The sequence below is a fragment of the Actinosynnema pretiosum genome, from assembly GCF_024171695.1.
GTDB classification, from domain to species: domain Bacteria; phylum Actinomycetota; class Actinomycetes; order Mycobacteriales; family Pseudonocardiaceae; genus Actinosynnema; species Actinosynnema pretiosum.
Genome location: NZ_JAMTCF010000012.1, coordinates 57672 through 171410 on the forward strand (window position 1 = coordinate 57672; position 113739 = coordinate 171410).

Here is a 113739-nt window from a genome sequence, read left to right on the forward strand (position 1 = left end):
CTCGTCGAAGGCGATCATCTTGGCCATTGCGGTGTGTTCCTCCGCCTGATTGCGTACTGGGGACCACTGCGGGCGTGCGCCCGCAGCGGAACACGGTGCTTCGGCCAGGACATCGGTGCCCGCGACGGACGACCCCGCCCCCGGAGGAGCTCGGCCTCACCGTCCCAGCCTGCTTGTGCTGGCACTCAGCAGTGCCGAGTGCCAGGTTCGTGTTTAGCACTCACCACCGGAGAGTGCAAGAACCGCAGCTCAGGGAGAGGCGTCTATCAGGCGGACGGGGGAACGGACGGCGACTCGGCGTCACCGATCACGGCGGACGGGGCCCCCGCGCCACCCGGCAGGGCGGCGCTCACCGGGACGGCGCCGGACGGGACAGCGTCGGCCGGGACAGCGCCTGCCGGGACGGCGCTCGCCGAGGCCTGGCCGGGCACGGCGGGGCCGGACGACGCGGGCAGGCTCGACGGCGGGCGGGTCGGCTCGTCCTCGGGCTTGAGGACCAGCACCAGGACGATGATCACCACCACCGCGATCGCGCCCGCGACGGCGGGCGCGAACCACGCGGGCCTCGGCTGCTTGGTGTCCGAGAACGCGCTCACCCCGACCGGCGTCGGCGGGCGCAGCCGGACCGGCTCCGACGGCGGGTACTGCTGCTGGTGCTGCTGCGGGTAGCCGGGGCGCTGCGGGTAGCCGCCCTGCTGCGCGGGGAAGCCGCCGCTGGCGGGGCCGACGTGCGGCTGCCCGACGTGCGGCTGCGGCGGGGCGGGCGCGCCCGCCGGGCGGGGCGGGGTGCTCTGCTGCGCGGCCTGGCCGAGCGCGGCGGTGACGGCGGTGATGAACTCGTGGCAGGTCGCGAACCGCTGCGCCGGGTCCTTCGAGGTGCCCTTGCGCAGCACGTCGTCCACGGCGGGCGGCAGCGCCACCAGCGAGGTGATCGGCGGGATCTCCGAGCCGAGGTGGCCCTGGATGACGTCCTGCACGCCGCCCTGGAACGGCGGGCGGCCGGTCAGGCAGGCGAACACCATGCAGGCGAGCGCGTACTGGTCGGTGCGGCCGTCGAGCGGCTCGCCGCGCAGGTGCTCGGGCGCGGCGTAGGTGGGCGAGCCGAGGAAGTCGCCGGTGCGGGTGCGGTGGCCGGTCGCGCCGCGCCGGGTGAGGCCGAAGTCGGCCAGGTACACGTGCTCGCGGGTGGCCTCCTTCGTGGTGACCAGCACGTTCGCCGGCTTCACGTCCAGGTGCACCAGGCCCTTGCCGTGCAGCATGTCCAGCGCCTCGGCGACCTGCTCCAGCAGCACGAGGGCGCGCGCGGGCGCGAGGGGCCCGTCCTTGATGTGGGTGGCGAGGTCCTGGCCGTCCACCAGCCGCATGGCGATGTACAGCAGCCCGTCGACCTCGTCGAAGTCGTACAGGGGGACGATGTTGGCGTGGTCGATGGCCGAGGTGTTGCGGGCCTCGTCCACGAAGCGCTCGCGGAACTCGGCGTCCGCCGTCAGGTGCTCGCCGATGACCTTCAGCGCCACCTTGCGGCCGAGCCTGACGTCCGTGGCCTTGTAGGTGACGCTCATGCCACCGCGACCGAGCACCCCGTCGATCCGGTAGTGCCCCAACCGCCGTCCGCTCAGGTCCTCCGACACGCGAGGCAGCCTAACCCGCGAGCGGCACCGCCCGCGCCCAGTCCCGTGCAAACGGCGTCCGTCCCCACGAGATCACCCTCCCCGGCTCCGCCACCGCCGGGAACCGGCGGGACGCCCGGCCCACCCGGCGGGCGGGCCGGGCGGGCGTCAGGACGCCTTGCGGACGTCCGAGGCCTGGCTGCGGCCGTCGCGGCCCGCCTGGATCTCGAACTCCACCCGGTCGCCCTCCGCGAGCGTGCGGAACCCGTCCATCACGATCGCCGAGTAGTGGACGAAGACGTCCGGCCCGCCGTCGGCGGCGATGAAGCCGTACCCCTTCTCCGAGTTGAACCACTTGACCGTGCCGACAGCCAAGACGTCCTCCTTCGAGAAATACCTGAGCAAAGCGCCACGCTAGAGGTGCGGAGCGCGCTCGGGATACCTCCTTACGGAGTCTTACGGGGTCAAGCGGTCGCGCTGAGTCCGTTGTCCCGCAACGCTGTCCCGCAACGCGGTCGGGTAACACCGTCGGGTCGGGTGGGCGGTCGGGCGAGGTCGCCGGGCGGGCGGTCGCCCGGCGCTCAGGACCTGCGGCGCGGGTTGCGGGTCCTGGTGAGGACGAGGCCGGGGCCTGCGAAGTCGAGCGCGAGGCCGGTGCCGTCGCGCACCGACTGCGGCAGGTCCGGGGAGACCGCGCGGAGCCTGCACTGGACGGTGTCGGCGAAGGCGAGCACGTGGCCGCTGTGCAGGGTGACCAGCTCGCCGGGTTCGAGGGTGACGACGTCGACGGCGCCCGCGCAGGCCAGCACGAGCGGGCCGGTGCCGTAGGCGTAGTTGAGGAAGCCCGCGTCGCCGCCGTGCAGCGCGCGCAGGGGCGGCGCGGCCGGGTCGAGGCCGACGGTGCTGGCGCAGGCCAGCCAGGCGTCGCCCGCGAAGCACCAGCCGGACTTGCCGTCCAGGTCGACCACGTGCAGGTCGCCGGGCACGCCGGGGACGACGTCCACCCAGCCGCCCTCGGGGCCGGAGGTGCACAGCGCGGCGCGCACGCCCTTGCCCTTGGTGCGGGTGTCGAAGCCGACGCCGTAGCTGGTCCCGAGCACGGAGCCGCGCTCCACGAGGACCGGCTCGGCCGGGGCGAGCAGCAGCCGCGCCACGCCGTAGCCGGGCGTGTGCCTGGTCCGCACCTGCACTGTGGTCATCCCCCTGTCACCCGGCCCCTCACCCGGCCGGTTCGTGCAGTCTCGCACGAGAGGGGGAGGATGGTCGGCGTGTCCAACGCGTTGACCGGAGTCGCTGCTCACAAGGCCCGCATCGCCGATCTGATCGGCGTCGCGCCGGTGGTCGAACTGCCGCTGGCCGACTGCCTCGGGCTGGTGCTGGCCTCAGATGCGGTGGCCCCGGTGGCGCTGCCGCCGTTCGACAACTCGGCGATGGACGGCTACGCGGTGCGGGTCGCGGACCTGGCCGAGCTGCCGGTGGTGCTGCCGGTGCCGGAGGACATCCCGGCCGGGCGGGTGGACGTGGTCCCGCTGGAGCCGGGGACCGCGCACCGGATCATGACCGGCGCGCCGGTGCCGCCGGGCGCGGACGCGGTCGTGCAGGTCGAGTGGACCGACGCGGGCGTGGAGTCGGTGCGGGTCGACCGGGGCGTGCGGCTCGGGCAGAACGTGCGGCGGGCCGAGGACGACGTCAAGGTCGGCGAGGTGGCGCTGCGGGTGGGCCGGGTGCTGGGGGCCGCGCAGCTGGGGCTGGTGTCCGCGCTGGGCATCCCGGTGCTGCCGGTGCGCAGGCGGTTGCGGGTGCTGGTGCTGTCGACCGGGTCGGAGCTGGTGGCGCCGGGCGAGCCGCTGCTGCCGGGGCAGATCTACGAGTCGAACGGGCTGATGCTGGCGGCGGCGGTGCGCGAGGCGGGCGGCGAGGCCGAGCAGCTGCGGTTCGTGCCGGACGACGTGGCGCGGTTCCGGGCGGTGGTGGAGGAGCGGATCGGTGAGTTCGACCTGCTGCTGACCTCCGGCGGGGTGAGCGCGGGCGCGTACGAGGTGGTCAAGGACGCGCTGACCGGGCGGGGCGTGGAGTTCACCAAGGTGGCGATGCAGCCGGGCGGGCCGCAGGGGTCGGGCCGGTACCTGGGGGTGCCGGTGGCGACGCTGCCGGGGAACCCGGTGAGCGCGCAGGTGTCGTTCGAGGTGTTCGTGCGGCCCGCGCTGCGGGCGGCGATGGGGTTCGCGGACGCGGAGCGGCCGACGGCGGTGGCGCGGCTGCGCGGGTCGATCACCGCGCCGTCGGGGAAGACGCAGTTCCGGCGCGGGGCGTACGACGCGGGCTCGGGCCAGGTGGTGACGCCGGTGGGCGGGCCGGGGTCGCACCTGCTGTCGTCGCTGGCGCTGAGCAACTGCCTGATCGAGGTGCCCGCCGAGGTCGACGAGCTGGCGGACGGCGCCGAGGTGCTGGTCCGGCTGCTCTGAGGTACTCCCCCTTATAAGGGTGCGCGGCACGCCTCCCCACGGCTTCTGAATGATCTTCGTATATGGGGTGTGACCTGCGTCGGGCGCGTGCTACCGTGCCGCCGCCCGCCAGGGGGGCGGGCCTTCTCCACCCACTGAGGGATTGCCATGCGCGCGGTTCTCGCCGTCGGCTTGCTGATCGGCTTCTTCGTCCTCTTCACCGCGCTCACCGTCGGGCTGTGCGCGCTCACCGTGTACGGCTTCATGACAGGCCGCGAGTTCAACGCGATCAAGATCGCGCTCATCGCGGTCCCGCTGGTCCTGATCCTGGTCAGCGCCCTCTACAAGGCGCTCAAGGCGCGCGACGAGGTCGAGGGCGCCCCGCTCACCCGCGAGGAGCAGCCCGAGCTGTGGGCGACCGTGGACGAGCTGGCCGCCGTCGCGGGCACCAGGGGTCCGGACGAGATCCGGCTGATCGGGGCGGTCAACGCGGCCGTGTCCGAGCAGGCGCCGATGCTGGGCCTGCGCGCGGGCCGCCGGACCATGCTGATCGGCCTGCCGCTGCTGGCCGGGCTGACCGCGAGCGAGCTGCGGTCGGTGCTGGCGCACGAGCTGGGCCACTACGGCGGCGGGCACACCAAGCTGTCCGCGCTGACCTACCGCGCCAAGGAGGCGCTGGCGCACGTGGTCGACGGCCTGGACGACACGTTCCTCCAGCGCCCGTTCGGCTGGTACGCGAAGCTCTACGCGCGGGTGGCCGCGTCGGTGAACCGCAGGCAGGAGCTGGACGCCGACACCGCGTCGGTGACCGCCGCCGGGCGCGAGGCCGCCCAGTCGGCGCTGCGGAAGCTGCCGGTGCTCGGCGCGGCGTGGAACGGCTACCAGGCGCAGTTCCTGTCCCTGGGCGCGCGGGCCGAGCTGACGCCGCCGGTGATGGCCGGGTTCCACGCCTACCTGTCCGACCCGGAGCGGCGGGAGCGGATGGACGGGGCGCGGGCCGAGCTGCTGGCGCGCGAGCCGGAGTCGGTGTTCGACAGCCACCCGCCGGTGCGCGAGCGGGTCGGCCGGATGGAGGCGCTGCCCTCGCCCGAGGTCGAGCGGGACGACCGCCCGGCGTGGGCGCTGCTGAGCGGGGCGACCACCGACCTGGAGCGCTCGATCATGGTGGGTGGCGGGTTCGGGCCGTCCGCCGACTGGGACGAGGTGGTGGGCGTCCTCGCGAAGGAGCACGGGGAGCGGCGGGCCGAGCTGCTGGCCGTCGCGGGCGCGCGGGCCGGTCTGGCGGGCGAGGTGTCGCTGGACGACGCGCTGGCCGCGCTGGCCTCGCCCGCGCACCGGGACGAGCTGCTGGGGCACCTGCTGTCGGCGGAGCTGCTGGGCGGCGAGGTGCCCGAGGACCAGCGGGCGCAGGTGCTGGCCGGGCTGCTCGGGGCGGTGCTGGAGCACGAGCTGGTGGCCGCCGGGGTCGGCGCGTACGCGGCGGACTGGGGCAAGCAGTGGGTGGTGCGGCTGGAGGACGGGCGCGCCGTCGACGGGCCGCCCCTGTTCGCCGAGGTGCTGGACGGGCCGGAGGCGGCGGCGCTGGCGTGGAAGCGGTCGGCGGACGTGCTCGGGACGCGGCGCGCGCAGGTGACCAGGGTGCAGCGGATCACCAAGGACTCGGTCGCGCCGACCGCCTGATCCGGCTGACCCGGCCGACTTGGCTGATCCGGCTGATCCGGCTGACCTGGCTGGCCCGGCTGATCCGGTTGACCCGGTGTGGGAGGGGCCCTCGGCGCGTGCGTCCGACCGGGTGTGACCGAGGGCTCATATTCAACGATGGAACATGCATTGTGATCTGAATTACACTCTGCGATACGGCCGTACCACTTGCCAGTCCGATTGCCCGTGCGTTCGTCGGGGGCGCACGGGCAACCCGGACGTTCCGGGGCAGACCGCGTAGCGTGTGGCGGAACCACGCCCACACATCGGAAGAGACATGACGGTCGATCGCGACAAGCACAACAGTGGTGCCGTTTCCCACTTCATCGAGCTCGCCAAGGGGATCGTCCCCCCGATGCACCCCGCGGGCCGCCCGTTCGTCGCAGGCGCGGCGGCGGCGACGCTCCTGCTGCGCCGGATCTCCAAGCCCGCCGGTGTCGTCGGCGCGCTGGTGACCGCGTGGGTCGCGTGGTTCTTCCGCGAGCCCAAGCGCACCACCCCCACCCGCGCGGGCCTGGCGATCGCGCCCGCCGACGGCACCGTGTCGCACGTCGTCGAGGCGCTGCCGCCCGCCGAGCTGGGCCTGGGCGCCGAGCCGATGACGCGGATCAGCGTGTTCCTGTCGGTGTTCGACGTGCACGTGCAGCGCGTCCCGGTGACCGGCGTCGTCCGCCAGGTCTCCTACCACGCGGGCAAGTTCCTCTCCGCCGACCTGGACAAGGCCAGCGAGGAGAACGAGCGCAACACGGTGTGGCTGACCTCCGAGGAGGGCCACGAGATCGTCGTCGTGCAGATCGCGGGCCTGGTCGCCCGGCGCATCGTGTGCGAGGTGTCCGAGGGCGACGCCGTCGCCGCGGGCTCCACCTACGGCCTGATCCGCTTCGGGTCGCGCGTCGACCTGTACGTGCCGCGCGGGTCCCGCGTCCTGGTCGAGGCGGGTCAGCGCACCATCGGCGGGGAGACCGTCCTCGCCGAGCTGCCGGGGAACTGAGCCGTGGCGTCGACCGCACCGGGCGTCCGGCTGCTGCCGAACGCCATCACCGTGCTGGCGATGTGCGCGGGCCTGTCGGCCGTGCACTTCGCGATCAGGGGCATGTACGGGGCGGCGATCGCCTCCATCGCGGCTGCGGCCCTGTTCGACGGGCTCGACGGGCGGCTCGCCCGGATGCTCGACGCCACCAGCAAGATGGGCGCCGAGCTGGACTCGCTGGCCGACTCGATCTCGTTCGGCGTCGCGCCCGCGATGGTGCTGTACGTGTGGAAGTTCGACCCGGACCGGTTCGGCTGGGTCGTGTCGCTGGTGTTCGCGGTGTGCATGGTGCTGCGGCTGGCGCGGTTCAACACCCTCCTGGACGTCGAGCAACCGCCGTACGCCAAGGAGTTCTTCGTCGGCGTGCCCGCGCCCATAGGCGGGTTGCTGCTGCTGCTCCCGCTGACGCTGGACGAGCAGCTGGGCCGGTCCGGCTGGTGGTCCTCGACGCCGGTGGTCGCGGTGTGGACGGTGACGGTCGCGATGCTGCTGGTGAGCCGCATCCCGACGCTGTCCATCAAGACGATCAAGGTGCCGCAGCGGTTGGTGGCCCCGCTGCTGGTGGTGGTCGCGCTGGTCGCGGCGGCGCTGATCACGTTCCCGCTCGCGGTGCTGGTCGTGATCGAGGTCGTGTACCTGGCGCACCTGCCGTACGCGGTGCGGCGGTACCGGTGGCTGGCCAAGCACCCCGAGGCCTGGGAGGTGCCCCCGGCCGACCGGCGGGCGATCCGGCGGGCGCACGGGGTGGCGGCGCGGCGGCTCGGGCTGCGGCAGCCGATGCGGAACCGGGTCGCGGGCGCGGCCAGGCGGGCCGTGCGGCGGCCGAGGCGGATCGACGCGGGCGGCGTGCCCGGCCCGGTGGGGTCGGACGGCGCGGGGTCGGACGGCGCGGGGTCGAGCGGCACCGGGTCGGACGGCGCGGGGTCGGACGGCGCAGGGTCGCGGCGCGAGGCCGGTGGCGGGCGGCGGGCCTGGCGGCAGCTCGGGTTGCGGCGCAGGTGAGTCCGGGCGGGCGCCGGGCGGTGCGCGCGAGGTCGCGTCCGTGAGCCGGTGATCGGTTCGGGAAGCCGAAGGGCCGGGGCGGTGGGAGACCACCGCCCCGGCCCTTCTTCCGCGCCGCGCACCGCCCCCGGGCCGGTGCGCGGCCGGGTCCGGCGCTACTTCCTGATCGCCGCGGTCGGGAAGCCGAGCCCTCGGCAGGTCCGGTCGTCACCGGGGTAGACGCCCACCGCGCCGTGCGCCCCGTTCTGCGGGCGCACGATGACGCAGGCGACCAGCTCGGGGACGGGCTCGCTCGCCGCGCGCCACCCGTAGGTGTTCTGGGTCCAGGACTTCCGGCAGGACTCCAGGGCGGCGGTGAAGTGGTCGGCGCCCGCCGAGCGCTCGGCTCCGGCGACCGGCGGCACGGTCATCACCACGTAGGCGTCACGCTTCTCGGACCCCAGGTAAAGGTCGTAGTCGGCCATGCTGGCCCTGCTGAAGCAGATCAGCGCCTTGCCGTCGACCGGGGTGACCAGGGACAGCTGCGTCCAGTCGCCCGAGGGCTGGGCCTCGGGAAGGGCGATCGAGGTGCTCGGGGGGAGCAGCTGGGCGCTGCGCGGCGGGGTGCTGCGCGGCGTGCTGCTGGCCGGGGTCGGCTCAGCCTGGGAGATGGGGTGCGAGGAAGCGGAGGACGAGGGGGCCGGCGTGGAGGAGAGCTGTTCGCCACCGCCACCGCCCGAGCCCTGCTCGACCAGGCCGCCCGTGCTGCCCACGCCCGCCGCGAGCGCCATGACACCGCCCGCGACCGCCACGACACCGGCCATGGCCAGCGCGGGGACGACCCGCTTGCGGCGGCGCAGGGCGTTCGCTCCCCGCTGCTCGATGGCCTCGAAGTCCAGTTCCACCGGGGGTTCCCCACTCCCGATGGCGTGGTCGAAGAAGTCCTTGCGCACGTTCACCTGCTGCCTCCCGTCCGCTCCGGGGTCCTGGTCGCGAGGGCCGCGTGGTGCGGGCCGAGGGCCTCGCGCAGCGAGTCCAGCCCGCGCGAGCACTGGGACTTCACCGTGCCCTGGGTGATCCCGAGCGCCTTGGCGGTCGCCGCCACGTCGAGGTCCGCGTAGAAGCGCAGGACGATGACGGCCCGCTGCCGGGGTGGCATGGCCTTGAGCGCGGCCCGCACCTCGGGGGCGCCGTCCACCTCGTCGTCGAACTGCGCGGCCGGGCGGTCCGGGACCTCGCCCAGCACCTCCTTGCGCTTGGAGGCGCGCTTGGCCTCGTCCAGCGCCAGCCGCGAGATCACCTTGCGCGCGTAGGCCTCCAGGCCGCGCGGCTCGATGCGGTGCCAGTGCTTGTACATGCGCAGGAGGGCCGCCTGCACGAGGTCCTCGGCTCGGCCCCAGTCCCCGCAGATGAGGTACGCGACCCGCCGCCACGGCACCGCCCGCTCACGCGCGATCCGCGTGAAGTCCTGACGATCCACCAGTACGCCTCCCCTGCTGTCGCCCGGTTGATACCGGCGGGGGCGCGGTTCCGGTTGCTCGGCGAGGAGATCCGGAGGGGAGATTCGAAGGGGAGATCAGGAGGGGAAGGGCTGCGGCGGGGCGCGGTTCCCGGACCGGTGGCGCGGGCGGGGATGTGTGGGCGGGGAGCGGCTGGTGCGGGCGGGGGTGGCTGACGGGGGCGGGGGGCGCGGTGGCGGCTGGGGGCGTGGTGTCTGGGTCTCCGGACGCCCCGTCCGGGTGCCGGACGGCGGGACCGGGTCCTGGACGGTGCGCGCGGTCGGTCGCACGGCCACCGGTCGACCAGCGCGGTCGAGCGCCCGAGCCCGCCTCGGCCGACCGGGTGGTGCGCGGTGGGGTGGTGCGCGGTGGTCCCCGGTCCCCCGCAGCGCGCCGGGGACCGGGGACCACCAGAGGCTCAGGCCTTTCTGGACTCCGCGTAGGCCGCCAGCGACGCCAGCTGCGCCGGGTCCAGCGACGGGCGCACGACCGAGCCCGCCTTCGCGAGGTGGTCGGCCGTCACGGCGGTGGCCGACAGGGACTCGCGCATCGCGGTCAGCGCGGCCTCGCGGATCAGCGCGGCGCAGTCCGCCGCCGAGTAGCCGTCGAGCTCGTCCGCCAGCGCGGTCAGGTCGACGTCCTCGGCCAGCGGGGTGTTGCGGGACGCGGCGCGCAGGATCTCCGCGCGGGCCTCGGCGTCCGGCGGCGGCACGTAGACCAGGCGCTCCAGCCTGCCCGGTCGCAGCAGGGCCGGGTCGACCAGCTCGGGGCGGTTCGTCGCGCCCAGCACGATCACGTCGCGCAGCGGCTCGACGCCGTCCAGCTCGGTCAGCAGCGCGGCCACCACGCGGTCGGCCACGCCCGAGTCCGACGACTGGCCCCGGCGCGGGGCCAGCGCGTCCACCTCGTCCAGGAACACCAGCGCGGGCGCGGCCTCGGCGGCCCTGCGGAACAGCTCGCGGACCGCGCGCTCGGACTCGCCGACGAACTTGTCCATCAGCTCGGCGCCCTTGACCGACAGCACGTTCAGCTTGCCGGTCCCGGCCAGCGCGCGGACCAGGAACGTCTTGCCGCAGCCGGGCGGGCCGTACATGAGCAGGCCGCGCGGGGGCTCGACGCCGAGGCGGGCGAACGAGTCCGGGTACTGGAGCGGCCACAGGGCGGCCTCGGTCAGCGCCTGCTTGACCTCGACCATGTCGCCGACGTCGTCCAGGGTCAGGCCGCCGGTGCGCAGGGTGTCCGAGGTGGACATGGAGATCGGGCGGACGGTGTCCAGCGAGCCGAGCAGGTCCTCCTGCGCCACGCGCGGCTCGGCCTCCTGGCGCTGGCGCAGCGCCGAGCGGACGGCGGCCTCGCGGCGCAGCGCCACCAGGTCGGCGGCGACGAAGCCGGGGGTGCGGTCGGCGACCTCGGCCAGGTCCACGTCCGGTTCGAGGGGCACCTCGCGCAGCAGCACGCGCAGCAGCTCGCGGCGGGTCGCGCCGTCCGGCAGGGGCAGCACGAGCTCGCGGTCGACCAGGTCGGGGACGCGCAGGCGCGGGTCGATCAGCTCCGGGTTGGCGCTGGTGACCACGAGCGGGGTGGTGTCGAGGGCGGCGCGCAGGGCGTCCAGCACGACCGTGGCCACCGGCGGCGGGGTCGCGGCGGGCAGCAGCGCCTCCACGTCGGTCAGCACCAGCACGGCCGGGGAGCCCGGCTCGGCCTGGGCGCGGCCGATCGCGTCAGCCAGCGCCCGCGCGGTGGCGTTGGCCTCCAGCACGGCGATCGCGGGTGCGGACAGCTCGACCACGCGGGTGCCCGCCGCGTGCGCGACGGCCCGCACCAGGGTCGCCTTGCCGACCCCCTCGGGGCCGCTGATCAGCGCGGCGAGCCTCGGGGCCGCGCCGAGCCTGGTGAGCAGCTCGGGCTGGGTGAGGACGAGGTCGAGCCACTCGGCCAGGCGGCGGGCGGCGTCCTGCTGGCCGACCAGGTCGGCGACCGGGAGCGCCTCGGCGGGCGGGGGCGGCGGGGTGACCGGGGTGAGGCCCGCGTCGACGGTTTGCTGTTCGGGGCGGGGCTGGGTCTGGGCCGCCGCCGGGGCGGTCGCGTCGCGCCAGGCCACCAGCGTGGAGGGGCGGACCGCGACCACGCCGTCCGGGTCGGCCGAGGTGATGGTGAGCAGCTCGTTCGTCCAGGTCGTCCCGATGGCACCGGACAGCTTGCGGCGGGCGGCCGGGACGTCGGCTCCGGGCGGCGGGGCCAGGTCCTGCGGGAGCAGGGACACCGCGTCGCCGACCGTGAGGACCTTGCCGGTGAGCGCCATCCGGAGCGTCTCCGGGGTGAGCGCGGTGCTGGCCAGGCGGGAGCCCGCGACGGTGATGGTGCGGGCTGCGGAGACCTCGACGGGGGCGACGACGATCTCCGCGCCCTCGGTGACGCCGAGGTTGGACAGGGTGATGTCGTCGACCAGCACGACGCCGACCGGGCTGCCGTCGGGGGCCGCGGCGGCGAGGGCCGCGCTGACCCTGGCGCCGGTGAGGCGGACCGCGTCCCACTGGCGCAGGCCGAGCGCGTCCAGGACTTCGCGGTGCATCCGGACTACACCTCGGCGGGTGTCCAGCGCCGATGGGGAGAGCCTCGCCGTCAGGGTGATCACGGGGTCAGGGTAGTTCGGCGGGCGTGACCGGGTGGTGCGAAACGGGAGTGCGGTGGTGGGCGTGGGGCGGTAGCGGGCGGACTGGGCGGTGCTGGGGGCGTGCGCGGTGGACCCGTCAGGACAGCGTCCCCGCCCGCGCCGCGAGCCCGCACGAGCCGCGAGGTGCGGGGTGTCGCGCGGGTCGTGGTGCGGGCCCGGTGGTGCGGGCGGGGAGTTCCGGGGGTGCGGACTACTTGCGGCGCGGGCGCACGGCGTACCCGTACTGCTCGGGCCAGTTCGAGTTTGTGTTGAGCGCCTCGGCCGCGTGGTGCGCCCAGTACGGGTCGCGCAGCAGCTCGCGGCCGAGGAGGACCGCGTCGGCCTGGCCGCTCGCGACGACCTCCTCGGCGCGGGCGGGGTCGGTGATCAGGCCGACCGCGCCGGTGGGCAGGCCGGTGGCCGCGCGCACCTTCTCCGCGAAGCGCACCTGGTAGTGCGGCTCCACCGGGATGACCGCGTCGTGCGCCATGCCGCCGGTGGACACGTCGAGCAGGTCGACGCCGCGCTGCTGGAGCTCCTTGGCGAGCAGCACGGTGTCGTCCTCGGTCCAGCCGACGGCGCCCTGCTCGGCGGTCCAGTCGGTGGCCGAGGTGCGGAAGAGCACGGGCAGGTCCTCGGGCCACACCGCGCGCACCGCGTCGACGACCTCCAGCGCGAAGCGCATCCGGTTCTCGGTGGTGCCGCCGTACTCGTCGGTCCGCTGGTTGGAGATCGGGGAGAGGAAGGAGTTGATCAGGTAGCCGTGGGCGCCGTGCACCTCGACGACCTCGAACCCGGCGGCGAGGGCGCGTCGGGCGGACGCGGCGAAGTCCTCGACCAGTGCGGCGATCTCGCCGGTGGTCAGCTCGTGCGGCACGGGCAGGCCGTGGAACGGCACCGGGCTGGGGCCGACCGGGCGCCAGCCGTGCTCGGTGTCGGCGACGGAGCCGCCGCCCAGCCACGGCTTGTTCGTGGACGCCTTGCGGCCCGCGTGGGCGAGCTGGATGGCGGGGACCGAGCCGTGGGCGCTGATCGCGGCGGTGACGCGGGCGAACGCCTCCTGCTGGGCGTCGTTCCACAGGCCGAGGTCCCAGGGGCTGATCCGGCCGTCGGCGCGCACGCCGGTCGCCTCGACCATGACCAGGCCCGCGCCACCGGCGGCGCGGCTGGCCAGGTGGGTGAGGTGGAAGTCGGTGGGCACGCCGGTCTCCGGGCCCGAGGGGGCGGCGGAGTAGGTGCACATCGGGGACATCCAGACCCGGTTCGGGATGTCCAGGGATCGCAGGGTCAGCGTGCTGAACAGGGTGCTCAACGGGTGCTCCTCACTTGTCGCAATGTTAACAATAGGACGACGTGTGCGAGTTGTTAACATCGAGGGGCACGAACGTGAGGGGAGTCATGAGCACCCAGGGCACCGTGTCACCCGCGCGCCGCAGGGGGCTGGCCGACGAGGTCGCCGACCGCATCCGCGAGGGAATCCTCACCGGCGCCTACGAACCCGGCAGGCAGCTGCGCGAGGTCGAGCTGTCGACCGTCATGGACGTCAGCCGGGGGCCGGTGCGCGAAGCGCTGCGGCTGCTGGAGCACGAGGGGCTCGTGCACGTCACGTGGCACCGGGGCGCGACGGTCACCCGGTTCTCCCGGCGGGACGTCGCCGAGCTGGACAGCCTGCGCGCGGCGCTGGAGGGGCTGGCGGTGCACGAGGTCGCCCACCGGGCCACCGAGGACGACTTCGCCGCGCTCGACCGGGCCGCCGAGGCGGTGGCGCGGGCGGTGGGGGCGCACGAGCTGGCGCAGCGGGACGTGGACTTCCACGACGCGGTGTTCGCGGCGGCGCACCACGAGCGGTTGCGGCGGTCGTGGGAGTGCATCCGGCGGCAGGTGCACTTGTTCCTGCTGACCAGGATCAGCCGGAGCGAGGAGCTGCGGGACGGGTGCGCCGAGGAGCACCGGGAGCTGGTCGGCGCGCTGCGGACGCGGGACGCGGACGCGGCTAACGCGCTGTTCAGCGAGCACCGGAGGCGGGTGTTCGAGCTGTCGGACAGCGACGACTGGTCGGACCTGCTGTGCTCGGACGACTGCGAGGGCGAGCGGCGCGAGGGGTGAGGGGCGGGGCGGGGTGAGGCGGGGCGGGTCGGAACGAGAACGGCGTCGACCGGGTCCGCCCCGGTCGACGCCGCTGGTGGGTGCTGTCGGTGAGTGCTGTCGGCGGGCGCCGGGTCAGCTGCCGACCTTGCCGCTCGGTCCCTGGTAGTCGTTCGTGACGATCACGATGACGCCGTCGTGCGCGTCCTTGATGCCGTCGAACCTGGGCATCACGCGCGCGCGGATGGACTGGGCGAGCTGCTTGGCCGAGTCCTCCTCGGCCGTGCCCGCGCGGTAGTAGACCGTGGTGGTCTCGATGATGCCGTCCGGGTAGTTGCCGGTGGCCTGGACCGCCCAGCCGGACTTGCCGATGTCGTCGGACGCGCGCGCGGCCAGACCGCTGATGTTGCTGTTGTTGTAGACGCGCACCGAGGGGCGGGTCGCGGGCGTGCCCTGCGACTGGTCGCCGGGCTGCTGCGCGGGCGGTTGCGGTTGCGGTTGCGGCTGCTGCTGCTCGGTGGTCGTCGCGGGCGGCTGCTCGGCGGTGGTCGTCGTCGCGGGCGGCGCGCTCGACTCGGTGGCGGGCTCGCTCGCGCTGGGCTCACCTGCGGGCGGCTCGCCGGAGGCGCCGGGGTCAGCGGGCGCCGAGGCGGTCGGGGTGGGTTGCTGCTGCTGCGCCTGCGGATCGTCGTCGGAACCGGTGAACAGCGTCACGACGCCGAGCACCAGCGCCACGCCGGCGAGGCCGAGCAGGGCGAAGCCCGCGGCGCGGGCGGGTTGGGCCGAACCTGAGGACTCGGGGTTGCTCATCCGTCCACGCCCAGGCGCCTAGCCGCCCGAGCCCGCCGCCTGCCCGATCGCAACCGGAGCAGCCGCTTGACGAGCATCGGATCGGCCGCGAGGGCCTCCTCCTTCTCGATCAACGCGTTGAGTAGCTGGTAGTAGCGGGTGGGCGTGAGGTCGAACAGCTCGCGGACGGCCTGCTCCTTGGCGCCCGCGTACTTCCACCACTGGCGCTCGAAGGCCAGGATCTCGCGCTCTCGCCCGTCGAGCCCACCGGGCCGGTCAGGGCCTGCTGGGGGGGCGAGCGCGGCGTCCATCGGGCTCCTCGGCCTGCGGTTCGGTGAGTGATCTCATTACATCACGTGATCTTGGTCGTCGTGGGTCGCGCGACCCGACACGCCGAGTGGCGGGAAGCGGGGGCGGCGCGCCGATAGGGTGCGCGGCATGGCAGTACACCCCATCCGGATCGCGGGCGACCCGGTCCTGCACAACCCGACCCGTCCCGTGACCGAGCACGACGACGAGCTGCGGGCGCTCATCGCGGACATGTACGAGACGATGGCGGCGGCCAACGGGGTTGGCCTGGCGGCCAACCAGATCGGCGTGGACCTGCGGCTGTTCGTCTACGACTGCCCGGACGACGAGGGGGTGCGGCACCGGGGCGAGGTGGTGAACCCGGTGTTGCAGACCTCAGACGTCCCGCTGGGGATGCCGGACCCGGACGACGACTACGAGGGGTGCCTGTCGGCGCCCGGTGAGTCCTACCCGACGGGGCGCGCGTCCTGGGCGAAGGTGACCGGGACGGATGGCGCGGGGAACCCGGTCGAGGTCGAGGGGACGGGGTTCTTCGCGCGGTGCTTGCAGCACGAGACGGATCACTTGGACGGGTACTTGTACTTGGACCGGCTGGTCGGGCGGCACAAGCGGGCCTCGAAGAAGATGATCAAGTCGAACGGGTGGGGGGTGCCTGGGTTGTCGTGGGACCCGGCGACCTCGGAGGACCCGTTCGCGGATGACGAGGACGAGGACTGAGTTCGGGCTGGGGGTTTGAGGGGTTAGAAGCGAAGTCAAAAGCCTAAAGACGCGCCTCGCCGGCGGGGCAGGCCTCCAAAAAAGAGGGGGACGGGCTCTGCCGGCCAGTGGCTGTTGGGTTGGTGGTCCCGTTTACCACTGCGGTGGGCGGGGTCCCTCTTCTCCGTTTGGCCTCCTTTCAGGCAAGCACACTCGTCAAGACGCCGTATGACTGTGCGGTCTTCCGAACAGTGCGGCGGCATCTTGACGAGCGCGCTCGGGCTTCGCCAGGCCAAACGGAGAAGAGGGACGCGGGAGTGGGCGGCTGCGGGCTCGCTGCGCTCGCCCCGCAGCCCGCGAGTGCGTGAAGCGCCGCAGCCGGCGGGTGCGGTAAGACCAGTGGTGCGTTTCCCCTGCCAGTGCGGTGAGCCTGGCTGGTGCGCGAGGTGCGGGTACGGGGAGCTTGCGGGCGGGCTGGCGGTCCGGGGTTGGACCGGGTTCGGGGGTGGACCGGGTCCAGAGATGGACCGGTTCCAGGGTTAGACCGGGTCCGGGGTTGGGGTTGGTTCCGGGGTCTTGGGGGGTGTGGCCTCCAGCTGCCTTCGGGGGCGGGGCTGGTGGGGTTGGGGGTGGTGGTCACCCGTTGGGGTGGTGCGGCGCCAGGGGAGTTCGACGAAGCCGGTCAGTTCCGCCGCGCTGCCGCAGGCCGCCAGGTCGGTGTACGCGCCCGCGATGACCTGGGCTCGGAGTCTCGACACGTCCGTCGACGTGGCGCCGTGGCCCGCCACCAGGAACGGGAGCAGGAGGCGCCAGGCGTCCACCACCGGGGAGCGTCTGCGGTGCGGGGCGCGGAGGGCCGCCCGTGCGGCGCGCAGGGCGTGCTCCGCCGGGGTGATCGCGCTCCGGGGGGCGGTGTGGTTCCACTGCCAGCGGGTGGAGTCGGTCATGGCGCAGCGGACGCAGTCCCACGGGCCCGCGGTCGGCTCGGCGCCGCACTGGGAGCAGGTGACCAGGGTCATCGCCCAGTCGACGCACGTCCACGGGTGCCTGCCCACCGGGTCGGCCAGGACGCGCTCGGCCAGCTCGCGCTCGCCCGAACCGCCCTCGGCCAGCTGCTCCGCCGACAGCAGTTCCTGCCAGTCCAGCAGCCACACCTGGTCGACCAGCTCGGCGCAGAACCTGCAGGTCGGGTAGCTGCGGCCGGCCAGGTCGCCGCAGGTCGGGCAGGCCGCGACCGGGGCTCGGCGGGCAACGCGCCGCGCGCCGGGCGGGAACGGCGGGTGATCAGCCACGCGTGCAACTTACGCCGTGGGCACGGCCCTTGGCACCGGCACGCGCCGTGGCTATGGTCGATCGGACAACTCAACATCGCGGGAGCTCGCACCTGAGCGGGCTGAGAGGGCGGCTGCGACCTTGGGGTCGCGGGGCCGCCGACCGCCTGAACCTGACCGGGTAATGCCGGCGTAGGGAGGAATGCCGTGACGGCACTCGGGGACGGCTCGGTCCGGCCGAGCGTCACCACCGGGCCGATCCGGGGGTCCCGCAAGGTCCACCGCGACGCGGAGGACGGCGTGCGGGTCCCGTTCCGCAGGGTCGAGCTCACCGACGGCGACCACTTCGACCTGTACGACACCTCCGGGCCTTACACGGCCGGGGACGTGGACGTGCGCGGAGGACTGGAGAAGATCCGCGCGGGCTGGATCTCCGCGCGCGAACCCGTGAACGGGGCCTCGACCCAGCTGGCCTGGGCTCGGGCTGGGGTGATCACGCCGGAGATGCGGTTCGCGGCGCTGCGCGAGTCGCTGGAGCCGGAGTTCGTGCGCGACGAGGTCGCGGCGGGGCGGGCGGTGATCCCGGCCAACCGCAACCACCCGGAGTCCGAGCCGATGGTCATCGGCAAGGGGTTCCTGGTGAAGGTCAACGCCAACATCGGCAACTCGGCGGTGACCTCGTCCGTCGAGGAGGAGGTGGAGAAGATGGTGTGGGCGACCCGCTGGGGCGCCGACACCGTGATGGACCTGTCGACCGGCAAGCGCATCCACGAGACCCGCGAGTGGATCATCCGCAACTCGCCGGTGCCGGTGGGGACGGTGCCGATCTACCAGGCGCTGGAGAAGGTCGGCGGCGACCCGGCGGCGCTGTCCTGGGAGGTGTACCGGGACACCGTCGTGGAGCAGGCCGAGCAGGGCGTGGACTACATGACGGTGCACGCGGGCGTGCTGCTGCGGTACGTGCCGCTGACGGCGCGGCGGGTCACCGGGATCGTCTCGCGCGGCGGGTCGATCATGGCCGCGTGGTGCCTGGCGCACCACCGGGAGAGCTTCCTGTACACCCGGTTCGCCGAGCTGTGCGAGATCCTGCGCGAGTACGACGTGACGTTCTCGCTGGGCGACGGGCTGCGGCCCGGCTCGATCGCGGACGCCAACGACGAGGCCCAGTTCGCGGAGCTGCGGACCCTGGGCGAGCTGGCGCGGGTGGCCAGGGCGCACGACGTGCAGGTGATGATCGAGGGGCCGGGCCACGTGCCGCTGCACAAGATCGCGGAGAACGTGCGGCTGGAGCAGGAGTGGTGCGACGGCGCGCCGTTCTACACGCTCGGCCCGCTGGCCACCGACGTCGCGCCCGCCTACGACCACATCACGTCGGCGATCGGCGCGGCGCAGATCGGGGCGCTCGGCACGGCCATGCTCTGCTACGTGACCCCGAAGGAGCACCTGGGGCTGCCGGACCGGGACGACGTGAAGACCGGGGTGATCACGTACAAGATCGCCGCGCACGCCGCCGACCTCGCCAAGGGCCACCCCGGCGCGCAGGCGTGGGACGACGCGCTGTCCAGGGCCAGGTTCGAGTTCCGCTGGGAGGACCAGTTCAACCTGTCGCTGGACCCGGACACCGCGCGCGAGTTCCACGACCGGACGCTCCCGGCGGAGCCCGCGAAGACGGCGCACTTCTGCTCGATGTGCGGGCCGAAGTTCTGCTCGATGCGGATCACGCAGGACGTGCGGCGCTACGCTGAGGAGCGGGGTCTGTCCACTGTGGAAGCGATTGAGGCGGGTATGGCCGAGAAGGCGCACGAGTTCGACGACCGGGGCGGCAAGGTCTACCTGCCGGTCGTGGACTGACGTGGAGCGGCCGAGCGTCGTGGAGACGCCGAAGAAGGTGCTGACCATCGCGGGTTCCGACTCGGGCGGTGGCGCGGGCCTGCAGGCCGACCTGCGGGTGCTGGCGGCGTGCGGGGTGCACGGGATGACGGCGGTGACCGCCGTGACGGTGCAGAACTCGCTGGGCGTGAGCGGGGTCGTGGAGATCCCGGCCGACCAGGTCGCGGCGCAGATCAGGGTGGTGGCCACCGACATCGGCGTGGACGCGGCCAAGACCGGGATGCTCGCGTCGGCGCCGATCATCGAGGCGGTGGCGGCGGCGTGCGACGAGGTCGGCATCGGTTCGGGCGGGACGCCGTTCGTGGTGGACCCGGTGTCGGCGTCGATGCACGGCGACCCGCTGCTCACCGACGCCGCGCTGGAGGCGCTGCGGACCCTGCTGTTCCCGAGGGCGACGCTGGTGACGCCGAACCTGGACGAGGTGCGGCTGCTGACCGGGGTCGACGTGCGCACGCGCGCCGAGCAGCGCGAGGTGGCGAAGGTGCTGCACGGCATGGGCCCGGAGTGGGTGCTGGTCAAGGGCGGGCACATGAAGGGCGACCCGGAGTGCCTGGACCTGCTGTACGACGGGCGGGAGTTCCACGAGTACGTGGGGCCCCGGTACGACGTGCTGCACACGCACGGCAGCGGGGACACGCTGGCGTCGTCCATCTGCTCGCGCCTGGCGCGCGGGGTGGGGGTGGTCGACGCGGTTCGGTTCGGGAAGGACTTCGTGGTCCGGTCGGTGCTGGCGGCGTACCCGCTGGGCAGCGGGGTCGGGCCGGTGTCGCCGCTGTGGCGGCTGGCGGAGTGAGGTAGGCGTTCCCCGTAGGCCCGTCCGCGTTCGCGCGGGCGGGCCTACGGCTTCTCCTGGGGCAGGATCGCGGCGACGACCACGTCGAACAGGTGGTCGGCGCGGGGGGCGGACGTGGGCTGGTCGTGCAGCCAGATCAGCGCGCCGCCGAGGGCGAACAGATCGGGGCCGGTCAGGTCGGCCCTGGCCTGACCCGCTGACTGGGCGCGCTCCAGCAGGCGGGCGCCGGAGCCGCGCATCGCGACGCAGGAGGCGTGCAGCGCGGAGTCCGGGTCCTCGATGGCGCCCATCATGGTCGTGACGGCGCCCCGGTAGGTGTGCGCGCAGGCCACGAACTCGCGCAGCCACGCCTTGAGCGCCTCGCCGGGGGGCAGGCGCGCCTCCAGTTGCGCGGCCAGGGCGGTCAGCTCGTCGAAGCCCGCGCGGAGCAGGGCGTCCAGCAGCGCGTCCCTGGTCGGGAAGTGGCGCAGCAGGGTCGCGAGGCCGACCTCGGCGCGGCGCGCGAGGTCGCGCATCGACACGTCCGCGCCCTGCTCGGTGATGACCGCGTCCGCGATCGCGAGCAGGTGGTCGCGGTTCTTCCTGGCGTCGGCCCGCATGGTCGCCCTCCATTTCCGGTTCAGTGAACCACTTGACCCGGCCGCGTGCCCACTCCTAGCATTCGGATCAGTGAACCAGTTAATCCGGTTCACTGATCCGTTCAGCGTTCGAGCAGGTGGAGGCCGGGATGACGGGCACGATGAAGGCGGTTCGGCTGCACGAGCACGGCGGGCCGGAGGTGCTGCGGCTCGACGAGGTCCCGGTGCCCGAGGTGGGGCCGGGCGAGGTCCGGGTGCGGGTGCGGGCGGTGGGGCTCAACCCGCCGGACTGGTACCTGCGGGAGGGCATGACGAAGATCCCGCCGGAGCTGCGGCCGAGGCTCGACCTGCCGCTGATCCCCGGCACGGACGTGTCCGGGGTGGTGGAGGAGGTCGGCGAGGGCGCGGGGTGGGCCGTCGGGGACGAGGTGTTCGGGATGCTGCGCTTCCCCTCGCCCGGCGGCAGCGCGTACGCCGAGCAGGTGGTGGCGCCCGCGACGGACCTCGCCCGCAAGCCGGTGGGCGTGGACCACGCGCAGGCGGCGGGCGCGCCGATGGCGGGGCTGACCGCGTGGCAGTTCCTGATCGCGCTCGGGCACGAGGTCGCGCCGCCGTTCCAGCCGGAGCCGCACCGCCCGGTCCCGCTCGGGCCGGGGACGACGGTGCTGGTCAACGGCGCGGCGGGCGGCGTGGGGCACTTCGCGGTGCAGCTGGCCCGGTGGCGGGGCGCGCGGGTGGTCGCGGTGGCCTCCGGGTCGCACGGGGAGTTCCTGCGGGAGCTGGGCGCGGACGTGGTCGTGGACTACACGCGGGAGCGCGCCGAGGACGTGGTCGACGAGGTCGACCTGGTGCTGGACGCGGTCGGCGGGGAGGCGACCGGGCGGTTCCTGCCGCTGGTCCGGCGCGGGGGCGCGCTGTTCCCGGTGTTCCCCGGCCCGTACGACGTGGCCGAGGCGGCGCGGCGGGAGGTGACCGTCTCGGCCACGCAGGTCAGGGCGAGCGGGGCGCAGCTGGCGGAGCTGGGCGCGCTGCTGGGGTCGGGCGAGGTGCGGGTCGGGGTCGACAGCGTCTTCCCGCTCGCGGACGCCGCCGCCGCGCACGCGCGGGCGGAGCGCGGGCACATCCGGGGCAAGATCGTGCTGTCGGTCGACTAGCGGGCGGCGGGCGGGCGGCGACCTTACTCGGGCACGACCGCCTCGACGGCCCGGCGGAGGGTGGCGCGCACGAGCGCCGGGTCGTCCAGGTCGCCGCCGGACAGGGCGCCGTCGCGCAGCAGGACCAGGACGCGGGCCACGTGGTCCGGGTCCGGGCAACCGGCCTCGGCGGCGAGCTCGTGGAGCCTGCCCGCGAACCAGGCGCGGTGGTCGTCGACGACCTTGCGGACCGGGTGCTCGGGGTCGGGGTGCTCGGCGGCGGCGTTGAGGAACTGGCAGCCCCGGAAGCCGTCCGCGCAGGTCGCGTCGCCGACCTCGGCGAGCATCGCCACGAGCGCGGCGCGCGGCGGGCGGCCCTCGGCGAGCGCGGCCATGCCCTCGCGGATGCGCTGGCTCTCCTCCGCCAGGTAGGCGGCGACCAGGTCGTCCTTGGCCGGGAAGTGCCGGTAGAAGGTCGCCCTGGTGACCGAGGCCTGCTTGACCAGGCGGTCGACCCCCACGGCGTGGATGCCCTCGGCGTAGAAGAGGCGGGCCGCGGTGCGGAGCAGCCTCTCCCTGGGGTGCTCGGCGCTGACCGGGGCAGTCGTCATCCCCCGACTCTAGAGAAAGACCGGTCGTTCTGCACCGTGTGATCGTTCACGTTGACCACCACGAGCGGAGGGCTAGTCTCGTCCACAGGAAGAACGATCGTTCTTTCTGCCACAATGGACGCGAGGAGTCCCCACCATGAGCACCACCACCCCCACCGTCGTCCTGGTCCACGGCGCGTTCGCCGACTCGTCCAGCTGGACCGACGTCGTCCGCAGGGTGCAGGCCGAGGGCGTGCGCGCCGTCGCGGTCGCGAACCCGCTGCGCGGCCTGGAGTCCGACGCCGCGTACGTCGCCTCGGTGGCCAACGCCGTCGCGGGCCCGGTCGTGCTGGTCGGCCACTCGTACGGCGGCGCGCTGATCACCCGCGCGGCGCGGGACGTGCCGGGCGCGAAGGCGCTGGTCTACGTCGCGGCGTTCCAGCCGGACGCGGGCGAGAGCGCGCTGGAGCTGTCCGGCCGCTTCCCCGGCGCGAAGCTCGGCCCGGACACCCTGGACGCGCTGGTGCACGAGGGCGCGCCGGAGCTGTCGATCAAGCCGGGCGACTTCCGCGAGGTGTTCGCGGCCGACCTGCCGGAGAGCGCGACGACCGTGCTGGCCGCGACCCAGCGCCCGGTGGCCGAGGCCGCGCTGGCGGCCGGGCTCGACGGCGAGCCCGCGTGGCGCTCGCTGCCGTCGTGGGCGCTGGTCGCGAACCAGGACAACGCGATCCCGGCGGCCTCGCAGGAGTTCATGGCCGAGCGCGCCGGGTCGACCACGACGCGGGTCGACGCCTCGCACGCGGTCGCGGTGTCGCGGCCGGAGGTGGTGGCGGAGCTGGTGCTCGCGGCGGTGCGGGCGGCGGGCTGAGCGGGCTGAGCGGGGCGCGGAGGGCGCGGGGGCAGGTCTAGGGCCTGGGCAGGAGCGCCAGGGCGGTGTCCACCGCGCTGGTCACGGCCTCCGCGCCCAGGCCCGCCTTCCCGACCGCCTCGACGCCCCGGCCCACCACCAGCAGCAGCGACGCCAGCGCGTCCGGGTCGGCGTCGGGGGCGAGGTCGCCGCAGCGCTGGGCGGCGGTGATCTCGCGGCTCAGCAGCCCGAGCAGCGCGCGCATGGTGGTGGCCGAGCGGTCGGCGACGGACTCGTCGGACGCGGCCAGCTCGGCGGTCCCCTTGGCCTGGAAGCAGCCCCGGCGCCCGACGTCGGCTGCGGTGTTCGCGGCGACGAAGCGGACGTAGGCCTCCAGCCGGGCGAGCGCGCCCTCGTCCGGGCCGGTCAGGTTCTCCTCGGCCAGGGCGACGATCGCCCCGCACCAGTCGTCGAAGACCCGGTGGAACAGGGCCTCCTTGTCGCCGAACGCCCCGTAGAGGCTGCCCTTGCCCAGGCCCGTGACGCGGGCGATGTCGTCCATGCGCGTGCCCGCGAACCCGGTGGTCCAGAACTGCTCCCGCGCCAGCTCCAGCACCTGCGTCTCGTCGAACTTCCTGGGCCTCGGCACGGCGCCGAAACTACCCGTTCTTGACTCGGTCGTCCACAACTGGCTAGGTTCTGGACGATCCATTCCAGAACGAGGGGTTCAACCATGCCGGGCGTGTTGCAGGACAAGGTGGCCGTGATCACCGGGGGCTCCAGCGGGATCGGGCTGGCCATGGCCCACCGGTTCGCCGCCGAGGGCGCGCGGGTCTTCGTCACCGGGCGGGACGCCGCGCGGCTCGACGCCGCCGTCGCCGAGATCGGGGACGCCGCCACCGGGGTCAGGGCCGACGTCGCCGACCCGGCCGCGCTGGACGCGCTCTACGAGCGGGTGCTGGCCGAGGCCGGGCGGGTCGACGTGCTGGTCGCGAACGCGGGCCTGGCGGCCGACGCCCCGCTCGGCGAGCACACCGAGGAGGGCGTCGACCTCACCCTCGCGGTGAACGTGAAGGGCACGCTGTTCACCATCCAGAAGGCGCTTCCGCTGCTGTCGGCGGGCGCGTCGATCATCGTGATCGGGTCCAGCAACAGCACCCGGCCCAACCCGCTCCTCGCGGTGTACAGCGCGTCCAAGGCCGCGGTGCGGAACCTGGTGCGCAACTGGGCGGCGCAGTCCAAGGACCGGCAGTTCCGGATCAACGTGCTCAGCCCCGGCCCCACCCGCACGCCCGGCCTGATGAGCGCGGGCGGGCCGATGATCGAGCAGTACGTGCGGGAGCAGGTGCCGCTGGGGCGGATGGCCGAGCCGGAGGAGATCGCGTCGGCGGCGCTGTTCCTGGCCTCGGACGCCTCCTCGTTCGTCACCGGCGTCGAGCTGTTCGCGGACGGCGGGCAGGCGCAGGTCTGAGCGGGTCCGGGTCGAGCCACAGCAGGTGGGCCGTGAGGGCGTCGGGGGCGCCGAAGCGGGCGTAGAGGTCCCTGGCGCGGGCCGCCGTCTCGGAGCTGGTGCGGTGGCCGTCGGCCACGCCCACGGTCTCGGCGCGGTCGGGGAACTGGAGGCCGTAGGCGGCGATCTCGCCGTCCGCGCCGTCCGCGCTCCGGTAGGCGATGGCGAACAGCCTGGGCGCGTGGGCGTGCGCCGCGTGCGCCAGCCGGGCGCGGCGGTCCGAGGGGCGGGGCGGGTGGTGGGTCACGGGCGCGCCTGCCAGGTGCGGGGGAAGGTGGGGATGCCCTCGTGACCGCGCCACGCCGCGTCGCAGTCCACGCAGGTCGGCCAGTACCAGTGGGTGCGCGGGAGCTCCCCGGTGGGCACGGTGACGTCGACGCCGCACAGGGTGCGGGTGTCCTCGCCGGGGTTGCTCCGGTGCCCGACGGCGTGGCGGGACCGGTCGTGCGGCAGCCACTTGAACGCTCGGTTCGGCACGGGTCAGCCCACCGGGTTCCGGCCGTCGCGGCGCGGCTCTGGGCACTGGGTCCTCATCGGTTCCTCCGCCTGGGAAGTTGATCGGCCCGGTCTGCGCACGAGGAGCTGCAACTGCGACGACGTGCGCAGACCGGCCGCCTCACCGGTGCCCGCACCGGCTCGACGTCTCCGACCGTAAACCCTGCGGCAGGGTTTGTGCAGGCCCTCTTTCGGGCGAACGATCCCCGAGGAGTCGATGTTGCACACTGGTGCCGCGGTCATGGAGGAGAGCGGGGCATGGTGGACGGGTCTGCGCAGCACCACACGGCGGTCTACAAGCGGAAGCTGGGTGAGGTGCTGGAGGCGTGCCGCGAGGAGGCCGGTCTGAGCCGCGCGGACGCGGCGGCGGCCCTGGACTGCTCCGCCTCGAAGATCCGGATGATCGAAGGCGGCGGGGTCGCGGTCAAGACGCCGGATCTGGTCATGCTGCTGAACGCCTACAACATCACCGGCGAGCGCCGCAACGACATCGAGAGCCTGGCCGCGCACGCCCGCCAGCGCCGAGGCCGCACCACGTGGGGCGGCGCGGTTCCGGAACGCCTGAAGCGCTTCTTCGACAAGGAAGAAACCGCGGTCACGATCGATTCCTACTCGCCTTGGCTCCTGCAGGGGCTCGCGGAAACCGAGGCGTACGCACGCGCCGTCATCCGAACGAACTCATCCCTGAGCGCTAAAGATGTTGACAGGCTCGTACAAGGTCGACTCGCCAGACAGGAACGGCTCTACACGGAGGACGCCCCGAAAATCCGATGGGTGGTCGACGAGTCGGTCTTGCGTAGACCGATCGGCGGCGTCGAGGTGATGCGAGAGCAGTTGGAGCACCTGGTAGCGCTGTGCCGCAAGGGCATCGGCGAGCTGCGGGTGATCCCCAACTCGGTTGGCGCGCACCCAGGGTGCGGATTCCCAATCGTCGTACTGACCGATGCCGAGGGGAATCGCTCGCTGTACGTCGAGAGCCTGACCGACGGTGCTTGGATTGAAGATCCCGATCGAGTGAACCGCTATCAAAACACGATGCGCGAGATCATCAGTTGTGCACTCTCTCACGAGGAGTCGCTGCAGCTAGTCGATACGGTACTAGCGCAACTGTGACTGCGACAGAGGGAGCACCATGATCGGCAAGCTTGAGGGGGCGAAGTGGAAGAAGTCCAGCCGCTCCTCGAACAGTGGCGGTAACTGCGTCGAGATGGCCTGCGGGACGTCCAGCGCCCACGCGATCCGCGACTCGAAGAACCCCGCCCACGGGACGCTCGTCTTCGACGGCGACACCGCCACCAGGTTCGTGAACAGCCTCAAGGCCGGGCGGTTCGACCGCTGAACCGGTGACCGGTCCCGGCAGGCGCCGGGCCCGTCGTGGAAGGAGCACCATGATCGGCAAGCTTGAGGGGGCGAAGTGGAAGAAGTCCCGTCGCTCCGGCAGCAGTGGCGGTAACTGCGTCGAGATGGCCTGCGGGACGTCCAGCGCCCGCGCGATCCGCGACTCGAAGAACCCCGCCCACGGGGCGCTCGTCTTCGACGGCGACGCCGCCACCAGGTTCGTGAACGGGCTCAAGGCCGGGCGGTTCGGCCGCTGAGACCACGACGGTCCCGGCCGCCCGCCGGGACCGTCGTGTCGCATTCCGGCCGAAACCCAACCGCCCCAATGGTTCCGGGCTACGCTCGGGTGGGTGGAACGTGTGCGCGCGGCGCTCACCGGAGCGCAGGAAACGATGCTTGCCACGCTGTACGGACGAGCGCTCGACAGCGCCCGCCCCAACTCCGTCCTGCACGACGGAGCAGCCGCCGAGGCCGTCGCCCGGCTCGACTACGACTTCCCCGGAACAGGCATGACGACGACGTCCGCCGTCGGCGTTGCCATCCGGGCCTGGCAGCTCGACGAGTGGTTGCGGGAGTTCCTCGCCGAACACCCCCGCGCCACCGTCCTGCACCTCGCGTGCGGGCTGGACACCCGCGCGCACCGCACCTCCCCCGGTCCCGGCGTGCGCTGGGTGGACGTCGACCTGCCGGACGTGGTGGCGCTGCGGGAGAAGGTCCTCCCGCCGCCCGGTGGGGACTACCGGCTCGTCGGGGCCTCCGCGACCTCGGCCGAGCTGTGGGAGTCGATCGAGGGCGACCGGCCCGCCGCGGTCGTGTTCGAGGGGCTGTCGATGTACCTGTCCGGCGCTGAGGTGGAGGAGATCGTCCGGCGGGCCACCGGCCGCTTCCCGTCCGGGGAGCTGATGTTCGACGCCTACGGGTCGCTCGGCGTCAGGCTGCAGAAGCTGGTGCCGCCCGTCCGGCGGTCGGGGGCGGTGCTGAAGTGGTCGCTCGACGACCCCGCCGCGCCCGAAGCCTGGGGGCTCAAGCTCCTGGATTCCGTGCGCAGCACCGAGATGCCGATGCAGGACCGGCTGCCGAGGGCGGGGCGCGCGCAGCTCAAGGTGGTGTCGATGATCCCAGGGCTGCGGGACGTGGGACGGGTGGTGCGCTACCGGTTCCCCGCGTAGCGCACCGGTCCGCGCCTACTCCTCGACCAGGGCTTCGAGCGCGCCCAGCGCGCCGACGAGCGCGTCGCGGTGCTCGGGGCTGAGGGCTTCCAGCCGCGCCCTCAGCTCCTGGACGCGGGCGGACCGCACGCCGGACACCATGGTGACCCCCTCGTCGGTCGGGCTGGCCAGCCAGGCCCGACCGTCCTGGGGGTCCGGTTCCCTGCGCACGTACCCGGCCTCGACCAGCGTCGCCACGATCCTGGACAGGGTCGGCGGCGCCACGCCCTCCTTGTTCGCCAGGTCCCCCAACCGCATCGGCCCGCAGCGGGCCAGCGTCGCCAGCGCCGAGATCGCGCCGGGGCCGAGCCCCGGCGAGCCGGTTCGGCGCAGCAGCCGGGAAAGCCTGCCGATCGTGAGGTACAAACGCGCGGTGGCGTCCTCCAGGTCGGTCACCGGCGGCCCCTCCTCCGGACAAAACGGGTGTTCAGCATCCATCATGCCGGGTGCCCCCTGCACCACCGACAAGCCGATCACCGTTCAGGCGTCCGGCGCAGGGCTGGAGGCGTGCGCCCAGAACCGCTTCGGCACCCGGCCCGCCAGGCGCGCCCACCTGCCCGCGCGCACCGCCGACCGCATGGCGGAGGCCATCAGCTCGGGGTCCTGCGCCCTGGTGACGGCGGTGGCGAGCAGCACGGCGGCGCAGCCCAGCTCCATGGCGAGCGCGGCGTCGGAGGCGGTGCCGACGCCCGCGTCGAGGATCACCGGGACCGAGGCCCTGGCGACGATCAGCTCCAGGTTGTGCGGGTTGCGCACGCCGAGGCCGGTGCCGATGGGCGAGCCGAGGGGCATGACGGCGGCGCAGCCCGCGTCCTCCAGGCGCAGGGCCAGGACCGGGTCGTCGTTGGTGTAGGGCAGGACGGTGAAGCCGTCCGCGACCAGGCGGCGCGCGGCGTCCAGGGTCTCGACGGGGTCGGGGAGGAGGGTGCGGTCGTCGGCGTGGACCTCCAGCTTCACCCAGGACGTGCCCAGCGCCTCGCGGGCGAGCCGGGCGGTGAGGACGGCCTCGGCGGCGGTGCGGCAACCGGCCGTGTTGGGCAGGACGTCGACGCCCATGCGGCGCAGGAGCTCCAGGACGCCGGTGCCGCCCGAGCCGTCCGCGCGGCGCAGGGCCACGGTGGTCAGCTCGGTGCCGGAGGCGCGCAGGGCGCGTTCGAGGACGGTCAGGTTGGTCGCGCCGCCGGTCCCGGTGATCAGGCGGGAGGTGAACTCGCGGTCGGCGATGCGGAGCGGGTCGGCGGAGGCGCGGTCGGGGACGTCGGGCGCGGGGTGGTCGGGTGCGGGGAGGTCGGGCGCGGTGCGGTCGGGTGCGCTCTGCTCGGTCACGTCAGCCTCCCTGCACTGCGGTGATGACCTCGACGCGGGCGTGCTCGCGCAGCGGCCGGTCCCAGGCGGCCCGTGGGACGACCTCGCCGTCCACGGCCACCGCGACGCCAGTGGTGGGGGCGCCCAGGGCGGTGACGGCGTCGGCCACGGTGGCGCGGTCGGGCAGCTCGCGATCGACGCCGTTGAGCGTGGCCCTCACGCCCCCTCCCCCAGCAGCTCCACGACGCGGCGCGCGGTGACGGGGGCGAGCAGGACGCCGTTGCGGTGGTGGCCGGTGGCGGCGAGGACGCCCGGTTCCAGCCAGCCGATCAGCGGGGCGTTGTCGCGGCTGCCCGCGCGGAAGCCGACGGAGGTCTCGGCGAGCGCGTACTCGGTGAGCGCGGGCCAGACCTCCTCGGCGTCGGTGAGCAGGTCGAGGACGCCGCGCACGCGCACGGTCGGGTCGAACCCGGCCTCGTACTGGGTGGCCCCGACGAGCAGGCCCGCGCCGGTCTCGTTCGGGACCAGGTAGACGGCGCGGCCCCTGACCCTGGCGCGGATGGTGCGCTCGGGCGGGGGCAGGGCTCCGGGGCGGGCGAGGAGGCCGAGGATCTCGCCCTTGACGGGGTGGATCAGCCCGCGCAGGGCCGGGTGCAGCTCGGCGCTCCAGGCCCCGGCGGCGATGACCGTGGTCGAACCGTCCACTTCGGACTCGTCGGGGCCGGGGAAGCGCACCCCCGCCTCGGCGCAGGCGGTGCGCAGGGCGGCGAGCAGGCTCCGGCTGGACACGGCGAGGTCGCCGGGGATCTCCAGTCCACTCCGGACGGACGGGCCGAGCCCCGGTTCGCGCTCGCGCAGACCGGCGGCCCCGAGCACCTGGAACGCGAGGCCCCTGGCGGCCAGGTGCTCGGCGTGCTGGTCGAGGACGGCGGCGTCGGCGGCGTCGACGGCGGTGAGCAGGGTGCCCGCCGTGTTGAGCCGCACGCCCAGCTCGCGGGCGAAGTCCGGCCACAGCCGGATCGAGTCGAGGCCGAGTTCGAGGACCGCCTCGTCGCCGGGCCAGGCCTCGCTGACCGGGGCGAGCATCCCGCCCGCGACCCACGAGCCCGCGTGCGCGGACCCCCGGTCGCGGACCGCGACGGCGAACCCCGCCTGCGCCGCCCGCCAGGCGATCGACAGGCCGATGACCCCGCCACCGAGGACGGTCACCCCTGCACGTGCCACAGCACTCACGCTCCCTGCGCCGGCATGACCCGGATCAGGTTCGACGGTCGGAGCGCCTCACGCTCCCTCTCAGTCCGGTACTCCCCGGACTCCCGTGCGGACCACCGCCACCGTAGCGCAGCCGGACGCGAGCGGCGCTCGGGTCCCGGCCTTCCCGCGCCGGCTACGTTTGGCCCCGTGCCCGGACTTGACGCGACCCAGATCAGGCGCAGGCTCGCCGACGCTCGGCTGTACCTGTGCACCCCGAACCGACCCGACCTGGCCGAGTTCGCCGACGCCGCGCTCGCGGGCGGGGTGGACGTCGTGCAGCTGCGCGAGAAGGGGATGGAGGCCCGGCAGGAGCTGGCCGCCCTGGAGGTGCTCGCGGAGGCGTGCGCGCGGCACGGGGCGCTGCTCGCGGTGAACGACCGCGCCGACGTGGCGCTCGCCGCCGGGGCGGACGTGCTGCACCTCGGGCAGGACGACCTGCCGGTGCCGCTGGCCAGGCGGGTGGTCGGGGACGAGGTGGTGATCGGGCGGTCGACGCACGACCTCGCGCAGGCCTCGGCGGCGGCCGTCGAGCCGGGCGTGGACTACTTCTGCACAGGGCCGTGCTGGCCGACGCCGACCAAGCCGGGACGACCGGCGCCGGGGTTGGACCTGGTGCGCGCGGTCGCGGGGTGGGACGCGGCTCGGGCGGCGGACGAGGAGGACGGGGCGGGTGCGGGTGGGCCTGGCCCGACCCGGTCGGGCGCGGGTCCGGACGGCGCGCCGGGCGTGCACGGGCCGGGAGCGGGCGGATCGGAGGCGGGCGGGTCCAGCACGAGCGGGCCGGGCGGGTCCAGCACGAGCGGGTCGGGCGCGGCGGGCCCGAACGGGCCGGGCCTGAGCGGCTCGGGCGCGGCAGGTGCGGGCGGGGCGGGCCTGAGCGGCTTGGGCGCGGCAGGCGCGGGCGGGTCCAGCACGAGCGGCTCGGGCGGGGCGGGCCTGAGCGCGCCGGGCGGGGTCGGTTCGGGGCGGCCGTGGTTCGCCATCGGGGGGATCGACCGGCATCGGCTTCCCGAAGTGATCTCGGCGGGCGCGCGGCGGGTGGTGGTCGTGCGGGCCATCACCGAGTCGAGCGACCCCCGCGCCGCCGCAGCCTGGTTGAAAATTCAACTAAGCGGCGTACCCTCGTCCCCGTGATGCCTGTGCTGTACCTGGGCCACGGGGCTCCCCCGCTGGCCGACGACGCGCGCTGGACCGGCGAGCTGCACGCCTGGTCCGAGGACCTGCCCCGCCCGGAGGCGGTCCTGGTGGTGTCCGCCCACTGGGAGGAGGCGCCGCTGACCCTCGGCGCCACCACCCCCGTGCCGCTGACCTACGACTTCTGGGGCTTCCCGCAGAAGTACTACGAGGTGACCTACGGCGCGCCCGGCGCGCCCGCGCTCGCCGACGAGGTCACCCGGCTGCTGGGCGGCGAGGACGAGGTGGCGCGCGACCCGGAGCGCGGGCTGGACCACGGCGCCTACGTGCCGCTGAAGGAGCTGTTCCCCGAAGCGGACGTGCCGGTGCTCCAGGTGTCCATGCCGACGCTGGACCCGCGCGAGCTGTTCGACCTCGGCCGCAGGCTCGCGCCGCTGCGCGAGCAGGGCGTGCTGCTGGTCGGCAGCGGGTTCATGACGCACAACCTGAGCTGCGTCGACTTCCGGCGCGGCCCGGACTACGACGCGCCCGGCTGGTCGGCGGAGTTCGACGACTGGGCGGGCAGGGCGCTGGCCGACGGGGACGTGGACGGGCTGCTGGACTTCGAGCGCAAGGCCCCGGCGGCGGGCATCGCGCACCCGCGCACCGAGCACTTCGCGCCGCTGTTCGTGGCGCTCGGGGCGAGCCTGGACCAGAGCGCGCCGAGGACCACCGTCGAGGGGTTCTGGTACGGGCTGTCCAAGCGGTCGGTGCAGTTCGGCTGACCGCGCGGGACCCGCGCCCACCGGGGACCCGGCCCGCGCGGGCTTAGGCCGATGGGGCGGTCTCCTGAACGGCAAATGTGAAGCTGGGAGTGACGCACCAAACGGCGTCTCACCCGATCGGCGGATAGGCGCAGCACGGGGTGGTCCGGTCAGAGCAACTCGGGCAAGTAGCTCTCCGTATTGGACACAAGTGCCCCCGGATCGCCATTCGCCGGTACGCTGAGCACTAGCCGCGCCACCGCTGACAAGCGAGCGCGGCGAACGGACCGCTTCCGAGCGGTCCGCGAAGACGTCTCCCTCATCTTCGGATGCGGGGAAACCGGGGATGCGGTGGCAGGGACCGCCCTCGGCGACCCCCCAGGGGGACGGGTGGTGGGGCGGCGGCAGGGGTCGCCCCACCCCTCTTCTCTCCCGCCGCTCGGCGCCGTGGACCGCACCGCCCGCCTCCGGGCCCGCAGCGGACGTCCGCGCAGGTCCGACCACCGGCGGGCAGTGGGCCTTTCGAGCTACGTTACAACTCTGTTACGTGTGACAGCTGGAGACCATCAGAGTCGAAGTGTGTCACAGGCCACGTCACCGTGACTGCGCTGAGTAGCTTTTGACCGTTGACCCGCACTGCGGGTAGTCAACCGCTCGGCAATTCGGGGAACTCCCAGCACCGCTGATTCCTCGGTTTCACGCGATCCCAAGCGTGAATACCTCGGTCCGAAGTTAATAAGACCGCCGATCCGAAGGGCATTCGCGGCAACGTGGACTGCTCCCCGCGTCGGGGGGAGGATGGGGGTTCGTGGACCTCGTGACGCTGGAAGACATCAGGGCCGCCGCCGACCGGATCTCCGGGGCGGTGCTGCGCACGCCGCTGCTGCCGTGGGGCGACGGCCTGTGGCTCAAGCCGGAGAGCCTGCAACCGGTGGGCGCGTTCAAGATCAGGGGCGCCTACAACGCGCTCGCCCGCCTCACGCCCGAGGACCGGGCGCGCGGGGTGGTGGCGTACTCCAGCGGCAACCACTCGCAGGCCGTCGCGCACGCGGCGCGGGAGTTCGGCGTGCCCGCCGCGATCGTGATCCCGGACAACGCGCCCGAGATCAAGGTCGAGGCGACGCGGGCGCTCGGGGCCGAGGTGGTCCGGGTGCCGATGGCCGAGCGGGAGAGCAGGGCGCTGGAGCTGGCCGCCGAGCGCGGCGCGGTGCTGGTGCCGCCGTTCGACCACCCGGACGTCATCGCCGGGCAGGGCACGATCGGGCTGGAGGTCGTGGCGGACCTGCCGGAGGTCGCGACCGTGCTCGTGCCGGTCAGCGGCGGTGGGCTGCTGTCCGGCGTCGCGGTCGCGGTGAAGGCGCTGCGGCCGGACGCGCGGGTGATCGGCGTGGAGCCGGAGCTGGCCGCCGACGCGGGCGAGTCGTTCGCGGCCGGTCGTCGGGTGGACTGGCCCGACGCGGACCGGGCCAGGACCATCGCGGACGGGCTGCGGGCCCAGCCGTCGGAGCGGACGTTCGCGCACATCCGGGCGCACGTGGACGGGTTCGCGGCGGTGTCCGAGGCCCGGATCAGGGCGGCGGTGCGGGAGCTGGCGGTGCGGGCGCGGCTGGTGGTGGAGCCGAGCGGGGCGACGACCCTGGCGGCGTTCCTGGAGCTGCGCGAGCGCGGCGAGCTCGGCGACGGGCCGGTGGTGGCGGTGCTGTCCGGCGGCAACGTGGACCCGGCGCTGCTGGCCGAGGTGCTGCGGGAGGCGTGACGGGCGGGGCGGCCCCGAGAACGGGCCGCCCCCTGCCTGCCGAACCTGCCTGCCGCACGAGCAAGGCGCGCGAGCCCCGCCGCACGAGCCAGGGCGGTGCTCAGCCGTCGATCGGGCGGTTCAGGGTCGCGACGAACTTGTAGCGGTCGCCCCGGTACACCGAGCGCACCCACTCCACCGGGTTGCCCTCGGTGTCGTAGGAGTGGCGCGAGAGCAGCAGCATGGGCAGTCCGATGTCCGCGCCCAGCAGCTCGGCCTCCTCGGGGGAGGCGAGCGCGGTCTCGATGGTCTCCTCGGCGTGCCCCATCTCGGTGCCGAACCGCTCGCGCAGCACCTGGTACAGCGACCCGCCGGGCGACAGGTACCGCCGCAGCCCCCGGAACCGGCCGAGCGCCAGGTGGGTGGTCTCGATCGCCATCGGCTCGCCGTCGGCCAGCCGCAGCCGGTGCAGCCGCAGCACCTTCGCGCCCGCGCGCACGCCCAGCAGCCGGGCCAGCTCGGCCTCGGCGGGCTGCTCCGAGGCGTCGATCAGCCGCGACGACGGCTGGCGGCCCTGGGCCAGCATGTCCTGCGTGTACGAGGAGAGCTGGAGCCGCTGCGCCACCTTGGGCTCCGCGGCGAACGTGCCCTTGCCCTGCACCCGCAGCAGCCTGCCCTCGACCGTCAGCTCGGCCAGCGCCTGGCGGACGGTCGTGCGGGAGACGTCGAACTCCGAGGCGAGCGAGCGCTCGGTGGGGATCGGCGAACCCGGCGGCATGGCGCGCAGCAGGTCGAGCAGGTGGCGTTTGAGCCCCCAGTACTTCGGTTCCCGCTGTGCACGCGACCTGGACTCCAGGCTCGTCTCCAGCATGGACTTCCTCCTCGACTTCTCCCAGCGCTCCCGTGACAAGGATGCCCTGTCGCGGGCCGTTCGCGCCGTCGAACCCCCTCGTCGAGTCATCGGATGACTTTGCAACGTCTCGGCAACGACCTTGACAGGTCCTGTGGTGGGGCACACCCTAGGCCGCATTGGTCTACACCACTTAGGTCCGCCTAGGTGTCCGTGGTGTTGGTCCGGCCGCAGGGGACGGGGCCGGCGAGGAAAGGGCGCGAACGTGAAGGGCTGGAGAGGACTGGCCGTCGGGGCCACCGCGTTGTCGGTGGCGCTGGCAGGCTGTGGCACGAGCAGCGACAGCGGGAGCGACGAGGGCGGAGACAAGACGCTCACCGTGTGGCTGATGGACGGCTCGGCGGCTCCGACGCTGACCGACGCGCTGCACCAGGAGTTCGAGAGCGCCCACCCCGGCGTGAAGGTCAAGTACGAGGTGCAGAAGTGGGGTGGCATCCAGGAGAAGCTCACCACCGCGCTGACCGGGAAGACCCCGCCGGACATCATCGAGCTGGGCAACACCCAGACCGCGAAGTTCGCGTCCGAGGACACCCTGGAGGACCTGTCCGGCGACGTCTCGTCGCTCGCGGGCGACCAGTGGCTCGCGGGTCTCGAGGACTCGCTCACCTGGGACGGCAAGCAGTACGGGATGCCGTTCTACGCGGCGAACCGCACGGTCGTCTACCGCACCGACCTCTTCGAGGCCGCGGGCATCACCGCCGCGCCGACCTCGCGCGACGAGTGGGTCGCGGCCGTCGAGAAGCTCAAGGCCGCCAACGCGTCCGACCCCGAGTTCCAGTCGCTGTACCTGCCGGGCCAGTCCTGGTACGTGCTGCTGTCGTTCATCTGGGACGAGGGCGGTGACGTCGCCAAGAAGGACGGCGACAAGTGGGCGGGCGCGCTCGACAGCGCCGAGGCCAAGGCGGGCCTGGAGTTCTACAAGAAGCTCGTGGACGCCTCCGGCACCAAGGCCCCCAAGGACACCGACGAGGCCACTCCGCAGCAGATGGAGGTGTTCGGCACCGGCAAGGTCGGCATGATGATCGGTCTGCCGTGGGAGCTGGCGGGCGCGGTCAAGGCCGACCCGACGCTGGAGGGCAAGCTCGGCGCGTTCCCGATCCCGTCCAAGACGGCGGGCAAGACCGCGCCGGTGTTCCTGGGCGGCTCGAACCTGGCCGTCACGGCGGGCAGCGCGAACCCGGACCTGGCCAAGGAGTACCTGAAGCTGCTGTCCTCCAAGAAGTACCAGGACATGCTGGCCGAGGGCGGCTCGGTGCCCGGCACCTCGACCGACACCGCGAAGCTGGAGACCACCCCGGTCGGCAAGGCGCTCGCCGCCGCGGCCCCCAACGGCAAGGTCACCCCGACCACGCCGACCTGGGCCGGTGTCGAGGCGGGCCAGAACCCGCTGAAGGACATGCTGACCGCGTACCTGACCGGCGCGAAGACGCTGGACCAGGCGACGGCGGACGCGAACGCGGCGCTCACGAAGACGCTGGCGGGCTGACGGTCGCATGACGGCAGTCGACACGACCGGCGCGGGGGCGTCGACGGGCAACGTCCCGCCGGCGCCCCCGCGCTCCGCGAAGGGCGGCGGTGGCCGCCGCCGGGGCAGCGCGTTCGACCGAGCGCTGCCGTACCTGCTGCTGGCGCCCGCGCTGGTGGCCATCCTGTGGCTGATCGGCTTCCCCGTGCTGTCGGTGCTGCTGACCAGCTTCCGGCGGCTGAACCTGCGCGAGCTGACGCGCGGCCAGGTCGTGTGGACGGGGTTGGACAACTACGCCGAGGTGCTGGGCGACCCGGACTTCTGGCTCGTCACCGGGCGCACGGTGGCGTTCACCGCCGCCGTCGTCGGGGCCTCGGTGCTGGCGGGCCTGCTGCTGGCCGTGCTGATGCGGCAGGTCTCGCCGGTGGTGCGGATCGTGCTCCAGGTGGCGATGCTGCTGGCGTGGGCGATGCCGCTGCTGGCCGCCACCACGGTCTACCAGTGGATCTTCGACCAGGAGTACGGCATCCTGAACAAGACCCTGGTGCAGCTGGGCTTCGACTCGTACACCGGGTACTCGTGGTTCTCCACCGGGCTGTCCACGCTGGGCGTGGTCGGGCTGATGATCACCTGGCAGGCCGTGCCGTTCCTGGCGTTCTCGCTGTACGCCGGGCTGATCGGCATCCCGCGCGACCAGTACGAGGCGGCGGGCATCGACGGGGCCTCGCCGTGGCAGACCTTCCGCGCGGTGACCTGGCCCGAGCTGAAGCCGCTGCTGATGATGGTGACGTTCCTGTCGGTGCTGTGGGACTTCAAGGTGTTCGCGCAGATCTGGGCGTTCCGGCAGGGCGGCCCGGACGGGGCGAGCACCACGCTCGCGGTCTACCAGTACCTGGTGGGCATCTCGCAGAGCCACTTCGGCGTGGCGGCTGCGGTGAGCGTGGTGATGATGCTGCTGCTCGCGGCGGTGACGTTCCAGTACCTGCGCAGGCTGGTGCGGTCCCAGGAGGGTGAGCTGTGAGGGCCAAGCGGATCTCGGCCAACGCGGTCGCGCTGGTGGTGGCGCTGTTCTTCGCGTTCCCCACGTACTGGATGGTCGCCACGGCGCTCAAGCCGCGCAAGGAGCTGCTGTCCACCGACTACGACCTGATCCCGAAGTCGGTGACCGGGGACAACTTCGCGTCGGCGTGGAACAAGCCGGGGTTCCTGGAGTCGCTGGGGAACAGCCTGCTGGTGACGCTGTCGGCGGTGGCCGCGGCCCTGGTGGTCGGGCTGCTGGCGGCGCTGGCGCTGTCCCGGATGCGGTTCCGGGGGCGGCGCGGGTTCGTGATGATGATGCTGATCGCGCAGATGGCGCCGTTCGAGGCGCTGCTGATCCCGATGTTCCTGATGATGCGGGACCTGGACCTGCTCGACAAGCTGCCGTCGCTGACGCTGATCTACTTCGCGGTGACGCTGCCGTTCTGCGCGTGGACGCTGCGCGGGTTCGTCAACGGCATCCCGCTGGAGCTGGAGGAGGCGGCGATGGTCGACGGGTGCGGGCGGTGGGGCGCGTTCCGGCGCGTGACGCTGCCGCTGCTCGGGCCGGGGCTGGTGGCGACGTCGGTGTTCGCGTTCGTGACGGCGTGGAACGAGTTCCTGTACGCGCTGTCGCTGATCAACGACCAGTCGAAGCAGACGCTGCCGGTGTGGCTGAGCGGGTTCAAGTCGAACTTCGGCACGGACTGGGGCGGCGCGATGGCGGCCTCGGCGCTGTTCACGCTGCCGGTGCTGGTGTTCTTCCTGATCGTGCAGCGGAAGATGGTGACCGGGGTCACCGCCGGGGCGGTCAAGGGATAGGTCTTCGGCGGTTCCGCCGCGCCCGCTCCTCATCGGGGAGCGGGCGCGGCTGCTTTCCGGGGGATTTCTTGTGGCGAGCGTCGCTGCGGGGTCTCGGCGTGCGCGACGGGACGGCCGGGTGGGCGGTGTTGGGCCTTCCGCGCAGGCCAGGCGCGTCCGGGTGGGGCAGCGCCAGGGGGACGAACTGCGCGAACGTGCCGAAGTACCGTGGTCGCAGGCGTCATCCGGCGGTGGGCCGGACGGGTCCTCGGACTCGCCCCGCAGCGGTCGGACTCGCTAATATTGGTCTAGACCTAAGTGGCGTGGGGCCTGCCGGACCGGGCCCGGAGGACAGGGGTTACCCGATGACCGAGCACCAGCCCGGCGGGCACATGGCCGCCGAGATCGACCAGCAGCCCGCGATCTTCGCGGACCTGGTGGCCCGGCGCGCCGAGATCGCGGCGGTGGCGGGGGCGATCCGCAAGCGCGCGCCCCGGTTCGTGCTGTTCGCCGCGCGCGGGTCCAGCGACCACGCGGCGCTGTACGCCAAGTACCTGACCGAGGTGCTGCTCCAGCTGCCCGCCGGGCTGGTGTCGCCGTCCACCACCACGCTCTACGGGGCGCGGCCGGACCTGCGGGACGTGCTGCTGGTGACCGTGTCGCAGAGCGGCGGGTCCCCGGACCTGCTGGAGGTCACCCAGTCCGCGCGGGAGCGGGGGGCGCTGACCGTGGCGGTGACGAACACGCCCGACTCCGAGCTGAACGAGGTCGCCGAGATGTCGGTGGACGTCGGCGCCGGGGTCGAGCACGCGGTGGCGGCCACGAAGACGTACTCGGCGACGCTGCTGGCGCTGTACCTGATGGTGGACGCGGTGCGGGAGGGGAACGGGGCGGAGGTCGCCCGGATCGGCGAGCTGGCGCGGGCCGCGCTGGACTCGTCGGTGGACCCGGTCGAGGAGGCGGTGCGGCGGTACCGGTTCGTGGACCGGGTGCTGACCACCGGGCGCGGCTACTCGCTGCCGTCCGCGCTGGAGGCCGCGCTGAAGCTGGCCGAGACCTCGTACCTGGCGGCGCGGGCCTACAGCGGGGCGGACCTGCTGCACGGGCCGGTCGCGGCGGTGGACGCGGAGACGGCGGTGCTGGCGGTGACCAGCGCGGGGCTGGGCGGGGACGCGCTGCACGACGTGCTGGACGTGGTGCACGGGCGCGGGGCGGACGTGGTGGCGGTGGGGTCGGCGGCGGAGAAGGTGCCCGCGGCGCTGCGCATCCCGGTTCCGGAGACGGCGGAGGAGGTGGCGCCGATCCTGGAGATCCTGCCGGTGCAGCGGTTGGCGCACGGGCTGGCGCTGGCGCGGGGCGGTGACCCGGACAGCCCTCGGGGGTTGAACAAGGTGACCCGGACGCGGTGATCCGGACGCGGTGACCTGGGCGCGATGACTCAGGCGCGGTGACCCAGGCGCGGTGACGCCGGGTCGACGAGGCTGCGCGCCCCGGTCCCCCAGGTGGGGGCCGGGGCGCGGTCCGCTCGGCTCAGGGGCCCTAGCGGGTCGTGCCCGCCGGTTCGACGACCGGCCGCTCGGCCTCCACCGCCTCGGGCGAGGTCCGGCAGCCCCTCGGGTCGGCGCAGGGGTTCGGGGTGCAGCCCCTCGGGTCGGCGCACGGGTTCGGGTCATCCGCCGCGACCGCCGCCACGGGCTGCCGGGGCGCCGGGACGGCCAGCGCGGGGCCTCCCACCAGGGTCAGGGCTGCCGCCGCGGCCAGTGCCGCCACCGTCTTCCTGATCATGCTTCCCTCCAGGGCCGGTGCGCTCGGGGGCGGCGGGCCCTGGCGCTTCGGGACGACGGTAGCGAGACCGGCCGGGGTCGCGCGGGGGTTGGTTCGGCTGTGCGAAGAGGTGGCCGGGACCGGGGATCGGCGGGTTCGCGACAGCGGAGCGTGGTGTCGGCGGGTTGGGTCATACTCTGGCGGTCTGCGGTTCACCCGACGATCCGAGGGCTGTGTTGTGGCCGTTACCGACGACGCGATCCTGCGCGTTCGGGAGATGATCGTCTCCGGGGAGCTCAAGCCCGGTGACCGGTTGCCGCGCGAGGCCGTGCTCGCCGCGCGGTTGGGGTTGTCGCGGAACTCGTTGCGCGAGGCGGTCAAGGCGCTGTCGCTGGTGCGGGTGCTGGACGTGCGGCAGGGGGACGGGACGTACGTGTCCAGCCTGCGGGCGGACGAGCTGCTCGGGGCGCTGTCCTTCGTGCTCGACCTGCACCGGGGCGAGGAGTCGCTGCTGGAGGTGGTGCAGGTCCGGCGCATCCTGGAACCGGCGGCGTGCGCGCTGGCGGCCCAGCGGGTCACCGCCGAGGACGCCGCCGCGCTGCGGGCGCTGTGCGACGCGGCCGAGGCCGCCGAGACGGTGGAGGAGCTGGTCGAGCACGACCTCGCGTTCCACCGGGCCGTCGCGGCGCACTCCGGGAACGCCTACCTGGCCCAGCTGCTGGACACGCTCGCCGGGCCGACCGTGCGGGCCCGGATCTGGCGGGGGATCGCCCAGGCCGGGGCCAAGTCGCGGACCGTGGCCGAGCACCGGGCGATCGTGGACGCGCTCGCCGCCGGGCAGCCGGAGGTGGCGCGGTCGTGGAGCACGGTGCACATCGCCGGGGTCGAGCAGTGGTTGCTGGTGCTGAGCTGACGGGGCGGCGGCGGTGCGGGGAGCCGCCACCCCGGCGAGGCCGCGCGCTCAGGGGGCCAGGGCCGCGGTGATGATCCGCTCGGCCGTCCTCGGCAGCTCGCCCGCCTCCATGTCCAGCGTGTTCACCGAGTAGGCGATGGTGCGCGCCCCGTCCTCGGTCACCGCCACGCCGGAGTTGTAGCCGGGCCGGTCGCCGGTCTTGCCCCACAGGACCACGCCGCCCAGCTCGATCCTGGTCACCCCCAGCCCGTGCGCCGCGCCCGGCAGCGGGCGGGTCAGCAGCTCGGTCCTGGAGCGCTCGGTGAGCAGGTCGCCGAGCACCAGCGCGTTGATCAGCCGGTCCAGGTCGCGGGCGCTGGAGACCGCCTCCGCCGCCGCCCACTGGAACGTCGGGTTCGCCGCCGTGACGTCCCAGTGCGTGCCGTCCTCCCGCAGCTGGTAGCCGTGCGAGTGCTCGCCCCTGATCCGGGTCTCGGCGCCGGGCAGGTAGGTGTCGCGCAGCCCCAGCGGGCGGATCACCAGCTCCCGCACCGAGTCCGCGTACGGCCTCCCGGTCACCGCCTCGATCACCAGGCCCGCCACCAGGTAGCCCTGGTTGCCGTAGCGCTGCTCGGCGCCGGGGGCGTGCAGCGGGCCCTTGGCCACGCCCAGCTCCACCACCTCGCGCGGGTCCCAGGTGCGGTAGCGGTTCTCGGCGAACCAGCCGGTGCTCTTGTGCGGCAGGCCGTTGCCCGCGATGCCGTGGGTGTGGTTCAGCAGCTGCCGCACGGTGATCGGCTCGAACTCGGCGGGCAGCAGGTCGGGCAGGAGCCGCTGGACGGTGTCGTCCAGGCTGAGCGCGCCGCGCTCGGCCAGGCGCAGCGCGGTGGCGGCGGTGAGCAGCTTCGTGGCGCTGCCGATGCGGAACCGGCCCTCCGGGGACACCGGGCGCGTCGTGCCGAGCCGGGAGACGCCGCCCGAACCGGTCCAGCTCCCCGCCGGGCCGGAGACGCGGACCAGGGCGCCGGACACCTCGTCGTTCGGCAGGTCCGCCACGGCGGCGGCCAGCGCCGCGCGGTTGAGCGGCGGGACGGTCGGCGCGGCCTGTGCGGGGGCGGCCGACGCCAGCAGCAGCGCTGCGGCGGCCAGTGCGGTGATCTTCGTTCGCATGGGGAGAAGCTGCCCGTTCCGGGGCCTCCCGGCATCGGGGAAGCCCCGGAGCGCGGCTCGGGGGTCAGAGGCGGTAGGCCAGGGTCGCGGTGGTCGCGAACACGGCGGCGCGCTCGGACTCCGCCAGGTCCCCGGTCAGCTCGCGGGCCGCCGCCAGGACCTCGTGGTGCTCGGCGGCCAGCAGGCACACCGGCCAGTCCGAACCGAACATCAGGCGCTCCGGGCCGAACGCCTCCAGCACGGTCCCCCAGACGGGCCTCAGGTCCGCCACCGACCAGTTCGCCCAGTCGGCCTCGGTGACCAGCCCGGAGAGCTTGCACAGCACGTTCGGGCGCGCGGCCAGCGCCCTGGTCTCCGCCGCCCACTCACGCAGGTCGCCGCCCACCGGGGGCTTCGAGCAGTGGTCGAGCACGAAGGTCAGCTGCGGCAGGGCCGCCGCCGCCCTGCGGGCCGCCGGGAGCTGGTGCGGGAGGGTCAGCAGCTCGTACACCAGGCCCTGCGCCGCGACCGCCGCCAGTCCGCGCAGCACGTCCGGCCGGACCAGCCAGTCCGGGTCGTGCTCGGCCTGCACCTGGTGCCGGACGCCGCGCAGCCAGCGCGCGCCGGGCAGCGACCGCAGGGCCGCCAGCTGGGCGGGCACGTCACCGGTCAGGTCCAGCCAGCCGACCACCGCGCCCACCAGCGGCTCGCGGTCGGCGAGCGCGAGCAGCTCCGGGGTCTCGGCGGGCCCGGCGACGGTCTGGACCAGGACGGTCGCGGTCACCTCGGGAGCCGCCTCGGCGAGGTCCCGGACGGTGAAGTCCCTGCGGATGCGGGACATCGGGGCGGTGATCCACGGCTGGTCGCGGACCGCCAGGTCCCACACGTGGTGGTGCGCGTCGACGATCACGCCAGCTCCTCCCACAGCGCGCCGGGCACGGTCGCGGCGAGCGCGGCGGCGTTCGCGCGGACCTGCGCGGCCGAGCGCATCCCCACCAGCACCGACCGGACCGCCGGGTGGCGCAGGGGGAACTGGAGCGCCGCCGAGGGCAGGTCGACGCCGTGCGCGGCGCACGTCCGCGCCAGCGCCCTGGCCCGCTCCAGCAGCTCGGGGGGCGCGGGGGCGTAGTCGTGGGTCGCCCCGTCCGGGACGTCGCGCTCGGCCAGGAGGCCGGAGTTGAAGGGGGCCGCGGCGACCACCGCGACGCCGCGCTCGGCGCACAGGTCGAGCAGACCCGTCGCGCTCCGTTCGAGAAGGGTGTGCCGACCGGCTAACAGGACCACGTCCAAGTCGGTCTCGCGGACGAACCGCTCGGGAACCCGCCACTGGTTCATGCCGACTCCAACGGCCCGGACCACCCCTTGGTCACGCAGGTCCGCCAGCGCCGGGTAGGCCTCGTCGATCGCCTGCCGCCAGTGGTGGTCCGGGTCGTGCAGGTAGACCACGTCCACCCGGTCGACGCCCAGCCTGTCCGCGGAGGACTCCAGGGAGCGGCGCACGCCGTCCGCGCTGAAGTCCCACACCCGCCGGGCGTCGGCGGGCACCGCGAAGCCGTTCGCCAGGTCGTCGCCGACGGGGGTGGTGGGCTCCAGGAGCCTGCCGACCTTGGTGGACAGCACGAGCTCCGCCCTGGGCACGCCCGCCAGCGCCGCGCCCAGCCTCCGCTCGGACAGGCCGAGGCCGTAGTGCGGCGCGGTGTCGTAGTAGCGGATCCCCGCCTCCCACGCGGCGCGCACGGCGGCCTCCGCGTCCGCGTCGGCCACCGGCTCGTACAGGTTGCCCAGCGGCGCGGCGCCGAAGCCGAGGCGGCAGGGCGGGATCACGGCTCCGGCCGCAGCCGCAGGCCGTGCATCCCGCCGTCGACGGCCAGCACGGTCCCGGTGGTGGAGCCGGACAGCGGGCTCGCCAGGTGGGCGATCGCGGCGGCCACCTCCTCGGCCGCCACCAGCCTGCCGTGCGGCTGCCTGGCCTCCAGGGCGGTCCGCTCGGCGGCCGGGTCGGGCGCCGAGGCCAGGAGCCTGCCCACCCACGGGGTGTCGGCGGTGCCGGGGGCGACCGAGTTGAACCGGACGCCCTCGCGCACGTGGTCGGCGGCCATCGCCAGGGTCAGCGCGTGCACCGCGCCCTTGCTGGCCGAGTACACCGCGCGCTGCGGCAGTCCGGCGTGCCCGGCGATCGAGCCGGTGGTGACGACGGCGGCGGACGGCGAGCGGCGCAGGTGCGGCAGGGCTGCGCGGACCGCCCTGGCGACGCCGACGACGTTGACGTCCAGCACCCGCAGCCACTCGGCGTCGTCACCGGCCGCCACGTCGCCCTGCGCGCCGATCCCCGCGTTGGCCACCAGCACGTCCAGCCGCCCGGTCTCGCCGGTCAGCCGCTCGAACGCCGCGCGCACCGACGCGTCGTCGGCCACGTCGGTCCGCAGCCCGCGCAGCGGCTCGGGCACCTCCGGGTGCAGGTCGAGCGCGTAGACCACCGCGCCGCGCTCGGCCAGCAGCCGCGCGGTGGCCAGCCCGATGCCGGACGCGCCGCCGGTGACCGCGGCCACCAGCCCGTCGAAGTCGTTCACCGCTCCCCCGTCCCCGCCCACACCGGACCGTCCGGGTAGCGGTGGTCGCGCACCGACGATTCCTTGAGCTGAGCGGAGAAGCCCGGCGCGGTGGGCGCGAGGTAGCGGCCGTCGCGGACCACCGCCGGGTCGGTGAAGTGCTCGTGCAGGTGGTCCACCCACTCCAGCACCCGGCCGTCCAGCGAGCCGGACACCGCGACGTAGTCGACCATCGCCAGGTGCCGCACCAGCTCGCACAGGCCGACGCCGCCCGCGTGCGGGCACACCGGGACGCCGAACTTGCGGGCCAGCAGCAGGATCGCGAGCAGCTCGCCGACCCCGCCGACCCGGCAGGCGTCCAGCTGCACCACGTCCACCGCCCCGGCCTGGAGCAGCTGCTTGAACACGACCCGGTTGGCGACGTGCTCGCCGGTGGCGACCCGGACCGGGGCGACCGCCTCGGCGATGGCGCGGTGGCCGAGCACGTCGTCGGGCGAGGTGGGCTCCTCCACCCAGTACGGGTCGAACGGGGCCAGCTCGCGCACCCAGCCGATCGCGGCGCCCACGTCCCAGCGCTGGTTGGCGTCGACGGCGATCCGCACGGACGGGCCGACCACGGAGCGGGCCAGGCCCATCCGGCGGATGTCGTCGGACAGGTCGGCGCCGACCTTGAGCTTGATCATGTCGAACCCGTCGGCGACCGCGCGGGCGGCGAGGTCGGCGAGCTTGTCGTCGGGGTAGCCGAGCCAGCCGGGCGAGGTGGTGTAGGCGGGGTAGCCGCAGCGCTGGAGCTCCTCGGCGCGGGTGGAGCGGCCGGGCTGGGCGTCGCGCAGGATGGTCAGCGCCTCGTCGGGGGTGAGGGCGTCGGTGAGGTAGCGGAAGTCGACCAGGCCGACCAGCTCCTCCGGGGACATGCCCGACAGGAACCGCCACAGCGGCAGTCCGGCGCGGCGGGAGGCGAGGTCCCAGGCGGCGTTCACAACCGCGCCGACGGCCATGTGCGCGACGCCCTTCTCGGGGCCGAGCCAGCGGATCTGCGAGTCGCCGACCAGGTCGGCGGACAGGGCGGCGAGGGCGGCGGCGTCCTCGGGGACGGGCCTGCCGACGACGTGCGGGGCGAGCGCGCGGATCGCGGCGGCCTGCACGTCGTTGCCCCGGCCGATGGTGAAGACGAGGCCGTGGCCGTCGGGGCCGGAGTCGGTGCGCAGGACGACGTAGGCGGCGGAGTAGTCGGGGTCCGGGTTCATCGCGTCGGAGCCGTCGAGCTCGCGCGAGGTGGGGAAGCGGACGTCGACCACGTCCACGGCGGTGATGGTCGCGGGAGCGGCGGTCGCGGGTGCGGCGGGAGCGGGCAGGTCCGAGGGTGGCGCGGCGCCACCCGGAGAGGTGATCTTCCGGGCGGCGGTCGGCGCGGTGGCGGGCACGCGGGCGGCGGCGGGCGCGCCCGGTTCCGGCGCGGGCGTCACGCCTGCCCGATCCGCTGCCGCTGCGCGCCGAGGCCGTCGATCTCCAGCTCGACCACGTCGCCCGCGCGCAGGTACGGCTTCGGCTCCGGCTGGCCGAGGGCGACGCCCGCCGGGGTGCCGGTGTTGATCAGGTCACCCGGTCGGAGGACGACGAACCAGCTCAGGTAGCGGACCAGCTCGGCCACCGGGAAGATCATGCGCCGCGTGGAGGAGTCCTGGCGGAGGAGGCCGTTGACCCGCAGCCGCAGCCCGAGGTCCTGCGGGTCGGGCACCTCGTCGGCGGGCACCAGGAAGGGGCCGAGGGGGTTGAACGTCTCGCAGTTCTTGCCCTTGTCCCACTGCCCGCCGCGCTCCATCTGGAACTCGCGCTCGGACACGTCGTGCGAGATCGCGTACCCGGCGACGCACGCCATCGCCTCCTCGGCGCTGTCCAGGTACCGGGCGGTGCGGCCGATCACCACGCCCAGCTCGACCTCCCAGTCGGTCTTGACCGACCGGCGCGGCACGAGCACCTCGTCGTCCGGGCCGACGACGGTGTCCGGGGCCTTCAGGAACACCACCGGCTCGGCGGGCGGCTGCTGGCCGGTCTCGTCGGCGTGGTCCCGGTAGTTGAGGCCGATGCACACGATCTTGCCGATGCCCGCGACCGGCGGGCCGATCCGGACGCCCTGGACGGCCAGGCGCGGCAGGGCGCCCTCGGCGAGCGCGGCCCTGGCCCTGGCGATGCCGCCGGACTCCAGGAAAGCGCCGTCCACGTCGGCGGTGAGCCCGCTCAGGTCGTGCACGGTCCCGTCGTCCGCGCGGACGGCGGGACGTTCGGAACCCGGTTCCCCCAGGCGCAGCAGCTGCACGGAAGTCCCTCCTCGGTGAGCGACGACACCTCGGGTGTCTACCCGCCCGCCGGGGCGGGAGTCCAGTGCGCGCGCCCCGATTGGTCCGATGACTGTCCGCTTTCCCGAAGGGTCCGCACGATGAGAGCACACCGCCGGGCCGCGTCGGCGGCACTGCTGGCCGCCGCGCTCGCCGCGCCGCTCGCCCCACCCGCCCACGCCGCGCCCGAGCGGCCCCGGCCGCACCGGGTGACCGCGTTCGTCGAGCTGGTCGGGGTGCCCGCCGTGGACGCCGCGACGACCGCGCGCAGCGACCCGCGCGAGGCGGCGCGGGCGGCTCGGGAGCGCACCGGGAACAACGCCGACGCCGTGGTGGACGCGGTGCGCTCGGTCGACCGGGGGGCCGCGCGGGTCGGGGTGACGGTGAACGCGGTGCCGGGGGTGGTGCTCACCGCCGAACCGGCCGTGCTGCGCTGGGTGGCGGGGATGCCGCAGGTCAGGTCGGTGCGGCAGGCGGTGCCCAAGCGGGTGGACAACGCGGGCGCGGTGCGGCTGACCGGCGCGGCGGACGTCTGGCGGGCGGTGGGGCCGAGCGTCCCCGGCCACGGCGTCCCCGGCCACGGCGCCGGGGCCGTGCACGGGGAGGGCCTGCGCGGCGAGGGGCTGCGGATCGGGGTGGTCGACACCGGCGTCGACTACACGCACGCCGACTTCGGCGGCGCGGGCGGCTACGACGGCGTGGACCGGGCCGGGCCGTGGGAGCCGGGCGCGAAGGTGGTGGGCGGGTACGACTTCGCGGGCGACGACTACGACGCGAGCGACCCCGAGCACGGCGAGCCCTCCCCCGACCCGAACCCGATCGACTGCCAGGGCCACGGCACGCACGTCGCGGGCACGGCCGCCGGGTACGGGGTGGGCGCGGACGGGTCCACCTTCACCGGGGCGCACTCCGGGCTGTCCGACGACGACCTCGCGGCCATGCGGATCGGACCGGGCACCGCGCCCGCCGCGCAGGTGTACGCGCTGAAGGTGTTCGGCTGCTCGGGGTCGACGAACGTGGTGTCGCAGGCGCTGGACTGGGCGCTGGACCCGGACGGCGACGGCGACCCCTCCGACCACCTGGACGTGGTGAACCTGTCGCTGGGCAGCGACTTCGGCGCGGTGGACGACCCGGACTCGGCGTTCGTGCGCAAGCTCGTGCGGCACGGGGTGGTCGTGGTGGCGTCGGCGGGCAACGCGGGCGACCTGTACGACTCGGGCGGGTCGCCGGGGAGCACGCCGGAGGCGGTGACCGTGGCGAACACGCGGGACGCGTCGGTGCTGCTGGACGGGGTCGGGCTGCCCGGCGCGGCGGGCGGGGACGGCGAGGACGGCGGGGACGAGGCTGGCGGGAGCGGGACCGGCGGGGACGGGGCTGCGGACGCGTCGGGCGAGGAGGTGCTGCCCGGCCAGTACGGCAGGGAGTTCGCCGGGTACGCCGACCTGGACGTCGAACTGCCCGTCGCGCCGGTCGCGGACGCGGGCAACGCGGACGGGTGCGCGCCGATCGACCAGGACCTGTCCGGGCGGCTGGTGTGGCTGGAGTGGGACGACTCGGACTCGACGCGCGAGTGCGGGTCGGCGGTGCGGGCGGACCACGCGCGGGACGCCGGTGCGGCGGGCGCGGTGCTCACGTCCGGGCGGACCGCGTTCGGCGCGGGGATCGCGGGCAACGCGGACATCCCGATGTTCCAGCTCACCGGACCGGCCACCGAGCGGGTGCGCCCGCTGCTCGCGGACGGGTCGCTGCGGCTGCGCCTGGCCGGGGCGCTGCGCGACGCCGCGCCGACCGTGGTCGAGGAGCTGGCCGACACCGTGACGCCGTCGTCGGCGCGCGGGTCGCGGGCGGCGGGCGGGGCGAAGCCGGACCTGGCCGCACCTGGCGACACGATCGTGTCCGCGCTGGTGGGCAGCGGGGACGAGGGGGTCAGCAAGGGCGGGACGTCGATGGCCGCGCCGCACGTCGCCGGGCTGGCCGCGCTGGTGCGGCAGGCGCACCCGGACTGGACCGTCGAGGAGGTCAAGGCGGCGCTGGTGAACACCGCGTCCGCGCCGGTGGTGTCCGGGGACGACCGGAGAACCGGGCTGGTCGAGGGGACGACGCGGGTGGGCGCGGGCCGGGTGGACGCGCGGGCGGCGGTGCGGACCGGGCTGCTCGCGCTCGTGCCGGGGGACCCCGGTTCGGTCGGGGTGTCGTTCGGGCCGGTGGAGGCGGGTGGACCGGTGGAGCTGACCAGGAGCGTGGAGCTGGTCAACAAGACCGGGGACGACCTGGCGGCGGTGGCCGCCTACCGGCCCGCCACCGAGGTGCCTGGCGCGGAGGTGGAGGTGCTGCCCAGGACCGCGCGGGTGCCCGCCGGGGGTTCGGCTCGGGTGTCGGTGCGGCTGCGGGTGGACCCGGCGGCGCTGCGCAAGGTCGGCGATCCGACGCTGGAGGTGGAGCAGCGCGGGCACGCGCGGCAGTTCCTGGCCGAGGTGTCCGGGCGGGTGGTGTTCCGGGCGGGCGCGCACGACGCGGTGCTGCCGGTCTACGCGGCGCCCCGGCCGGTGTCGGCGCTGTCCGCGCGGGCGGCGGCGGGCGGGGTGGAGCTGGTCGGGCGCGGGCTGGACCAGGGCGAGGGGGCGGAGGCGTACCGGTCGCTGGTGAGCGCGTTCGAGCTGCACGGGCGCAGTCCCGAGCTGGCGCCGTGCGGGGCGGAGCTGCTGACCGGGTGCCTGGCGGTGGGCTCGGCGCGGGGCGGCGACCTGCGGTACGCGGGCGCGTCGGCGGCGGACGGGGTGGTGTCGTTCGGGGTCGCGACGTGGGGGACGTGGACCGGGCTGGGGGCGGGCGGGCCGACGCCGGTGGTGGGCGTTGACGTGGACCGGGACGGGGCGGAGGACTACCGGGTGCAGGTGGCGCGGCCGGTCGACGGCAGCGGGAAGGTCGTCGCGGACCTGTGGCTGGCGCGGACCACGCGGGTGTCGGACGACGAGGTGGTGGACGAGCGGCCGGTCAACGGGTGGCACGGGGAGGTGGACAGCGCGGTGATGGACACCGACGTGGGGGCGCTGCCGGTGTCACTGGAGGCGCTCGGGATCGCCCCTGGGGGCACGGGCGGGGATTCGGCTGGAGGCTCGCCAGGGGATCTGGCGGGGGACTCGGCTGGGGACTCGCTCGGGGCCGGGCTCGGCGGCGGGCCGCTGCGGTACCGGGTGCGCACGCGCGGGTGGGCGCTGCCCGCCGGGACCGAGGACGGGGTGGTGGACCGCTTCGACGGCTGGTTCGACTTCGACCCGGCCGCCTCGCGGGTGGCGCTCCCGGTCGGGTCGACCGCGCGGGACGGGCTGCTCGTGCCGGTGCGCGGGGCCGGTGAGGTGCTGGTGCTGCACCACCACAACGGCGGCGGTTCCCGCGCGGGAGTGGTGGTTTACTCCGGGGAATGAGCTTCGTGGTCGGCGTTGACGGGGGCGGCACGTCCACCAGGGCGCTGCTCTTCGGCGCCGACGGGACCCGGCTGGGCGCCGGGCGCGCGGGCGGGTCGAACCCGAACTCGGTGGGGTCCGGGACGGCCGCCGCGAACCTGCGGCTGGCGCTGGAGGGCGCGCTGTCCGGGGTGGACGCGGGCGCGGTGCGGGCCGGGGTGCTCGGGATGGCCGGGTCGAGCAAGCTGACCGACCCCGAGGTGGAGGCGCTGTTCCTGGCCGCCTGGGCGGGCGCGGGGCTGCGCTGCCCGATGCGGGTGGTGACCGACTGCGAGGCCGCGTTCGCCGCGGGGACCGCCGCGCCGGACGGCACGGTGCTGGTGGGCGGGACGGGCTCGATCGCGGCGCGGGTGCGCGGGCGGCGGGTGGTCGGCACGGTCGGCGGGCACGGGTGGCTGCTCGGCGACGAGGGGTCGGCGTTCTGGCTGGGCCGGGAGGCGGTGCGGGCGGCGCTGCGGGCGCTGGAGGCGGGCGAGCTGGACGGGCTGGCGCGCGCAGTGCTGGAGCGGGCCGGGGTCGGCGAGGGGCCGGGCGCGTGGGCGCGGCTGATCACGGCGGCGAACGCGGGGCCGCCCGTGGCGCTGGCCGGGTACGCGCCGCTGGTGACCGAGGCGGCCGGGGCTCCCGGCGAGGTCGTGGCGGCGCGGATCGTGGGCGAGTGCGCGCGGGTGCTGGCCGACCTGGCGGCGGCGGCGCGCACGGCGGACGAGGTGGCACCGGTGGTGCTGGTGGGCAGCCTGGTGGACGCGCCGGTGCTCGGGGAGCGGCTGCGGGCGGAGCTGGCGGTGCGCACGGACGGCGAGGTCGTGGTGGTGCGGGAGGCCGCGGTGGGCGCGGCGTGGCTGGCCGCGCTGGAGAGCGGGGCCGAGGACGGGTGGCGGGACCGGGCGCTGGGGTGAGGGTGGGCGGGTGCGGGCGCTCGGGTGAGCGTCCGGAGGTGAGCGCGGCGGGCAGGTCGACGCGGCCGGCCCCGTCCCGCCCGCGCCAGGTCCGCGCGAAACGCGCCCCGGCCCTACCCCGCCGCCACGTGCGCCGCGAACGCCGCCGCCGCCGGTGACGTCGCCGGGTCCTTCGGCAGCACCAGGTCCACGGTGTGCACCAGGCCCTCCTCGCGCAGCGGCACCGCCACGACGCCCTCGGCGGGCAGGTCGGTCCGCGCGGGCACCAGCGCCACGCCCAGCCCCGCCCTGGTCAGGTTGAACACCATCGGCAGGTCGACCACCTCGCAGCTGATCCGCCTGGTCAGCCCGCGCTCGGCGAACGCCAGGTCCACCAGGTCCCGGCTCTCGTGGCCGGGGTAGGTGTCCACGAACCGCTCCCCCGCGAGGTCCGCCAGCGCCAGCCCGTCCCGGCCCGCCAGCGGGTGGCCCGACGCGAGCAGCGCGACCACCGGCTGGGTGGACAGGCGGGTGGCGCGCAGTCCGGGCAGGCGGGCGGGCGCTCCGGTGACGACCGCGCAGTCCAGGCCGCCCTCGGCGACCAGCGTCAGCGCGCGGTCGCGGCCCGGCTGCCGCACCGAGATGTCCAGGCCGGGGTGGGCGGTCGCGAACGAGGCCAGCCAGTTCACGAAGCGGCACGACACGTCCCGGTTGTGCAGCGGGAGCGTGCCGATGGTGAACGGGCCCGCGACCAGGCCCCGCACGTCCCGGACGAGCTGCTTGGCCCGCTCGGACTCCTGCAGGGTGCGCCGCGCGCCGGGGAGCAGCGCCCGGCCCGCCGTGGTCAGGCGGACCGGCCTGGAGCCCCGGACGAACAGCTCGGAGCCGACGTCGCGCTCCAGGGACCGGATCGACGAGGACAGGCCGGACTGCACGATCCGCTCGCGCTCGGCCGCCCTCGTGAAGCTGGACTCCTCGGCCAGCGCGACGAAGTGCTTCAGGTGCCGCAGTTCCACCCCGCGATTATCTCCCGGAGAGATGGAGGACAACTCCACCAGGTGCGGCGGAGCTGAGATGGGGCGTCCGGGGCACCGGGTTGGACGGGGTGAAGGCACTCGTGGAAGGAACCCCGATGGAACTCGGCATCTACTCGTTCGGCGACCTCGCCCCCCGCTCGGGCGGGGAGCCCACCGACGTCGCGCGGCGGCTCGCCGACCTGGTCGACCAGGTCAGGACCGCCGACGAGGCCGGGCTGGACGTCGTCGCGATCGGCGAGCACCACCGGCGCGAGTTCACCGTCTCCGCGCCGGAGATCGTGCTCGCCGCGCTGGCCGGGGTCACCTCGTCGATCCGGCTCGCCTCCGGCGTGACCGTGCTGTCCACCCAGGACCCGGTCCGGGTGTTCCAGCAGTTCGCGACGCTGGACCAGCTGTCCGGCGGGCGCGCGGAGGTCATCGTGGGGCGCGGGGCGTTCACCGAGTCGTTCCCGCTGTTCGGGCACGACCTGCGCGACTACGACGCGCTGTTCGACACCAAGGTCAGGGCGCTGCTGGAGCTGACCCGCTCGCGGGAGCTGCCGGTGGTCAACGGCGTCGACGTCGTGCCGAGGCCGCTGCAGCCCGAGCTGCCGGTGTGGATCGGGGTGGGCGGCACGCCGCAGTCGGCGATCCGGGCCGGGGTGCTGGGCACGCCGATGTTCCTGGCGTTCTTCACCGGCCCGGAGACCTCGCGCGGCACGGCCGAGCTGTACCGGCGGGCGGGCGAGCAGGCCGGGCACGACCCGGCGTCGCTCAAGCTCGCCAGCGGCGGGCACATGTTCGTCGGCCGGACCTCGCAGGGCGCGAAGGACGAGTTCTACCCGTACTACTCGGACTACTTCTCGCTGCACCCGCGCATGAAGGACGGGATGCCCAGGGGCGTCTACGACGAGTGGCTGCGCGCGGGGCTGCTGGTGGGCAGCCCGCAGGAGGTGGTGGACAAGATCCTGCGGCACCGGGAGGTGCTCGGGGTGGACCGGTACGTCGGCCAGTTCGACGTGGGCGGGATGCCGGTGGCGATGACCAACCGCAGCCTGGAGCTGTTCCTCACCGAGGTGGTCCCGGCGGTGCGCGCGGAAACCGCCTAGCGACGGGGGATCCGCGCGCGGGGCCCGTGCTGCCCGCCTCCGGGCGGGACGGGCCCTAGTCGACCCGCTCGGGCTTCTCGGGGGCGGAACCCGTTGCGGCGGCGGGGTTCTCGACGGGCGCGGACTCCCCCGGCACGCGCGGGTGCCGCAGGCCGGGGTGGTCGGCGGGCAACGACCTCCGGATCACCCACCAGCTCGCCACCACGCACACCACCTGCAGCGGCCAGCTCAGCGCGACCTGCGCGACCGCCAGCGCGACCACCTGACCGGCCAGCCACAGCCCGCCGAACACCACCACGCGCAGCAGGTACTGCCCCACCCACAACCAGCTCGCGTGCCGGTAGGCGCGCATCAGGTCCGGGTCCTGGCGCCACTTGAACTTCTGCCCGGTGACCAGCCCGACCACCACGCCCAGCAGCGGCCAGCGCAGCACGATGCTCGCCGCCCACGCGAGGGCGCTGCCGACGTTGAGCAGGATGCGCAGCAGGAAGAAGTCCTCGGCCCGGCCGGTCCGCAGCGCCACGTACGCCGCGATCACCACCAGGGTCAGGCTCACCACGACCGCCCTGGGCTTGCCGCCCCGCGCGAGCCGGTAGGCGCCGATCACCACGCCGCAGAGCACCGCCGCGAGCGCGCCCGCGCCGATGGAGTGCCCGCCGAGCAGCCAGCCGAGCACGAACACCGCGGGCGGCAGCGACGCGTCGAGTGCCCCGCTGCGACCGCCGAGCAGTTCGGCCAGCGACTCCTGACGAGTGTCGGTCATGCTCCCAGGGTGCATGAGGGCAGCCTTACCGCGACCACGCACCCCGGTAACGGTCGTGCGTCGGTGCGCCACCCGGTCCCGCGCGCCCGGACGCGGCCCGCCCCTCTGCGGTCACCAGCGGAAACCGGGACGAAGTGGGTCAAAGGAGACCAAAGGGGATCAACCGGACCGCTAACCGATGGTCAGCTCGCGCGATCCGATGGTCACGGTCAGTCGCCGGTCGGGTTCGGAGGGGCTCGTCGTGGTGGTCGTGGAAGTCGTGATCTCCGTCGCACTCGTCGTCGTGGTGGACGTCACCTGCGGCACCTTGGTGACGACCACCTTCGACGTCTCGGTCACCGTGCTCGGGACGGCGCCGGTCGACTCGAAGCCCCCGCCGTGGTCCATCGGCGGGCCGTCACCCGCCGGGGTCGTCGACGTGCGGCTCGGCTCGATCCGCTGCCCCTCAGCGGGTTTGGGCGGACCGTCGTCGAGCAGGACGGCCGTGGTGATGCCGGTGAGCGCGGCGATCAGCGCGAACGTCACCGCGGGGAGGGGAAGTCGGGGCACGGTCGGCAAGGCTACGTGCGGGGAACCGGCGAAACGCCCATTGCCGACACCGTGTCCCACCATCGAGTGATACGCGCGTCCCGCCTCGCGGGACCCGGAGGTGGCGCGAATCCGAAGTGCGGGAGCATCCTTGTCCGCGCGGTGCGGGGGTGTCGCGCAGGAGGGAGGAGCTGTGCAGGAGTTGGACAGCTACGTCGCGGTGGGGGACAGCTTCACCGAAGGCCTGGACGATCCAGCACCCCACGGCGGGTATCTCGGGTGGGCCGACCGGTTGGCGGCCATGATCTCCTCGCGCCAGCGGGGGTTCAGGTACGCCAACCTGGCGATCCGGGGCAGGTTGCTCCAGGCCATCGTGGAGGAGCAGGTCCCGGTCGCGGTGGCGCTCAAGCCGAGCCTGGTGACGTTCTGCGCGGGCGGGAACGACCTGCTCATGCCAGGAGCGGACCCGGACGCGGTGGCCGAGGTGTACGAGATCGCGGTGGCCGAGCTGCGGGCGACGGGCGCGGAGGTCGTGATCTTCACGGGCTTCGACCCGAGGCACGCCCCGGTGCTGCGCTCGCTGCGGGGCAAGGTCGCGATCTACAACTCGCACCTGTGGTCGGTGGCCGAGCGGTACGACTGCAAGGTCGTCGACCTGTGGTCGATGACCGTGCTGCACGACATCAGGGCGTGGGGTCCCGACCGGCTGCACCTGGCGCCCGAGGGGCACCAGCGGGTGGCGCTGCGGGTGGCCGAGCTGCTGGGCCACGAGCAGGAGGAGCAGTGGCGCACGCCGTGGCCGGTGGTCGCCGAGGACGACTGGGTGACCCAGCGCAGGCAGGACCTGAAGTGGGCGCGGGAGCACGTGGTCCCGTTCATCACCAGGCACCTGCGGGGCGCGTCGCTCGGTGACGGCGTCGTGCCGAAGCGGCCGGAGCTGCTGCCGATCAGCAGCGGCGAGAACAACTGAGCCCGGTCCGGGCCGGGTCGTCGGAGAAGGCGACCCGGCCCGGCCGGCGCTCTCCCCCGAACGCCGGCCCGACCGGGTCCGGGTGGCTTTCCCCCCTGGGTGCTTGAGCCCCCCAAGAACCACCCGAGGCGCGGGCGGGGCCCGCGCACGCCGCTCAACCTGCCACGTTCGGCGGACAGCGGGCTAAACAGCCGCTAAAACTCCCCGCCGAGGCCTTCCAGCGCGGCCCGGACCTGCGCCGCCCGGTCCGAGCCGAGCCGCTCGAACAGCCGCAGCGACTCCACCAGCTCGGCCCGCGCCGCCGCCGTCCCGCCGCGCCTGGCCAGCACCGAGCCGAGCACCTGGCGGCCGAACGCCTCCTCGTACCGCATGGTCCCGCCGGTCGCGAGCTGCACGCCCTGCCTGGCGCTCTCCTCGGCCTCGGCCAGCAGGTCCAGCTCCGCGTACAGCTCGGCGAGGTTGTTGACCGCGATGGCGTGGCCGCGCTGGTCGCCGGTGCGGTGGAAGATCTCGGCGGCCTGGAACTGGTGGCGCGCCGCGGTCTCCCTGCGCCCCACCGCCTGCTCGGCCTGGGCGAGGTTGTTCAGCACGTGCGCCTCGCCGAGCACGTCGCCGTCGCGGCGGGCCGCCTCGACGGCCTCGCGGTAGCGCGCGATCGCCGCCTCGCCCTGCCCGTCCGCGAGCAGCGCGGAAGCGAGCTGGCCCAGCGCGGGCACCAGGTAGCGGGGTTCGCCGAGCCGCTCGGCGATCCGGTGCGCCAGCCTGGCGTCGGCGAGCGCCCCAGGGGCGGGACCGGCGCGCAGCGCCACGGTGTGCGCGGCGTGCAGCACCAGCACCTCGCCGCGCGGGTCCCCTGCGGCGCGGGCGGAGGCGAGCCCGATCGCGGCCAGCTCGGCCCAGCCGTCGTCACGGGCGCGGACCGCGCAGCGGGTGTGCACGAGCCGGACCAGCTGCCACACCCGGCGGTGCAGGCCGTGCTCGGCGCCCGCCCTGACCAGGGCGACGATGGTCGGCCACTCCTTGTCGAACCACAGCAGCGCCTGGCCGGACGTGGCGGGTCGGGCGGTGCGGTGGTCGGACTGGCCGGGGTCGAGGTTGTCGGTCGCCGGGCGGAGCAGCCTTCGGGCGCGGTCGCAGGCGGCGAGGTAGTGGTCGAGGAGCCTGCCGAGCGCGGCGGTGGTGCGCTCGGGGGCCGTTCCGGCCAGCAGTTCGCGGGCGTAGAGGCGGACCAGGTCGTGCAGGGCGTAGTCGCCGCGACCGCGCTCGACGAGCAGGTGCGCGTCGGCCAGCTCGGCGAGGCGGCGGCCCGCCGTGCCCGCGTCGGTGCGGCAGAGCGCGGCGACGGCCTGGGCGGTGACCCTGGGGCCGGGGACGAAGCCCGCGGCGCGGAAGACCTCGGCCAGCTCTGCGGGGAGCTCCCGGTAGGACAGGGCGAGCGCGCGGGCCACGCCGATGCCACCGGGTGTGGTGTCGGTGGTGGGGGTGGTGGGGGTGGTGAAGGTGGTGGGGGCGGTGGGTACGGGGGTGGAACCGGAGGTGGGGGCGGGGCCGGAGTCGAGGGCGGGGCCGGGATTGGGGCCAGGAACGGAGCTGAGGGCAGGACCGGAGCCGGAGGTGGTGTCGGAGGTGGGGTCGGCGAGGTCGAGGGCGCGCAGGCGGGTGCTGTCGTCGGAGAGCGCGCCCACCAGCGACGCGACCGTCCACTCCGGGCTGGAGACGAGCTTGGCGGCGGCGATCCGCAGCGCCAGCGGCAGGTTGTCGCACAGCCGGGCCAGGTCGCGGACCGCGTCGGGCTCCTGCTCGGACAGCGGCTTGCCGACGGCCTCGTCGACCAGCCTGGCCGACTCGTCCTCGGCGAGCGGGCCGAGGGTGAGCACGCGGGCGCCCGCGCTGACCACCAGCGCGCCCAGGCGCAGCCTGCTGGTGACCAGGGCGAGCGAGCCGGAGCCGGGTGGTAGGAGCAGGCGGACGTGCTCGGCGTCGCGGGCGTCGTCCAGCACGACCAGGACGCGGCGGCCCGCCAGCACGGAGCGGTAGAGGCCGACCCGGTCGGCGGTCTCGCGGGGCACCGCGTCGGCGGGCACGCCCAGCGCGAGCAGGAACCTGCCCAGCACCTCGCCCGGTCCGACCCGCGCGCGCCCGTCGTCGGCGTGCCCGCCGAGCTGGGCGAACAGCAGGCCGTCGGGGAACTGGGCGGCCCTGCGGTGGCCCCAGGCGACGGCCAGCTCGCTCTTGCCGATGCCGGGCGGTCCGTCCAGGACGGCGGTCGTGGTGGCGTCCCGGTCGCGGGTGTCGCAGAGCAGGTCGAGCCAGGCCAGCTCGTCGTCGCGGCCGACGAAGCCGCTGGCGGCGGCGGGCAGCTGGGCGGGCACCACCACGCCGGGTCGCGGCGGGAAGCCGGGCGCGCCGGGAGCGCCCGCGGGCAGCAGGACCGGGTCGTCGCGGAGCACCAGCTCGTGCAGGGCGCGCAGGTCGGGGCCGGGGTCGATGCCCAGCTCGTCCACGAGCCTGCGGTGGAAGCGCTGGCAGACGTCGAGCGCCTCGGCGCGGCGGCCGGAGCGGTAGAGGGCGAGGACGGCCTGGGCGACCAGGCGCTCGCGGAACGGGTGCTCGGCGACCAGCTGGCGCAGCTCCCCGACGACCTCCAGGTGGTGGCCCAGCTCCAGCTCGGCGGCGGCCCGCTCCTCCAGGGCGACCAGGCGCAGCTCGGCCAGGTCGCTGCCGGGGGCGTTGGGCACGTCGGCCAGCACCGGGCCGCGCCACAGCCGCAGCGCGTCGCGCAGCAGCGGCGCCCTGGTCGTGGCGGGCTTGCCGCGCGCCGAGGAGATCAGCCTGCGGGCGCGGTGGTGGTCCAGGCGCCACGGGTCGACGGCCAGCTGGTAGCCGGGCGGGGTGGTGAGGATGCGCGCGGAGCCCGCCGGGTCCGCCGCGTCCAGGACCTTGCGCAGCCGCGAGACGTAGCCGTGGACGATGGTCCTGGCCGTCGCGGGCGGCTCCTCGCCCCACAGGCGGTCGACGAGCTCGTCGATCGGCACCACCCGGTTGGCCTCCAGCACCAGGACGGCCAGCAGCGCCCGCACCCCCCGGCGCCCGATCGCGATGGGCCCGCCGTCCGCGACCACCCTGAGCGGACCGAGGACGCCGAACTCGAGACCGCACCTGCTCCGGTCACCCATGTCCCTCCCCCCGCCGTGCTTCGTCAACCGGTCACACGTTCAGGTGCGCCACATCTCCCGGTGGATACCTGCGAGTAGTGTTTGTTCGGACAACTTCTGTGGTGCGATGACCGGACGACCGAACGGCGGTTGGGGTTTGGCCCCCGGATGCGCCGCAGTGCAGGGGGGCGAGTGCCGCGCGAGCCGATGGCGGTGGTGGACCGTGGCGCGGCGTGCCTGCTGGGCGGCGCGCTCGGCGACGCGCTCGGCGCGCCCGTGCAGTACCTGGGCCTGCCGGACATCCAGCGGGACCACGGGCCGGACGGGGTGCAGGAGCCCCCGTGGCCTGCGCTGGTGACCGATGACACGCAGCTGACGCTGTTCAGCGCGGACGGGTACCTGCGGGCGTGGGTGCGCGGGAAGAGCACCGGCGAGTGGGAGCCGGTCGACGAGGTGTGGAACAGCTACCGCAGGTGGCTGGTGACCCAGCAGTTCGCCGGGCCCGACGAGGGGGCGGCCGGTCTGCTGGCGCAGGGGCGGCTGTACGCGAGCCGGTCGCCGGGCCTGACGTGCCTGCGCGCGCTGGCCGCCGACGTCCCGCCGACGCCGGAGGCGCCGATCAACGAGTCGTCCGGGTGCAACGGGGTGACCAGGACGGCCCCGGCGGGCTTCGCGCCGCACCCGGACATCGCGTACGACCTGGGGTGCCGGTTCGCGGCGCTGACGCACGGCGGGACCGGCGGGTGGGTGTCGGGCGGGGCGTTCGCGCTGCTGATCCACCTGCTGGCGGTGCGCGGACGGCCGCTGCGTGAGGCGGTGGACCAGGTGATCGGGCGGGTGCTGCGGGATGACCCGTACACGGCGAACGCGCTGAACCGGGCGGTGGTGTACGCGGAGGAGCAGCGGGCGAGCGGCGGGCCGGTGCGGGTGGACCGGTTGGGGAGCGGGTGGACCGGGCCGGAGGCGCTGGCGATCGCGGTGCACGTGGTGCTGGTGTACCCGAAGCGGTCGCAGTTCGTGGACGCGTTGCGGGCTGCGGTGAACCACTCCGGGGGGAGTGACGCCACGGCTTCGTTGACGGGGAACATCCTGGGGGCGTTGCACGGGACCGCCGGGTTGCCTCGGGACTGGCTGGCGGGGTTGGAGCTGGTGGACGTGCTGGCTGCGATCGGGGCTGACCTGGGGTGTTCGGTGGCGGGGTTGGAGTTCGACGAGTCGTTGTACCGGTGATGGGTTGGGCGAAGAGACAAGGGCGAAGAGCTGAAGAGCTCGCCTCGCCGGCGGGGCAGGCCTCCAAAAACGAGGGGGAAGGGCTCTGCCGGCTGGTGGCTGTTGGTCTTGTGGTCCGGTTTAAGGCGAACTGCTGCGGTGGTTGGGGTCCCTCGTCTCCGTTTGGCCTCCTTTCAGGCAAGCACAGGCGTCAAGACGCCGTTTGACCAGGCAGTCTGCCGCTCAGTGCGGCGGCGTCTTGACACCTGCGCTCGGGCTTCGCCAGGCCAAACGGAGACGAGGGACGCGGGATTGGGGGCTGCGTGGGCTCGCTGCGCTCGCCCCGCAGCCCGCGAGTGCGTTTGGCCCGCAGTTCGCGAGTGCGGTGATCTTGCTGTGCGTTTGGCCTGCGAGTGCGGTGGGTTTTGCCGCGACCGGGGACACCCGGCCGTGGGTGCCATGGGGGGCGTGGGGGAATTCCCCGTGACTGTGCCGGTGTTCTGGTGAGAAGCCGTCCTCGGCCGCGCGTTCCCGAAAAGCGTGCGACCGAGGTCGGCTCTCCCGCTGGTCGCCTGGGCGACGCCCCGAGCGCAGCACCTCGGCTGACCTGCGTGGAGCGGGGAAACCCCGTGCGCGGAACCGTAGCAGAGGTCTTCGGTTCGGTCACGTGGTTCCGGGGAATCCCGACCGTCCCGTGTGGATCAACAGGTCACGGTGCCAGCGGTAGGCCGGGGGTTCTGTGGACCTTGCGGTCCGCGTCCACCGCGTGGACCTCGCAGCCCGGTTGGGACGCCGCCCACGCCACGCCCTCCCTGCCCAGGGCGAAGGCCGCCGTCGCGGTCGCGTCGGCCACCTCCAGGGAGCGGGCCACCACGGTGAGGCTCAGGAGGGAGGTCACCGGTTCTCCCGTTCTGGCGTCGACGATGTGGTCGCCGCGCTCGTAGCGCGCGGACGTGGCCACCGACAGGCCGTCGACCTCCAGGACCGCGCAGAAGCGGTCCGGGTGGTCGGGGTGGCGGACGCCCACGCGCCACGGGCCGCCCTCCGTCGCGACGTCGCCGCCCGCGTTCAGGACGAAGCGGGTGACGCCTGCGGCTCGGAGCAGGTCCGCCGCGCGTTGGACGGCCCAGCCCTTCACCACCGCGCACGGGTCCAGGACGCCCGCGCGGTGGGCCGCGAAGGCTCCCCCGGTGGCCTCCCGGTACCAGTCCGACACCGCCAGGACGTGCGCCAGGTCGGGCGAGGGGTCGACGTGCTCGCCCCTGCCCAGCCTGCTCACCTCGCTGTCCGGCTTGAACGGGCTGAAGCGGGCGTCGACCTCGTGCAGCCACTCGAACGCGTCCGCGATCGCGGCCCCGTGCCCGGCGCCGTCCGGCGCGTTGACCGAGATCGGGAAGCCCATGACGTGCTCGACGTGGCGCACCGGCTCACTCCGCCGAGTCGATCGCCGACTGCAACGACCGCACGTAGGCGGCGCTGGTCGTGGTCGCGCCGGAGACCGAGTCGACCTCCGCGCTCTGCGCCTCCAGGGTCTCCTCCACCAGCACCGGCACGGCCTGGCGGGTCGGGGCGCTGCTCGGCTGCTTGAGCATGGTCACGGCGGTGATCCGGTCGCCCTCGTAGGTGAGCTGCACCTGGACCTGGCCGTACCTGGTCTCCTGCACCTGCCCGGCCACCACCCGGCCGGTCGCGGTGGAGCCACCGGAGTCGGCGGAGTCGGGCGGGGCCTCGGTGGCGGCGGCGACGGTGGTCGTCTCCGCCTGCGGCTCGTAGCGCCACAGCGGGACCAGGCCCGCGATGGTCAGCAGCAGGACCGGGACAGCTCTCTTCACGACTTCTCCCCCATCAGCAGCACAAGGCAGATTTGCAGATTTGTGGAGTGGAGCGGTGCCTGCGCAGGGGCGCCTTTCCCCTGCGCAGGCAGGCCTCCGCTCCTAGAAATGTCACAGGCGGTGCCTGCGCAGGGGCGCCTTTCCCCTGCGCAGGCAGGCCTCCGCACCTAGAAATGTCCCAGCTCACCTCGCCAGGGTGAAGCGCTCGGAGTGGACCTGGTTCGCGGGTACGCCCAGTTCCGCCAAGGACTCCAGCACGGCCTCGGTCATCCGGCTCGGGCCGCACACGAACACGTCCCGCTCCCGCACGTCCGGCACCGCCGCGCCCAGCGCCCGCGCGCCCAGCGGACGGGCGTCGGGGGCGTGGTCGGCGGTCGTGCCGGTCACCACGTGCAGCACCGCGCCCTTGGCCCGCGCCAGGTCGCGCAGCTCGTCCAGCAGCACGGCGTCGCGCCGCTCGCTGACCCGGTACACCACCACCGCGTGCCCGCTGATCTCCTCCAGCAGCGCCCGCACCGGCGTCACCCCGACACCGCCCGCGATCAGCAGCGCGTTCGGCCTGGTCCGGTGCAGCGCGGTGAACGCGCCGTACGGGCCCTCGGCGAACACCCGCGTCCCCGGCGCCAGCGACCGCAGCGACGCGCTGCCCGCGCCGAGCGCCTTCGCGGTCAGCCGCAGCGAGCGGCCGTCGGGGGCGGCGGACAGGGAGAACGGGTTGGCCTGCCACCAGCGCCCGCGCTCCAGGAAGCGCCACAGGAAGAACTGGCCCGCCCTGGCGGGCAGCTTGTCCAGGTCTCGGCCGGTGATGTGGATCGAGACCACGTCCTCCGACTCGGGCACGACGGCCGCCACGCGCAGCCGGTGCCTCAGGTTGCGCCACAGCGGCAGGCCGACCCGGCCGACCAGGACCGCCGCCAGCGCCGCGCCCCACAGGCCCCACCAGTACGCGGTGGCCAGCGGCGACGAGGTGAAGGTGGTGCCCGCGGCGACCTGGTGCGAGAACGCCAGCACCACGGCCAGGTACGCGTACAGGTGGATGAAGTGCCAGGTCTCGTAGGCGAGCCTGCGCCGGGCGAAGCGGGCCGACGCGCCGCCGACGACCAGGATCAGCACGACGGCGACCACGGCGCGCAGCACGCCCTCGACCGTGGTGGCCAGGTGCACCAGCTCGTCCAGCGGCGGCAGCGACGCGAGCTGCGCGTAGCCGGTGGTGATGAACACCACGTGGGCCACCAGCAGCCACACCAGCGAGATGCCGGTGACGCGGTGCCAGGCGGTGAGCCGGTCCATGCCGAGCCGCCGGTCGAACCACGGCAGCCTGGCCACCAGGAGCAGCTGGAACGCCAGCACCAGCGCCGCGTACAGGCCGGTGAGCCTGCCGAGCAGGATCAGCGCGTTGGAGCCGAGTCCGGCCTGGGCGAACAGGACCGCGACCACGGCGGCGTTCACGCCGAGCACGGCGTGGAGGCCGGTGCGCGCCACCGCTCTCGGGCGCACCGCAGGCGCCTGGGCCTGGAGGGTTGTCACGGGGGCTCCTCGGGTGGGGACTGCCGCAAGCTTGGGCCGCGAAGCTGTGGGGGTCCTGTTCCGGACCTGTCGATTCGCTGTCCGAGTCTGTCGATTCGCTGTCGGCGTCCGATCCGGCGCCGCGACGGACGCCGCCTGGCGCAGGATGTAGGCGTGGAGAACGGTTCACCGGTTCGTCTGCTCGTCGTCGACGACGAGCCGCACATCGCCGACCTGGTGGCCACGGTCGCGCGCTACGAGGGCTGGCAGGCCGTCACGGCGGGCAGCGGCGAGGCCGCGATCAAGGCCGCGCTGGACTTCCAGCCAGACATCGTGGTGCTGGACCTGATGCTGCCCGACGTGGACGGGTTCACCGTGCTGGACCGGCTGCGGGGCGAGGGCGCGATGGTGCCCGTGGTGTTCCTGACCGCGCGCGACGGCACGGCGGACCGGGTCGCCGGTCTCACCAGGGGCGGTGACGACTACCTGGTGAAGCCGTTCTCGGTGGAGGAGCTGATGGCGCGGCTGCGCGCGGTGCTGCGGCGCAGCACCGGGCCGTCGTGGAAGCGCTCCGTGCTGAAGGTGGCCGACCTGGCGCTGGACGAGGACACCCGCGACGTGCGGCGCGGCGACCGGCTGGTGACGCTGACGCCGACCGAGTACGAGCTGCTGCGCTACCTGATGCGCCGCTCCCCCACGGTGCTGACCAAGGCGCAGATCCTGGACCACGTGTGGGAGTACGACTTCGGCGGTCGCTCGAACGTGGTGGAACTGGTGGTGTCGCACCTGCGGCGCAAGCTGGACGGGGAGGGCGACGAGCCGCTGATCCACACCGTGCGCGGGGTGGGCTACGTGCTGCGCCGGGCGCTGAGCTGATGCGCGATCTGGTCACCGGTCGGCGGATGCGGCTGGGCACCCGGCTCGCGCTGGGCCTGGGCGCGCTGGCGCTGGCGGTGTTCGGGCTGGTCGGGGCGCTGGTGGTGACCTCCATGGAGGACTACCTGGCGCGCAAGCTCGACGCGCAGATGAAGTCCACCCAGATCGCGCAGGAGAAGGACTTCCGCGACAACGGGGACGTCCTCGGGCCGGTGTACGGCTGGTACTACGCGGTGTACGAGGTGCGGGACGGCGAGCCCCGGCCGCTGCCCTCGCACAAGCTGCCGCTGGACGACCGGCCGATGGCGAAGGTGGCCACGATGGTCACCGGGGACCAGCCGGTGTTCACCACGGTCCACCTGGAGGGCGAGGGGACCTACCGGGTGCGCGGCTGCCCTGCGGGCGACGGGACCGTGCTGGTGAGCGCGGCGCCCATGGACGACCTGACCACGACCGTGCAGCAGCTGACCATGGTGCTGGTGGCGCTGTTCGCGCTGGCGCTGGTGGCGCTGGTGGTGGTCGGGCGGGCGGTGCTGCGGCGCGGGTTGCAGCCGCTGAGCGAGATGGCGCGCACCGCGCACGACATCACCTCGCACGACCTGACCGACTCGGCGCGGCTGCCGGTGCGGTCGGAGGGCTCGTACGGCGGGGTCGAGGTGGCCGAGCTGCGGACGGCGTTCAACACGATGCTGGAGCACATCGACAGCTCGCTGGCCGCGCGGACGGTCGCCGAGCAGCGGCTGCGCCGGTTCATCGCGGACGCCTCGCACGAGCTGCGCACGCCGCTGACCTCGATCCGGGGGTACGCGGACCTGTTCCGGTACGCGGCGGCCAACGCGCCGGAGGAGCGCGAGGCGCACCTGGAGAAGCTGCGGGCCGAGGCGGCGCGGATGAGCGTGCTGCTGGAGGAGCTGCTGCTGCTGGCGCGGCTGGACTCGGCGGAGGCCGAGCCGCCGGTGCGGCCGGAGAACGGCGACCTGGTGGAGCTGGTCGGGCAGGCGGTGGACGCGTTCCGGGCGGCGCGGCCGGGTCGCCCGGTGGCGCTCACCGCCGCGCACCCGAGCGTGCCGATGCGGTTCGACGCGGTGCGGCTGCGGCAGGTGCTGGACAACCTGCTGACCAACGCGGCGGTGCACACGCCGCTGGGCACGGCGGTGTCGGTGTCGGTGGACGTGGTGGGCGGCGACGCGGTGGTGCGGGTGCGCGACGCGGGGCCGGGCATCCCGGCGCGCGACCAGCAGCGGATCTTCGACCGGTTCTACCGGGTGGACCACTCGCGCACCCGCGACCGGGGCGGCAGCGGGTTGGGGCTCGCGGTGGCGCGGTCGCTGGTGGAGGCGCACCGGGGGACGCTGGAGCTGGAGAGCCGTCCTGGCTCGACGACGTTCACGATCACGCTGCCGCGCTGAGCGACAACCACCTTTCCGGTGAACCTGCCGCGCTCGGGCGCGCGCGGGCCCGGAAACCCGATCAATGCGGTTCCCCGCGCGCCCGCCGACCAACCTCGGGAACGGTCCCGGCGGTGCGGTTTCCCGAAGCGCGGTGACGGTTTTCCGCCGGTTGCGCCGCCAGGCCGCAGTTCGTGGGCGGGATGGCCCGCCACTCCCCCGACCAGGTGTGGTCCCCATCCCTTCGCCGTCTGGAACCGCCTCGCCGATTCATCCCGGCGGGCGAACTCGTGCCCCCTAGAAAGGTCATAGGATCGCCCGCGCGAGTTTTCTTCCGAAACCCGACGTGCCCGTATCGGGTCGTATTTCCGGCATTCCCCCGCACCTCCGTCCGGCGTGCCGGGACACCGAGGTCCCGGCGCGGTCCGCAGACCTCCGGCGCAGCAGCCGGGGGTGTGACGAGGGAGGTCCGGAAGATGGCTGTTCCCCGGAGAACCACGGCGGCGGTGGCGCTGGCCGCCGCCGCGCTGGCCGCCGCGCCGCACGCGGTGGCGCACGCGGCCCCCACGACCGAGCGGGCGGAGCAGGTGGCCGCCGCCGCCGCGCCCGCCGCCTCCCGCTGCGGGCCGATGGACGTGGTGTTCGCGCTCGACGACACCGGCAGCATGGGCGGGGCGCTGAACAACATCAAGACCAGCATCAACGCGCTCGTCGGCGACGTGGTGTCGTCGTCCGGCGGCGACTACCGGTTCGGCCTGGTCACGTTCAAGGACTCGATCAAGGTGGTCACCGGTCTCGCGGCGAGCAACGCGGGGACCGTGACGAGCTACGTGACGAACGTGCTGGCCGCGACCGGTGGCGGTGGCGAGCCGGAGGCCTCCGACGAGGCGCTGCGGACCGCCGTGTCGCTGCGCCCGGCGGCGGGCATCCCGCAGAACGTCGACTTCACCGGCCCGTGGCGCTCGAACGCGCGCAAGTTCGTGGTGCTGGTGACCGACGCCCGCCCCGGCGGCTTCGACGACGCCTTCACGGCCGCCGACCAGGCCAGCGCCACCGCCGTGGCCAGCAGCGCGCTCGCGGCGGGGATCAAGCTGTCGGCGGTCTACGTGCCCACCTCGTCGGCGATGACCCCGACCATCGCGCCGATCATGCAGAACTACGCCACCACCACCGGCGGCGTCTACGTGCAGGCCCAGGCGGACGGCAGCGGCACCGCCGACGCGATCCGCAGGGCGCTGTCGGACTGCCGCCGCACCGACGTGTTCATGCGCGACCAGACCACCGACAACGGGGTGGAGGTCAACCCGAACGGCTCGGTGTGGGCGAGCCCGGACATCAAGGTCTGCCCGACCACCGCGGACTGCGCCACGACCTACCAGCCGCCCGTGGGCTCCACGAGCTGGATCCACGTGCGGCTGAACAACCCGGGCCCGTACGGGTCGGGCACGGGCGCGGGCACGCTGAAGCTGTACTGGGTGAACCCGAGCGGGTCGACGGTGTGGAACGACGCGACCGGCGGCGACTGGACGTTCATCGGCCAGCAGGCCGCGACCGTCCCGGCGGGCACGACCGTGGTGAAGGTGCCGTGGACGAACGTGCCCGGCCCCGGCCACTTCTGCCTGCTGGCGCGCTGGGTGTCCGCGAACGACCCGATGACCTACGCCGAGGGCGCCAACACCGCGCTGAACGCGAAGAACAACAACAACATCGCGTGGCGGAACGTGGACACCGTGCGGGTGCGCCCGACCGTGCCGGGCCGCACGTCGTTCACCCTGGGCAACGCGGTGGAGAAGGAGATCAGGACGGACCTGCTGTTCACCAGCCCCGGCAAGCCGTTCGTGGGGACCGGCAAGGTCGTGGTGGACCTGGGCCGGGAGCTGTTCCAGCGGTGGCAGGACTCGGGCGGTCAGGCGCGCGGGATCGAGCGGGTCGGCGAGACGGCCGTGCAGGTGCTCGACCCGAAGGAGGCGGCGCTGACCGGGATCGCGGTGCGGCCGGGCGAGCGGTTCACGGCGGGCCTGGAGTTCCAGGGCGGCGAGCCGGGCGGCGAGTACCTGCTGCACGTGGTGCAGCGCCTCGGCGACGAGGAGCTGGGCGGCGTCGCCTACCAGGTGCTGGTGGAGAAGGAGTAGGCGCGCGCGTGCCCGAGCGGGCGGTGTGAACGGCCGGGCGGCCTCGGACCTGAGGGGTCGCCCGGTCCGCTCAGGAAAGGTTCAGTTAGTCCTCAGCTCGACCCGGCCACTGGCGTTCCCCCGATCGAGACCGGCAAACAGAGTCCGGCGAGAGAGCGGAGCAGAGCCGTGCCGTTCACCAGCAACCGAGTCAGAGCGGAACTCGCGCAGGCCCTGGCGGCCTTGGCCGAGGCGGAGAAGGACACCGCCGCGGTGACCGCCGTGGTCAGGGCGCTCGACGGGGTCAAGTCCTCGAAGGCCGCCGCCAAGGCCGCCTTGGACGTGGTCAGGGAGCGGTTCGGCTGGGTCTACGGCTCCTACTGGCAGGTGGACGGGACGGGCAAGGCGCTGCGGTTCGCGGTCGAGTCCGGCGACGCGGGCGAGGAGTTCCGCGCGGTCACCCGCGAGGCCTCGTTCGCCGAGGGCGTCGGCCTGTCCGGGCGGGCCTGGCGCAGCCGCGACCTGGTGTTCGTCGGCGACCTGGGCACGCTGCGGGACTGCGTGCGCGCCCCCGTCGCGCAGAAGGTCGGCGTGAGGTCCGGCATCTGCTTCCCGCTGACCGAGGGCGGCCAGGTGGTCGGCACCATGGACTTCTTCTCGCTGGAGGAGCTGAACCCGTCCAAGCAGCGCCTGGAGGCGCTGCGCAGCATCGGGCTGCTGGTCGCCCAGGCCATGGAGCGGGTGGTCGACGTCGAGCACCAGGCCGCGTCGGCGCTGGACATCCAGGCGGTGAACGCGGTGCTGCGCGGCCTCGGCACGGCCGCCTCCGAGGAGGAGGCGACCCGGCAGGCGCTGGACACCGTGCGCAGCGAGTTCGGCTGGGCCTACGGCTCGTTCTGGGCGGTGGACCCGACCGGGCAGGAGCTGCGGTTCGTGACCGAGTCCGGGGACGCGGGCGCGGAGTTCCGCAAGATCACCCGCGAGGCCTCGTTCCGGCAGGGCGTCGGGCTGGCCGGTCGGGCCTGGAAGTCCCGCGAGATGCTGTTCGTCCCGGACCTGGCGGAGATGACCGACTGCGTGCGGGCGCCCGCCGCGCGGCGGGTGGGCGTGAAGTCCGGGGTGTGCCTGCCGCTGACCGTGCACGGCGCGGTCGTGGGCACGATGGACTTCTTCTCCCTGGAGGAGATCGAGCTGACCCCGAGCCGGGCGGACGCGCTGCGCAACACGGCGTTCCTGGTGTCGCAGTCGCTGGAGCGGATCAGGGAGACGACCAGGATCAGCTCGGCGGGCGCGGAGCTGGTGACCTCGATCGAGGAGGTCGAGCGCAACGTCGTGCAGGCGACCGGGGTCGCGGCCGAGGCGGCGACGCTGACCACCGACGCGAACCAGGCCGTCGGCAGGCTGGCGCAGTCCAGCAACGAGGTCGGCGACGTCGTCAAGGTCATCAACAGCATCGCCGAGCAGACCAACCTGCTGGCGCTGAACGCCACGATCGAGGCCGCTCGGGCCGGTGACGCGGGCAAGGGCTTCGCCGTGGTCGCCAACGAGGTCAAGGACCTGGCCCAGGGCACCGCCCGCGCGACCGAGGACGTGGCCAGGCTGATCAGCGCCATCCAGTCCGACGCGAGCAGCGTGGTGACCTCGCTGGCCGCGATCGAGCACATCGTCGACCGGATCAACGAGACCCAGACGATGATCGGCGGCGTGCTGACCGAGCAGGCCGCCGTCACCCGCGACATCGTCGGGGCCTGACCGCCCGCGACCTCTGCTCGCCCGGTCGTGCGACCCGCGCCACGTCCTCCCGGATTCCCCTCAGGAGGCGTGGCGCGCGGTCGTTCGGGGGCGCAAGACCTGGTCACCCGACCGGGCAACCACCACACCGCAGAGGGAGCACCATGGGCAACCCCACGGACCGATCCGCCACCACCGGCGCGGGGTGGTGGACGAATGCGCGCGTGAGCGTGAAGATCCTGCTCGCAGTCGGCGTCGTCGCACTGGTCGCGCTGGTGACCGGCGTGGTCTCGTGGGTGCGCCTCGGCGCGCTCAACGAGCAGGTCCAAGGCATCAAGAACGAGAGCATGGTCCGGCAGGCGAACCTGCTGCGCGTGCAGAACGCGACCGCGAGCATGTACCGGGGCATGTACCTGTTCGACACCGCCGACACGGCCGAGGGCCGCGCCGACGGCGAGAAGCTGGTCAAGGACGCCGAGTCCGAACTGGACGCGGCGGGCGCCGACTACACCTCGACGCCGTCGTCCAGCGCCGGGTGGCGCGAGCAGGTGGAGCTGTACGGCGCCTCCTGGAACACCTACCGGGGGCTGCTGAACGTCGTGCTGTTCGGCGACGCGGCCCCGGCCGGGGTGACCGTGCCCGCCGACCCGGCCGCGCTGGGCAAGGCGTTCACCGACGCCGAGAACGGCATGAACTCCTCGATCGACGCGCTGTCCGCGCTGGAGCAGGCCGACGGCCAGGCCGCGGCCGAGGCGGCCGACGCGACCGTCGCGTCGGCCCGGCTGTGGACCGCCGCGGTGCTGGTGGTCGGGCTCGCCCTCGCGCTGGCGCTGGCGCTGCTGACCGGCCGCAGCATCGGGCGGCGGTTGGAGCGGGTGCGCGACGTGCTGACCGGCATGGCCGACGGCGACCTGACCGGGTCGGCGCCGGTGGACTCGCGGGACGAGGTCGGCGAGATGGCGCTGGCGGTGAACCGGGCGACCCACAACGTGCGGGAGACCGTGGCCGCGCTGGCGGGCAGCGCGCAGGCGCTCGCGGTGAACTCGCGGCAGCTCAGCTCCTCGGCGGACCGGATCGCCGGGAGCGCGCAGGACACCGCCGGGCGGACCGACGAGCTGGCCGAGGCCTCCGAGGAGGTCTCGAGGAACGTGCAGACCGTCGCGGCGGGCGCCGAGCAGATGGGCGCGGCGATCCAGGAGATCTCGCAGTCCGCGAGCGACGCGGCGGACGTGGCGGCGCAGGCCGTGCAGGCCGCCGCGGTGACCAACGCGACCGTGGCCAAGCTGGGCGAGTCGTCGGTGGAGATCGGCAACGTGGTCAAGGTGATCACCTCGATCGCGGAGCAGACCAACCTGCTGGCGCTGAACGCCACCATCGAGGCGGCTCGGGCCGGTGAGGCGGGCAAGGGCTTCGCCGTGGTCGCCAACGAGGTCAAGGAGCTGGCTCAGGAGACCGCGAAGGCCACCGAGGACATCTCCCGGCGGGTCGAGGCGATCCAGGCCGACACCGGCGGCGCGGTGACCGCGATCGAGGAGATCGGGCAGATCATCGCCAGGATCAACGACTACCAGCTGACCATCGCCTCGGCGGTGGAGGAGCAGACCGCGACCACGCAGGAGATGAACCGGGGCATCAACGAGGCCGCGGTGGGCACCACCCGGATCGCCGGGAGCATCTCGACGGTGGCCGGGGCGACCAGGACCACCTCGTCGACCGTGGTGGAGACGCAGGGCGCGGCCGTCGAGCTGTCCCGGATGTCGGCCGAGCTGCAGGAGCAGGTCGACCGGTTCCGGATCTGAGGGTGGGCGGGCCGGGCCCGCGCAGGGACCACCGGGAGGTTGGCGGGCTGACCCGCTGGCCTCCCGGTGCCGTTTTCCGGGGGCGTCAGGCCCGGCGGCCCTCCAGCAGGGACTGGGCGAGCGGGGTGAGGGAGTGCAGCACGGTGCGGCCCTCGCGCCTGCTCACCACCAGGCCCGAGTCGCGCAGCACGCCCACGTGCTCGCTGGCCGACGCCGGGGACAGCCGCAGCCTGGCCGCCAGCTCGGTCGTGGTGGCGGTGCCGGTGAGGGCGGCCAGCACGGCGGCGCGCGTGCGGCCGAGCAGCGCGCCGAGCGAGCGGGACCGGTCGGGCGTCCAGTTGGCCGGGTGGCGGACCGGGTAGACGATCACCGGGGGCAGCGCGGGGTCCACCAGCGCCACCGGGTTGCCCCAGCAGAAGTACGACGGGATCAGCAGCACGCCGCGCCCGCCGAGCCTGATGTCCAGCGGCTTCGGGTAGTCGGCCTCCAGCACCGGCGGGTTCCAGCGCAGGGTGGGGCGCAGGGTCTCCAGGGCGGCGTCCACGCCCGCGTCCAGGATGGTCCGCCCGAGCACCGCGCGCTCCGCGGCCACGGCCGCCTGCGCGTCCTCCCACGCCGGGCGCACCAGGACGTCGTGCACGCCCTTGAGGGCCCCCACGAGCTCCTCCAGGGCGTCCCGGTCGCACCGGGCCACCCGGTGCGCCCAGGTGGGCAGCGGGCGGCTGCGGGCCGCGTAGGCGATGTCGCCGAGCAGCCGCAGCGACGGCGTGCCGCGCACCGCCTCCAGCCCGGCCGCGATGCCGTGCCGCCCCTCGGCCGGGGTGAGGAAGTCGGGGAAGTAGCCCTGGCGCGGCACCAGCTCGCGGACCATCCGCACCTGGGCCTGCGCGCCGCGCTCCACCACCGCGAGCCTGGCCCGGTTGCGCCACGGCTCGAACACCGGCACGTCGTCGTTCGCCAGGCGGTAGAGGCCCAGCACGGTCTCCCAGAGGGGGTCCGGGTCCCTGGCCAACCTGGTGCGGGCTAAGTCGGCGTCCGTGAAGTGGATGCGCAACACGGGACCGACGCTAACGACCGGATCGGACGGGCACAGCGGTTCCGGGCAGCACGCACCGAACAGAGCAACGCTTCCGGCAGCCACGTTGAGAGCAAGAGCAACAAGCCAAAGCTTCCGTCCCCCCTCCGGGAGGACGGGGCCCAACCCACTCCGCACACCGAATGCGCAGGTCGATTTCCACTTGACTGAAGGTCGAACCGGAGAGCGCGCCGCGCGCGGCGCGCGCACAGCCACTCCGCGCGACGCCCCGAAGTCGCCGGCGCCACCGCGCGACCCGCCTTGAAACAAATCAACGAACAACGACCGGGAACCGAAAGCGAGCCACATCGCCGTTCGCCGGGAAAGGGGGTCCACACCGGACCGCACCAGCGCGGGAGCGCGCCGCGCCGGGCCGGGCGCGGGAAATCCCCGGAACAACCGGAACCCGCCGCCGAGCACCCCCGGCCGGCCGCGCGCGCATTCCCGTTCGGACACCCGCCGGGAACCCCGGACGCGCGCCCCGGAAAAAGCGGAACCCCCGCCCCGCGACGAAACGCGGAACGGGGGCGCGGAGCCGGTGGCGGGACTTGAACCCGCAACCTTTCGCTTACAAGGCGAGTGCTCTGCCAATTGAGCTACACCGGCGTGACCTTCGGCCCTTGCTGCCTTCCGGGCGGAAGCCTGGCACATCGTAAGTGGTCCCCACCCGTGACACCTGCGCCGAGCGGTGCGCTCAGCCGGTCGAGCGGTTGGGCCATCCGCAGGACGGGGGTACCGTCCACACGGCTGCGGGAGAGCCGGAAACCGCTGGCCAGCGGTATCGACGATGCTCGACGCACCGTGATCAACTCACCGGGGCAGGGTCCCCCTATCAGGGGTGTCCGATGCCACAGCTGCTGGTGTGGCGATGTCGGCGTGGCGCAGTGACGATCTTGGCGGAGGTGAGCACTGGTGTCGACCAGGCGCAAGCGGTACCGGGAGCCGGCCACGCTGCCCGACCTGTGGCGTCCCGTCGAGGGTCCGTCCCTCCCGGACGCCCCCGTCGTCCACCTGGTGCTGGACCTGGCCCTGCGCGTGGGCGAGGTCCAGCTGGCCAGCGGGGCCGGTGCGGCGGACGTGGCGGCGACGGTGGGCGCGGTGGCCCAGGCCTACGGGATGCCGAGGGTCGAGGTGGACGTGACGTTCACCGCGATCACCGTGTCCTGCCACCGGGGCACCTCGGCGGCCCCGGTGACCTCGCTGCGCGTGGTGCGCTCGCGCGGCCTCGACTACACCCGGCTGGACACGCTGGAGGACCTGATCCGGCGGATCGCCGAGAACGAGGTGACCGCCGAGGAGGCCTACGCCGAGCTCGACCGGATCACCAGCGCGCCGCACCCGTACCCCCGCTGGGTCGCCACGGCGGCGTGGGCGGGCATGGCGGCCTCGGTGGCCCTGCTGGTGGGCGGCGGCGCCCTGCTGGCGCTGTCGGCCGCCCTGGTGACCGCCCTCGTCGACCGGGTCGGCCGCCTGCTGAACCGGCGCTCGCTGCCCTTCTTCTTCCAGCAGGCGGCGGGCGGCATCCTCGCGACCGCGTTCGCGCTCGCCCTGTACGCCACCGACCTGCTGCCCGGCGTGCGCCCGTCGCTGCTGGTGGCCACCGGCATCGTGGTGCTGCTGTCCGGGCTGTCCCTGGTGGGCACCGTGCAGGACGCCATAACGGGCTACAACGTCACCGCGGCGGGCCGGTTCGTGGAGATCGTCATGCTCACCTCGGGCCTGATCGCGGGCGTCGCGCTGACCCTGCGCGCGGGCGTGCAGCTCGGCGTGCTGACCACGATGGCCGACCCGCTGCCCGCGCTGATCTCGACCGTGCCGCTCCAGCTGGCCACCGGCGCGGCCACGTCGATGTTCTTCGCGCTGGCCAGCTACGCCCGCCCCAAGGCGCTGCTGGTGGCCGCGTGCGCGGGCGCGGTGGGCACCACCTCGTACGGGCTGCTCGCGGTCACCGGCCTGAACACCATCGGCTGCGCCGCCGCCGCGGCCACCCTGGTCGGCTTCGTCGGCGCGCTGGTCTCCCGCAAGCTGCGCACCCCGCCGCTGGTGGTGGCGGTCGCGGGCATGGTGCCGCTGCTGCCCGGCTGGACGATCTACCGGGGCCTGTACCAGCTGACCGCCGACGGCGACCCGGCCGGGCTGTCCACCCTGGTCTACGCGGGCGGCACCGCGCTGGCGCTGGCCAGCGGCGTGGCGCTCGGCGAGTTCCTCGGCGAGCCGGTGCGCACCGGCTTCGGCAGGCTGGAGCGGCGCCTGGCGGGCCCCCGGCTGTCCGGCCCGCTGTGGCCAACGCGACGTCGTTCGGAGTAATCCCACAGGTGAACCCGGTGTGACGGGGGTGACGGCAGGGCATCCAGCCCCCGCACCCCCACTAACCTCGTGCGTGGGCGAGACGAATCCTTGAGGAGGCGCTACCCGGTGAGCAGCATTGGCGAGAACGGCGCGGATTTCCTGGTCGTGGCCAACCGCCTGCCGGTCGACCTGGAGCGGCTGCCCGACGGCACGCAGCGGTGGAAGCACAGCCCCGGCGGGCTGGTGAGCGCGCTGGAGCCGTTCCTGCGGGTGCACAGCGGCGCGTGGGTCGGCTGGCCCGGAGTGGCCGACGCGGACGTGGAGGCGTTCGAGGAGGACGGCCTCCAGCTCCACCCGGTGTCGCTCAGCACCGCCGAGGTCACCGACTACTACGAGGGGTTCTCCAACGGCACGCTGTGGCCGCTGTACCACGACGTGGTCGAGCGGCCCGCGTTCCACCGGCGCTGGTGGAACACCTACGTGCGGGTGAACCAGAGGTTCGCGGACGTGACGGCGAAGGTCGCCGCGCACGGCGCGACGGTGTGGGTGCAGGACTACCAGCTGCAGCTGGTGCCCGCGATGCTGCGGGAGCTGCGGCCGGACCTGCGGATCGGCTTCTTCCTGCACATCCCGTTCCCCCCGGTCGAGCTGTTCATGCAGCTCCCGTGGCGCACCGAGATCATCCGGGGGCTGCTCGGCGCGGACCTGGTCGGGTTCCACCGGCCGGGCGGCGCGCAGAACTTCCTGTGGCTGGCCCGCAGGCTGGTCGGCCTGGAGCCGAGCCGGGGCGCGGTCGGCGTGCGCACGCGGCCCGGCGTCGTGCAGGTCGGCGACCGCACGGTGCGGGTGGGCGCGTTCCCGATCTCGATCGACTCCTCGGCGCTGGACGCGCTGGCCCGCTCCAAGGAGGTCCAGGCGCGGGCCAGGCAGATCCGGGAGGACCTGGGCAACCCGAAGAAGGTGCTGCTCGGCGTCGACCGGCTCGACTACACCAAGGGCATCGACGTCCGGCTCCGCGCGCTCAACGAGCTGCTGGAGGACGGCAGGGTCGCGCCCGAGGACGTGGTGATGGTCCAGCTGGCCACGCCGAGCCGGGAGCGGGTCGAGCACTACAAGCAGATGCGCGGCGACATCGAGCGCATGGTGGGCAGGCTCAACGGCGAGTTCTCCCGCGTCGGCAGGCCGGTGCTGCACTACCTGCACCAGTCGGTCGACCGCAAGGAGCTGACCGCGTTCATGCTCGCGGCCGACGTCATGGTGGTGACGCCGGTCCGGGACGGGATGAACCTCGTCTGCAAGGAGTACGTGGCGAGCAGGCACGACCTCGGCGGGGCGCTCGTGCTGAGCGAGTTCGCGGGGGCCGCGGCGGAGCTGACCTCGGCTTTCCTGGTCAACCCGCACGACCTCGACGGGGTGAAGAAAGCCCTGGAGGACGCCCTAGCGCTCGATCCCGCCGAGGGTCGCCGTAGGATGCGCGCTCTGCGCCGCCAAGTCCTCACGCACGACGTCGACCGATGGGCTCGCTCGTTCCTTGAAGCCTTGGGCGCGCAAGCAGCGAGCTGAACCGTTCCAACCCAGTTCAGGAACGGGGCGGTTCAGCTGACCCGAGACCTTACGTCACCGAGCACTGAGGAGGGGCGTTGACGGCCGAGGCCCTCCCCGCCGAACTTCGTCGAGCCATCGTCCAGCTCGCCAGGACACCACGACTGCTGGTGGCCTGCGACTACGACGGCACCCTGGCTCCGATCGTGGAGAACCCCGAAGACGCCCGACCGCTACCGGAGGCGGTGGGCGCGCTGCGCTCGCTCGCCGGTCTGCACGAGACGACGACCGCCGTGATCTCCGGGCGCGCGCTGCGCGACCTGGCGACGCTGTCCAGGCTGCCCGCCGAGGTGCACCTGGTCGGCTCGCACGGCTCCGAGTTCGACGTCGGCTTCGTGCACGCGCTGGACGCGGACGCCAGGGCGCTGCACCGCAGGCTGGAGAGCGAGCTGGAGAAGCTCGTCGACGGCAGCGAAGGCGTTTCACTGGAGATCAAGCCCGCCAGCATCGCCGTGCACGTGCGGCGAGCGCCCGCCGAGGTCGGCGAGCGCGTGCTGGACGCGGTGCGCACCGGTCCCTGCACCTGGGACGGCGTGCAGGTCACCGAGGGCAAGGCCGTGGTGGAGCTCGCCGTGGTGCAGACCGACAAGGGCCACGCCCTCGACGTCCTGCGCCACCGCGTGTCCGCCACGGCGTCCGTGTTCGTCGGCGACGACGTCACGGACGAGAAGGCGTTCGCCCGGCTGTCCGGGCCGGACGTCGGCATCAAGGTCGGCGACGGCGAGACCCTGGCGGAGTACCACATCACCGACTCGCCCGACGTGGCGACGGTGCTGGCGCTGCTGCTGGAGGAGCGCAGGAACTGGCTGCACGGCGACCAGGCCGTGCCGATCGAGCGGCTGACCATGCTCGCCAACGAGCGGTCGGTCGCGCTGGTCACCCCGGACGCCAGGGTGAACTGGCTGTGCCACCCGGAGCCGGACTCGGCGGCGGTGTTCGCCGACCTGCTCGGCGGCCCGTCCGCGGGCCACTTCACGATCAAGCCGGAGCACGGGTCGCTGCCTCTGGGCCAGCGCTACGTGCCGGGCACGATGGTCGTGGAGACCCGGTGGTCGCGGCTGCTGGTCACCGACTACCTGGACCACGACCTGCCCGGCCACCGCACCGACCTGGTGCGGCGGATCAGCGGGTCCACGAACGCGGTCATCACCTTCGCGCCCCGGCCCGAGTTCGGGCAGGTGCCGGTGCGGCTGCTGCGCGAGCGGGACGGCCTGCGGGTCGCGGGCACCTCGGAGCCGATGGTGCTGCGCTCGCCGGGCGTCGACTGGGAGATCACCAGCGACGGCGTGCAGGAGACCGCGGTCGCGGTCGTGCGGCCGAGGGAGGGCGCGGCGATCCTGCTGGAGCTGCGCTGCGGCACGGACGATTTGTCCGAGAGCACGCTGGGCGAGCCCGAGCGGCGCGCCCGCGCGGGCGGGTTCTGGTCGGACTGGGCGGCGACGCTGAAGCTGCCGTCGGTCGAGCCGGAGCTGGTGCTGCGGTCCGCGCTGACCCTCAAGGGCCTGGTGCACCACGAGACCGGGGCCATCATGGCGGCGGCGACCACGTCGCTGCCCGAGGAGCTCGGCGGCATCCGGAACTGGGACTACCGCTACTGCTGGCTGCGGGACGCGGCGCTGACCGCGCAGGCGCTGGTGTCGGTCGGCTCGCTGACCGAGGCCGAGGCGTTCCTGGGCTGGGTGCACGGCGTGCTGGACACGCTGCCCGGCCCGGAGCGGCTGCACCCGCTGTACACGCTGCAGGGCACCATGCTGGGCGCCGAGGCGGTCATCGACACGCTGCCCGGTTACGCGGGCTCGCGGCCGGTGCGCGTGGGCAACCTGGCGAACCAGCAGGTGCAGCTGGACGTGTTCGGGCCCGTCGTGGACCTGGTCGCCGAGCTGGCGAGCGCGCGCGGCGCGCTCACCGACGAGGACTGGCGGATGGTCCAGGCCATGGCGGAGGCCGTGGCGCGGCGGTGGCACGAGCCGGACCACGGCATCTGGGAGGAGCGGCACGCTCCCCGGCACCACGTGTACTCGAAGGTCATGTGCTGGGTCACGCTGGACCGCGCGGTGCGGCTGGCCGAGCAGTACGGGCGGCCCCTCGACCCGTCGTGGCCGGTGCTGCGGGACACGATCGCCACGGACGTGCTGAAGAACGGGTGGAGCGACGTCGCCCAGTCCTTCACGACCGCGTACGACGGCGACGACCTGGACGCGGCCTCGCTGCACGTGGGCCTCGCCGGGCTGATCGACCCGACGGACGAGCGGTTCCAGGCCACGGTCACCGCGATCGAGGCGGAGCTGCGGTCCGGGTCCACGGTGTACCGGTACCGGCGCGACGACGGCCTCCCCGGCGACGAGGGCGGGTTCCACCTGTGCGCCGCGTGGATGATCGAGTCCTACCTGCTGACCGGTCGGCGGACGGAGGCGGAGGAGCTGTTCGCGCAGATGGTCGACGCCGCCGGGCCCACCGGGCTGCTGCCGGAGGAGTACGACCCGATCGCGGAGCGCTCGCTGGGCAACCACCCGCAGGCGTACAGCCACCTCGGGCTGATCCGGTGCGCGCAGCTGCTGGCGAAGTGAGCTGACCGCCCCTCGGGGCGGTGCACGACGCGGAACCCCCGTTCCCGGCCTTCTCGGCCGGGGGCGGGGGTTCCGGTTTTTTTGGGGGGAGGGGGCGTCAGGCAGGCTCGGCCGGGGCGGCGGGCTCCTCGGCGCGGTGGCCGGTGGGACAGCGGGAGTCGTCGACGCGCTCCTGGGCGTCGGTGGCGGGCATGACGACCAGGACGCGGCGCACACCCCCGTCCTTTGTGGATGGTGGCTGTGCGGTCAGGCTGCGGGGTGGTCGGTCCGGGGAGCGCTCTCCGCCTCGGCGGCGAGGTTCGCGCGCAGGGCGTCGACCTTGGCGGTGGCGTAGGCGTGCGAGTCGGAGCCGAGGACCTGGCGCAGCGGGGCTCCCGCGACCGAGGCCCGCGCGATGATCTCGGCCGCGCCCCGCACCGGGTCGCCGAGCTGGGAGCCCTGCAGCGCCCGGTGGTCGGCCACCATCCGCCGGATCGCCGGGTAGTGGTCGGTGGTGGTCTCGGGCAGCGCCAGGGAGTCCGGGCTGAGGAACGAGGTGCGGAAGTAGCCCGGTTCCACGAGGGTGACCTCGACGCCGTGCTCGGCCACCTCGCCCGCGAGCGCCTCGGTCATGGCCTCCAGCGCGAACTTGCCCGCGCAGTACAGGGCCCAGCCGGGCAGCGAGACCAGGCCGAGGACCGAGGAGACGTTGACGACCCGGCCGGAGCGCTGCTCCCGCAGGACCGGGAGCGCGGCGCGCAGCACGTTCCACACGCCGACCACCTGCACGTCCAGCATGTCCCGGACGGCCTCGGCGGTGGTCTCCTCCACGGCGGCCAGGTAGCCGTAGCCCGCGTTGTTGACCACCACGTCCAGCCCGCCGAAGCGCTCGGCGGCGGCGGTGACGGCGCGCCGGACGTCGGCCTCGTCGGCGAGGTCGACGGTGAGCGGCAGCAGGCGGGTGGTGTCCTCGTCGGCCAGCGCCGCGCGGAGGCGGTCGGCGGAGCGGGAGGTGGCGGCGACGTTGGCGCCCCGCGCGAGGAGCTGGCGGACGAGTTCGAGGCCGAGGCCCTTCGACGCGCCGGTGACGAACCAGGTGGCGGGGGTGGTCATGGTGCTTCCTCCGGGGTTGTGCCGCTTGGGGACGCCTCAAGCCTGCTGCGCCGGGCGGGCTTCCGGGGGTGTGCGGCGGGCCCTGCGCCGACTAGGACGCGCAGTCCTACCCGAGGCCCGCCGGGACGCCGCCGGGGTGGGCAGACTGGGGGCGTGGCGCAGAACAACGGGGAGCTGGCGGACTTCCTCAAGCGGGCGCGCGCGCAGAGCGACCCGGAGCGGGCCGGGCTGCCGCCGGACGGGCGGGTGCGGCGGGTGCCGGGGTTGCGGCGCGAGGAGGTCGCGCGGCTGGCCGGGGTGTCCGCGGACTACTACGCGCGGCTGGAGCAGGGGCGGCGGATCGTGCCGTCGCCCGCGGTGGTCGACGCGATCGGGCGGGCGCTCGGGCTCGACGACGCGGGCCAGGCGCACCTGCGGGACCTGATCGGCGTCGGCTCCGCCCCCGCGCGGCGGCGGAGCACCGGGGCTCAGCGGCTGCGGCCGGGCGTGCACCGGCTGTTCGACTCGCTGGACGGCGTGCCCGCGCTGGCGCTGGGGCGGCGCACGGACGTGCTGGCGGCCAACCGGCTGGCGCGGGCGCTGTTCACCGACTTCGAGGCGATCCCCGCGCCGCGCCGGAACTACGCCCGCTGGATGCTCCTCGACCCGGCCGCGCGGGCGCTGTTCGCCGACTGGGAGGCGCAGGCGCGCAACGCCGTGGAGAGCCTGCGGCTGGAGGTCGGGCGCGACCCCGGCGACCGGGCCACCCTGGCGCTGCTGGCCGAGCTGCGGGAGCTGAGCCCGGAGTTCGACCTGTGGTGGGCGCGGCACCGGGTGCACCAGCGCACGCACGGGTCGAAGAGGCTGGTGCACCCGCTGGTGGGCGAGCTGACCGTCGAGTACGAGACGGTCGCGCTGCCTGGCGACCCGGACACGACGCTGTTCCTGTACACGGCGGAGGCGGGCTCGCCGTCCGAGCAGGCGCTGGACCTGCTGGCGAGCTGGACGCTCGCGGCGCCGGTGCGGTGAGTTCTGCGGGTTACTCCTCCTTGCTGCTGCCGCCGCCGCGCCTGCCGGAGATCTTCAGCAGCCGCAGCGCCTCGGACAGGTCGTGCGCCACCAGCGCGCGGGTCTCCTTCGGCAGCGGGCCGGAGTCCGGGGGCACCAGCGCCCTGGTGTAGCCGAGCCTGGCCGCCTCGCTGAGCCTGCGGCCGACGCCGTTGACGCGGCGCAGCTCGCCGGACAGGCCGACCTCGCCGACCACCACCAGGTCGTGCGGCAGCGGCTGGTCCACGGCGGCCGACGCGACCGCCAGCGCCAGCGCCAGGTCCACCGACGGCTCCACCAGCCGCATCCCGCCCACGGTCGCGGTGAACACGTCCTTGTTGCCCAGCGGCACCCGGCCGCGCTTCTCCAGCACCGCCATCACCATCGCCACCCGCGCCGAGTCCAGCCCGCTCACCGCGCGCCGGGGCGCGGGCAGGCTGGTCGGCGCCACCAGCGCCTGGACCTCGCCCAGCAGCGGGCGCTTGCCCTCGACCACGACGGTCACCGCCGAGCCGGTCACGTCCTGCTCGCGCCGGTTGAGGAACAGGCCGGACGGGTCGGGGACGCCCACGATGCCGTCGTCGCGCAGCTCGAAGCAGCCGACCTCGTCCGCCGCGCCGAACCGGTTCTTGATGCCGCGCAGCAGCCGCAGCGTCGAGTGCCGGTCGCCCTCGAACTGGAGCACCACGTCGACCAGGTGCTCCAGCACCCTCGGGCCCGCGACCGAGCCGTCCTTGGTCACGTGGCCCACCAGGATCACCGGCAGGTTCCGCTCCTTGGCCAGCGAGATCAGCCCGGACGTCACCGCCCGAACCTGGCTCACGCCGCCGGGCATCCCGTCGATGCTCAGGGACGACATGGTCTGCACCGAGTCGACGATCATCATGCTGGGCTTGACCGCGTCGACCTGCCCGAGCACGGCCGAGATGTCGCTCTCGGCGGCGAGGTAGATCTCGTCGTGCAGGTTCCCGGTGCGGTCGGCGCGCAGCCGGACCTGGCCCGCGGACTCCTCACCGGTCACGTAGAGGCACCGACCGACCGTGCTGGCCCACCGATGGGCGACCTCCAGCAGGAGGGTCGACTTGCCGACGCCGGGCTCACCCGCCAGCAGGACGACCGCGCCGGGGACGAGCCCGCCGCCGAGCACCCGGTCCAGCTCGCCGACCCCGGTGGCCGAGGCCCGCGAGGACTCGATGTCGACCTGGCCGATGGGGCGCGCGTCCCCCGAGGTGGCGCCCGCGAGGAAGCGGGTCGGGGCGGCGGCCCCGCGCTCCTCGACCGTGCCCCACGCCTGGCACTCCGGGCAGCGCCCGACCCACTTGGACACCTCGTGCCCGCACTCAGCGCACCGGTAGACGGGCCGGGCCGCCCGAACGTTCTTGGCCACCCGGCCAGGCTAACCACCACCCCCGACAGCCCGACCGCAGCACACCCGACCGGCCCCCGCTCGGGCCCGCCGGACCCCCGCGCACGGGCCGCCCCCCCTGCGGCACCCCGCACCCGCGCGCTGCGGTGCGCCGAGGGGACGGGAACCGCCCAGCGGAAACCCGCGCGGCGGGGGCGGGTCGGGCGGCGGTCGGCCGGAGGGCCGCGCACGGGCCGGAGGGCCGCGAACGTCGCAGCGGGACTCCGCAGGGCGGGGTTCCGGCGGGGGCGCAAGGGAACCGGTGGGCGCGGGGCAGGCGGGCACGAGGCTCACGGCGCGTGGTCGGTGGGCGTGAGGCCAGTGGGCGCGGGCCGGTAGTCCCGGAACCCGGCGGGTCCGTGGGTGCCGTGGGCCCGTGGGTGCGGTGCGTCCCTGGGCCGGTGGGTGCGCCGGGGGGTGGGCTGGCCAGCGTGGAGGTCCGGTCGGCGTGGCGATCCGGCGGGCGCGAGGCGCTCTCCGCCCCCGCCGCAAACGCTTCCGCCCCGGTGCCCGCTCTCCCGCGCGACACCACCGGTCACCGCGCGTCGACCACCGACCCCGTTCCGCCACCCCCACTCCCCCGACACAAGCCCGAGGGCCCCTCACCGGTGTCATCACCGCCAAGGGGCCCTCGGACGAGCTCAGGGGCGCTCAGGCGTCCCAGGAGGACGCTCGGAGGCTCAGTGCTCGGACTTCTGCTCCACGCGCGCTTCCGGGGTCGCGCCGATCGGCACGTCCAGGGTCAGCTGCCCGGCCTTCTCGAACCGGAACGTCACCTTGATGGTCTGACCGGGCCGCACGTCCTGCGTGAAGTCCGGCAGCACGATCCGCACCTTGCCCGGCTCGGCGGTGGCCTCGGGGGCGGAGGAGGACTGGGCGCTGCTCGGCGCGGCCGAGGACTGCTGCGCCGAGGAAGCGGAAGGCGCCGAAGACGCCGAAGACGCCGCAGAGCCCGACGTGGGCGCCGAGGACGACGACGCCGCGCTCGACGGCGCGGAGGTGGTCGTCGGGCGGGCCGAGGTGCCGGGGGCGTTCTCCACCGTCTCCGCCACGATGCTCGTGGTCGGCTCCAGCTCGACGTCGCCGCTCAGCTCCGCCTCGCCGGACGCGGTGCTGGTGACGGAGGTGAGCCGGTCCAGCTCGGTGCCGTTGTTGACGATGCTGACCACCAGCGGCGCGGAGCCGCCCGTCGGGTACAGGCCGTCCTCGAGCGGGAACTGGAGCTGGGCGTCGCGGACCGCGATGACGCCGACGTCACCGGACGCGCCGTTGACGGCGGCCACCTTGTGGCTGGTCTGGGTGATCTGCCCCGCGCCGCAAGCCGTTGCGATGAGACCGATGCCAGCGACCGCGGCGGCGACGACGACCGCGCGGCGAGGAGCTGGGGACTTCTGCTGTGCGCGACCCACGGCTGCTCAGATCCTTCCGGTGTGTTGACGGGAGCGGCAGGACCAGGCCCGACCACCGATCAAGGAGCCTAACCGGGACCGCCCCGACCGGCGGCACGTGGTGGCCTAGCGCACGGTGACGCAGCGCTTCCGTTGCACGCGAACAGGTGGTTTGTCAACCCCCCGCGCGGCCCTGACCAGCGCGAACCGATCCCCGGAGACCGATGAGGGGATTGCCCGACGTGTTAGGATGGAGTCAGCGAAAGGGGCAGAGGACACATGGTTTTCAAGGTCGGAGAGACCGTCGTCTACCCGCACCACGGTGCCGCTCTCATCGAAGCGATCGAGACCCGCTTGATCAAGGGCGAGGAGAAGAAGTACCTCGTCCTCAAGGTTGCCCAGGGTGATCTCACTGTTCGCGTCCCCGCCGACAACGCCGAGATCGTGGGCGTGCGCGACGTGGTCGGGCAGGAGGGCCTGGACAAGGTCTTCGAGGTGTTGCGCGCTCCCCACACCGAGGAGCCGACCAACTGGTCGCGGCGGTACAAGGCCAACCTGGAGAAGCTCGCGTCCGGTGACGTGAACAAGGTGGCCGAAGTGGTGCGTGACCTCTGGCGGCGCGAGAAGGACCGCGGGCTGTCGGCGGGCGAGAAGCGGATGCTGGCGAAGGCCCGGCAGATACTGGTCAGCGAACTGGCGCTGGCCGAGGGCACCGACGAGGACAAGGCCGAGGTCCTCCTCGACGAGGTCCTCGCGACCGCGTCCTGATCTTCAACGAGCAGACCACACGGAACACCGCGAACATGGGTGTTGTCGCGCTCGTGCCCGCGGCGGGCCGGGGTGAGCGGTTGGGTTTCGGCATGCCCAAAGCCCTCGTCCCGGTGGCAGGCGTGCCACTTCTGGCGCACGCGATCCGAGGGCTCTTCGAGTCCGGACGCGTGCGGCACGTCGTCGTCGCGGCGCCGCCGTCCGATGTGGACCAGGTGAGAACCGTCACCGCCCCGCTGGCACCCGCCGGTGGGGCGGTGCACGTGCTGGCCGGGGGAGCCGAGCGGTCGGACTCGGTCCGCCTGGCGCTGGAGCACGCGCTGGCCGAGGTGCCGGACGTGCGGGTGGTCCTGGTGCATGACGCCGCTCGCGCGTTCACCCCTCCCGGCGTGATCAGGGACGTGGTGGACGCCGTGCTGGCGGGCCACCCAGCGGTCATCCCGGTGTTGCCCGTTGCGGACACCGTCAAACGGGTCGACACGAAAGGGGTCGTCGTCGACACCCCCGACCGCGCGCTGCTGCGCGTCGTCCAGACGCCGCAGGGCTTCGACGCGGCCACGCTCCGCGAAGCGCACGAGTCCGGTCTGCACGCGACGGACGACGCTGGTCTGGTCGAGCGCCTCGGTGTGCCCGTGGTCACGGTCGCCGGGCACCAGGACGCGATGAAGGTCACCACGCCCTTCGACCTCGCGGTCGCGGAGGCGCTGCTCGTGGGAGGAACCGGGTGAGGGTCGGCATCGGCACGGACGTGCACCCCGTGGAGCCGGGTCGCGACTGCTGGATGGTCGGGCTGCTCTGGGAGGGCGCCGACGGGTGCGCCGGGCACTCGGACGGGGACGTGGCCGCGCACGCGCTGTGCGACGCGCTGCTGTCTGCGGCCGGGCTGGGCGACCTGGGGGCGGTGTTCGGCACCAGCGACCCCCGGTGGTCCGGCGCGCACGGCGTCGAGTTCCTCGCGGAGGCCAGGCGGCTGGTCGAGGCCGAGGGGTTCGTGGTGGGCAACGCGGCGGTCCAGGTGATCGGCAACGCGCCCCGCGTGGGCAAGCGGCGGGCCGAGGCGCAGAAGGTGCTGTCCGAGGTGCTGGGCGGGCCGGTCTCGGTGAGCGGGACGACCACGGACGGGCTCGGGCTCACCGGGCGCGGCGAGGGCGTCGCGGCGGTCGCGACCGCGCTGCTGCTCCCCAGGGGCTGACACCCCCGCGTCCCACCGGGGCGGGGGCGAAGCGGCCGGGTGTGGTGTGCGTCTTGTGGTCGGGACTTGCGCGCCCGTGACGACGTAGCGTGTCGGCACGTGACGATCCGCGCGGTGCTGTTCGACTTCTCCAACACGCTCTTCCGGTTGGAGCACCCCTCGTTCGCGGTCCACGGGGAGCTGATGCGGGCGTTGACCTCGCCGTTCGGCCTGCCGGACGGGTTCGCCGTCGACGCGGCCACCTGGGAGCGGCGGGACCTCGACCCGGTGGCGCACCGGGAGGCGCACGTCGAGGTGCTGGCGAGCGCGGGCGCCGAGGACCCGGACGGGTTCTACGAGAGCCTGCTCTCCCCCACCCGCTGGCAGGCCTACCCGGACGCGGCGGTCGCGCTGGGCACGCACCTGCGCACGGCCGTGGTCAGCAACATCGGCTGGGACGTGCGGACCGTGTTCGCCAGGCACGGGGTGCTCGGGCGGGTGGACGAGTTCGTGCTGTCCTACGAGGAGGGCGCGGTCAAGCCGGACCCCAAGCTGTTCGAGGTGGCCTGCGAGCGGCTCGGGGTCGAGCCGCGCGAGGCGCTGATGATCGGGGACAGCGAGGAGGCGGACGGCGGGGCGCGCGCGGTGGGCTGCCGGTTCGAGCTGGTCGAGCCGCTGCCGACGCAGGAGCGGCCGGACGCGCTGCTGAGGGCGATCTCCCGGCACGCCTAGCCGCCGCGTCCCGGACACCGGAAGTCCCTGCCGCCGAAAGGCGGTTCACCCCCGGTTGGCCATCGCCCGTACCATTCTCCGGGTGAGCCTCCACATCTACGACACCGCAAGCAGAGAACTGCGGGAGTTCCGCCCGCAGATCAGCGGAACGGCGTCGATCTACGTGTGTGGGGCGACCGTGCAGGGCGTCCCGCACATCGGGCACGTGCGCAGCGGCCTCAACTTCGACGTGCTGCGGCGCTGGCTCGCGCGGACCCACGAGCGGGTCGTGCTGGTGCGCAACGTCACCGACATCGACGACAAGATCCTGGTCAAGTCCGCCCAGCACGACCGGACCTGGTGGGACTGGGCGTTCGAGCACGAGCGGGCCTTCGACGACGCCTACGAGGCGCTCGGCTGCCTGCCGCCGACCTACGCGCCGCGCGCCACCGGGCACGTGACGCAGATGGTCGAGCTGATGCGGCGGCTGATCGACGCCGGGCACGCGTACGCCGCGAACGGCGACGTGTACTTCTCGGTGTCCTCGTTCCCCGAGTACGGGAAGCTGTCCGGGCAGCGGGTGGACGAGGTCCAGCAGGGCGAGTCCGAGCTGACCGGGAAGCGCGACCCCCGCGACTTCACGCTGTGGAAGGCCGCCAAGCCCGGCGAGCCCTCGTGGCCGACGCCGTGGGGCGACGGGCGGCCCGGCTGGCACCTGGAGTGCTCGGCCATGGCGACCGAGTACCTGGGCTCGACGTTCGACGTGCACGGCGGCGGCATCGACCTGATCTTCCCGCACCACGAGAACGAGCAGGCCCAGTCGCGGGCGGTCGGCGACGGGTTCGCCCGGTACTGGATGCACAACGCCTGGGTGACGCTCAGCGGCGAGAAGATGTCCAAGTCGCTGGGGAACACCGTGTCGATCCCGGCGATGCTGGAGCAGGTCCGCGCGCCGGAGCTGCGGTACTACCTGGTCGGGCCGCACTACCGGTCGACGATCGAGTACTCCCCCGCCGCGCTGGACGAGGCGGTCACCGCCTACCGGCGGATCGAGTCGTTCCTGCGGCGCGTGGTCGAGCGCACCGGGGCCGTGGACGCGGACGGCGAGCTCGGCGAGGACTTCGTGTCGTCGATGGACGACGACATGGGCACCCCCGGCGCGCTCGCCGCGGTGCACAAGCGGGTGCGCGAGGGCAACACGGCGCTGGAGTCCGGGGACGACACCGGGGCTCGCGCCGCCGCGTCGTCGGTCCGGGCCATGACCGCCGTGCTCGGGCTCGACCCGCTGTCCGAGCGGTGGTCCGCCTCCGCCGGGCGCGAGAGCGGGACCTCCCGCGCGCTGAAGGCGCTGGTGGACCGGGTGCTCGCCGACCGGGTGGCGGCCCGCAAGGAGCGGGACTTCGCGCGGGCTGACGCCTTGCGCGACAGCCTGCTCGCCGCCGGAATCGCCGTCGAGGACACCCCCGACGGTCCACTGTGGACTTTGAAGGACAGCTGAAGCTCGTGGCAGGGAACTCCAAGCGCCGGGGGGCGATGCGCAACCCCGGTTCCAAGAAGGGCGCGGTCGTCGGTTCCGGCGGTCAGAAGTCGAAGGGCCTGCAGGGCAAGGGCCCGACGCCCAAGGCGCAGGACCGGCCGAACCACCCGGCCTACCGCAAGGCGAACGCGGCGGCCAAGGCCACCGCGGCCCGCCAGCAGCGGCGCAAGGCCGCCGACGCGGCCCCCGAGACGGTGGCGGGTCGCAACCCGGTCGTGGAGTGCCTGCGCGCGGGCATCCCGGCGACGGCGCTGTACGTGGCGCTGGGCATCGACGCGGACGACCGGGTCACCGAGGCGGTGCAGCTCGCGGCGAGCCGGGGCATCTCCGTCCTGGAGGTGGCGCGCGGCGAGCTGGACCGGATCACCGGCGGCGCGATGCACCAGGGCCTCGGGCTCCAGGTTCCGCCGTACGAGTACGCGGAGCCGCGCGACCTGCTCAGGGCCGCGAGGGACTCGGGCCGCCCGCCGCTGCTCGTCGCGCTGGACGGGGTCACCGACCCGCGCAACCTGGGCGCCGTGGTGCGCTCGGCGGCGGCGTTCGGCGCGCACGGCGTGGTGCTGCCGCAGCGGCGCTCGGCCAGCATGACGGCGGTGGCGTGGCGGACCAGCGCGGGCACGGCGGCGCGGCTGCCGATCGCGGTGGCCACGAACCTGACCCGGCAGCTGCGCGAGTGGGCCGAGGAGGGGCTGATGGTCATCGGCCTCGACGCGGACGGCGACGTGGACGTGGACGGCCTCGACCTGGCGACGGGTCCGCTGGTCGTGGTGGTGGGCTCCGAGGGCCGGGGGCTGTCCCGGCTGGTGCGGGAGACCTGCGACCAGACCGTGTCGATCCCGATGGCGTCGAACGTGGAGTCGCTGAACGCGTCGGTCGCGGCGGGCGTCGTGCTCGCCGAGGTCGCGCGCAGGCGCAGGCTGGACGCCCGCTAGCGGGTCGACGGGTGGTGGCGGCCCTCACGGGGGCCGCCCAACTCGCCGACTCCCGAGATCGATCACCCCTGCCCCGGCTACCCTCACCCGCGATGTCCTTCGCCACTCCGCTGTTCCTCTGGTTCTTCGTGCCCGTCGTGCTGACGACGGTCCTCGTCGCGCCCAGGAGTTGGCGCAACGGGATCGTCGCGGTGGCCAGCCTGCTGTTCTACGTGACGGGCGCGGGCGGCACGACGCTGCTGCTGATCGCCTGCATGGTGGTGAACTACCTGGCGGGGTTGAGGCTGGCCCCGGACGGGCCGCTGGCGGCCGACAAGCGGCGGGTGCTGCTGGTCGGGGTGATCGGCTTCGACCTGGCCGTGCTGCTGGTGTGGAAGTACCTGGGGTTCGCGACCGAGCAGCTGGCGGCGATCGCGTCGATCGTGGGCGCGGACCTGCCGGTGGTGCACCTGGCGCTGCCGATCGGCATCTCGTTCTACACGTTCCACCACATCTCGTACGTGGTGGACGTGTACCGGGGCGAGCGGCCCGCGCTGCGCGAGCCGGTCTCGTTCATCACGTACATCGCGATGTTCCCGCAGCTCGTGGCGGGGCCGATCGTGCGGTGGCGGGAGATCGCCGACCAGCTGCCGCAGGAGCGCACGCACCGGCTGGACGACATCGCGGCGGGGTTCCCCCGGTTCGCGCTGGGGTTGTGCAAGAAGGTCATCGTCGCGGACTCGCTGGCGCCCCTGGTGGACGCCGCGTTCGCCACGCCCTCGGACGAGATGACCTGGTCTGTGGCGTGGCTGGGCGCGATCGGCTACGCGCTGCAGCTGTACTTCGACTTCTCCGGGTACTCGGACATGGCGATCGGGCTCGGGCGGATGCTGGGCTTCCGGCTGCCGGAGAACTTCGCGCGGCCGTACTCGTCGGTGACGATCACCGAGTTCTGGCGGCGGTGGCACATGTCGCTGTCGCGGTGGTTCCGGGACTACCTGTACATCCCGCTCGGCGGCAACCGCCGGGGGACGTGGACGACGTACCGGAACCTGTCGATCGTGTTCGTGCTGACCGGGTTCTGGCACGGGGCGAACTGGACGTTCCTGGTGTGGGGCGTGTTCCACGGGGCGCTGCTGATCGTGGAGCGGCGGTTCGGCTGGGCCAAGGCCCCGGAGGAGCGCAAGGCGCTGCTGGGACGGCGGGCGCTGACGTTCCTGCTGGTGGTGGTCGGCTGGGTGTTCTTCCGGTCGCCGGACCTCGGCACGGCGTTCTCGGTGCTGGGGAACATGCTGGTCCCGGACTTCGACGGGCTGCCGGACGCGGTGGCGGCGGCGGCGACGAACCAGCGGATCGCGCTGCTGGCGCTGGCGCTGGTCGTGGTGCTGCTGCCGAACCACCCGGTGACGGGGCCGTACCTGGAGTCGGCGCGCACGCGGGTCGCGACGGGGCTGCGGGTCGCGGTGATGACGGTGGGCGCGCTGTACGCGGCGATCCTGGTGGCGGGCGGGACCTTCAGCCCGTTCCTGTACTACCAGTTCTGAGGGGCGGGCGGTCGTGGGGCGCTCGGGGTTCCGGGGCGCTCACACCTGGACGACCTCGACCATGCCGTCGAGCCCGGTGAAGTCCTTCACGTTGCGCGTGTAGAGCGGCAGGTCCCGCGAGGACGCGATGGCGGCGATCATCAGGTCGATCTTCCTCGGCCTCGGGTCGCGGCCTGCTTGAAGGGTCAGCGTCACGAGCGTGCCGAAGCGCGCGGCGGCCCGCTCGTCGAAGACCAGGGGCTCGAACTCGACGATCGCCGCCCCCAACTGCTCGGTCCGCGCGGCGCGCGTGACCGGGTCCTTGGCCATCGCGACGCCCTGGTGCAGCTCCGCCAGGGTGATCGCGGTCAGCTCGGGGAGCTGGGGCAGGGCCTGCGGGTCCAGCGAGTCGAGGTCGATGTAGACGCAGGTGTCCAGCACACCCGACGCACGCCGCTCAGCCACGGGCCCGCTCCCACGGGTCGTCGCCGTCGCCGATCCGGTCCTCGGTGCCGAAGAACTCATCGGCCTCACGCCTCATGAGCTCGTAGTCCACCTTGGGCAGTGCGCGGTGCCGCGCGACCAGCTCCTCGGCGGTGAACCGCCGCCTGCGCGACAGCGGGCGGACCTCGGCCACCTCGACCCCGTTGCGAGTGATGTGGAAGACCTCCCCCGCTTCGACCGCGTTCATGACCTCAGCGGAGTTGTTGCGGAACTCCCGCTGGTTGATGACCTTCATGAGAACCAGTCTAACCCGCTGTAGCACGTCGTGCTACAAGCAGGCGCCGTACGATCGCTTATTCCTTTATTCCCCCGAACGGCGGTGCGCCGCCCCTCCCGCCGCTCCCCCGGACCGCCGCCGCGCCGCGTCCCAACGCTCGACCCGTTCGTGGTCCGCTCGGCCCAGCGCGCCCGGCGCGCCCGCACCGGGTCGTGACGTAGGGTGGGCGCGGTCGAGGCGGGGACCGGCCGCCGGGAGGACCGACTCAGCAAAGGACGTGGACTCTTTCCCAACCGATAACCGCCGCACGCGGTCAATCAAGTCGGTTTCGGGTGCGCGCTCTCGCGGGACGCCGAGCGGTCGACCACCGCCGCCCCGCGCGCGGGCCTCGAGGATCAGTTGCTTCTGGTGGGGATGACGTGACTCGCTCATCGGGGTCCGGTGTCCGGGGGCGCGGGTGACCTCCGGGGGCGCGCTGCGCGCGCTGGTGGGCAACCGCGAGTTCCGCGGGCTGTGGATCGGTTCGGTGGTGTCCACGGCCGGTGACCAGCTGGCCGCCGTGGCGCTGTCCCTGCTGGTGTTCGAGCGCACCGGCTCCCCCGCGTGGACCGCCGTGACCTGGGCGTCGACGCTGCTGCCGCCGCTGGTGTCCGGGCCGCTGCTGGCCTGGGTCGCCGACCGCTACCCCCGCCGCACCGTGATGGTGGCGTGCGCCTGGCTCCAGGCCGTGCTGGTGGGCGCGATGGCGATCCCCGGCGTGCCGCTGTGGGGCATGGTCGCGCTGCTGTTCTCCGCCCTCATGGTCGCCTCCCCGTTCCTGGCCGCGCAGGAGGCGAGCCTGCCCTCGGTGCTGCCGGACGACCGCTACGACGACGGGGTGGCCCTGTTCGGGACCTCGGTGGACGTCGCCCAGATGGTGGGGCTGGCCGCCGCCGGGTTCCTGGTGACCTGGGCCGGTCCCGGCGCCGCGCTGGCGCTGGACGCCGCGAGCTTCGCGCTGGTCGCGGTGCTGGTGCAGCTGTCCGTCCGGCACCGGCCCGCCGCCGCGCCGCGCAGCGCGCCCGAGGACCCGGAGGGGGCGCGGAGCGCGCTGGCGCTGCTGCTGACCGAGCCCCGGCTGCGCTCGCTGCTGGCGATGCGGCTGCTGGCAGGCCTGGCGATGGTGCCGGAGGGCCTGGCGGTGCCGCTGGCGGACGGGCTGGGCGCGGTGTGGGCGGTCGGGCTGATCCTGGCGGTCGAGCCCGCGGCGAACGTGCTGGGCGTCGCCCTGCTCTTCCGGTTCGTGCGCGACCCCCGGCAGCGGGAGCGGCTGATGGGGCCGCTGGCGGTGCTGTCGCTGGCGCCGCTGGTGCTGTTCGCGCTGGAGCCGAACCTGACCTGGGCGATCGTGCTGCTGGTCATCGCGGGCATGGCCGGGGCCTACCACACGCCCGCGCGGGCGGCCTGGATGCGGCTGCTGCCCGACGCCTACCGGGGCCGGGCGTTCGGCATCGCGCGCACCGCCCTGCGCACCAGCCAGGGCGGTGGCATGGCGCTCGCGGGCGTCGTGGCGCACGCTGTTGGCTCGGTGACCGCGACGATCGCGGGCGCGGGCGGTGTCGGGCTGCTGCTCGCCGCGCAGGCGACCGTAGCCTGGAGGAGGGCCCGCGCGAAGGCGGGCCCCGATGCGGTGACCACGTGAAACGGACTCATCATGGATGACGATTTCCCTGACGAGACGACGCGGGCGCGGTCTGCGGGCACGGGGATTCGGAGGGGACCGGGGAGGCCGGTGGGGTCACCACTCGCGGTTGCGCATGGCGAACACTCCTCCTCCCGGATTCCGGGTACCTGCTGCGGTGGGGATCGAAGGGCGGCATCGGCCGCGACGGCAATGCGCCGGGTGATGACGGGTCGAGTGTAGGGGGACGTGGTGGCGAACAGTTTGCCCGATCACGAACCGCCCACGACACCGGGCGTGTCCGCCGGGCGGAACTGGGAGCTCTGGTCCCTGCGCCCGGCCGCGATCGCTTACATCCTTTCCATCGAATTGGTGGTGTTGATTTCCACCATTTGGTTGATGACCGGGGTGGGGTCCGCCTCCGAGTCGGACTGGTTCCGGTTCGGGGCGCTCGCGGCGGCCGTGACGGTGCACCTGACGATCGTGCGGCGGGCCGAGGAGTCGCGGCGGGACGAGTCCGCGAGCCTGTACTTCGACCTGACCTCGGTGTGGACGTTCGCCGCGGCGGTGGTGCTGCCCGCGCCGCTGGCGGTGCTGATCGTGCTGCTGCTGCGGGTGGTCACCCAGCCGATCGCGCGGCGCCAGCCCTACCGGTTCGTGTTCACCTCGACGCACATCGTGGCCAGCACGGTGCTGGCCGGGGTCGCGGTGCGCGAGGCGGGCTTCCCGCTGCTGGCCACCGGCAGGCTGCTGGGCGACCTGGGGCTGCTCGCGGTGCTGGCGCTGACCGCCGCGCTGTACTGGTTCACCCAGGTCGTGCTGATGTCCGGCGTGCTGAAGATCCTGAACCCGCGCACCCGGTTCGCGGACACGCTGGGCTCGCGCGGGGACAACATGCTGGAGGCGACCACGCTGGGCGTCGGCGCGCTGCTCGGGCTGCTGGCCGCCACGCACTGGGCCGCGCCGCTGCTGATGGTGGTGCCGGTGGTGCTGGCGAACGCGCTGCTGCACCGGGGGTCGGAGCGGCAGGCCCACCTGGAGCGGCTGCTGGCCGAGCAGGCGCAGGCGCACCAGCAGCTCACCCAGGACGCGCACACCGACTTCCGCACCGGCCTGCTGAACACGACCGGGCTCGCCGAGTTCGCGCACCGGCTGGCCGAGCGGGGCCGCATCGACGGCAAGCCGGTGACCGTGCTGGCGATCGACCTGGACCACTTCAAGCGGATCAACGACACCTGGGGGCACCCGGCGGGCAACGCGGTGCTGGCCGAGGTGGGGCGCATCCTGCGGGAGAAGCTGCGGCCGGGCGACGTGGCCGGTCGGGACGGCGGCGAGGAGTTCGTGGTCGTGCTGGCCGACACCGGGCTGGCCGAGGGCACGGCGATCGCCGAGCGGGTGCGGGAGGCGATCGGCTCGATGGTGGTGGTGACCACCGACAAGCACCGCAGCACGGTGCACCTGCGCGGGCGCGACCTGCCGGTGAGCGAGGACGGGCAGGAGGTGCGGGCGATCTCGGCGTCGATCGGGGTCGCGGTGCTGGGCGAGGGCCCGGACGCGCTGGCGCACGCCCAGCACAGCGCCGACGGGGCGCTGTACGCGGCGAAGGAGCGGGGCCGCAACCAGGTGCGGGTGGCGAACGTGGACATCGGCGGCCCGCGCCCGGCGGCGCTGGCCCGGTTGCAGGACCACGGGGTGCCGCGCACGGCCTGACCCCGGCGGTGGCGGTCCGGGCAGGGCTGATCGGCACTCGGCGTGGTGGATTCCGCCGGTGGTGCCTGGTTCGGGGGGATTGTGGTTTCGACCCATCGGGCGCTCGCTTCGCGCGACACTCTCAGGTCGTCACGGGTATCCCCCCGAACGTGGGATCAAACAGCCCGAACGCGTGATTTTCCGACGATCCGGCAGATCACGTAAATGGCGAAGGAAATCGCGGTGACGAATGCGCTCACCGGCACGCCGGGCGCGAGCGAGAACACGATGCCGCCGAGCACCGCGACCTCGGCGAACACGACCGCGAGCACGGTGGCCTTGACCGGGCTGGCGGTGATCCGGGCGGCAGCGGCGGCGGGCGTGATCATCATGGAGAGCACGAGCAGCGCGCCCACGATCTGCACGCCGAGCGCGGTGGTGATGCCGACCAGGACCGCGAACACCGGGGACAGCGCGCGCACCGGGACACCCCTGGCGAGCGCGACGTCGGGGTCGACGCTGGCGAACAGCAGCGGCCGGTAGAGCAGCGCGAGGACCACCAGCACCACGACCGCGCAGACCACCAGCACCTGCACGTCACCGGCGGGGATGCCGATGGGCTGGCCGACGAGCAGGCCCATCTTGTTGGCCGCGCGGCCGGGGTAGAGCCACAGGAACAGCACGCCGAGGCCGAGGCCGAAGGCGAGCACCGCGCCGATGACCGAGTCGCGCTCGGAGTCGCGCTGGCCGAGCAGGCCGAGCAGCAGGGCCGCGACGACGGCGCCGAGCACCGCGCCGTAGCTGACGCTGATGCCGAGCAGCAGGGCGGCGGCGCCGCCGGTGAAGGCCAGCTCGCTGGTGCCGTGGACGGCGAAGGACATCTTGCGGGTGATCACCAGCGGGCCGATGGCCCCGGCGACCAGGCCGAGGACGGCGGCGGCCAGGAGGGCCCGCTGCACGACCGGCAGCCCGATCAGCTCGGCGGTCGTGGCGAAGTCGAACAGGCTCTCCATCGTCAGTGCTCCTCGGCGTGGTGCGGCTGGTCCTCGCACACGCCGTGCGCGCCGACGACGTGGATCTGGCCGCGCACCCTGACCACCTCGACGGTGGTGCGGTACAGCTCGGACAGGGTCTCGCCGGTCATGACCTCGGCGGGTGAGCCGATCCGGAAGCGGCCGTCGACCAGGTAGAGGACGCGGTCGACCAGCGGGAGCACCGGGTTGATCTCGTGGGTGACGAACAGGACGGCGGTGTCCGAGGTGCGCCGCCGGGTGTTGATCAGCTCGCTGACCACGCGCTGGTGGGCGAGGTCGAGCGAGAGGAGCGGCTCGTCGCACAGCAGCACGGCCGGGTCGCCGACGAGGGCCTGGGCGACGCGCAGCCGCTGCTGCTCGCCGCCGGAGAGCAGGCCGACGGACCGGTCGGCGTAGCCGGTGGCGCCGACGGCCTCCAGGACCTCGTCGACGCGGCGGCGGCGCTCGGCGCGCCCGCGCAGGCCGAGGCCCCAGCGGTGGCCGTCGAGGCCGAGGCCGACCAGGTCGCGCCCGCGCAGCACGGTGGAGGTGTCCACGGGGCGCTGCTGGGGGATGTAGCCGATGGCGCGGCTGCCGCGCCCGGCAGGCGCCCCCGCGATCTCGACGCTGCCGCCGGAGAGGGGTTGCAGGCCCAGCAGGACCCGCATCAGGCTGGTCTTGCCTGACCCGTTGGGGCCGAGGACCGCGATGAACTCGCCGGGCCGCACGTCCAGGTCAAGGCCGTCCCAGAGGACGCGGTCGCCGTACGCGAGCCGGGCCGAACGCAGCGAGACCGCCCCGCGCTGGGCTGCGGGGCGGTCGGGCCTGCTGGTCTGGGTGGTCATTTCGTCCCGAGCGCGGCGGTCAGCTCGTCGACCTGCTTCGTCATCCACTCAACGTAACCCGTGACGCCTTCCGGCAGCGTCTCGGTCATGCCCACGACGGGCAGCCCGGCGGTCCCGGCCTTGGCGACCAGGTCGTTCGTGACCGCGTTCTCCGTCTGGGTGTTGTTGATCAGGGCGTTGACCTGCTTGTTCACGATCAGGTCACCGGTGGCCGCGGCGGCGGCGACGGGCACGTCGGTCTCGTTCTCGATGGCCTCGGTGAACTCGCCCGGCGTGAGGTCCTCGACGCCCGCGAGCTCCAGCAGGTAGGCGGGCACCGGCTCGGTCACGACGACCTTGGCGGGCTTGATCTGCTCCGCCTTGGCGGTGAGGCCGTCCAGGGCGACGCCGAAGTCGGCCGCGCCCTTGGTGAAGGCGTCCTTCTTGTCGGGCGCGATCGCGGAGAGCTCCTCGGCGACCTTGTCGGCGACCTTGCGGACGGTGGCCAGGTCGTACCAGACGTGCTCGTTCTCCTCCTTGCCCGAGAGGGCGAAGGCGTCGACGCGCTTGGCGGCCTGCGCGGACTCGTCGACGATCTTGTCGAAGAAGTCGTCGTAGCCGCCGCCGTTGCCGACGACGAGCTTGGCGCCCGCGACGGCGGCGATGTCGGCGGGCTTGCTCTCGAACGAGTGCGGGTCGGCGGACGGGTCGTCGATCAGGGCCTCGACCTCGACGTCGCTGCCGCCGACCGCCTTGACGACGCTGCCCCACACGTTGGTGGAGGCGACCACGGAGACGGCCCCGGCGGGGGCGTCGGCGGCGCCGGAGGAGTCGCTGCCGCCCTGGTCGGCGCTGCCGCAGGCGGTGGTGAGACCGAGCACCGCCACGGCGGTGATCAGCGTGGTGCGCACAGTCATCGGCTGACTCCTCAGGGGGACCTAAAGTGGAATGGTAACCGTTGTCGAGTTCAGTTTAGAACTCTCCGCCACCACCTTGTCCACCGGATGGGGCAAACAACACGCAGGGCCACCCCCGAACGTGGGGGTGGCCCTGCGAGGTCCTGCGGAGCGAGCGCGTCAGTCGGTCAGGCGCAGCCCGGTCTCCGGGTGGAACAGGTGCACCTCGGAGGCGTCGCGCACGCCGACCTTGACGGTCTGGCCCAGCGCGGGCGGGGTGCGGCCGTCGACGCGGACCACGAACCGCTCGGAGGAGTCGCCGATGCGGACCGCGCCGTGCAGCAGCGCGTCCGCGCCCAGCTCCTCGACCAGCTCGACGGCCATCTCCATGCCCGGCTCGGTCTCGCCGACCAGCGCCAGCGACTCGGGACGCACGCCGAAGACGACCTCGGACAGGCCCTCGCCGGAGGCGGCGTCGAGCTTGGCGCGCTCCAGCGGCACCAGCAGGCCGTCCAGCTTCGCGCCCTCGGCGGTCAGCGGCACGGTCTTCAGGTTCATGGCGGGCGAGCCCATGAAGCCCGCGACGAACGCGTTGGCAGGCTTGTCGTACAGCGCGCGCGGGGTGTCGCACTGCTGGAGCAGGCCGTCCTTGAGCACGGCGACCCGGTGGCCCATGGTCATGGCCTCGACCTGGTCGTGCGTGACGTAGATCGTGGTGGTGCCCAGGCGCTGCTGGAGGGCCGCGATGTTGGCGCGGGTCTCGACGCGGAGCTTGGCGTCCAGGTTGGACAGCGGCTCGTCCATGAGGAACACGCTGGGCTCGCGGACGATCGCGCGGCCCATCGCGACGCGCTGGCGCTGACCGCCGGAGAGCGCCTTCGGCTTGCGGTCGAGGTACTTGGTGAGGTCGAGCATGGCCGCCGCCTCGGCGACCTTCTGCTTGATCTCCTCCTTGGCGACCTTGCGCAGCTTCAGCGCGAAGCCCATGTTCTCCGCGACCGTCATGTGCGGGTACAGCGCGTAGGACTGGAACACCATCGCGATGTCCCGGCCCTTCGGCGGCACGTTGGTGACGTCCTTGCCACCGATCTTGATGGCGCCCTCGTCCACGTCCTCCAGGCCCGCGAGCATCCGCAGGGCGGTGGACTTGCCGGAACCCGACGGGCCGACCAGAACGAGGAACTCGCCGTCCGCGACGTCGAGGGACAACTCGTCGACGGCTCGCACCGGGGGGTTGCCGGAGAAGATCCGCGACGCCTTGTCGTAGGCGACCTCTGCCATAGTGGCGCACCTTTCAGTACCCGAGCTTTGCCGCAACGCTAGGCATTGCAAGCGCTTACGGGAACACCCGGACGCGAACGAATTTCACCCCTTCACCGCGCCGCCCGCCAGGCCCGACACCAGGAACCGCTGCACGAGGTAGAACACCGCGACCGCCGGGATGGCGACCAGGGTGGACGCCGCCGCCAGGTGCCCCCACTCGGTGCGGTTCTGCTGCACGAACACCTGCAGGCCCACCGCGAGGGTCTTGGACTCGTCGGCCGCCGACAGGAACGCCGAGGCGAACGCCACCTCGCCCCAGGCGGTCAGGAAGGCGTAGAACGAGGTCACCGCGAGCCCCGGCCTGGCCAGCGGCAGCACCAGCCGCCAGAACACGCCGAACGGCGAGAGCCCGTCCACCCGGCCCGCCTCGTCGATGTCGGCGGGGATGGTGTCGAAGTAGCCCTTGAGCATGTAGGTGCAGAACGGCACGGCGGTGGTGCAGTAGACCAGCACCAGGCCGAGCGCGGTGCCCTGCACGCCCAGCGCCAGCAGGGTGTTGTAGAGCGGCACGATCAGCACCGCGAACGGGAACATCTGCACGACCAGGAACGACAGCAGCAGCTTGCGCTTGCCGGGGAACCGGAAGCGGCTGGCCGCGTACCCGGCGGTGGCCGACAGGAACACCGCGAGCACCGTGGTCAGCAGCGCGATCTGCACCGAGTTGCCGAACCAGGCCAGGAAGTCGCCCTTCTCCCCGGACAGGATGCGGCCGTAGTTGTCCAGGCTGGACTCGTTGACCAGCTTGGGCGTGGTCTCGACGGCGAGCGCGTCCGGCTTGAACGAGGTGACCACGACCCAGAACACCGGGAACACCGCGATCAGCGAGGCGGTGACCAGGGCGGCGTGCAGCCCGATCGACGCGGCGCGGGAGCGCTTGGCCCTCCGGGACTCGCGCGCGGGCGTCGCGGCCCGCAGCGAAGCGGCCTCGATGGACATCACCACACCTCGCCTTGCCTGCGCAGCGCGCGCCGGTAGCCGCTCGCGAACACGAGCAGGACGGACAGGATGAGCACGCCGTAGGTGGAGGCGACGGCGTAGTCGCGGGAGGCGCCGGAGAAGAAGCGCTCGAACGCGTAGGTGATCAGCAGCCGGGTGCTCGGGTTCTGGCCGGTGATCAGGTAGACGACGGCGAACATGTTGAACGTCCAGATCACGCCCAGCAGCACGACCGTGCTGGAGACCGAGCGCAGGCCGGGCAGGGTGACGTGCCGGAAGCGCTGCCACGGGGTGGCGCCGTCGACCTCGGCCGCCTCGTACAGGTCGGCCGGGATGGACTGGAGGCCGCCGAGCAGCGAGACCATCATGAACGGCACGCCCAGCCAGACGTTCACGATCACCACGGCGACCAGCGCCCAGTTCGACTGGCCGAGCCACACCGGGTCGGGAAGGCCCAGCGCGCGCAGGACCTGGTTGATGATCCCGTACTGGGCGTTGAACATGTACTTCCAGGCGAACGCGCTGATGAACGCGGGCACCGCCCACGGCAGGATCAGCAGCACCCGGTAGACCGCGCGCCCGGCGACCTGCCGGTTGAGCAGGACGGCGAGCCCGAGGCCGATGCCGTAGTGCAGCAGCACGCAGCTGGCGGTCCACACGACGGTGCGCAGCAGGGTGGCCCAGAACGCGCCGTAGCTGGCGTCGCCGGAGAGCACGTTGAGGTAGTTGCGCAGGCCGACCCACTCGTAGGTGGCGGGCCGGTCGAGCACCGGGTTGGCGATGGACGACTCGTTGATGTCCGTGAGGGTGAAGAACACGCCTTGCGCGAGCGGGTAGAGCACCAGCACGGCGATGACCAGCACCACCGGCAGGACCATCGCGTACGCGTACCAGTGCCGGTCGAGGAACCTGCGCACCTGTGGCCTCCTAGCGCCGGGGCGCCGGGCCGCCCGCGCGGTGGCGGGCGGCCGGGCGCGGGTCAGCCGACGGTGTACTCGGGCAGGATCTGGTCCTTGTAGGCCTTGGCGACCTCGTCCAGCGCGGACTTGGCGTCCTTCTTCCCCGCGAGGAAGTCGGCGTAGGCGGTCTTGAGCGGGTCGAACAGCTGGCCGCCCTCGGGGATCCACGGCCGGGGGTGGGCCTTGGCCGCGATCGGCTCGAACGCGGCGACGACCGCGTTGGCCTTGACCTCGGCGACCTCGTAGGCGGACTTGCGGGTGGGCAGCAGGCCCAGCTCGGTGGCGATCTTGGCCTGGGACTCGGCGGAGCTCATGCAGCCGATCAGCTTGAGCGCGTTGTCCTTGGCCTTGGTGCCCTGGCGCACCACGTAGTCGTGGCCGCCGACCGGGGCGAGCCCGGCGGTGGCCTCGGTGACGCCGGGGACGGGCGCGATGCCGAGGTTGGACTCGTCGGCGAACGCGGCGCCCTCGAGGTAGTCGGGGACGGACCAGGGGCCGTTGACGACCATGGCGATCTCGCCGGAGCCGAAGCCCGCCTGCATGTTGCTGTAGGAGTTGCCCGCGTCGAGCGCGGTGGTGGCGGCCTTGGCGTCGACCAGGCCCTTGGCGGTCTCCAGGCCCTTCACGTTCTCCGGCGAGGAGACCACGATCTCCTTGGCCTCGGCGTCGACCAGGTCGCCGCCCGCGCCGTAGAGGAAGGGCAGGGCGTAGTAGGCGTCGTTGTTGACGAAGAACGCCTTCTCGCCGCCGAGCTTGACCGCCGCGGCCTTCAGCTCGTCCCAGGTCTTCGGGGGCTGCACGCCCGCGTCGGCCAGCAGCTTCTTGTTGTAGAAGAGGGCCAGCGAGTCGGTGACCTGGGGGACGCCGTAGGTCTTGCCCTCGTAGACCGTGGACCCGAGCGGGGTCTCCAGGAAGTCCGAGGTGTCCTTGACCAGGTCGGTGCCGGTCAGGTCGAGGACCAGGCCGTTCTTGGCCAGCTGCGGAACCCAGGCGACCTCGGCGCGGAACACGTCCGGGCCCTGCCCGCCCTGGGCGGCGGTCTTGTAGTTGTTGAGCGCCGCGTCGAAGGCGACGGTCTCGGTCTTGACCTGGTACCCGTCCTTGGCCGCGCAGTCCTGGGCGACCTTCGTGAAGACGGGGCTCTCGTTGGGACCGCTGGTGTCCCAGAAGACGACCTCGCTGCTCGCGCCGCCGCCGCCGGAAGAGCCACCGCAGGCGGTGAGGGCGAGGGCGGGGACTAAGCCCGCGGCCAGTGCCGTCAGGAGGGTGGTACGTCGCATCGCTGCTGTCGCCCCTCTCATCCGGCCCCGCCGGGGCGAGGCCACTGCAAGTTCTTGCGGAAGAGTTGACGCGGATTTCATACCGCTGAACTGGGAACGGTCAAGGGTCGCGGCGTAACCAAGCCGTAACGGCGGCGCGCGATCGGGGGAAACCGCAGGGGGCGTTGCAAAACCTTGCTGCGGGCGGCAGGGTGAAGCGGAGCCCTGTCTCCGGATTCCCGAAGCCCGACCCCGCCGCTTCACCCACCGCAACGAGGAGGACCGGTGCCCGGACTGGCCGAGATCGCCAGGGTCGCCGGGGTGAGCATCTCAACCGTGAGCCGCGTGCTGAACCGCCGAGCGGGGGTCAACGACGAGACCCGCCAGCGGGTGCTGGCCGTGCTGGCCGAGATGCCGTACACCCCGCGCGGGCTCGGCGCGCTGCAGCGGACCGGCGTGATCGGGCTGCTGGTGCCCGAGCTGTCGAACCCGGTGTTCCCGGCGTTCGCCGAGGCGCTGGAGGTCAGGGCGGCCCGGCTGGGCTACTCGTCGCTGCTGTGCAACACGCGGGCGTCCGGGGACGCGGCGATGGGCGAGGAGGAGTACGTCCGGATGCTGCTGGCCAGGGGCGTCGAGGGCATGGTGTTCGTCTCGCCGGAGATCACCAACGCCGAGGCGCCGCTGGGGCGGGCCGCGCGGCCGAGCTACTACTCGAAGCTGCTGGCCGACGGCGTGCACATGGTGTTCGTGAACGGGGCGACGCCCGCGCTGGACGTGCCGGACGTGACCGTGGACGAGCAGCACGCGGGGTACGCGGCGACCAGGCACCTGGTGGAGCTGGGGCACCGGCTGGTCGGGTTCGTCAGCGGGCCCGCTCGGGCGCTGCCGTCGCGGCTCAAGCGGGCCGGGTGGGCGGCGGCGCTGGAGGAGGCGGGGCTCAGCGCGGACGGCTCGCTCGTCGCGCACGGCCCGTTCGGGCCGGAGGGCGGGGCGCTCGCGGCGGCGCGGCTGCTCGACTCCGTACGGCCGACGGCGGTGATCTGCTCGTCCGATCACATGGCGATAGGGGTGCTCCGAGAGGCGCACAAGCGGGGTTTGTCCGTTCCCGGTGATCTCTCGGTGGTCGGTTTCGACGACATCCCGCTGGCCCCCTACTGCTCTCCCCCGCTCACCACTCTGGCGCAACCGATCGAGGAAATGGCGACCGCCGCGGTGGACGAACTCGTGCTGCGTTTGGACCCCGATCGGCGCAGAAGGCACAGCGCGAACTACACGAGAGTGTTCCGGCCTCGCCTTGTTGTTCGAGAATCAACAGCATCGCCCGAATAACCACATTGGTCTGGACCACTGTACTGATCAGTAACGTATGTTGACCTGCGGCGACGAAATGGTAAAGGGACGCAGATCACGCCCACTTCTGTAAGTGCTTCTGAACCGTTACGGTCACTCCATGGCGCGGTCGATGCATGTGCGACGCCCGGCGACGTTGGCCTCTCTGGCCGCGGAGCTGGGGGTTTCCCGGACAACGGTGTCCAACGCGTACAACCGTCCCGACCAGCTCTCGCCGGAGCTGCGACGCCGGGTGTTGGAGACAGCGAGGCGACTTGGATATCCCGGCCCCGATCCGGTGGCCAGATCACTGCGCACGCGCAAAGCGGGGGCGGTCGGTCTGCTGCTGACCGAGAACCTCTCCTACGCGTTCCGGGACCCGGCGGCGATCGGATTCCTGGAAGGGCTCGCGCTGGCGTGCGAGACGGCCGGGCAGGGGCTCCTGCTCGTGCCCGCCAACCCCGAGCGCGAGGACGTGGCGGCCGTGCACCGGGCCGGGGTGGACGGCTTCGTCGTCTACTCGGTGCCCGACGACGACCCGCACCTCGCGGCGGTCCTGGAGCGGCCCGTGCCGACCGTCGTGTGCGACCAGCCCGACCTGGCCGACGTCGACCGCGTGGGCATCGACGACCGGGCCGCGATGCACCAGCTCGCGCAGCACCTGATCGCGCTGGGGCACCGGCGGGTCGGCGTGGTGTGCATGAGGCTGGCCCGCGACCGCAACGACGGGTTCGTCCCGCTGTCGCGGCAGGAGTCGGCGCACTTCCACGTGCAGCGGTCGCGGGTGAGCGGGCTGCGGCAGGCGTTCACCGAGGTCGGGGTCGACTGGGCCTCGGTGCCGGTGGTGGAGCGGTTCGACCACACGATCGCGCAAGGCGCCTCGGCGGCGGCCCAGGTCCTCGACCGGGACCCGCAGATCACGGCGCTGATCTGCACCTCGGACATACTGGCCCTCGGCGCGCTGCAGGAGGCCGAGCGGCGCGGCCTGCGGGTGCCCGCGGACCTCACGGTGACCGGGTTCGACGGCATCCGGGAGGCCGAGCAGGCCGGGCTGACCACGGTGCGGCAGCCGGTGCTGGAGAAGGGCCGCGCGGCGGGCAAGCTGCTGATGGAGGTCGGCGAGCGCACCAAGCCCAGGACCGTGACGCTGGAGACCGAGCTGATCACCGGCACGACGGCGGCCGAGCCCAGGACGATCGCCGAGGAGCGGTGGTTCGGGCACTGACGGGTGGGGCGCTCGCTTCGCGGCGAGCGCCCGGCCGACGAGGCTGACCGCGCCGGGCTCAACCGCGCCTGCCCGACCGCGCCGGTCTCAACCACGCCAGGCTCGACCGCGCCTGCCCAACCGCGCCGGTCCCAACCACGCCAGGCTCAACCACACCAGGCTCAACCACACCGGTCCCAACCGCGCCGGGATCAGCCGATCCGGAGTCAGCCGATCCAGGGTCAGCCGATCCGGAACACCTCGGGCTCGGACGAGCGGTCGCCCACGCGCGCGAGGAGCAGGTAGTCCCCGGCGCCCAGCCGGGTGCGCGGGCCGCAGCCCGGCGCCGACGTCGTCCCCGGCCACTTCAGGCCGAACTCGAACACCTCGCCCGGCTTCATCACCCTGACCTCCGAGCCCTCCGCCGACAGGCAGTCGTTCGACGACCACAGCCGCGTCGCGCCGTCCGGTGAGGTCACCACCAGCTCGCGCACCGCGCGCCCGATCTCGCGCGTGCAGGGCAGCTGCCCGGTGTTGGTCACCGCGATCCGGAAGTCCGCGTGCTCCCCCACCGCGTGCTGCTCCTTGCCCAGCACGGCCCGCACCAGGACGGCCGCGTCGGCGCACGGCTGCGGCGGCCCCGGCGGCGGTTCGGGCGGCGGCGGTTCGGCGGAACCGGATGGCACTCCCCCGGCGGAACCGTCGGCGGGCCCTTCGGCGGACCCCGTAGTCGCGGGCGGGGCGGACCCCGCAGTCGAACCGGCGGACGCGGCGCCCGCCTCGGCCAGCACCAGGCCCTCGACGAGCGGGGGCGGGCTGGACTCGGACGTGGCAGCGGCCGGGGCGCCCTGCGGGGCGGAGCGGCCGAGCACCGCGCCCGTGCCCCACACCGCCGCGACCAGCGCCAGCGCGGCCCCGCCGACGGCGAGTGCCCTGCGGCGCCAGTACACCGAGGCCGGGAGGGGCCGGGACGACCAGCTCACGTCCCCGACGCTAGCGAAGGCTGGCGCGAAAACCCCGGAGGGCGGCGGTCGCACGATGCGGTGAATCACACCTTCCGCTTGCCCAGCGGTGCCACCACCGGTTCCAATCTGCCTGCGAAGCACCACGACACGGAAGGCGTGCCGAAGCGATGACCGCGATCGACGAGCTGCTCCGCCGGAACGAGGAGCTGGGGAACATCGTCCCCGGCGACCGCTCCTCCCCCATGCCCTCGATGCAGGTGACGATCCTGACCTGCATGGACTCCCGGATCAGGGTCTTCGAGATCTTCGGGCTGAAGCAGGGCGAGGCGCACGTGCTGCGCAACGCGGGCGGGGTCGTCACCGACGACATGATCCGCTCGCTGGCGCTGAGCCAGCGCAAGCTCGGCACCAGGGAGGTGCTGCTGGTGCACCACACCAACTGCGGCCTCGAACTGGTCACCGAGGACGCCTTCAAGGACGAGCTGGAGACCGACTCCGGGATGCGCCCGCCGTGGTCGGTGGAGGCGTTCCGCGAGGTGAAGGACAGCGTGCGCGGCTCGGTGAACCGGGTGCGCAACAGCCCGTACCTGATCCACAAGGACACCGTGCGCGGGTTCGTCTACGACGTGCGCACCGGGGTGCTCACCGAGGTGATCTGACGGGGCGCTCCGACGGGGGCGCTCCGACGGGGGCGCTCCGACGGGCGAGGCGGCGGGCGACGAGGCCCGCCGCCGGGTCCTGCCACACTGGCGGCACCATGAGCCGCACGACGAGTCCCACCACGAGCCGCGCGACGAACCGGACCGCGAGCGCCACCACCGCCACCGCCGCAGCGGGCGCTGCCGAGGACGCCGCCAAGCCGGAGAGCGCCCACCTTCCCCCGTCGGTGCTGAACACCTGGTTCGCCGCCACCGCGCGCGACCTGCCCTGGCGCGACCCCGAGTGCACCGCCTGGGGCGTCCTGGTCAGCGAGATCATGCTCCAGCAGACCCCCGTCGCCCGCGTCGAGCCGATCTGGCGGGTCTGGCTGGACAAGTGGCCGAGGCCCAGCGACATGGCCGCCGCCTCCCAGGGCGAGGTGCTGCGCATGTGGGGCAAGCTCGGCTACCCGCGCCGCGCCCTGCGCCTGCACGCCGCCGCGCAGGCCGTCGCCGCCGAGCACGACGACGTCGTCCCGGACGACGTGGACACCCTGCTCGCCCTGCCCGGCATCGGCGCGTACACCGCGCGGGCCGTCGCCGCCTTCGCCTACGGCCGCCGCTGCCCGGTGGTGGACACCAACGTCCGCCGCGTCGTGGCGCGCGCCGTGCACGGGGCCGGGGACGCGGGCCCGCCGTCGACCACCAGGGACCTGCGGGACGTCGAGGCGCTGCTGCCCGAGGACGAGGCGTCCGCCGCGACCTACTCGGCGGCGCTGATGGAGCTGGGCGCGCTGGTGTGCACGGCCAGGACCCCGCGCTGCTCGGCGTGCCCGGTGCTCGGCTCCTGCCAGTGGCAGCGCAACGGGCGGCCCGCGTACGACGGCCCGGCGAAGGCGGTGCAGAAGTTCGCGGGCACCGACCGGCAGGTGCGCGGGCGGCTGCTGGACGTGCTGCGCGGCACGTCCGAGCCGGTCGCCAAGGAGGTGCTGGACCGGGCCTGGTCGGACGCGGGCCAGCGGGACCGGTGCCTGCACTCGCTGCTGGTGGACGGGCTGGTCGAGCAGACCGCAGCCGGGCTGTTCGCGCTGCCCGGTGAGCACGAGTGAGCGGCGGGGGCTCCTGATGCACGCGCTGGTGGTGCTGTTCGACGAGGAGGCCGACTCGGCGGTCCGGGCGCTGTGGCGCAGGCTCGGCGCGACCTCCGAGTTCCCGCCGCACGTCACCTGGGCGTCGGCGACCGCGATCGGCCCGAAGGCGCGCGCCGAGCTGGCCGCCGACCTGGAGCACCTGTGGCTGCCCGACCTGTGGCTGCGCACCCTGGGCACCTCGGCCGAGTCGGAGCAGTCCCTCGACCTGACCGCCGTCGTGGACGCCGAGCTGCTGGCCGTGCACTCGGCGATCCACGACGTGCTGGCGGGTCGGGTGCGCAACCCGACCGCCCGGCACCTGCCCGGCTCGTGGACGCCGCGCTGCACCCTGCTCAAGGGCGAGCCCGCCGAGGTGTCGGCGGCGTTCGCGAAGGTCAACCCGGTGCCGCCGATCAGGGCGCGGGTGCGCGAGCTGTCCGTCCTGGACACTCAGACCGGCGGGTTGAGCCCGCTCAAGAAGGCTTCCACGGCACCCCGGTAGACGTCGGGGGCCTCGTCGTGGACGACGTGCCCCGACTCGGGAACGAGCAGGTGCGCGCCGCCGGTGCGGCGCGCCACCTCGGCCTGCTGGCCGGGTCCGAGCGGGTGCAGCCCGGCCTCGACGGCCAGCACCGGGCAGGAGACCGCGTCCACCACGTCCCAGTAGGCCCGCTGCCCCCACTCGGCGGCGATCTCGTACAGGTCCTCCAGCTGGGCGATGAGGTGGTAGCCGTCGCCGCGCTCCTCGAACATCTCCTCCACGCCCTGGACGTCCACGACGGACCGGACGTGGGCCAGCGACTGGAACGGCACCGGCCAGGCGTCGAAGTACCAGCGCCAGTCGTCGACGGACTTGCCCCGGTTGTCCGGCACGAAGTCCTCCGCGACGACGGCGCGCACCAGGTCCGGTCGCGCGGCGGCGAGCGCGAGCCCGTGCAGCGCCCCCATCGAGTGACCTAAGACCACGCACGGGCCCAGCCCGAGCCGTTCCACGAGCGCCTCCGCGTCGGCCACGAAGTCCTCGGTGCGGAACGGCCCGCGCTGCGGGTTCCGCCCGTGGCCGCGCGCGTCGTAGGCCACGACGCGGCCGTGCGCGGTCAGCCAGCGGGCCACCTTCCACCAGGTGGTCGCCCTGCTCATCAGGCCGTGCACCAGCAGGATGCCCTGCCCCTGTCCCCCGAACTCGATGACGCTCATGCGTGCATCATGTCCGCATGGCCATCAGCCCCAGGGCCCGCCCTTACCTCCTGATCACCGCTGTCGCGCTGCTCGTCGCCGGTCTGCTGGTCGTGCGCCTGCCCGACGGGTCGGACACCGCGCGGGAGAGCCCGACGGCTCCCGCGCCCGCGTCGACGCCCGCCGTGGTGGGGCAGCGGGGCGGGGCGGGCGCGGGCGACCCGTACTACCCGGAGGACGGGAACACCGGCTACGACGTGGCCGGGTACGACGTGTCCATCGGCTACGACCCGGCGACCGGCCACCTGGACGGGGTGGCGCGGGTGACCGCGAAGGCCACCGCCGACCTGGTGTCGTTCAACCTGGACCTGCACGCGCTGGAGGTCTCCTCGGTCGAGGTCGGGGGCGAGGGCGCCGGGTTCGCCCGCGAGGGCGAGCAGGAGCTGGTGATCACGCCCGCGACGCCGCTGCGGTCGGGGGCCGAGTTCACCGCCGTGATCGCCTACTCGGGTGAGCCGCAGTCGTTGCAGGACCCGGTGCTGGGCACGAACGGGTGGCAGGCGTCCCAGTCCGGCGGGGCGTTCGCGGCGGGTGAGCCGCACTCGGCGACCACCTGGTACCCGGCCAACGACACCCCGCGCGACAAGGCCTCGTTCGCGCTGAGCGCGCGGGTGCCTGACGGCTGGTCGGCGGTGTCGATCGGGCTGGAGAGGGGCTCGACCAGCGAGGGCGGCTGGACCACGTTCCGGTGGGAGCACCCGGAGCCGGTGGCGACCTACCTGACGACCGTGGCGATCGACCGGTGGGAGTTCGAGCGGGGCGCGCTGCCGGACGGGACGCCGGTGGTGAACGCGTACGCGCCGGGCGCGGAGGCGGCGCGGGCGCACGGGGAGGAGCTGCCGTCGGTGCTGGCGTTCCTGGCCGACCGGTTCGGGCCCTACCCGTTCGACGCGGCGGGCGGCATCTACCTGTCGGACCGGATCGGGTTCTCGCTGGAGACGCAGACCCGGCCGATCTACGCGGCGTGGGCGGACCTGGAGACGGTGGTGCACGAGAACGCGCACCAGTGGTTCGGCAACGCGGTCACCCTGGAGAGCTGGGCGGACATCTGCCTGAACGAGTGCTTCGCCAGCTACTCGACCTGGCTGTGGGCCGAGTCGCTGGGCGCGGACCTGGACGCGGACTACCGGGCCGAGGTCGAGAAGTGGCGCGGCAACACCGGGTACTGGTCGCGGAAGCTGTACGACATGGGGCGCGGCAACGAGTTCCGGGGCGTCTACGACAAGGGCCAGCTGGCGGTGCACGCGCTGCGCGCGCGGATCGGCGACGAGGCGTTCGACCGGGTGCTGAAGGGCTGGATCTCCGAGCACCGGGGCGCGAACGCGTCGTGGCCGGAGTTCGAGTCCCACGTGGAGCGGGTGTCCGGGCAGGACCTGTCGGCGTTCTTCCAGGCCTGGTTCCGGGGTGACGCGATCCCCCCGGACGAGCACCTGTGGCCGGGCGGCCTGCGCGGTTAGGGTGGCGGCATGGCGGTTGTGAAGATCAATGCGATCCACGTGCCCGAGGGCTCCGGCCCCGAACTGGAGAAGCGGTTCGAGGCGCGGCTGCGCGCGGTGGACCAGGAGCCCGGCTTCCAGGGCTTCCAGCTGCTGCGCCCGGTCGCGGGCGACTCGCGGTACTTCGTGGTGACCCACTGGGCCGACGAGGAGTCGTTCGACAACTGGCGCAAGGGCCGCGCCGAGGCCGCGCACGCGGGCGAGCGGGCCAAGCCGGTGGCCACGGGCGCGGACCTGCTGGAGTTCGAGGTCGTGCTGGAGTCGTGGCCTGAGCGCGGCTGACCGGGCGGCCCGGCTGGTCTCGGGGGCGGGCGCGCTGCTGGTGTGCGCGGGCGCCGGGATGGGGGTGGACTCCGGTCTGCCCGACTTCCGGGGGCACGCGGGCTTCTGGCGCGCCTACCCGCCCTACGAGCGGCTCGGGCTGGGCTTCGAGGAGATCGCGGACCCGGTGCACTTCGCGCGCGACCCGGAGTTCGCCTGGGGGTTCTACGGGCACCGGCTGGCGCTGTACCGGGCGACCGCGCCGCACGCCGGGTTCGAGGTGCTGCGGCGGCTGGGGGCGCGGGCGTTCACGTCCAACGTGGACGGCCAGTTCCAGCTGGCCGGGTTCGCGGGCGTGGCCGAGGTGCACGGGTCGATCCACCACCTGCAGTGCCAGGCGCCCTGCTCCGACGACGTGTGGTCGGCGGACGGGGTGGAGGTCGAGGTCGACCCTGGGACGATGCGCGCGGTGTCGCCGCTGCCGACGTGCCCCCGGTGCGGCGGGGTGGCGCGGCCGAACATCCTGATGTTCGGGGACTCGTCGTGGGTGGGGCACCGGACCAGGGCGCAGTTGGCAGACCTGGCGGCGTGGCGGCGGTCGGCCGGTTCCGGGCTGGTGGTGCTGGAGCTGGGGGCCGGGACGGCGGTGCCCACGGTGCGGCGGTACGCGGAGCTGTCGAGCGCGGCGACCGGGGCGCTGGTGCGGGTGAACCCGCGCGAGGCGGACGTGCGGCACGGGCGCGGGATCGCGGTGCCGGAGACGGCGCTGGAGTTCCTGAACCGGTTGGCGGACGCCACCTCCGGGTGAGCGCCCGGTGAGCGCGCCGGGCGCGGTCCGGCGCCGGTTGATCCGGCGCCGGTTGATCCGGCACCGGTCAATCCGGCACCGGACAATCCGGCACCGGACAATCCGGCACCGGTCAGTCCGGCACCGGACAATCCGGCACTGGACAATCCGGCACCGGTCAGTCCGGCACGACGAACTGGGCGACCACCGCGCGGTGGTCGCTGCCGGGGATGTCCACGGCCTCGAACCAGTCGACCGGGCAGCGGTCGTCCACCAGCACGTGGTCCAGCGCCACCAGCGGCGGCACGACGCCCTCGTTCGGCCAGGTCGCGGTCAGGCCGGCGCCCACCCGGTCGGCGGCGTCCGCGTACCCGCTGTCCAGGAGCCTGCGCAGGGCCACGTGGTCCAGGGTGGCGTTGAAGTCCCCGGCCAGCACCCGGATCGGCCCGTCGGCCTTCCTGGGCGGCAGCCCCGCGATGTCCCGCTGCCACTGCGCGGGGCCAGCGGGCTCGACCGGCGGCATCGGGTGCACGGACACCAGCTCGACCTCCCGGCCGGTCGGCAGGGACACCACGGCGCTCGCCTGCCGGAACGCGCTGGGCCCCGCCAGGTCCGCCGGGGTGAGCGGGTAGCGGGAGGCGATGCCGGAGCCCGAACCGCCCGGCTCGTCCTGGAACACCCGGTGCGGCAGGACCTCGTCCAGCCCGGCGTTCTCCAGGTCCCGCACCATCGCCGGGGACAGCTCCTGCATGGCGAGCACGTCGACCTCCCGCTCGACGACCTCCCGCATCACCACGACGGCGTCCGCCTTGCCCACCAGGAAGTTCGACGCCATCACCCGCAGCGGCAGGCCCGCGCCCGCCGGTCGGGGGTCCGAGAGCGCCCTGGGCGCGACGGCGGCCACCAGGACCAGGGAGACCACCAGCACGACCAGTGCCACCGGCCAGCGGCGCAGCAGCAGCGCCAGCAGGCCGATCAGGACGCCCGCGGCGGTCACCAGCGGGGTCAGCGCGGTGGCGGCCACGAGCTGCCGGGGGCCGTCGACGCCGAGCAGGCGGGTCAGCGCGGGGACCAGGAACACGACCGCGAGCAGGACCAACAGGAACGTCGCGGTGCGACCCCCCACACGGCGCGCCGGAGCTTCGATCACACCGTCTAGTCTGCCCGAATGGACGACCCGACAGTGCTGATCACCGGTTTCGAGCCGTTCGGAGGGGAGCGCACCAACCCGTCGTGGGACGCCGTGCGCGAGCTGGCCGAGCGCGATCCGTCGCTCATCGCGGTGGAGCTGCCGTGCGCCTTCGACGCCTCGGCGCGGGCGCTGCGGGAGGCGGTGGAGCGGCACCGGCCGGACCTGGTGGTGTGCGTCGGGCAGGCGGGCGGGCGGAGCGGGGTCACCCCGGAGCGGGTGGCGATCAACCTCGCGGACGCGCGCATCCCGGACAACGACGGGGAGCAGCCGATCGACGTTCCGGTGGTGGCGGGCGGACCGGCGGCCTACTTCACCGGGTTGCCGGTGAAGGCGTGCGTGGCGGCGCTGGAGGAGGCGGGCATCCCGGCCTCGGTGTCGCACACGGCGGGGACGTTCGTGTGCAACCACGTGTTCTACGCGCTGATGCACCTGGTGGCGACGGACTTCCCGGACCTGCGGGGCGGGTTCGTGCACGTGCCGTTCGCCCCGGAGCAGGTGGCGGACCGGGAGGGCGTGCCCAGCCTTGAGGTGTCGCGGACGGCGGACGCGCTGGGGCTGATCGTGGCGACCTGCCTGAGCACCACCGACGACCTGGCGATCAGCACCGGCACGCTCAGCTAGCCCGCGCCGGACCGGCGGGGCGGGCTCGTGCCCGGCCGACCGACGCCGACCCACCTCACGACGCAGGGGAGCCCCCGTGGACTCCACGGGGGCTCCCCTGCTGTTCTCCGAGCTGCTCCAGGGCGGCGGACCGCCTCAGGTCACTCGCCCGAGGCCTCGCCCTGGGCGGAGTCGTCGCCGCCCGCACCGGCCAGGTCCACCGGCGGGGAGTCGGGGACCTTGGTCGGCTTCGGCTCGCTGCGGAACACGAACTTCGCCTTGTCGTGCTGGTCGGACTCGCCGTCCCAGCCCTCGACGTCGGTGATGACGATCTGGCCGGGCTGGAGCTCCCCGAACAGGATCTTCTCCGACAGCTGGTCCTCGATCTCGCGCTGGATGGTCCTGCGCAGCGGACGGGCGCCGAGCACGGGGTCGAAGCCCCGCTTGGCCAGCAGCTGCTTGGCCTTCTCGGTCAGCTCGATCGCCATGTCCTTGTTCTTCAGCTGCGTCTCGACGCGCGCGATCAGCAGGTCCACCATCCGGATGATCTCTTCGCGAGTCAGCTGGTGGAACACGATGATGTCGTCGATGCGGTTGAGGAACTCCGGGCGGAAGTGCTTCTTCAGCTCGTCGTTGACCTTGTTCTTCATGCGCTCGTAGTTCGAGGCGTTGTCCTGCCCCGACGCGAAGCCCAGTCCGACGGCCTTCGAGATGTCCGAGGTGCCGAGGTTCGACGTGAAGATGATGACGGTGTTCTTGAAGTCCACCGTCCGGCCCTGGCCGTCCGTGAGGCGACCGTCCTCCAGCACCTGCAGGAGGGTGTTGTAGACCTCGTTGTGGGCCTTCTCGATCTCGTCGAACAGCACGACCGAGAACGGCTTGCGCCGCACCTTCTCGGTGAGCTGACCGCCCTCCTCGTAGCCGACGTAGCCGGGAGGCGCGCCGAAGAGCCGCGAGGCGGTGTAGCGGTCGTGGAACTCGCCCATGTCGATCTGGATGAGCGCGTCGTCCTCGCCGAACAGGAAGTTCGCCAGCGCCTTGGACAGCTCGGTCTTGCCGACGCCGGACGGGCCGGCGAAGATGAACGAGCCCGCGGGGCGCTTGGGGTCCTTCAGGCCTGCGCGGGTGCGCCGGATGGCCTGCGAGACGGCCTTGACGGCCTCGACCTGGCCGATGATGCGCTTGTGGAGCTCGTCCTCCATGCGCAGCAGTCGGGTGGTCTCCTCCTCGGTCAGCTTGAAGACCGGGATGCCCGTCCAGTTCGCCAGGACCTCGGCGATCTGCTCCTCGTCGACCTCGGCGACGACGTCGAGGTCGCCGTCCTTCCACTGCTTCTCCCGCTCGGCCTTCTGGCCCAGCAGGGTCTTCTCCTGGTCGCGGAGCTTCGCGGCGCGCTCGAAGTCCTGCGCGTCGATCGCGGACTCCTTGTCGCGGCGCACGTCCGCGATCTTCTCGTCGAACTCGCGCAGGTCCGGCGGCGCGGTCATCCGGCGGATGCGCATCCGCGCGCCCGCCTCGTCGATGAGGTCGATCGCCTTGTCCGGCAGGTACCGGTCGTTGATGTACCGGTCGGCCAGCGTCGCCGCGGCCACCAGCGCCGAGTCGGTGATCGAGACGCGGTGGTGCGCCTCGTACCGGTCGCGCAGGCCCTTGAGGATCTCGATCGTGTGCTCCAGGGAGGGCTCGCCCACCTGGATCGGCTGGAAGCGGCGCTCGA

The 113739-nt window shown here is 73.7% G+C and carries 106 protein-coding genes, 1 tRNA gene, 2 pseudogenes and 1 riboswitch (2 of these 110 running past the window's edge); of the genes and pseudogenes, 56 read left to right on the top strand and 53 right to left on the bottom strand.

Going from position 1 to position 113739, the window contains the following annotated elements:
* From groL to LV78_RS24015, 4 genes are all read right to left on the bottom strand, one after another.
* On the bottom strand, window positions 1-27 hold the start of the coding sequence (groL, locus tag LV78_RS24000) for a chaperonin GroEL (protein WP_012783072.1). The gene continues 1596 nt to the left of window position 1, outside the view; 27 of the gene's 1623 nt are visible here — the first part of the coding sequence; it begins with the start codon at window positions 25-27; the stop codon falls past the left edge of the window.
* Window positions 28-266: 239 nt separating this feature from the next.
* Window positions 267-1631 carry a serine/threonine-protein kinase gene (locus tag LV78_RS24005; protein ID WP_253847873.1) on the bottom strand — a complete coding sequence of 455 codons (1365 nt, stop codon included), beginning with the start codon at window positions 1629-1631 and terminating at the stop codon, window positions 267-269.
* Between the two features lie 147 nt (window positions 1632-1778).
* Entirely contained in the window at window positions 1779-1985 is a 207-nt protein-coding gene (locus LV78_RS24010) for a cold-shock protein (RefSeq protein ID WP_253847874.1), read from the bottom strand.
* A 206-nt stretch (window positions 1986-2191) separates the two neighbouring features.
* Window positions 2192-2800, bottom strand: coding sequence for an AIM24 family protein (locus LV78_RS24015; protein WP_253848097.1), 609 nt, complete (start codon window positions 2798-2800; stop codon window positions 2192-2194).
* A gap of 69 nt (window positions 2801-2869) precedes the next feature.
* On the opposite strand from LV78_RS24015, the gene moeA reads away from it, so the two are divergent.
* The 4 genes from moeA to pssA all read left to right on the top strand — a co-directional run bounded on the left by moeA (window position 2870) and on the right by pssA (window position 7787).
* On the top strand, window positions 2870-4075 hold the full coding sequence (moeA, locus tag LV78_RS24020) for a molybdopterin molybdotransferase MoeA (protein WP_253847875.1): 1206 nt from the start codon (window positions 2870-2872) through the stop codon (window positions 4073-4075).
* Window positions 4076-4222: 147 nt separating this feature from the next.
* Complete coding sequence (locus tag LV78_RS24025) at window positions 4223-5734, top strand: M48 family metallopeptidase (RefSeq protein WP_253847876.1); 1512 nt, start codon at window positions 4223-4225, stop codon at window positions 5732-5734.
* A gap of 298 nt (window positions 5735-6032) precedes the next feature.
* Window positions 6033-6746: a phosphatidylserine decarboxylase gene (locus LV78_RS24030; RefSeq protein ID WP_253847877.1), complete on the top strand. Its 714-nt coding sequence runs from the start codon at window positions 6033-6035 to the stop codon at window positions 6744-6746.
* 3 nt (window positions 6747-6749) lie between these two features.
* Window positions 6750-7787 carry a CDP-diacylglycerol--serine O-phosphatidyltransferase gene (gene pssA, locus LV78_RS24035; RefSeq protein WP_253847878.1) on the top strand — a complete coding sequence of 346 codons (1038 nt, stop codon included), beginning with the start codon at window positions 6750-6752 and terminating at the stop codon, window positions 7785-7787.
* A 155-nt stretch (window positions 7788-7942) separates the two neighbouring features.
* Here pssA and LV78_RS24040 read toward each other — a convergent pair whose 3' ends face one another.
* The 4 genes from LV78_RS24040 to LV78_RS24055 all read right to left on the bottom strand — a co-directional run bounded on the left by LV78_RS24040 (window position 7943) and on the right by LV78_RS24055 (window position 13230).
* Window positions 7943-8725 carry a hypothetical protein gene (locus LV78_RS24040; protein ID WP_253847879.1) on the bottom strand — a complete coding sequence of 261 codons (783 nt, stop codon included), beginning with the start codon at window positions 8723-8725 and terminating at the stop codon, window positions 7943-7945.
* Window positions 8722-9246: an RNA polymerase sigma factor gene (locus LV78_RS24045; RefSeq protein WP_253847880.1), complete on the bottom strand. Its 525-nt coding sequence runs from the start codon at window positions 9244-9246 to the stop codon at window positions 8722-8724. The genes LV78_RS24040 and LV78_RS24045 overlap by 4 nt, the downstream gene beginning before the upstream one ends.
* A gap of 437 nt (window positions 9247-9683) precedes the next feature.
* Complete coding sequence (locus LV78_RS24050; protein WP_253847881.1) at window positions 9684-11900, bottom strand: AAA family ATPase; 2217 nt, start codon at window positions 11898-11900, stop codon at window positions 9684-9686.
* 229 nt (window positions 11901-12129) lie between these two features.
* Entirely contained in the window at window positions 12130-13230 is a 1101-nt protein-coding gene (locus tag LV78_RS24055) for an NADH:flavin oxidoreductase/NADH oxidase (RefSeq protein WP_253847882.1), read from the bottom strand.
* Between the two features lie 86 nt (window positions 13231-13316).
* Between LV78_RS24055 and LV78_RS24060 the strand changes: the two genes are divergently transcribed.
* Window positions 13317-14024, top strand: a complete 708-nt coding sequence (locus LV78_RS24060; RefSeq protein WP_253847883.1) for a GntR family transcriptional regulator — start codon at window positions 13317-13319, stop codon at window positions 14022-14024.
* Window positions 14025-14138: 114 nt separating this feature from the next.
* Here LV78_RS24060 and LV78_RS24065 read toward each other — a convergent pair whose 3' ends face one another.
* Both LV78_RS24065 and LV78_RS24070 read right to left on the bottom strand, forming a co-directional pair.
* The gene (locus tag LV78_RS24065; protein ID WP_253847884.1) at window positions 14139-14813 is read right to left on the bottom strand and encodes a LytR C-terminal domain-containing protein; all 675 of its coding nucleotides are present in this window, start codon (window positions 14811-14813) and stop codon (window positions 14139-14141) included.
* Window positions 14810-15103, bottom strand: coding sequence for a DUF3263 domain-containing protein (locus tag LV78_RS24070; protein ID WP_253847885.1), 294 nt, complete (start codon window positions 15101-15103; stop codon window positions 14810-14812). Before LV78_RS24070 ends, LV78_RS24065 begins: the two co-directional genes overlap by 4 nt.
* Window positions 15104-15230: 127 nt before the next feature.
* On the opposite strand from LV78_RS24070, the gene LV78_RS24075 reads away from it, so the two are divergent.
* Window positions 15231-15818, top strand: a complete 588-nt coding sequence (locus LV78_RS24075; protein ID WP_253847886.1) for a peptide deformylase — start codon at window positions 15231-15233, stop codon at window positions 15816-15818.
* Between the two features lie 518 nt (window positions 15819-16336).
* On the opposite strand, the gene LV78_RS24080 is transcribed toward LV78_RS24075, so the two are convergent.
* The gene (locus tag LV78_RS24080) at window positions 16337-17089 is read right to left on the bottom strand and encodes a hypothetical protein (protein ID WP_253847887.1); all 753 of its coding nucleotides are present in this window, start codon (window positions 17087-17089) and stop codon (window positions 16337-16339) included.
* Window positions 17090-17275: 186 nt separating this feature from the next.
* Between LV78_RS24080 and thiC the strand changes: the two genes are divergently transcribed.
* On the top strand, window positions 17276-18919 hold the full coding sequence (gene thiC, locus LV78_RS24085) for a phosphomethylpyrimidine synthase ThiC (protein WP_253847888.1): 1644 nt from the start codon (window positions 17276-17278) through the stop codon (window positions 18917-18919).
* A gap of 1 nt (window position 18920) precedes the next feature.
* On the top strand, window positions 18921-19751 hold the full coding sequence (thiD, locus tag LV78_RS24090; RefSeq protein WP_253847889.1) for a bifunctional hydroxymethylpyrimidine kinase/phosphomethylpyrimidine kinase: 831 nt from the start codon (window positions 18921-18923) through the stop codon (window positions 19749-19751).
* Window positions 19752-19795: 44 nt separating this feature from the next.
* Here the strand turns inward: thiD and LV78_RS24095 are convergent, their stop codons facing one another.
* Window positions 19796-20350 carry a TetR/AcrR family transcriptional regulator gene (locus tag LV78_RS24095; protein ID WP_253847890.1) on the bottom strand — a complete coding sequence of 185 codons (555 nt, stop codon included), beginning with the start codon at window positions 20348-20350 and terminating at the stop codon, window positions 19796-19798.
* Window positions 20351-20478: 128 nt separating this feature from the next.
* On the opposite strand from LV78_RS24095, the gene LV78_RS24100 reads away from it, so the two are divergent.
* Window positions 20479-21483: an NADP-dependent oxidoreductase gene (locus LV78_RS24100; RefSeq protein WP_253847891.1), complete on the top strand. Its 1005-nt coding sequence runs from the start codon at window positions 20479-20481 to the stop codon at window positions 21481-21483.
* A 23-nt stretch (window positions 21484-21506) separates the two neighbouring features.
* On the opposite strand, the gene LV78_RS24105 is transcribed toward LV78_RS24100, so the two are convergent.
* Window positions 21507-22073 (bottom strand): TetR/AcrR family transcriptional regulator, encoded by a 567-nt coding sequence (locus tag LV78_RS24105; RefSeq protein WP_253847892.1) that lies wholly within the window; start codon window positions 22071-22073, stop codon window positions 21507-21509.
* Between the two features lie 136 nt (window positions 22074-22209).
* Between LV78_RS24105 and LV78_RS24110 the strand changes: the two genes are divergently transcribed.
* The gene (locus LV78_RS24110; RefSeq protein ID WP_253847893.1) at window positions 22210-22920 is read left to right on the top strand and encodes an alpha/beta fold hydrolase; all 711 of its coding nucleotides are present in this window, start codon (window positions 22210-22212) and stop codon (window positions 22918-22920) included.
* Window positions 22921-22957: 37 nt separating this feature from the next.
* Here the strand turns inward: LV78_RS24110 and LV78_RS24115 are convergent, their stop codons facing one another.
* On the bottom strand, window positions 22958-23548 hold the full coding sequence (locus tag LV78_RS24115; RefSeq protein WP_253847894.1) for a TetR/AcrR family transcriptional regulator: 591 nt from the start codon (window positions 23546-23548) through the stop codon (window positions 22958-22960).
* Between the two features lie 84 nt (window positions 23549-23632).
* On the opposite strand from LV78_RS24115, the gene LV78_RS24120 reads away from it, so the two are divergent.
* Window positions 23633-24370 (top strand): SDR family NAD(P)-dependent oxidoreductase, encoded by a 738-nt coding sequence (locus LV78_RS24120; protein WP_253847895.1) that lies wholly within the window; start codon window positions 23633-23635, stop codon window positions 24368-24370.
* Here the strand turns inward: LV78_RS24120 and LV78_RS24125 are convergent.
* Window positions 24324-24656, bottom strand: coding sequence for a hypothetical protein (locus tag LV78_RS24125; RefSeq protein WP_253847896.1), 333 nt, complete (start codon window positions 24654-24656; stop codon window positions 24324-24326). The genes LV78_RS24120 and LV78_RS24125 overlap by 47 nt on opposite strands.
* Window positions 24653-24886, bottom strand: coding sequence for an HC3 family zinc finger protein (locus tag LV78_RS24130; RefSeq protein ID WP_253847897.1), 234 nt, complete (start codon window positions 24884-24886; stop codon window positions 24653-24655). The genes LV78_RS24125 and LV78_RS24130 overlap by 4 nt, the downstream gene beginning before the upstream one ends.
* Window positions 24887-25162: 276 nt before the next feature.
* On the opposite strand from LV78_RS24130, the gene LV78_RS24135 reads away from it, so the two are divergent.
* The 4 genes from LV78_RS24135 to LV78_RS24150 all read left to right on the top strand — a co-directional run bounded on the left by LV78_RS24135 (window position 25163) and on the right by LV78_RS24150 (window position 27411).
* Window positions 25163-26017, top strand: a complete 855-nt coding sequence (locus LV78_RS24135; protein WP_253847898.1) for a helix-turn-helix domain-containing protein — start codon at window positions 25163-25165, stop codon at window positions 26015-26017.
* A 19-nt stretch (window positions 26018-26036) separates the two neighbouring features.
* Window positions 26037-26243, top strand: a complete 207-nt coding sequence (locus tag LV78_RS24140; protein WP_253847899.1) for a DUF397 domain-containing protein — start codon at window positions 26037-26039, stop codon at window positions 26241-26243.
* 49 nt (window positions 26244-26292) lie between these two features.
* Window positions 26293-26499 carry a DUF397 domain-containing protein gene (locus tag LV78_RS24145; protein WP_253847900.1) on the top strand — a complete coding sequence of 69 codons (207 nt, stop codon included), beginning with the start codon at window positions 26293-26295 and terminating at the stop codon, window positions 26497-26499.
* 93 nt (window positions 26500-26592) lie between these two features.
* Window positions 26593-27411, top strand: coding sequence for a class I SAM-dependent methyltransferase (locus LV78_RS24150; RefSeq protein ID WP_253847901.1), 819 nt, complete (start codon window positions 26593-26595; stop codon window positions 27409-27411).
* 15 nt (window positions 27412-27426) lie between these two features.
* Here the strand turns inward: LV78_RS24150 and LV78_RS24155 are convergent, their stop codons facing one another.
* From LV78_RS24155 to thiO, 4 genes are all read right to left on the bottom strand, one after another.
* Entirely contained in the window at window positions 27427-27846 is a 420-nt protein-coding gene (locus tag LV78_RS24155; RefSeq protein WP_425546835.1) for a MarR family winged helix-turn-helix transcriptional regulator, read from the bottom strand.
* An 84-nt stretch (window positions 27847-27930) separates the two neighbouring features.
* Window positions 27931-28674: a thiazole synthase gene (locus tag LV78_RS24160; RefSeq protein ID WP_253848099.1), complete on the bottom strand. Its 744-nt coding sequence runs from the start codon at window positions 28672-28674 to the stop codon at window positions 27931-27933.
* Window positions 28675-28777: 103 nt separating this feature from the next.
* The gene (gene thiS / locus LV78_RS24165; RefSeq protein ID WP_253847902.1) at window positions 28778-28975 is read right to left on the bottom strand and encodes a sulfur carrier protein ThiS; all 198 of its coding nucleotides are present in this window, start codon (window positions 28973-28975) and stop codon (window positions 28778-28780) included.
* Window positions 28972-29979 (bottom strand): glycine oxidase ThiO, encoded by a 1008-nt coding sequence (gene thiO, locus LV78_RS24170; RefSeq protein ID WP_253847903.1) that lies wholly within the window; start codon window positions 29977-29979, stop codon window positions 28972-28974. The genes thiS and thiO overlap by 4 nt, the downstream gene beginning before the upstream one ends.
* Window positions 29974-30085: riboswitch (TPP riboswitch) on the bottom strand. It overlaps the preceding gene by 6 nt.
* Window positions 30086-30156: 71 nt before the next feature.
* Between thiO and thiE the strand changes: the two are divergent.
* The 4 genes and pseudogenes from thiE to LV78_RS24190 form a co-directional block, all read left to right on the top strand.
* Window positions 30157-30654, top strand: a pseudogene (gene thiE / locus LV78_RS24175) (thiamine phosphate synthase); the annotation flags it as partial.
* A gap of 312 nt (window positions 30655-30966) precedes the next feature.
* A pseudogene (locus LV78_RS24180) lies at window positions 30967-31143 on the top strand (thiamine phosphate synthase); the annotation flags it as partial.
* Window positions 31143-31907, top strand: a complete 765-nt coding sequence (locus LV78_RS24185) for a dioxygenase family protein (RefSeq protein WP_253848100.1) — start codon at window positions 31143-31145, stop codon at window positions 31905-31907. The pseudogene LV78_RS24180 and the gene LV78_RS24185, both read left to right, overlap by 1 nt.
* A gap of 787 nt (window positions 31908-32694) precedes the next feature.
* The gene (locus LV78_RS24190) at window positions 32695-33642 is read left to right on the top strand and encodes a threonine ammonia-lyase (RefSeq protein WP_253847904.1); all 948 of its coding nucleotides are present in this window, start codon (window positions 32695-32697) and stop codon (window positions 33640-33642) included.
* Window positions 33643-33742: 100 nt separating this feature from the next.
* Here LV78_RS24190 and LV78_RS24195 read toward each other — a convergent pair whose 3' ends face one another.
* Complete coding sequence (locus LV78_RS24195) at window positions 33743-34492, bottom strand: GntR family transcriptional regulator (RefSeq protein ID WP_253847905.1); 750 nt, start codon at window positions 34490-34492, stop codon at window positions 33743-33745.
* 244 nt (window positions 34493-34736) lie between these two features.
* On the opposite strand from LV78_RS24195, the gene LV78_RS24200 reads away from it, so the two are divergent.
* The 4 genes from LV78_RS24200 to LV78_RS24215 all read left to right on the top strand — a co-directional run bounded on the left by LV78_RS24200 (window position 34737) and on the right by LV78_RS24215 (window position 39223).
* Window positions 34737-36017: a sugar ABC transporter substrate-binding protein gene (locus LV78_RS24200; protein WP_253847906.1), complete on the top strand. Its 1281-nt coding sequence runs from the start codon at window positions 34737-34739 to the stop codon at window positions 36015-36017.
* A gap of 7 nt (window positions 36018-36024) precedes the next feature.
* The gene (locus LV78_RS24205; RefSeq protein WP_253847907.1) at window positions 36025-37017 is read left to right on the top strand and encodes a carbohydrate ABC transporter permease; all 993 of its coding nucleotides are present in this window, start codon (window positions 36025-36027) and stop codon (window positions 37015-37017) included.
* Window positions 37014-37835, top strand: a complete 822-nt coding sequence (locus LV78_RS24210) for a carbohydrate ABC transporter permease (RefSeq protein ID WP_253847908.1) — start codon at window positions 37014-37016, stop codon at window positions 37833-37835. The genes LV78_RS24205 and LV78_RS24210 overlap by 4 nt, the downstream gene beginning before the upstream one ends.
* A gap of 344 nt (window positions 37836-38179) precedes the next feature.
* The gene (locus LV78_RS24215) at window positions 38180-39223 is read left to right on the top strand and encodes an SIS domain-containing protein (protein WP_253847909.1); all 1044 of its coding nucleotides are present in this window, start codon (window positions 38180-38182) and stop codon (window positions 39221-39223) included.
* A gap of 130 nt (window positions 39224-39353) precedes the next feature.
* Here the strand turns inward: LV78_RS24215 and LV78_RS24220 are convergent, their stop codons facing one another.
* Window positions 39354-39599 carry a hypothetical protein gene (locus tag LV78_RS24220; protein WP_253847910.1) on the bottom strand — a complete coding sequence of 82 codons (246 nt, stop codon included), beginning with the start codon at window positions 39597-39599 and terminating at the stop codon, window positions 39354-39356.
* Window positions 39600-39816: 217 nt separating this feature from the next.
* On the opposite strand from LV78_RS24220, the gene LV78_RS24225 reads away from it, so the two are divergent.
* Window positions 39817-40491 (top strand): FadR/GntR family transcriptional regulator, encoded by a 675-nt coding sequence (locus LV78_RS24225; RefSeq protein WP_253847911.1) that lies wholly within the window; start codon window positions 39817-39819, stop codon window positions 40489-40491.
* 48 nt (window positions 40492-40539) lie between these two features.
* On the opposite strand, the gene LV78_RS24230 is transcribed toward LV78_RS24225, so the two are convergent.
* The 6 genes from LV78_RS24230 to LV78_RS24255 form a co-directional block, all read right to left on the bottom strand.
* Window positions 40540-41640, bottom strand: coding sequence for a serine hydrolase domain-containing protein (locus LV78_RS24230; protein ID WP_253847912.1), 1101 nt, complete (start codon window positions 41638-41640; stop codon window positions 40540-40542).
* A 64-nt stretch (window positions 41641-41704) separates the two neighbouring features.
* Complete coding sequence (locus tag LV78_RS24235; protein ID WP_253847913.1) at window positions 41705-42529, bottom strand: amidohydrolase family protein; 825 nt, start codon at window positions 42527-42529, stop codon at window positions 41705-41707.
* Window positions 42526-43443 carry an aldo/keto reductase gene (locus LV78_RS24240; protein ID WP_253847914.1) on the bottom strand — a complete coding sequence of 306 codons (918 nt, stop codon included), beginning with the start codon at window positions 43441-43443 and terminating at the stop codon, window positions 42526-42528. Before LV78_RS24240 ends, LV78_RS24235 begins: the two co-directional genes overlap by 4 nt.
* Entirely contained in the window at window positions 43440-44189 is a 750-nt protein-coding gene (locus LV78_RS24245) for an SDR family NAD(P)-dependent oxidoreductase (protein ID WP_253847915.1), read from the bottom strand. The genes LV78_RS24240 and LV78_RS24245 overlap by 4 nt, the downstream gene beginning before the upstream one ends.
* A complete protein-coding gene (locus LV78_RS24250; protein ID WP_253848101.1) occupies window positions 44186-45481 on the bottom strand; it encodes an enolase C-terminal domain-like protein in 1296 nt (431 codons plus the stop codon). Before LV78_RS24250 ends, LV78_RS24245 begins: the two co-directional genes overlap by 4 nt.
* A 149-nt stretch (window positions 45482-45630) precedes the next feature.
* Window positions 45631-46485: a fumarylacetoacetate hydrolase family protein gene (locus tag LV78_RS24255; RefSeq protein WP_253847916.1), complete on the bottom strand. Its 855-nt coding sequence runs from the start codon at window positions 46483-46485 to the stop codon at window positions 45631-45633.
* A 120-nt stretch (window positions 46486-46605) separates the two neighbouring features.
* Here LV78_RS24255 and LV78_RS24260 point away from each other — a divergent pair, with 120 nt between their 5' ends.
* Both LV78_RS24260 and LV78_RS24265 read left to right on the top strand, forming a co-directional pair.
* Window positions 46606-49929: a S8 family peptidase gene (locus LV78_RS24260; RefSeq protein ID WP_301307223.1), complete on the top strand. Its 3324-nt coding sequence runs from the start codon at window positions 46606-46608 to the stop codon at window positions 49927-49929.
* Window positions 49926-50867: an N-acetylglucosamine kinase gene (locus LV78_RS24265; RefSeq protein WP_253847917.1), complete on the top strand. Its 942-nt coding sequence runs from the start codon at window positions 49926-49928 to the stop codon at window positions 50865-50867. The genes LV78_RS24260 and LV78_RS24265 overlap by 4 nt, the downstream gene beginning before the upstream one ends.
* Before the next feature lie 113 nt (window positions 50868-50980).
* On the opposite strand, the gene LV78_RS24270 is transcribed toward LV78_RS24265, so the two are convergent.
* Window positions 50981-51862: a LysR substrate-binding domain-containing protein gene (locus LV78_RS24270; RefSeq protein ID WP_308208743.1), complete on the bottom strand. Its 882-nt coding sequence runs from the start codon at window positions 51860-51862 to the stop codon at window positions 50981-50983.
* A gap of 116 nt (window positions 51863-51978) precedes the next feature.
* Between LV78_RS24270 and LV78_RS24275 the strand changes: the two genes are divergently transcribed.
* The gene (locus LV78_RS24275) at window positions 51979-52971 is read left to right on the top strand and encodes an LLM class flavin-dependent oxidoreductase (protein ID WP_253847918.1); all 993 of its coding nucleotides are present in this window, start codon (window positions 51979-51981) and stop codon (window positions 52969-52971) included.
* Between the two features lie 55 nt (window positions 52972-53026).
* Here LV78_RS24275 and LV78_RS24280 read toward each other — a convergent pair whose 3' ends face one another.
* Together LV78_RS24280 and LV78_RS24285 are read right to left on the bottom strand one after the other, a co-directional pair.
* Window positions 53027-53734 carry a DUF3159 domain-containing protein gene (locus LV78_RS24280; RefSeq protein ID WP_253847919.1) on the bottom strand — a complete coding sequence of 236 codons (708 nt, stop codon included), beginning with the start codon at window positions 53732-53734 and terminating at the stop codon, window positions 53027-53029.
* 171 nt (window positions 53735-53905) lie between these two features.
* Window positions 53906-54259 carry a hypothetical protein gene (locus LV78_RS24285; RefSeq protein WP_253847920.1) on the bottom strand — a complete coding sequence of 118 codons (354 nt, stop codon included), beginning with the start codon at window positions 54257-54259 and terminating at the stop codon, window positions 53906-53908.
* A 196-nt stretch (window positions 54260-54455) separates the two neighbouring features.
* On the opposite strand from LV78_RS24285, the gene LV78_RS24290 reads away from it, so the two are divergent.
* Window positions 54456-55232: an SGNH/GDSL hydrolase family protein gene (locus LV78_RS24290; RefSeq protein ID WP_253847921.1), complete on the top strand. Its 777-nt coding sequence runs from the start codon at window positions 54456-54458 to the stop codon at window positions 55230-55232.
* Window positions 55233-55426: 194 nt separating this feature from the next.
* On the opposite strand, the gene LV78_RS40995 is transcribed toward LV78_RS24290, so the two are convergent.
* Window positions 55427-58408 (bottom strand): AfsR/SARP family transcriptional regulator, encoded by a 2982-nt coding sequence (locus LV78_RS40995; protein WP_301307224.1) that lies wholly within the window; start codon window positions 58406-58408, stop codon window positions 55427-55429.
* Window positions 58409-58579: 171 nt separating this feature from the next.
* On the opposite strand from LV78_RS40995, the gene LV78_RS24305 reads away from it, so the two are divergent.
* Window positions 58580-59617: an ADP-ribosylglycohydrolase family protein gene (locus LV78_RS24305; protein WP_253847922.1), complete on the top strand. Its 1038-nt coding sequence runs from the start codon at window positions 58580-58582 to the stop codon at window positions 59615-59617.
* 688 nt (window positions 59618-60305) lie between these two features.
* On the opposite strand, the gene LV78_RS24310 is transcribed toward LV78_RS24305, so the two are convergent.
* The 3 genes from LV78_RS24310 to LV78_RS24320 all read right to left on the bottom strand — a co-directional run bounded on the left by LV78_RS24310 (window position 60306) and on the right by LV78_RS24320 (window position 62955).
* Window positions 60306-61019: an FAD:protein FMN transferase gene (locus tag LV78_RS24310; protein ID WP_253847923.1), complete on the bottom strand. Its 714-nt coding sequence runs from the start codon at window positions 61017-61019 to the stop codon at window positions 60306-60308.
* 4 nt (window positions 61020-61023) lie between these two features.
* Window positions 61024-61428: an FMN-binding protein gene (locus LV78_RS24315; RefSeq protein ID WP_253847924.1), complete on the bottom strand. Its 405-nt coding sequence runs from the start codon at window positions 61426-61428 to the stop codon at window positions 61024-61026.
* Between the two features lie 183 nt (window positions 61429-61611).
* Entirely contained in the window at window positions 61612-62955 is a 1344-nt protein-coding gene (locus LV78_RS24320; protein ID WP_253847925.1) for a ferredoxin reductase family protein, read from the bottom strand.
* A gap of 153 nt (window positions 62956-63108) precedes the next feature.
* Between LV78_RS24320 and LV78_RS24325 the strand changes: the two genes are divergently transcribed.
* From LV78_RS24325 to LV78_RS24345, 5 genes are all read left to right on the top strand, one after another.
* Window positions 63109-63810, top strand: a complete 702-nt coding sequence (locus tag LV78_RS24325; RefSeq protein ID WP_253847926.1) for a response regulator transcription factor — start codon at window positions 63109-63111, stop codon at window positions 63808-63810.
* On the top strand, window positions 63810-65219 hold the full coding sequence (locus tag LV78_RS24330; protein WP_253847927.1) for a HAMP domain-containing sensor histidine kinase: 1410 nt from the start codon (window positions 63810-63812) through the stop codon (window positions 65217-65219). Before LV78_RS24325 ends, LV78_RS24330 begins: the two co-directional genes overlap by 1 nt.
* Before the next feature lie 455 nt (window positions 65220-65674).
* The gene (locus tag LV78_RS24335; RefSeq protein ID WP_253847928.1) at window positions 65675-67330 is read left to right on the top strand and encodes a vWA domain-containing protein; all 1656 of its coding nucleotides are present in this window, start codon (window positions 65675-65677) and stop codon (window positions 67328-67330) included.
* 168 nt (window positions 67331-67498) lie between these two features.
* The gene (locus LV78_RS24340; protein ID WP_253847929.1) at window positions 67499-69061 is read left to right on the top strand and encodes a GAF domain-containing protein; all 1563 of its coding nucleotides are present in this window, start codon (window positions 67499-67501) and stop codon (window positions 69059-69061) included.
* Between the two features lie 203 nt (window positions 69062-69264).
* Window positions 69265-70839, top strand: a complete 1575-nt coding sequence (locus tag LV78_RS24345) for a methyl-accepting chemotaxis protein (protein ID WP_253847930.1) — start codon at window positions 69265-69267, stop codon at window positions 70837-70839.
* An 85-nt stretch (window positions 70840-70924) separates the two neighbouring features.
* Here the strand turns inward: LV78_RS24345 and LV78_RS24350 are convergent, their stop codons facing one another.
* Complete coding sequence (locus LV78_RS24350) at window positions 70925-71896, bottom strand: helix-turn-helix domain-containing protein (protein WP_253847931.1); 972 nt, start codon at window positions 71894-71896, stop codon at window positions 70925-70927.
* 551 nt (window positions 71897-72447) lie between these two features.
* Window positions 72448-72520 (bottom strand) — tRNA-Thr (locus LV78_RS24355).
* A 306-nt stretch (window positions 72521-72826) separates the two neighbouring features.
* Between LV78_RS24355 and LV78_RS24360 the strand changes: the two genes are divergently transcribed.
* The 3 genes from LV78_RS24360 to otsB all read left to right on the top strand — a co-directional run bounded on the left by LV78_RS24360 (window position 72827) and on the right by otsB (window position 78372).
* Window positions 72827-74221: a threonine/serine exporter family protein gene (locus tag LV78_RS24360; RefSeq protein WP_253847932.1), complete on the top strand. Its 1395-nt coding sequence runs from the start codon at window positions 72827-72829 to the stop codon at window positions 74219-74221.
* Between the two features lie 108 nt (window positions 74222-74329).
* Window positions 74330-75766 carry an alpha,alpha-trehalose-phosphate synthase (UDP-forming) gene (locus LV78_RS24365; RefSeq protein ID WP_253847933.1) on the top strand — a complete coding sequence of 479 codons (1437 nt, stop codon included), beginning with the start codon at window positions 74330-74332 and terminating at the stop codon, window positions 75764-75766.
* A gap of 77 nt (window positions 75767-75843) precedes the next feature.
* Window positions 75844-78372, top strand: a complete 2529-nt coding sequence (gene otsB, locus LV78_RS24370; protein ID WP_253847934.1) for a trehalose-phosphatase — start codon at window positions 75844-75846, stop codon at window positions 78370-78372.
* 246 nt (window positions 78373-78618) lie between these two features.
* Here the strand turns inward: otsB and LV78_RS24375 are convergent, their stop codons facing one another.
* Window positions 78619-79464 (bottom strand): SDR family oxidoreductase, encoded by an 846-nt coding sequence (locus LV78_RS24375; protein ID WP_253847935.1) that lies wholly within the window; start codon window positions 79462-79464, stop codon window positions 78619-78621.
* Between the two features lie 153 nt (window positions 79465-79617).
* Between LV78_RS24375 and LV78_RS24380 the strand changes: the two genes are divergently transcribed.
* Window positions 79618-80472, top strand: coding sequence for a helix-turn-helix transcriptional regulator (locus tag LV78_RS24380; RefSeq protein ID WP_253847936.1), 855 nt, complete (start codon window positions 79618-79620; stop codon window positions 80470-80472).
* A 10-nt stretch (window positions 80473-80482) separates the two neighbouring features.
* On the opposite strand, the gene radA is transcribed toward LV78_RS24380, so the two are convergent.
* On the bottom strand, window positions 80483-81877 hold the full coding sequence (radA, locus tag LV78_RS24385) for a DNA repair protein RadA (RefSeq protein WP_253847937.1): 1395 nt from the start codon (window positions 81875-81877) through the stop codon (window positions 80483-80485).
* A gap of 698 nt (window positions 81878-82575) precedes the next feature.
* Entirely contained in the window at window positions 82576-83304 is a 729-nt protein-coding gene (locus LV78_RS24390; protein WP_253847938.1) for a copper chaperone PCu(A)C domain-containing protein, read from the bottom strand.
* Between the two features lie 258 nt (window positions 83305-83562).
* Between LV78_RS24390 and LV78_RS24395 the strand changes: the two genes are divergently transcribed.
* From LV78_RS24395 to LV78_RS24425, 7 genes are all read left to right on the top strand, one after another.
* A complete protein-coding gene (locus LV78_RS24395; RefSeq protein ID WP_015097852.1) occupies window positions 83563-84051 on the top strand; it encodes a CarD family transcriptional regulator in 489 nt (162 codons plus the stop codon).
* A 35-nt stretch (window positions 84052-84086) separates the two neighbouring features.
* On the top strand, window positions 84087-84779 hold the full coding sequence (ispD, locus tag LV78_RS24400) for a 2-C-methyl-D-erythritol 4-phosphate cytidylyltransferase (RefSeq protein WP_253847939.1): 693 nt from the start codon (window positions 84087-84089) through the stop codon (window positions 84777-84779).
* Window positions 84776-85243: a 2-C-methyl-D-erythritol 2,4-cyclodiphosphate synthase gene (ispF, locus tag LV78_RS24405; RefSeq protein ID WP_096491221.1), complete on the top strand. Its 468-nt coding sequence runs from the start codon at window positions 84776-84778 to the stop codon at window positions 85241-85243. The genes ispD and ispF overlap by 4 nt, the downstream gene beginning before the upstream one ends.
* 99 nt (window positions 85244-85342) lie before the next feature.
* A complete protein-coding gene (locus LV78_RS24410; RefSeq protein WP_253847940.1) occupies window positions 85343-85954 on the top strand; it encodes an HAD family hydrolase in 612 nt (203 codons plus the stop codon).
* Window positions 85955-86036: 82 nt separating this feature from the next.
* Complete coding sequence (gene cysS / locus LV78_RS24415; protein ID WP_253847941.1) at window positions 86037-87431, top strand: cysteine--tRNA ligase; 1395 nt, start codon at window positions 86037-86039, stop codon at window positions 87429-87431.
* Window positions 87432-87436: 5 nt separating this feature from the next.
* Complete coding sequence (rlmB, locus tag LV78_RS24420) at window positions 87437-88402, top strand: 23S rRNA (guanosine(2251)-2'-O)-methyltransferase RlmB (RefSeq protein WP_253847942.1); 966 nt, start codon at window positions 87437-87439, stop codon at window positions 88400-88402.
* Between the two features lie 92 nt (window positions 88403-88494).
* Entirely contained in the window at window positions 88495-89925 is a 1431-nt protein-coding gene (locus LV78_RS24425; protein WP_253847943.1) for an MBOAT family O-acyltransferase, read from the top strand.
* 39 nt (window positions 89926-89964) lie between these two features.
* Here the strand turns inward: LV78_RS24425 and LV78_RS24430 are convergent, their stop codons facing one another.
* Window positions 89965-90369: a type II toxin-antitoxin system VapC family toxin gene (locus LV78_RS24430; RefSeq protein ID WP_253847944.1), complete on the bottom strand. Its 405-nt coding sequence runs from the start codon at window positions 90367-90369 to the stop codon at window positions 89965-89967.
* Entirely contained in the window at window positions 90362-90643 is a 282-nt protein-coding gene (locus tag LV78_RS24435; protein ID WP_253847945.1) for a type II toxin-antitoxin system Phd/YefM family antitoxin, read from the bottom strand. The genes LV78_RS24430 and LV78_RS24435 overlap by 8 nt, the downstream gene beginning before the upstream one ends.
* Before the next feature lie 439 nt (window positions 90644-91082).
* Here LV78_RS24435 and LV78_RS24440 point away from each other — a divergent pair, with 439 nt between their 5' ends.
* Complete coding sequence (locus tag LV78_RS24440) at window positions 91083-92306, top strand: MFS transporter (protein WP_253847946.1); 1224 nt, start codon at window positions 91083-91085, stop codon at window positions 92304-92306.
* Between the two features lie 378 nt (window positions 92307-92684).
* Window positions 92685-93995, top strand: coding sequence for a GGDEF domain-containing protein (locus tag LV78_RS24445; RefSeq protein WP_253847947.1), 1311 nt, complete (start codon window positions 92685-92687; stop codon window positions 93993-93995).
* Window positions 93996-94150: 155 nt separating this feature from the next.
* Here the strand turns inward: LV78_RS24445 and LV78_RS24450 are convergent, their stop codons facing one another.
* From LV78_RS24450 to LV78_RS24480, 7 genes are all read right to left on the bottom strand, one after another.
* On the bottom strand, window positions 94151-94987 hold the full coding sequence (locus tag LV78_RS24450) for a metal ABC transporter permease (RefSeq protein ID WP_253847948.1): 837 nt from the start codon (window positions 94985-94987) through the stop codon (window positions 94151-94153).
* 2 nt (window positions 94988-94989) lie between these two features.
* Entirely contained in the window at window positions 94990-95832 is an 843-nt protein-coding gene (locus LV78_RS24455; RefSeq protein ID WP_253847949.1) for a metal ABC transporter ATP-binding protein, read from the bottom strand.
* The gene (locus tag LV78_RS24460; protein ID WP_253847950.1) at window positions 95829-96728 is read right to left on the bottom strand and encodes a metal ABC transporter solute-binding protein, Zn/Mn family; all 900 of its coding nucleotides are present in this window, start codon (window positions 96726-96728) and stop codon (window positions 95829-95831) included. Before LV78_RS24460 ends, LV78_RS24455 begins: the two co-directional genes overlap by 4 nt.
* A 159-nt stretch (window positions 96729-96887) precedes the next feature.
* Window positions 96888-97988 carry an ABC transporter ATP-binding protein gene (locus LV78_RS24465; protein ID WP_253847951.1) on the bottom strand — a complete coding sequence of 367 codons (1101 nt, stop codon included), beginning with the start codon at window positions 97986-97988 and terminating at the stop codon, window positions 96888-96890.
* A gap of 84 nt (window positions 97989-98072) precedes the next feature.
* Window positions 98073-98966: a sugar ABC transporter permease gene (locus tag LV78_RS24470; RefSeq protein WP_253847952.1), complete on the bottom strand. Its 894-nt coding sequence runs from the start codon at window positions 98964-98966 to the stop codon at window positions 98073-98075.
* Complete coding sequence (locus LV78_RS24475) at window positions 98966-99883, bottom strand: carbohydrate ABC transporter permease (RefSeq protein WP_372494990.1); 918 nt, start codon at window positions 99881-99883, stop codon at window positions 98966-98968. Before LV78_RS24475 ends, LV78_RS24470 begins: the two co-directional genes overlap by 1 nt.
* Window positions 99884-99945: 62 nt before the next feature.
* Complete coding sequence (locus LV78_RS24480) at window positions 99946-101205, bottom strand: extracellular solute-binding protein (protein ID WP_253847953.1); 1260 nt, start codon at window positions 101203-101205, stop codon at window positions 99946-99948.
* A gap of 264 nt (window positions 101206-101469) precedes the next feature.
* Between LV78_RS24480 and LV78_RS24485 the strand changes: the two genes are divergently transcribed.
* Together LV78_RS24485 and LV78_RS24490 are read left to right on the top strand one after the other, a co-directional pair.
* A complete protein-coding gene (locus LV78_RS24485) occupies window positions 101470-102513 on the top strand; it encodes a LacI family DNA-binding transcriptional regulator (protein WP_253847954.1) in 1044 nt (347 codons plus the stop codon).
* Between the two features lie 121 nt (window positions 102514-102634).
* Entirely contained in the window at window positions 102635-103738 is a 1104-nt protein-coding gene (locus LV78_RS24490; RefSeq protein ID WP_253847955.1) for a LacI family DNA-binding transcriptional regulator, read from the top strand.
* A gap of 221 nt (window positions 103739-103959) precedes the next feature.
* Here the strand turns inward: LV78_RS24490 and LV78_RS24495 are convergent, their stop codons facing one another.
* Window positions 103960-104700: a hypothetical protein gene (locus tag LV78_RS24495; RefSeq protein ID WP_253847956.1), complete on the bottom strand. Its 741-nt coding sequence runs from the start codon at window positions 104698-104700 to the stop codon at window positions 103960-103962.
* A 149-nt stretch (window positions 104701-104849) separates the two neighbouring features.
* Here LV78_RS24495 and LV78_RS24500 point away from each other — a divergent pair, with 149 nt between their 5' ends.
* From LV78_RS24500 to LV78_RS24510, 3 genes are all read left to right on the top strand, one after another.
* Window positions 104850-105341, top strand: coding sequence for a beta-class carbonic anhydrase (locus LV78_RS24500; RefSeq protein WP_253847957.1), 492 nt, complete (start codon window positions 104850-104852; stop codon window positions 105339-105341).
* 98 nt (window positions 105342-105439) lie between these two features.
* On the top strand, window positions 105440-106429 hold the full coding sequence (locus LV78_RS24505) for an iron-sulfur binding domain-containing protein (protein WP_253847958.1): 990 nt from the start codon (window positions 105440-105442) through the stop codon (window positions 106427-106429).
* On the top strand, window positions 106416-106952 hold the full coding sequence (locus tag LV78_RS24510; RefSeq protein ID WP_253847959.1) for a 2'-5' RNA ligase family protein: 537 nt from the start codon (window positions 106416-106418) through the stop codon (window positions 106950-106952). Before LV78_RS24505 ends, LV78_RS24510 begins: the two co-directional genes overlap by 14 nt.
* Here LV78_RS24510 and LV78_RS24515 read toward each other — a convergent pair.
* The gene (locus LV78_RS24515) at window positions 106901-107647 is read right to left on the bottom strand and encodes an alpha/beta fold hydrolase (RefSeq protein WP_253847960.1); all 747 of its coding nucleotides are present in this window, start codon (window positions 107645-107647) and stop codon (window positions 106901-106903) included. The two genes, LV78_RS24510 and LV78_RS24515, sit on opposite strands and share 52 nt — an antisense overlap.
* Window positions 107648-107664: 17 nt before the next feature.
* On the opposite strand from LV78_RS24515, the gene LV78_RS24520 reads away from it, so the two are divergent.
* Genes LV78_RS24520 through LV78_RS24530 form a run of 3 tightly spaced genes read left to right on the top strand, consistent with a single transcriptional unit; the run spans window position 107665 to window position 110251 of the window.
* Complete coding sequence (locus LV78_RS24520; protein ID WP_253847961.1) at window positions 107665-109143, top strand: M1 family metallopeptidase; 1479 nt, start codon at window positions 107665-107667, stop codon at window positions 109141-109143.
* 9 nt (window positions 109144-109152) lie between these two features.
* Window positions 109153-109464 carry an antibiotic biosynthesis monooxygenase family protein gene (locus LV78_RS24525; protein ID WP_253847962.1) on the top strand — a complete coding sequence of 104 codons (312 nt, stop codon included), beginning with the start codon at window positions 109153-109155 and terminating at the stop codon, window positions 109462-109464.
* On the top strand, window positions 109451-110251 hold the full coding sequence (locus tag LV78_RS24530) for an SIR2 family NAD-dependent protein deacylase (RefSeq protein WP_253848104.1): 801 nt from the start codon (window positions 109451-109453) through the stop codon (window positions 110249-110251). Before LV78_RS24525 ends, LV78_RS24530 begins: the two co-directional genes overlap by 14 nt.
* Window positions 110252-110408: 157 nt before the next feature.
* Here LV78_RS24530 and LV78_RS24535 read toward each other — a convergent pair whose 3' ends face one another.
* Window positions 110409-111380 (bottom strand): endonuclease/exonuclease/phosphatase family protein, encoded by a 972-nt coding sequence (locus LV78_RS24535; protein ID WP_253847964.1) that lies wholly within the window; start codon window positions 111378-111380, stop codon window positions 110409-110411.
* 18 nt (window positions 111381-111398) lie between these two features.
* Between LV78_RS24535 and pcp the strand changes: the two genes are divergently transcribed.
* On the top strand, window positions 111399-112043 hold the full coding sequence (gene pcp / locus LV78_RS24540) for a pyroglutamyl-peptidase I (protein WP_253847966.1): 645 nt from the start codon (window positions 111399-111401) through the stop codon (window positions 112041-112043).
* Window positions 112044-112183: 140 nt separating this feature from the next.
* On the opposite strand, the gene LV78_RS24545 is transcribed toward pcp, so the two are convergent.
* A protein-coding gene (locus LV78_RS24545; protein ID WP_253847967.1) for an ATP-dependent Clp protease ATP-binding subunit crosses the window boundary here: on the bottom strand, window positions 112184-113739 show its 3' portion. 1003 nt of this gene lie beyond the right edge of the window; 1556 of the gene's 2559 nt are visible here — the last part of the coding sequence; its start codon lies beyond the right edge, outside the window; its stop codon occupies window positions 112184-112186.

What these genes read in the sequence shown, in the direction of transcription:
- LV78_RS24465 (WP_253847951.1), bottom strand. Translation starts at nt 97,988, where the DNA reads ATGGCAGAGGTCGCCTACGACAAGGCGTCGCGGATCTTCTCCGGCAAC.
- ispD (WP_253847939.1), top strand. Translation starts at nt 84,087, where the DNA reads ATGGGTGTTGTCGCGCTCGTGCCCGCGGCGGGCCGGGGTGAGCGGTTG.
- LV78_RS24205 (WP_253847907.1), top strand. Translation starts at nt 36,025, where the DNA reads ATGACGGCAGTCGACACGACCGGCGCGGGGGCGTCGACGGGCAACGTC.
- LV78_RS24105 (WP_253847892.1), bottom strand. Translation starts at nt 22,073, where the DNA reads ATGACGACTGCCCCGGTCAGCGCCGAGCACCCCAGGGAGAGGCTGCTC.
- LV78_RS24120 (WP_253847895.1), top strand. Translation starts at nt 23,633, where the DNA reads ATGCCGGGCGTGTTGCAGGACAAGGTGGCCGTGATCACCGGGGGCTCC.
- moeA (WP_253847875.1), top strand. Translation starts at nt 2,870, where the DNA reads ATGGTCGGCGTGTCCAACGCGTTGACCGGAGTCGCTGCTCACAAGGCC.
- LV78_RS24110 (WP_253847893.1), top strand. Translation starts at nt 22,210, where the DNA reads ATGAGCACCACCACCCCCACCGTCGTCCTGGTCCACGGCGCGTTCGCC.
- LV78_RS24135 (WP_253847898.1), top strand. Translation starts at nt 25,163, where the DNA reads ATGGTGGACGGGTCTGCGCAGCACCACACGGCGGTCTACAAGCGGAAG.
- LV78_RS24505 (WP_253847958.1), top strand. Translation starts at nt 105,440, where the DNA reads ATGAGCCGCACGACGAGTCCCACCACGAGCCGCGCGACGAACCGGACC.
- LV78_RS24260 (WP_301307223.1), top strand. Translation starts at nt 46,606, where the DNA reads ATGAGAGCACACCGCCGGGCCGCGTCGGCGGCACTGCTGGCCGCCGCG.
- LV78_RS24195 (WP_253847905.1), bottom strand. Translation starts at nt 34,492, where the DNA reads ATGCTGGAGACGAGCCTGGAGTCCAGGTCGCGTGCACAGCGGGAACCG.
- LV78_RS24435 (WP_253847945.1), bottom strand. Translation starts at nt 90,643, where the DNA reads ATGAAGGTCATCAACCAGCGGGAGTTCCGCAACAACTCCGCTGAGGTC.
- LV78_RS24060 (WP_253847883.1), top strand. Translation starts at nt 13,317, where the DNA reads ATGAGCACCCAGGGCACCGTGTCACCCGCGCGCCGCAGGGGGCTGGCC.
- LV78_RS24455 (WP_253847949.1), bottom strand. Translation starts at nt 95,832, where the DNA reads ATGACCACCCAGACCAGCAGGCCCGACCGCCCCGCAGCCCAGCGCGGG.
- LV78_RS24075 (WP_253847886.1), top strand. Translation starts at nt 15,231, where the DNA reads ATGGCAGTACACCCCATCCGGATCGCGGGCGACCCGGTCCTGCACAAC.
- LV78_RS24145 (WP_253847900.1), top strand. Translation starts at nt 26,293, where the DNA reads ATGATCGGCAAGCTTGAGGGGGCGAAGTGGAAGAAGTCCCGTCGCTCC.
- LV78_RS24470 (WP_253847952.1), bottom strand. Translation starts at nt 98,966, where the DNA reads ATGTCCATCGAGGCCGCTTCGCTGCGGGCCGCGACGCCCGCGCGCGAG.
- LV78_RS24445 (WP_253847947.1), top strand. Translation starts at nt 92,685, where the DNA reads ATGACCGGGGTGGGGTCCGCCTCCGAGTCGGACTGGTTCCGGTTCGGG.
- LV78_RS24185 (WP_253848100.1), top strand. Translation starts at nt 31,143, where the DNA reads ATGCCTGTGCTGTACCTGGGCCACGGGGCTCCCCCGCTGGCCGACGAC.
- LV78_RS24330 (WP_253847927.1), top strand. Translation starts at nt 63,810, where the DNA reads ATGCGCGATCTGGTCACCGGTCGGCGGATGCGGCTGGGCACCCGGCTC.
- LV78_RS24335 (WP_253847928.1), top strand. Translation starts at nt 65,675, where the DNA reads ATGGCTGTTCCCCGGAGAACCACGGCGGCGGTGGCGCTGGCCGCCGCC.
- LV78_RS24515 (WP_253847960.1), bottom strand. Translation starts at nt 107,647, where the DNA reads ATGAGCGTCATCGAGTTCGGGGGACAGGGGCAGGGCATCCTGCTGGTG.
- LV78_RS24460 (WP_253847950.1), bottom strand. Translation starts at nt 96,728, where the DNA reads ATGACTGTGCGCACCACGCTGATCACCGCCGTGGCGGTGCTCGGTCTC.
- LV78_RS24070 (WP_253847885.1), bottom strand. Translation starts at nt 15,103, where the DNA reads ATGGACGCCGCGCTCGCCCCCCCAGCAGGCCCTGACCGGCCCGGTGGG.
- LV78_RS24450 (WP_253847948.1), bottom strand. Translation starts at nt 94,987, where the DNA reads ATGGAGAGCCTGTTCGACTTCGCCACGACCGCCGAGCTGATCGGGCTG.
- LV78_RS24525 (WP_253847962.1), top strand. Translation starts at nt 109,153, where the DNA reads ATGGCGGTTGTGAAGATCAATGCGATCCACGTGCCCGAGGGCTCCGGC.
- LV78_RS24095 (WP_253847890.1), bottom strand. Translation starts at nt 20,350, where the DNA reads ATGCGGGCCGACGCCAGGAAGAACCGCGACCACCTGCTCGCGATCGCG.
- LV78_RS24220 (WP_253847910.1), bottom strand. Translation starts at nt 39,599, where the DNA reads ATGATCAGGAAGACGGTGGCGGCACTGGCCGCGGCGGCAGCCCTGACC.
- LV78_RS24280 (WP_253847919.1), bottom strand. Translation starts at nt 53,734, where the DNA reads ATGACCGACACTCGTCAGGAGTCGCTGGCCGAACTGCTCGGCGGTCGC.
- LV78_RS24065 (WP_253847884.1), bottom strand. Translation starts at nt 14,813, where the DNA reads ATGAGCAACCCCGAGTCCTCAGGTTCGGCCCAACCCGCCCGCGCCGCG.
- pcp (WP_253847966.1), top strand. Translation starts at nt 111,399, where the DNA reads ATGGACGACCCGACAGTGCTGATCACCGGTTTCGAGCCGTTCGGAGGG.
- LV78_RS24140 (WP_253847899.1), top strand. Translation starts at nt 26,037, where the DNA reads ATGATCGGCAAGCTTGAGGGGGCGAAGTGGAAGAAGTCCAGCCGCTCC.
- LV78_RS24025 (WP_253847876.1), top strand. Translation starts at nt 4,223, where the DNA reads ATGCGCGCGGTTCTCGCCGTCGGCTTGCTGATCGGCTTCTTCGTCCTC.
- LV78_RS24375 (WP_253847935.1), bottom strand. Translation starts at nt 79,464, where the DNA reads ATGACCACCCCCGCCACCTGGTTCGTCACCGGCGCGTCGAAGGGCCTC.
- LV78_RS24215 (WP_253847909.1), top strand. Translation starts at nt 38,180, where the DNA reads ATGACCGAGCACCAGCCCGGCGGGCACATGGCCGCCGAGATCGACCAG.
- LV78_RS24265 (WP_253847917.1), top strand. Translation starts at nt 49,926, where the DNA reads ATGAGCTTCGTGGTCGGCGTTGACGGGGGCGGCACGTCCACCAGGGCG.
- LV78_RS24520 (WP_253847961.1), top strand. Translation starts at nt 107,665, where the DNA reads ATGGCCATCAGCCCCAGGGCCCGCCCTTACCTCCTGATCACCGCTGTC.
- LV78_RS24500 (WP_253847957.1), top strand. Translation starts at nt 104,850, where the DNA reads ATGACCGCGATCGACGAGCTGCTCCGCCGGAACGAGGAGCTGGGGAAC.
- LV78_RS24490 (WP_253847955.1), top strand. Translation starts at nt 102,635, where the DNA reads ATGGCGCGGTCGATGCATGTGCGACGCCCGGCGACGTTGGCCTCTCTG.
- LV78_RS40995 (WP_301307224.1), bottom strand. Translation starts at nt 58,408, where the DNA reads ATGGGTGACCGGAGCAGGTGCGGTCTCGAGTTCGGCGTCCTCGGTCCG.
- LV78_RS24480 (WP_253847953.1), bottom strand. Translation starts at nt 101,205, where the DNA reads ATGCGACGTACCACCCTCCTGACGGCACTGGCCGCGGGCTTAGTCCCC.
- LV78_RS24425 (WP_253847943.1), top strand. Translation starts at nt 88,495, where the DNA reads ATGTCCTTCGCCACTCCGCTGTTCCTCTGGTTCTTCGTGCCCGTCGTG.
- LV78_RS24395 (WP_015097852.1), top strand. Translation starts at nt 83,563, where the DNA reads ATGGTTTTCAAGGTCGGAGAGACCGTCGTCTACCCGCACCACGGTGCC.
- LV78_RS24230 (WP_253847912.1), bottom strand. Translation starts at nt 41,640, where the DNA reads ATGCGAACGAAGATCACCGCACTGGCCGCCGCAGCGCTGCTGCTGGCG.
- LV78_RS24100 (WP_253847891.1), top strand. Translation starts at nt 20,479, where the DNA reads ATGACGGGCACGATGAAGGCGGTTCGGCTGCACGAGCACGGCGGGCCG.
- LV78_RS24275 (WP_253847918.1), top strand. Translation starts at nt 51,979, where the DNA reads ATGGAACTCGGCATCTACTCGTTCGGCGACCTCGCCCCCCGCTCGGGC.
- LV78_RS24030 (WP_253847877.1), top strand. Translation starts at nt 6,033, where the DNA reads ATGACGGTCGATCGCGACAAGCACAACAGTGGTGCCGTTTCCCACTTC.